This is a genomic window from Accumulibacter sp. (assembly GCF_023806625.1).
GTDB lineage: Bacteria > Pseudomonadota > Gammaproteobacteria > Burkholderiales > Rhodocyclaceae > Accumulibacter.
Window position 1 is genome coordinate 29838 of the sequence record NZ_JAMTDX010000011.1, and the last position, 115343, is coordinate 145180.

Sequence of the window (115343 nt, forward strand, 5' to 3'; positions counted from 1 at the left end):
GCCTTCCAGACGGCCTTCCAGACGGCCTTCCAGACGGCCTTCCAGACGGCCTTCCCGCAGCCCTTCTTCCTTCCACTGTCGTGTCCAGTTGTCGACCGTTTCGGCCAGCATGGTGTCGATCTCCTGTAGTTCGTTGACTTCCGGGATTGCCTGGCCGGGCATCAGCCGCCGAAGCACGACGCGCTTGATCCACACGACCAGCGCCCGGCGCAGGGTGTCGTACTCCGGACCCTGCAGCCGCTGCTGTAGCTGCGCGACGGCTCGACGGATGTCCGAGGGCGCAGCACTCGTCTCGATCCGGATGATGCCACCGACCGTGTTCGACTCGTCAGCCAGCTGCGCCTCCTCGATGCTCGCTTCTTCGAGCAGAAAGTAGCGGTTCACCGGCCGATAGCACTTCAGGGCACCGGGCAGTTCCTCGATCAGCTCGCCGATGTCCCGGGCGGCGTTCCATGGATCACGGCCATTGTAGACGACCAGTGGGACGACTGCCGGCAGCTTTTCACCGCGGCGCACTTCGCTCCTGCGGATCAGGTCCTGGTACAAGAGGCCGGTATAGACGAGTATCCGCACGGCCATCCAGGGATCGACGGCACTCTGGAATTCGAGCAGCAGGTAGATGTACAGCCAGCGGTCGCGCCACCGAATCCTCCAGATCACGTCTTCTTCGCGTTCGCGAAGGTCGTCGGTGACGTAGCTGCCACCCGACTTCTCGAGCGTCGAGAAGTCGAGTTCCTGGACCCAGTCTTCGCCAACGAAGCCGCGCAGCAGGTCTTCGACGACGACGGCGTGCGTGAAGATCAGCTTGTAGCCGGTGTCCGGGGTGGAGTCAGTGGCCATGATCGACGGGTGTCTGTTGAAACGTCCGGCCAGACAGGCTGCCGGAAGAGTACAGGGCGAGCAATTGGTAGCTCGGGCGATCCACCGGTGGTTGTCCCGGTTCAGCGCGAGTTGCGCCGGCGTGGATCAACCCCGCGACGGACCGCCGCAGCCTTGATGAACTGGGGCCGGGCCCTGACGACGGTGACGATCTTCATCCGACGGCCGCGGCCAGGGCGTCGACGATCCGCTCCTGCGTGCGTTGGTCGAGATAGGGGTGCATCGGCAGGCTGACGACGCGGGCGGCGACGGCCTCCGAGTGTTCGAGGCTCCCGGCGATCCGGCAGGACGTCTCGTAGGCCGGCTGACGATGCAGCGGCACGGGGTAATGGACCGCGGTCGGGATTCCGGCGGCCGACAGGCGATCGAGAACCGCCTGGCGACCATCGACCTGGGCGGTGAACTGCGCCCAGACGCAGGTCCGGTCGGGCCGGACGACGAGCCGCTGCACGCCGGGCACCTGCGCGAGCAGGTGCTGGTAGCGCGCGCCGATGCGCTGGCGCTCTTCGACTTCATGGTCGAGCTGGTCGAGCTTGGCGAGCACGACGGCGCATTGCAGGGTGTCCATGCGCCCGCCGACGCCGAGACGCGGGTGATGGTAGCGCCGGTCCTGGCCGTGCACGCGGATCTCGCGCATGGCCTTGGCGAGCGGGTCGTCGCTGGTGAAGATCGCGCCGCCGTCGCCGTAGCAGCCGAGCGGCTTGCTCGGGAAGAAGCTCGTGCAGCCGATCGTCGACAGCGCGCCGCTGCGTCTGCCCTTGTAGATCGCGCCGAGGCTCTGCGCGCCGTCCTCGATCACCGGGAGATGGCCATGACGCGCGGCGATGGCGTTGATCTCGTCCATGTCGGCGACCTGGCCGTAGAGCGAGACCGGGATGATCGCCCGGGTTTTCGGGGTGATCGCCGCTTCGATCCGGTCGGGGTCGATGTTGCAGGTGTCGGGCTCGACGTCGACGAAGACGGGGACGGCTCCGCAGAGCGCGATGACCTCGGCGGTGGCGACGAAGGTGAACGGGGTGGTGATCACTTCGTGCCCCGGACCGATGCCGAGCGCCATCAGCGCAATGAGCAGGGCCTCGGTGCCCGATGCGACGCTGATGCAGTGCTTCGCGCCGGTGTAGCCGGCGAGTCTCTCTTCGAGCTGGCGGACTTCCGGGCCCATGATGTACTGGCCGTGGTGCAGCACTCTGTCGAGGTTGCGCTCGAGTTGCGGGCGGATCGACCTTTGCTGGCTCCCCAGGTCGATGAACTGCAGCGCGTGCGGCGCTGGAACCCCTTCCTCGACCGACAACCCTTCCAGTGCCTGCTCTGGGGTGACCACCGGAAACTCTCCGAGTGCGTCGAAGGTGGCGTCGCGCGAGACGATCGACACCTGTCCCCCGGAAAGGCAGCGCGCACTGGCCGCGATCTGGGCGTCCTCGAAATCGCGGGCCTGGCGATGGACGTCGCTCTGATCGTATCCCCGATTGCTCAGCACCTTGACCCGCTGCAGCAAGTCGCTGAGCAGACGCCTGGCCAGTGAGCGAGCGGCAATGGCCTCGATCCCCCGCTCCTTGAAACGCTGAATGCAGATGAATTCGAGGGTCGGGAGACTGGCTGCGCTGACCCAGAGACAGACCTGGCCGCTTTCGGCGAAGCCGAAGAGCTGGTCGATGGGCTGCGAACGTTCCGGCCTGAGCCAGAGTTCGACAACGACACTGAGGTCGAGGACCAGATGCCTATCGGTACTCAAGGTGTTTCTCCCGTAGAGCCTGGTCGCGCAATCGGTCGATGTCGCCGTCTTCGAGCGGGGGGCCGCCGCCAAGCTGGGTTTTCCAGGGACCAAGCATCTCGTCGATCGCCTCGCGGATCGGTCGTTTGCCCGGAGAGTCGGGCTCCGGATGGACGTCCGCGATTGCGGGCCCGGGGGAATTCGCAACCGGTGTCGCAGCCTTCTCGGTTCCGGCGAGTTCGTCGTCAGGAACGATCACCGCGACACGGAACCTCGGGTGCCGGAACGCGATATCGGCAGGCAGTTCGATTCGGCCGTGGTCGAAGACGGCTTCGATGCGCATGGTCAGTTCTCCTGAAGGGTCAGCTTGTCTCCGACGAGACGATAGCGTGTTGCGGTGGCCGGACAGCGGGCCTCGCCGTCGCCGCTGACCGGCAGGTCGAGACGCTCGCCGTGGGCGCTGACCCAGCCGATCTGCTTCGCCGGAACGCCGGCGATCAGCGCGTAAGGTTTGACGTCGCGGTTGACGACGGCGCCGGCGGCGACGAAGGCGTATTCGCCAATGGTCACGCCGCAGACGATGGTGCAGTTGGCTCCGAGCGTGGCGCCGCGCCGGACGACGGTATCGCGGTATTCGTGCTTGCGCGAGACGTGGCTGCGCGGATTATAGACGTTGGTGAACACCATGCTCGGCCCGCAGAAGACGTCGTCTTCGAGGGTGACGTTGTCGTACACCGCGACGTTGTTCTGGATCTTGACGTTGTCGCCGATGCGCACCCGGTTGCCGACGAAGACGTTCTGCCCGAGCGAGCAGTCAGCGCCGATCTGCGCGCCGCTGCAGACGTGCACCCAGTGCCAGATGCGGGTGTTGGCGCCGATCTCTGCGCCTTGATCGATGATCGCCGTCGGGTGTGCGGTGTAGGGGGTCATGGCGGGTGTGCAGCCTTTCTGATGAATGGGTGAGCAGGATGAGCGAGGCTGGCGCCCGGCCCAGCCGTCGAACTGTTCGAGCGTGGCCGCCTGCAGACGCACATGGCCCCGGCGGCCAGCGAGTTAGAGAGTATCGCCAGCCTGACCTGGGGGTGGCGCAGCAGCACCGGGCGAACCCGTTCGATCGTCGTCATGCGGTCGGCAGACCCGGGCCTCGACACGAAGCTACAGCGCGAACGCCCTCGGGCGCACGAAACGAGACACGAGCCAGGGCGAGCAGGCGATTGCCCGCTCTCATCTTGCGTACTTTTCGAGGGTGATCGTGGCGTAGGCGATCACCTTCGGCACGACGGCCAGGAGTATCGGAGACAAGGCTGCGACAGCAGTATGGATCTCGAGCATCTTCTCGGCCGCGTATTCATGAGCGATCAGGTTTCTCAGCTCGCGGATGGTGATCAGTTCAGCCGCGTCGGCCCAACCCCGTTTTTCCGCGCGGTAGATTCGGTCGAGCACGGAGCTACCGCCCGTCAGCTCGAGCTCATCGATCAGGCGGAAGACGCGCTGAATCAGCAGGTCCGCCAATCGTGCAAAACGGCTGGTGAAGGATTCGAAGCGCTCCAGTTGTTCCGGCGACAACGCCTCCTGACCAATCAGCTCACGGCATCGTTCGGTCGAATGCCGCAAGTGCGCGGCGGCGAGCTGCAGGCCAGACAGTTCTTCGCGCAGGAGTTCAGCCTTGCTCTGCATCACAGTCGCACGCCTTGTTCGATGACCATTCGCGGGAAAGGCCGGGATGCGTCCGCATACACGACGAGGTCGATCTTGCGCTCGCCGAGCTGCTGGTGCAGCCGGGCCAGGATACCCAGCCTGGCCAGGAGATCGATCTTGCTGGAAAGCACCAGCAGATCGATGTCCCCGCCCCTGGCTGCGTCGTCGACGCGTGAGCCAAAAAGGTAGATCGCCGCCTCTCCATCGACCGCGTGAATCGCTTCGCGGATCGCCGATTGCTCCGTCGTGGCCAATCTCATGCGCTTCTCCCTGCACAGAGATGAGGTGACAGTACAGCTGTTGACCCCGGAGAAGGGCATAGTGACGCCGCCCTTCGTGCCGCCCGGCCGCCCTCCCCCTGCATCCGGAGGCACTCAGCGGAGTTCGCGCAGGGCATGGAAAGGGGCTCTCTGCGGGGGGCCTCCTGACCGCGGGAAGGCCGCGTGCGAGCTCGCGGCCCGTGCGCTGTACGGACGAGTTCAGTCAAGGGTTGCGGCGACTCGCCGGGCAAGGGCACAGGCGGTGGTCCATTTGCCGCCGAAGACGCTGATCAGCGCGCTGTCGCGATGGATGGCGTACTCGCGGGTGGCCCGGGTCGGGTCTGTGGCGGAGCGAAGCAGCGGGCGGACTCCGGCAAAGGTCTCGACGACCTCGGCAGTTCTGTCCTGGCCGGGAAAGTAGTGGCGCAGGACCGCCAGGAGGTAGTTGCGTTCGCTATCGGCGCAGGCGACCGGGTCATCGATCGACTGCCGCACCTCGGTGGTGCCGACGAGGGTCTTGCCTTGCCACGGCAGGACGAAGGCGATTCTCGGCTCGCTCGGGACTTCGAGCAGGTAGGCTTGCGGGCAGGCCCGATCGACGACCAGGTGGCTGCCCCGAACGAGGTCGAGATGATAGGGCGAAGCGATTCCACTCTGGTGCAGGAGCTGTTCGGCCCAGGGCCCACAAACGTTGATCAGCCGGTCGTGCTGCCGTGACGTACCGTCGGCCAAACGAATTCGGCCGGATCGGTCGACACAGCGTACTTCGCAAGCTTCGCCGAGGATGGCGCCAGCTTCCTGTGCCTGCCTGGCAACCCAGAGTCCGAGACGCCGATCGTCCATCTGACCGTCGAAGAAGGCATAGCCGCCGAGCAGGCCCTCTGCGCGCAGTTGCGGGTCGCTGGCGAGCATCTCGCGAGGGGCACACCACTGCGAAGGCGGCAGGGCACTCTGCCCGGCCAGGTGCTCATAGAGGAACAGTCCGGCGCGGACCAGCCAGCGTTGCCGGCGGCTGTCCCGGTAGATCGGCATCACCAGGCGCAATGGGCTGGTGAGCTCGGGAGCGCGGCGCAGCCAGGCGTCCCTTTCGCGCAGCGCTTCGCGGACCAGGCGCAATTCGAGGTTCTCGAGGTAACGCAAACCGCCGTGCAGCAGCTTGGACGAGCGCGAGCTGGTCGCGGCCATCAGACGGTCTCGTTCGTACAGTCGAACGGCATGGCCCTGCTGCTGGAGGAGCCACGCGCAGCAGAGCCCGTTGATGCCGCCGCCGACGATGCCAACGTTCATGTTCTGGCCCGAGTCCTGATCCCGGCCGACGCGCCACCCGGGCGGGTTCTTCTACAGGCGTGGATCCTGCCCGAGACGCTCCAGGCAGGCTACCGCCATGCCCGAATGCCTGAGCATTCAGCACGTGATCGGCGTTGCACTGCCCTCTTCCGTCTCGGCGATTGCCCGAGCTCTGCTGGCCCACCGCGTTCGCCACCCGCCACCTGGAAGTCGAGTCAGGCGCTGACTTCCGACTGCTCCGCCGGTCGGATCCGCGTCAGAGCCCGGAAGCTCTCTGCTCCTGCCTCGCCAGTTCGTCGCGCATCGCCACGATCTCCGCCTTGATCGCCAGATACTCGTCTTCCCGGCGGGCCAGGTACGCCCGCGTCAGTTGCAGCTTGGCAGCGATCCCTTCGGGAGTGAGCAGGTAGGCGTAGCGAAGCTTGTCTTCGGCGCGCAGGAAGTTGCCCGCCTTGACGTAGCCCTTGGCCAGCAACCCCCCTGAGCAGGTAGTTGGCTTTTCCGAGACTCACGCCGAGCCTGCCGGCGAGCTGTCGCTGGCTGACGCCGGGCTCTTCGTCGAGAATCCTCAGGATGCGCAGCTGAGCCTGTTCAGCGGGTTTCATGATCATCGTTCAAGAGGTGAACGCGGATGATAAGGGAAGCGGTTGCAGCGAGCAAGGCATCGCCCACCGATCCGCCGGCCTTCCCCAGCCGAGTGCGCTCGAGCGCCGATCGGCGAGCGGGTGGCTGGTGCGGCAGCCTGTTCTGCGAGCGGTTCGCGGGGCGCGGTCTGCGAACTCGTTGGCTTCAGGGGATCAGGACTTCGATTTCCGGATGGAGCCTGGTCAGCGCCGCGGCGAGTGCCTGCTTGGCACCGTTTTCACCGTGCACCAGGCGGATCTGGCGTGGCCTGCCGCGCATCCGGCCGATGAAGTTGAGCAGGTCCTTCTGATCGGCGTGCGCCGAGTAGCCACCGAGGGTGTGAACGCCGGCGCGGATGTCGTGGCGCTGGCCGTCGAGTTCGACGTGCCCGCCGCCCGGGCCGAACTTCTGGATGATCCGCCCGGGCGTGCCGGCTGCCTGGTAGCCGGTGAACAGCACGTCGTGACGCGGGTCGCCGAGCATCGCCTTGAGATAGCTGACGATCCGCCCGCCGCTGCACATGCCGCTGGCGGCGATGACGATCGCCGGCCGCCCGCTGCGGGCGAGGAAGTCGACGGTGCGCAGGTGGCTGGCGTGGTCGTCGATCGTGGTGAGCTGCGCGAAATCGAGCGGATGGCGGCCGGCGGCCAACTTGCGCCGTGCCTCGCTGTCCCAGTGCTCGCGCAGCCGCATGTACCCGGCAGTGAAGTCGGCGGCCAGCGGCGAATCGACGATGATGTCGAGATCCTGCCAGTCGACGCCGGGGGCGGCCGGACGCTGGCGGTTGCGGTGAATGATCTCTTCGATCTCGTAGAGCAGTTCCTGTGTCCGGCCGATGCTGAACGCCGGAATCAGGATGCTGCCGCCGTTGCCGAAAGCGTGTTCGCAGAGCGCCTGCAGGCGCTGGCGCCGGTCCTTGCGGCTTTCGTGCAGTCGATCGCCGTAGGTGCTCTCGAGGACGACGATGTCGGCCGCGTAAGGCGACCGCGGAGCGGGCAGCAGCGGCGTCCAGGGAGCGCCGAGGTCACCGGAGAAGACGATGCGCTGCCGGTCGGCGCCCTGCCGGATGTCGAACTCGACGTACGCCGAGCCGAGGATGTGACCGGCTGGCGACAGGCGGACACGCAGCTCATGGCGGCCGGAAAGGATCGTCCGCCACTGTTTGTAGGGAACGGCGACGACCTGCCGGCGGATCTGCGCGAGCAACTGCTCGGTCGACGGTCCGTGACTGAGTGTCATGCCGACCTTGACGGCGTCTTCGAGAACCAGCGGCAACAGTGCGGCCGACGCCTGGCTGCAGACAATCGGGCCGGTGTAGCCGGCGGCGAGCAGGTACGGGATGCGTCCGACGTGGTCGATGTGGACGTGGCTGACGACCAGCGCGCGCACCCGCTCGAGTGGGAAGTGGATCGCCAGATTGCGCGCGCCCGAGCCGTCGTGCGCGGTCTCGGCGCCCTGGAAGAGACCGCAGTCGACGAGCACCGACTGCCCATCGGAGAGAACGAGCTGATGGCACGAGCCGGTCACGCCGTCGACGGCGCCGTGATGGATGAAGGTCGACAAGGGACTCACCTGGTGCGCGTGTAGACGCGGTGACCGGGAACCCGGCTGTCTGGCGACACGCTCAGCGGCTCAGGAAGTCGGCGTAGGCACCGGCCAGCCCCTCGTCGAGCGCGATCCGGGCCCGGCAACCGAGCGCGTTGAGGCGTGAGACGTCGAGCAGCTTCCTGGGTGTGCCATCGGGTTTGCCCGGGTCGAAGTCGATTCGCCCGCGGTAGCCGACGACGCGTGCGACGATCTGCGCGAGTTCGCGAATGGTCACGTCCTGGCCGGTGCCGAGGTTGATGTGCGAGCGCATCGGCTCGGTCTGTTCGTCGTAGCTCGCCCGGTCGAGGTTCATGATCTGCACGCTGGCTTCGGCCATGTCGTCGACGTGCAGGAACTCGCGGCGCGGTGTTCCGGTCCCCCAGAGCGTCAGGCAGGGCTCGCTGCGCCCGCTGGCGGTGTCGTCGAGTTGTTCGCGAAGCTCGCCAGGGATCGCGCCGTGCTTCGCCTCGTCCTCTTCGATCGCCGGCCAGTCGCGCGCAGCGGCAAGCCGGGCGAGGTGCAGCTTGCGGATCATCGCCGGGATGACGTGGCTGTTCTGCAGGTCGTAATGGTCGCCGGGACCGTAGAGGTTGGTCGGCATGACGCTGCGGCAGTCGGTGCCGTACTGCCGGTTGTAGCTCTCGCAGAGTTTGATGCCGGCGATCTTGGCGATCGCGTAGGGTTCGTTGGTCGGCTCGAGCGGACCGGTGAGCAGCGCGTCTTCGGCCATCGGCTGGCCGGCGAGCCGCGGATAGATGCAGCTGCTGCCGAGGAAGAGCAGGCGGCGAACCCCGGCGCGCCAGGCTTCGTGCATCACGTTGGCCTCGATCATCAGGTTCTCGTAGATGAACTCGGCGGGATAGCTGTTGTTGGCGTGGATGCCGCCGACGCGGGCAGCGGCGAGGTAGACCTGGTCGGGCCGCTCGGCGGCGAAAAAGGCGCGCACGGCGGCCTGGTCGGTGAGGTCGAGTTCGGCGTGGCCGCGGGTGATCAGCGGCGTCTCGCCGCGCTGGCCAAGGGCTCGGACGATCGCCGAGCCGACCATTCCGCGATGACCGGCGACATAGATCCGGGGGGCGCTCATCGGTTCGCCGCCGTCATTCGTGATGGTCGAAGGTCTGGAAGCCGGCCAGTTTGACCATCGCATCACGGCGCGCCGAGGCGTAGTCGGCCTGGACCATTTCGCTGACCAGTTCGTGCAGGCTGGTCTTCGGCTGCCAGCCGAGCTTCTCGCGGGCCTTGCCCGGATCGCCGAGCAGCGTCTGGACTTCGGTCGGCCGGAAGTAGCGCGGGTCGACGCGGACGATGACCTCGCCGGGCTTGACCTTCGCCTGGTTGCCGCGCACTTCAGTGACGATGGCGACTTCGTCTACGCCCTCGCCCGCGAAACGCACGCCGATGCCCAACTCGGCAGCGGCGAACTCGACGAACTGGCGGACGCTGTACTGGACGCCGGTGGCGATGACGAAGTCTTCGGGCCGTTCCTGCTGAAGCATCAGCCACTGCATCTCGACGTAGTCGCGGGCATGGCCCCAGTCGCGCAGCGCCGAGAGGTTGCCGAGGTAGAGGCATTCCTGGAGGCCGAGCGCGATGCGCGCCATCGCCCGGGTGATCTTGCGGGTGACGAAGGTCTCGCCGCGGATCGGGCTCTCGTGGTTGAAGAGGATGCCGTTGCACGCGTAGATGCCGTAGGCTTCGCGGTAGTTGATGGTGATCCAGTACGCGTAGAGCTTGGCGACGGCGTAGGGACTGCGCGGGTAGAACGGCGTCGACTCCTTCTGCGGCGTTTCCTGGACGAGTCCGTAGAGTTCGGAGGTGCTCGCCTGGTAGAAGCGGCTTTTCTTCTCCAGCCCGAGGATGCGGATCGCTTCGAGGACGCGCAGCGCGCCGATGCCGTCGGCGTTGGCGGTGTACTCGGGCTGCTCGAAGCTGACCGCGACGTGACTCTGCGCCGCGAGGTTGTAGATTTCGTCGGGCCGGACCTGCTGGATGATGCGGATCAGGCTCGTCGAGTCGGTCAGGTCGCCGTGGTGCAGGATGAAGCGTCGATCGGCGACGTGCGGGTCCTGGTAGAGGTGGTCGATGCGCTCGGTGTTGAACAGCGAGCTGCGTCGTTTGACACCGTGAACCTCGTAACCCTTGTCGAGCAGGAACTCGGCGAGATAGGCTCCGTCCTGGCCGGTCACGCCGGTGATCAGGGCGACCTTGCGCGGGTGATTCATGAGCGGGATCCTCGGCTGTATTGAGGGCGAAAGAGCCGTGAAGGAGAGCGGGACGATGCCGTCGAGCCGACCGGCGTCGCTCCCGGCCCGACGCGGGAGTATCCCTGCTCGCGCCGGCTGCTGTCAATCGCCGCCACGCCGACTGCAGTCGGCACCGGCCGGTCGGCGCTCAGGCGCGCAGACGGCCGGCCGTGGCCACGCCGGCGAGGTAGCTGGCATCGCTCTGCAACGTGTGCCAGTCGGCCGCCGGACAGTCGGGCAGCAGGCGCTCGACGCGCTGCGCGCGAAGCGGGTCGGGGGGTACCGCCCAGCCGTCGAGCAGTTCATCGACGGCAGCCGGCGAATTGCAGACCAGCAGCAGGTCGCAGCCGGCGTCCCAGGCGGCCGTGCACCGCTGACTGATACCGCCGGCGACACCGGCACCGGCCATCGACAGGTCGTCGCTGAAGATGACCCCGGCGAAGCCGAGTTGCTCGCGCAGCAGGTCGATCCAGAAGCGCGAAAAGCCGGCCGGCCGCGGGTCGACCAGCCGGTAGATGACGTGCGCGGGCATCACGGCGTCGAGCTTCAGGCGACGGTAGGGCTCGATGTCCGGAGCGATCTCGTCGAGGCGCCGCTCATCGATCGGCAGATCGACGTGCGAGTCGGCCTCGGCCCAGCCGTGCCCCGGGAAATGCTTGCCGCAGGCGGCCATCCCGGCGGCGTGCAGACCCTCGATGAGCTTGGCGGCGAGTGCGATGACCACCTCGGGGGAACGGTGGAATGAGCGGTCGCCGATGACCCGGCTGTGTCCCCAGTCGAGGTCGAGAACCGGGGTGAACGAGAGGTCGACGCCGCAGGCGCGCAACTCGCTGGCCAGAACGTAGCCGACGCGCCGCGCCGCGGTGGCTGCCGCCTCGTGGTCCTCGTCCCAGAGCTGCCCGAGGCAGCGCATCGCCGGCAGGCGCGTGAAGCCGTCGCGGCAGCGCTGCACCCGCCCGCCCTCGTGGTCGATGGCGATCGGCAGCCGCGGCGAGCGCAGCGCGTGGACTTCGGCGGTGAGTTCGGCGAGCTGCGCGGGGGACTCGTAGTTGCGCGCAAAGAGGATCAGCCCTCCGACCAGCGGGTGGCCTAGCCGCCGACGTTCGACGACGCTGAGGCGCGGCCCGACGAGGTCGATCATCAGCGGTCCGAGGGGAAGTTCCTGGGGGGAAGTCATGGCTGCTCCATGATCACGAAAGCGATCGCGTAGTCGTGTTCGTCACTGATCGACAGGTGGGCGACGAGTCGCCGCTGCTCGAGGTAGGCGGCGAGCGGGCCCGCGTATTCGAAGATCGGCTTGCCCCGCGAATCGTGCGCGACCGTAATGTTGGGTAGCGTCGCCGGGGCGACCAGACCGATGCCGAGCGCCTTGCCGAAGGCCTCCTTGGCGGCGAAGCGCTTGGCGAGAAAGCGCGCCGGGTCGCGCACACGGCTGCACTCGAGGCATTCGCGCGGCGAGAGCAGCCGGGCCAGCGCGCGTTGACCGTGCCGCTCGTAGAGGCCGCCGAGCCGGGCGACGGCGGCGATGTCGGTACCCACGCCGACGATCATCGCAAACAGCCGGCGACCGCCGTGTGGCTGACGCCTTGCGGCGGTAGCGGACGGTTGCGAGCGTCGGCGGCCCGCTCACGCACGGGACGTCCGCCGATCACGGCAGCAGGCCACGAACCAGGGTACGTGCCTGGGCTTCGCGAATGAGGCGCTTCATTTCCCGGACTGCCTCGCGCAGGCCGACGAAGACCGCACGGCTGATGATCGCGTGACCGATGTGCAGTTCGCGGATTCCGGGCAACTGCGCGACCGGCTGGACGTTGAAGTAGTTCAGCGCGTGACCGGCGTTGAAGCGCATGCCGAGTTCACGGACGAGCTGGCCAGCCAGGCGGATCCGCGCGAGTTCGGCGACGACGGCGGGGCTTTCGGGGTCGCGTCCCCGGGTGTAGAAGGCGTCGGCGTACGGCCCGGTGTGGATCTCGCAGACGCGCGCGCCGATCCGTGCCGCCGCCTCGACCTGCGCCGGGTCGGCGTCGATGAACACGCTGCTGATGATCCCCGCTCCGCTGAGTCGGGCGACGACTTCGCGCAGCCGCTGCTCCTCGGCGACGATGTCCAGCCCGCCTTCGGTGGTCACTTCCTGCCTCCCCTCGGGGACGAGCATGGCCATCTGCGGCCTGATCCGGCAGGCGATTCCGACCATCTCGTCGGTCGCCGCCATCTCGAGGTTCAGCTTGATCTGCGCCAGTTCGTGGAGCTTCTCGACGTCGGCGTCCTGGATGTGCCGGCGATCCTCACGAAGGTGGATGGTGATCCCGTCCGCTCCGCCGAGATGCGCCTCGACGGCGGCCCACACCGGGTCCGGTTCGTAGGTGCAGCGCGCCTGGCGGATCGTCGCCACGTGGTCGATGTTGACACCCAGTTCGATCATAGTTCCTGCACCTCCCTGAAAATCCGGCGGCTGGCCAGCGGCTTGCCGGCCGTGTAGTGGCCGATCAGCGCGCGCATCAACTGCTTGGCCTCGCTGAGCGAACGCGGGTCGGAAAGGTCGTCGTGGGCCAGGTCGAGCAGAGTCCGACCGCTGACCGCGAGCGCCGACTCGCCCGGAGCGGACAGTCTCAGCGGACCGCGCTCGATCTCGAAAGCATAGTGCGCTTCGGCCTCGACGGCCCGACCCGAGACATCGGTTTCGAGCGTCAGGCCGTAGCCGAGTTCACGCAGCAGCGCCCTCTCGAAGCGCCGCAGGTCGGCTTCGCGGGGGCCGCCAGAGAAGCGGCGCAGCGACTCGGCGTAGGCGTCGAAGAGCCTGGGGTGCGCGTCCTCGCGCGCGAGCAGGGTGATCAGCAGCTCGTTGAGGTAATAGCCGCAGAACAGCGCCTCGCCTGCGAGCAGCGGCTGCCCGCCCTGCCATTCGGCCCTGATCAGCGTGTACACTTCGCCGCGTCCGGCCCAGGAGAGTTCGAGCGGCTGAAAGGCGAGGAGCACGCCGCGCAGCGCCGAGCGCGGCCGCCGCGCTCCCCGGGCGAGCAAGGCGACACGCCCATGGTCACGCGAGAAGACGTCGACGATCAGGCTCGTCTCGCTGTACAGATGGGCGTGCAGCACGAAGCCTGGCTGCCCGTCGACGCGCTGCCGCTGGATCACTCGCCCGACTGTCCGACATTCACCCGCCGCCCTGCCCTATTCGTAACCGAGCGAACGGAGCAGTCGTTCATCATCCGCCCAGCCCGACCTGACCTTGACGAAGACGTCGAGGAAGACCGGTCCGCCGAACAGACGCTCCATGTCCTGGCGTGCCTCCGAAGCGATGCGCTTGACGACTTCGCCGCCACGGCCGACGACGATCGCCTTGTGCGATTCGCGCTCGACGAGGATCGCCGCGCTGATCCGGCGCAACCCTTTGTCGAGCACGAAGCGCTCGACGTCGACGGCAGAGCCGTAGGGCAGTTCGTCGCCAACCAGCCGAAAGAGTTTCTCGCGGATGAATTCGGCAGCCAGGAAGCGTTCGCTGCGGTCGGTGAGTTCGTCCTCCGCATAGAGCAGTCCTCTCGCCGGCAGGAGTTTGCGGGCCTCGCCGAGCACTTCGGCGACCTGCGTGCCGCGCTCGGCGCTAACCGGGACGATCGCCGCGAATTCTCCCTCTTCGGCCAACCGTGCGAGAAAGGGCAGCAACTGCTTCCGGTCGACGATCCGGTCGATTTTGTTGACCACGATGATCACCGGACAACCGACCGGAATCAGCGCGCGTACGGCCCGGTCGCGCTCGTCGTAACGACCGGCTTCGACGACGAGCAGCGCGACATCCACCTGGCCCAGCGCCTGACGGACACCGCGGTTCATCATCCGGTTCAGTGCGTTGCCCTGGCGGGTCTGAAAGCCGGGGGTGTCGACGAAAACGTACTGCGCCCCGGCCGTGGTCAGGATGCCGAGCAGGCGCTGGCGAGTCGTCTGCGCACGGCGCGAGACGATGCTCAACTTCTCGCCGACGAGCCGGTTGAGCAGCGTCGACTTGCCGACGTTCGGGCGGCCGACGATGGCGATCGTCCCGGAGCGCATCCCGCTCACTGCAGGCCCAGCCTGACCAACGCGCGCTCGGCGGCAGCCTGCTCGGCGGCCCGACGGCTCGGGCCGGAACCCTGCGTACACAGCTTGAGCGCCGGGACGTTGCAACTCACCGTGAAAGTCTGGGCGTGTGCCTCGCCTTCGCTGCCGGTGAGCGCGTACAGCGGCAAGGCCAGCCGATTGCCCTGGAGGTATTCCTGGAGGCGTGTCTTGGCGTCTTTGATCGCCTCTCCCGGAGCGATCTCGCCGAGAGCCGGCGAGAACAGGCGGGAGATCACCTGGCTGACCACGGCGAAGCCGGCGTCGAGCCAGACGGCGCCAAACAGTGCTTCGAGCGCGTCGGCGAGAATCGACGGGCGGTTCTGCCCGCCACTGCGCTGCTCTCCCTCACCGAGCCGGAGAAAGGCGCCGAGCGAGAGCTGCAGGGCATGGCGGTGCAGGCTGTCCTGGCGCACCAGCTGAGCACGGAGCCGGGACAGATCGCCCTCGGGCAGATCGGGAAAACGCTCGAAGAGGCAGTGCGCGATCACCGCGTTGAGCACGGCGTCACCGAGAAACTCGAGGCGCTCATTGTGCACCGCGCCGAAGCTGCGGTGCGTCAGTGCGGTCTGGAAGAGCGTCTGATCGCCGAAGACATGACCGAGCGCCCGCTCGAGTCCGGATGCCGTCATGGGCCGTAGCCGCGTCCCGACGAGGAAGCCTTGAAGTCGATCAGCAGGCTGACGTTGGCGACCAGCGGAATCCGCCTCTCGTAGGCGAAAGCAATGACCACCTGGTTGTCTTCCTTGAAGATGTTGAGATCGGCCGGACCGATGGTCTTGATGTGCTCGACCTCGGCGTACTTGCTGTACGCCTGGCGGACCTCGGGAACCGTCCGGCCCATCGACTCGCTGGCGACTTTCTTGACCACCTGGCGAATCTTGTAGTACTCGATGACCTCGGGCACGACCTTGAGGGCGGTGATCGCAACCAGCGCGATGACGATTCCCCAGATGATCAGGGCGGACAGGGCGAGACCGTGCTGACGATTGATCATGGGTGCTCCTTACCTGAATGTGCCGATCCGTCCCGGATCGCCGAAATTCAGCCAGATGAAAAAGGCCTTGCCAACGATGTTTTCGTCAGGGACGAAACCCCAGAAGCGGCTGTCGCGGCTGTTGTCACGGTTGTCGCCCATCACGAAATAGTTGCCGGGCGGCACCGTACAGATCACCCCTTCCACATTGTAGGTACAGTCGCGGCGATTGGGAAACTGCACCGGCCCGGGAACGTAGGGTGGCGCATCGGGGTCGTTGAGCGTCCGGTACTCGGCCTGGTCGAGTCTCTCGATGAACTGTCGCGAATAGTAGAGCCGCTCGGGATGCAGGTAGTCATCGATCCGCTCGGTCGGCACCGGCCGGCCATTGATCGTCAGGCGCTTGTTCTGGTAGGCCACCTGGTCACCGGGCACCCCGATGACCCGCTTGATGTAGTCGAGCGAGGGATCCTCGGGATAGCGGAAGACCATCACGTCGCCGCGCTGCGGACTGCCGACGTCGATGATCTTGCGGTTGATCACCGGCAGACGGATGCCATAGGTGTACTTGTTGACCAGGATGAAGTCGCCGACCTCGAGCGTCGGAATCATCGACCCGGAAGGGATCTTGAACGGTTCGGCGAGGAACGAGCGCAAGATGAAGACGATCAGGATCACCGGAAAGAAGCTTGCTCCGTACTCGACCCACCACGGGTCGCTCGAGCCCGCCGGACGGCGCTTGCGCAGGAAGAATCGGTCGGCAACCCAGACCGCCCCGCTGACGACCAGCAGGATGAACAGAATCAAGGCGAAGTTCACTCGCTCGCTCCCTTACTTGCCGACGCGCAGGACGGCCAGGAAGGCCTCCTGGGGAATTTCCACGGAGCCGACCTGTTTCATGCGCTTCTTGCCGGCCTTCTGCTTCTCGAGCAGCTTCTTCTTGCGCGTGATGTCGCCGCCGTAGCACTTGGCGAGCACGTCCTTGCGCAACGCCTTGACGTTCTCTCGGGCGATGATGTTCGCACCGATCGCCGCCTGGATCGCGACGTCGTACATCTGGCGGGGGATCAGCTCACGCATCCGGGCGGCGAGTTCGCGGCCGCGGAACATCGAATTCGCGCGGTGCAGGATCACCGACAGCGCATCGACGCGCTCGCCGTTGATCAGGACGTCGAGCTTGACGACGTCGGCCGCCCGATACTCCTTGAACTCGTAGTCGAGAGACGCGTAGCCGCGCGACACCGACTTCAGACGGTCGAAGAAGTCCATGACCACCTCGGCCATCGGCATCTCGTAGACCAGCTGCACCTGCCGCCCGTGATAGAGCATGTCCACCTGGTTGCCGCGCTTCTGGTTGCACAACGTGATCACGTTGCCGAGGTAATCCTGCGGCACGAAGATCGTCGCGGTGATGATCGGCTCGCGGATCTCTTCGATCTTGGCGACTTCGGGCAGCCGGGCCGGGTTTTCCACGTAGCTCACGCTGCCGTCGCGGAGCTGGACTTCATAGACGACGGTCGGCGCGGTGGTGATCAGGTCCTGGTCGAACTCGCGCTCGAGCCGCTCCTGGACGATCTCCATGTGCAGCAGTCCGAGGAAACCGCAGCGGAAGCCGAATCCGAGCGCCTGGGAGACTTCGGGCTCGTAACGCAGCGAGGCGTCGTTGAGCTTGAGCTTTTCGAGCGACTCGCGCAGCGAGTCGTACTGGTTCGCTTCGACGGGATAGAGACCGGCGAAAACCTGCGACTTGATCTCCTTGAATCCAGGCAGCGCCGTACTCGCCGGACGGTCGACGAGCGTCAGCGTGTCGCCGACCTGGGCCGCCTGCAGTTCCTTGATTCCCGAAATCACGTAGCCGACTTCACCGGCGCGCAGCATGTCGCGGGCGACCGCCTTGGGGGTGAACACGCCGACCTGTTCGCAGAGGTGCGTCGAACCGGTGGCCATCAGGCGGATCCGGTCCTTCGGCCGGAGGCTGCCGTCGAAGACGCGAACGAGCATGACGACGCCGACGTAGTTGTCGAACCACGCGTCGACGAGCAGCGCCTTGAGCGGCGCCTCGGGGTCGCCCTCGGGCGGCGGAATCCGGGCGACGATCGCTTCGAGGATCTCCTCGACGCCGACCCCGGTCTTGGCCGACGCCGGGACGGCTTCGGAGGCGTCCAGACCGATCACGTCCTCGATCTCCTGACGGGCGCGGTCGGGCATCGCCGACGGCAGGTCGATCTTGTTGAGAACCGGAACGACTTCGACGCCGAGTTCGATCGCCGTGTAGCAGTTGGCGACGGTCTGCGCCTCGACCCCCTGCGACGCATCGACGACGAGCAGCGCCCCTTCGCACGCGGACAGCGAACGCGAGACCTCGTACGAAAAGTCGACGTGGCCGGGAGTATCGATCAGGTTGAGCTGGTAGGTCAGTCCGTCGCGCGCACGGTACTGCAGCGCCGCGGTTTGCGCCTTGATGGTGATCCCCCGCTCGCGCTCGATGTCCATCGAATCGAGCACCTGAGCCTCCATCTCGCGATCCGACAGGCCTCCGCAGAGATGGATGATCCGGTCGGCCAGCGTCGACTTCCCATGGTCGATGTGCGCGATGATCGAGAAGTTGCGGATGTGATGCACTTCGCTGTCGAGCTTCCTGGAAGGAACAAGGCGAGCCGCAACCCTGGCCGGGCCGCCGGAAGGCGCGGATTCTAGCCGATTTCGTTCAGGTAATCACGGACTCTCGGGATATCCAGAAAGTAGTGGCAGAGTTCGACGCCGGCGTGCAGGAGCACCGGCACCCGTTCGTCGTAGCGCGCTTCGAGCGCCGGGTCGGCATCGACGTCGAGAACCTCGACGCCCACGCCGAACTCCTCGGCGAGCGGCGCAAGCGCCGTTTCCATCTGCGTGCACAGGTGACAGTAGCGGCGGGAGACGAGTGTCAGCCGTACGGCAGCGCTCACCGGTCGCTCATCCCCCTGATCGTGACGAAGGTCTGCATCTCGCCGCGGCGGACGAGCAGCGTGACGTTGGCGGACTTGTCGAACTGTCCGAGCAGGCGATTGAACTGCTCGACAGTGCGAATCTCGATCGTCTCGCCCTGCGCGATCAACGCCAAAATGACGTCTCCAGGCCGCAGGTCGGCGCGCGCGGCGTTGGTCCGCACGTCCTCGATCAGCAAGCCGCCATTGACCTTCAACTGGCGCTTCTGTTCGGCGCTCAGTTCGGAGACGACGAGCCCGAGCCGATTGGCGGCCCGCTCGACCGGCTTGCTGCTCCGCTGGCTGCGCTGCGCAACCTGTTCGTCCGGGATCTCGGCGACGACGAGTTGCACGTCGCGGGTCGCTCCCTTGCGCCAGACGTGCACGGCTACCCGGCTGCCCGGCTTCGTGTTGCCAACGATCCGCGGCAGGTCGCTCGAGCTGGCGATCGGCTTGCCGTCGAACCTGAGGATCACGTCGCCGGCTTCGATGCCTGCCTTGTCCGCCGGCCCTCCCTTCTCCACCGAGTTGACCAGCGCTCCCTGGACCTTGCCGAGGCCAAACGATTCGGCGAGTTCCTTGGTCACTTCCTGGATGACCACACCCATCCGGCCGCGGCTGACCTTGCCGCTGGCGCGCAGTTGCGACTGGACGTCCATCGCCACGTCGATCGGTATGGCGAACGAGATGCCCATGAACCCGCCCGAGCGGCTGTAGATCTGCGAGTTGATGCCGACCACCTCGCCCCTCATGTTGAACAGCGGACCGCCCGAGTTACCCGGATTTACTGCTACGTCGGTCTGGATGAAGGGAACGTAGTTTTCCTGGGGCAGCGAGCGCCCCTTGGCACTGACGATTCCGGCGGTCACGCTGTTGTCGAAGCCGAACGGCGAGCCGATCGCCACCACCCACTCCCCGACCTTGAGCAGGTTCGGATCGCCAAAGCGGACGGCCGGCAGGCCGGACGCTTCGATCTTGATCAGCGCGACGTCGGTGCGCTTGTCGGCTCCGATTACCCGGGCCTTGAACTCGCGCTTGTCGGTCAACCGAACGAGGATCTCGTCGGCCGAATCGACGACATGGGCATTGGTCAGGATGTAACCGTCCGCGCTGACGACGAAGCCCGAGCCCAGCGAACGGCTCTCGAACTCACGCGGCATTCCCGGGATCCCGGGCATCCCGGGCTGTCGGGGAATGAACCGGCGAAAGAATTCGTACATCGGATCGTTCTCGTCGAACGGGAACGGCTGGGCGCCGCGCCCACCGCTGCGCGCCGTCTGCGTCGTGCTGATGTTGACCACCGCCGGACCCTGCTTCTCGACGAGTTCGGTGAAATCGGGCAGGCCGCGGTTCTGGGCCTGGGCGAAGACGGCGAAGAAGCTCAGCAGGAGAGCTGCAAGCAACTGTTTCATGGCACCAGTGGCCTCCTGAAGGTCATTGGATGAACCGGCAAACCCCGGACGAACGCCAACCCAGATGGCGATGTGGCCGCGAAAATCAAGGCCGGATCGACGGCTGCCAGCGCGGATCGTCGTGCGTCCTCCGCTGCACCTGGCGCAGCGCCAGCCAGCCGCCGGTGAGCCCGGTCGCCGCCCCGGCGATCGCTCCGGGCTCGCCGCCGGCTGCCGAGCCGAGCAGCGACCCGGCGAGGAGCGCGAGCAGCGGCAGACCGTAGGCCCAGCCGGCACCACGCAGCACCGATCCCTCGCCGACGCTGACCCGCACGCGCTGGCCGACGACGCAGCGCTCGGGATTGAGCACCCGGAAGTCACGCGGCGTGCGGCACAGAAGTCGCCCGAGGTTCCGGCCAGCGCAGCCGCCCGGCTCGGCGCAGCGCCCGCAGCCGCTCTCGTCGACGCGGATCGTCGCGTGTTCACCGTCCAAGCCGGTCACCGTCGCCCAGACTTCCGGGCCCGCGGCAACTGCGTCGCGACCAGCCTTCCGGAAAATTTCGTCTTTCGCCGGGCTGGAGCGCTCGACCTTTACCATCGACGGTCGGGCGCCGTGTCGAGCAAGGGGCGCAGCTTCCCGGCAACCGCTTCACGCGCCCTGAAGATCCGCGAGCGGACCGTGCCGATCGGGCAGTTCATCGTTTCGGCGATCTCCTCGTAACTCAGACCGTCGATCTCGCGCAAGACGATCGCCTGGCGCAGTTCTTCGGGCAGCGAATCCATCGCCGCGTTGATCGTCTCACCGACCTGCCGCGAGTGGAGCAGACGTTCCGGCGTGTTGATGTCGCGCAAGTGTGTGGCGTCTTCGAAGCCTTCCGCTTCCTCGGCGTCGAAATCGGTCGACGTCGGCGCACGCCGGCCCTGGGCGACGAGATAGTTCTTGGCCGTGTTGACGGTGATCCGGTACAGCCAGGTATAGAACGCGCTCTCGCCGCGGAAGGCGGGCAAAGCCCGGTAGGCCTTGATGAACGCCTCCTGAGCGACGTCCTCGACCTCGGCCGGATCGCGCACGAAACGGGAGAGCAGACGGCTCACCTTGCGCTGATACTTGCTGACCAGCACTGCGAACGCCTGTTGATCTCCGGCCTGTGCTCGCTCGACCAGTAGCTGGTCCGTTTCGCGCTCGCTCATCCTCTGTCTGTCTTCCGGTAGCACGCAATGGGTTCGGCGTCTGGCGGCGAAGTATAGCGCATGCGTCCTTCGCCCAGCGTAACAGTGCATGACCGTCGTTTGCCGCCGCCCGGACGACGGCCGCCGGGCCGGCCGCACGGGAAGCGTGCCACGCGGGGGAACCGGGCGCTCCCCGGAAGGCGGTTCACGGGGCGATCGTCGGACCGCTCCCGGGGTAGAATCACGGTCGATGACCACCCTGCTCGTCCTGACCAGTCTGCCCAGCTCCGCTGCGGCGGAAACACTCGCGCGGCATCTCGTCGATTGCCGACTCGCCGCCTGCGTCAATATCCTCGGACCCTGTCGCTCGATCTACCGCTGGCAGGGGGCGGTCGAGACCGCCGACGAGGTTCCGCTGCTCATCAAGACGAGCCGGGACCGCTATGCAGCGCTCGAGGCGGCGATCCGCGAGAGCCACCCGTACGAGTTGCCGGAAGTGATCGCGTTGCCGATCGTCGACGGGCTCGCCGACTACCTCAACTGGGTCAGCCGGGAAACCGGCGACGCGGCTGGACCGGCATGAGCGCGGCGCTCAGGCGATGGCTGTGCGCCGGGCTCGGGTTGCTACTCGCCGGCAGCCTTGCTCTGGCCGAAGAGTTTCTCGATCCTGCGGTGGCCTTCCGGGCGACTGCGCGCGCGCTCGACGCGCAAACGATCGAGGTGCGCTTTGCGATCGCCGATGGCTACTATCTCTACCGGGACCGCTTTCGCTTCGCTGCCGAGCCGCCAGGCGTCAGGCTCGGGACTGCGCTTCTCCCGCCAGGCAAGGAGAAGGACGACGAGACTTTCGGCAAGGTCCAGGTCTACTATCGCGAAGCGGTGATCCAGCTGCCGGTCGAGCGGCAGATCTCCGGTCCGCTGCCGCTGACCCTGAAGGTCAGCTCCCAAGGCTGCGCCGAGGCCGGCATCTGCTACCCGCCGCAGCAACAGCAGCTCGCCGTGACCCTGCCGGACCCCGGTGTCGCGCAGCCCACGCAGACGACAGGTCGGCCGGTCACCGGCGACGAGTCCGGACGCATCGCTGGCCTGGTCAGGAACTCCGGCTTCTGGTTGCTGCTCGGCAGCTTTTTCGGCTTCGGTCTGCTGCTCTCGCTGACCCCGTGCATCTTCCCGATGATCCCGATCCTCTCCGCGATCATCGTCGGTACGGGCCGCGCGGAGCACGGCGTTTCGCACCTCCGCGGGTTCGTCCTCTCGCTGGCCTACGTTCTCGGGATGGCGGCCAGCTACGCCGCAGCCGGCGTCGCGGCGGCACTGACCGGGACGCTGCTCTCGGCACTGCTGCAGAATCCGTGGGTGCTCGGCGGCTTCGCGGCGATCTTCGTCGTGCTCTCGCTGTCGATGTTCGGCTTCTACGAACTGCAGATGCCGGCCTTCGTCCAGACCAGGGTCTCCGATGAAGTGCGGCATTTCAGAGGCGGCTCACTGCCTGGCGTGGCGGCGATGGGCGCGCTCTCGGCGATCATCGTCGGCCCGTGCGTCGCCGCACCGTTGGCCGGCGCACTGCTCTACATCGGTCAGACTGGCGACGCGCTGCGCGGCGGCGCGGCGCTGTTCGCGATGGGTGTGGGCATGGGTGCGCCGTTGCTGATCGTCGGCGCTTCGGCGGGAACGCTGCTTCCGAAATCGGGCCCGTGGATGGAGGCAGTCAGGAAGGCCTTCGGCGTGGTCCTGCTGGCCACGGCGCTGTGGATCGTTTCCCCGGTCCTTCCGCCGGTCGTGCCGATGCTCGCCTGGGCGCTGCTGCTGATCGTACCGGCGATCTACCTGCACGCGCTCGACCCGTTGCCGGCGCACGCCCGCGGCTGGCAGCGCTTCTGGAAGGGCATCGGGATCGTCATGTTGCTCTTCGGCGCGGCGCTGCTGCTCGGCACGCTGGCCGGGTCGCGTGATCCTCTGCAACCCCTTTCAGTGCTGCGCAGCAGCGCCGCGGCGACGTCTGCCGTTCCGTCGGGCTTCACGCCGGTGCGCTCGCTCACCGATCTCGACGCCCGACTCGCCGCTGCGCAACAACCGGCGCTGCTCGATTTCTACGCCGACTGGTGCGCTTCGTGCAAGGAGATGGATCGTCTGACGTTCAGCGACCCACGCGTGCAGGCCAGGCTTTCGGGGTGGACACTGCTCAGGGCCGACGTCACCGCGAACTCGCCCGACGACGCGGCCCTGTTGCGGCGCTTCAGGCTCTACGGGCCGCCGGGAATCGTCTTCTTCGACCGCCGCGGCCAGGAGGTCGAAGGCGTACGGGTGATCGGTTTCGAGAACGCCGACGCGTTTCTCGCCATCCTCGCGCGGCTGGACTAGCCGCGGCCTACTGCAGGGCTCCCGGCGAGAGAGGCTTTCCGGGGACCAGGGGCCGCGTCCCGACCGGCCAGGCGAATTCGGCTGTCGGAACGAGGTTTCGTTCGCGTACGAATCCCGGCGCGCCGGCCGTGCCGCGCAGCGCCGAAGTCTGGGGCAAGGCGTAGCGCGCTCCCGCGCGATCGACGAGGTCGGCAGGCCGGATCGTCCGGTTGCCGTCGTAGCGCCCCGGCGCCTGAGCGGCAAAGCCGAAGACACTGTCGCCGACGAGCAGGTTGTTGATCGCCCAGACCTCGACGCCGGACGGAACGCGGTCGGTCCACACGTTCAGGAAGCGGCCGTCCGGCCGGTCGTTCACCAGCGTATTGTGGGCGAGAACCAGCAGGTTGTCCGGCCAGCGCTGTCCTTCGGCAGCATAGGAGATCAGGTCTGGGTTATCGGTGGTTGCGCTCTGACCGATGATGTTGCCGATGACCCAGGCGATACCGCCGTTGGGAAACTCGAGTTCGTACGAGGCACTGCCGCCCGGCCCGTCGACGAGCAGATTGTAGACAATCAGGTTCTCGCGTGCCCGTGACTTGAGCAGGTGACCGCGGTAACCCTGCTCGAAGCGGCTGCCCCTGACGCTCAGGTGGGCGATCGTCCCGGCGTAGAGCAGATGGTGCAGGACGGTTCCGAAGCGCGGCGCCTCGCCGAACTCGCTGTCCTCGACTTCGAGCGACGACTCGGGAACGTTGCCGGTCAGGATGCCCATCTCGTTGTCGAAGAACGCGCAACGAACGACGCGCAGCCGGCCGCTTTCGAAGCGGATTCCTGCGCCGTTGCCGTGGGCGACACGCGCGCCACGGAATTCGAGGTTCTCGATGACCAGGTCGGAGTCGCGGACGACCCAGAGAGCCTTGCCCTCGGCGCTCTCGCCGTCCGCGATCAGCACGGGGCGCTTGCCGAGGCCACGAATGGTCAGGCGGCGCTGCGCCCAGACGATCGCCTGGCGGCGGTACTCCCCGGGAAGGATCTCGATCGTGTCGCCGTCTCGGGCAAGCCGCGCTGCTTCCCGGATGCTGCTGATCTCGCGATCCGGTCCGACGACGAGAGTCCTGCCGCTGGCCGGGCTGCTCGCCTGCCCTGCTCCCGCTCGGCCTGGAGCACCTTCCCGAGCCTTGCTGCCGCCGTCGGCCGCCGAGCCGCCGCGCTCGGCGGCCGGAACCCCGACGACCTCGATCCGTCCCTGCTCGTTGCGCCGCAGAGTGCCGAGTTCGACGGGTGCCGGAGGCAACTGCTCCGCGGCAATGCCGGTCGCGACGAGACCCCAGAGCAGGCCGGCGCTGACGTGGTCGCGAAGGCGCATCGACCGGGGTGCCTTGGCGCGCCGGCTACGACAGCTCGACCTGTGCGCCGAGCTCGACGACGCGGTTCGGCGGGATCTTGAAGAACGCCGTCGCCGTATCGGCGTTGCGGAACATCCACATGAACAGGATCTGCCGCCAGTAGGCCATCCGCCCGCGCTTCGATATCGGCAAGGTGACCACCGTCTCGCGACCGAGGAAGAACGACGTCTCCATCATCTCGAAAACCAGTCCCTGAGCCGCACACAGATCCATCACCCGCGGGATGTCAGGATCGTCCTTGAATCCGTAGCGGACATAGACGCGGTGAAAACCCTCGGGCAGGGCCTCGACGCGCAGCCGATCGCCCTCGGCGACGTAGGGCACGTCTTCGGTGACTACGTTGAGCAGGACGACGCGCTCGTGGAGTACCTTGTTGTGGTAGAGGTTGTGGAGCAGCGCGCGCGGCACGCCGTGCGGCTCGGCGGTCATGAAGATTCCGGTCCCGCTGACGCGCTGCGGTCCACCGGTAGCCAGGCTGGCGATGAATGCCTCGAGCGGTACCGAATCCTTCTGGAGCTTTTCGTAGAGCAGCCTGCGCCCGAGCTTCCAGGTCGACAACAAAGCGAAGACCGAGAACCCCAGCGCCAGCGGGAACCAGCCGCCATCGAGAACCTTGATCGCGTTCGCCGAGAAGAACGCGAAGTCGATGGCCACGAAGAAGACCAGGAAGATCGCCGCGTACGCCCAGTTCCACTTCCACAGCGCACGCACGACGACGAAGGCGAGGATCGTGTCGATCATCATCGTCAGCGTGACGGCGATGCCATACGCGGCGGCGAGATCGGTCGATGACTTGAAGCCGAGAACGACGATGATCACCGTCAGCAGCAGCAGCCAGTTGATGTTCGGCACGTAGATCTGGCCCTTTTCGCGCTCCGAAGTGAAGCGCACCTGAATCCGCGGGCAGTAGCCGAGCTGCATTGCCTGGCTGGTCAGCGAAAAGGCACCGGAGATCACCGCCTGCGAGGCGATGATCGTCGCCACGGTGGCCAGGACGACCATCGGGATGAGCAGCGTTTCGGCCGGAACGAGCAGGAAGAACGGGTTCTCGATCGCCTTCGGATCGTCGAGGATCAGAGCCCCCTGACCGAGGTAATTCAGGTAGAGCAGCGGGAAGACGAAAGCGAACCAGGCCCACTTGATCGGACGCCGGCCGAAGTGGCCCATGTCGGCGTAGAGCGCTTCGCCGCCGGTGATCGCCAGGACGACCGAGCCGAGGGCGAGGAAGGCCAGGCTCTGGTTCTGTGCGATGAACGATATGGCGTAGTACGGGTTGATCGCCGCGATGATCGACGGATGCTTGAGGACGTTCCACAGCCCGAGGCCCCCGAGCGTCGCGAACCAGAACATCATCACCGGTCCGAACAGTCCGCCGACCGCCGCAGTGCCGTGCCGCTGGAAGAGGAACAGGATGACGAGGATGACGATCGAGATCGGCAGCACGTAGCGGTCGAGGTCGGGCGCGGCGACCTGCAGCCCCTCGACTGCCGAGAGCACCGACATCGCCGGGGTGATCACCGCGTCGCCGTAGAAGAGCGCAGCTCCGAAGAGACCGAGCGCGGAGAGCACGCCGAGCACCCGCGGCGATGCATTGGCCGTGCGCAGCGCCAGCGCGGTGAGTGCCATGATCCCGCCCTCACCCTTGTTGTCCGCGCGGGTGATGAACACCACGTACTTCAGCGAGACGGTGATGGTCATCGCCCAGAAGATCAGCGAGAGGATGCCGAGGACGTTGTCCGGGGTGACCTCGACCGGGTGGTGGCCGCCGAAGACTTCCTTGACCGTGTACAACGGGCTGGTGCCGATGTCGCCGTAGACGACACCCATCGCCGCCAATGCCGTGGCGGCCAGCCCGGATCTTCCGTCGTGTGCTGCGTCATGCCCAGACATCGGTTCCCTTCCTTCCCTGCGAGTGAAATGTGATCAGTTCTTCCAGAACGCCGGCGTCAGCACCACCAGCAGCGTAAACAGCTCGAGCCGGCCGAGCAGCATGGCGAAAGGTGCACACCCAGGTCTGCAGATCGGTGAGGACTTCGTAGGTCGTCGCCGGTCCGACCTGTTTGAGACCCGGACCGGTACTGTTGACGCTCGCGACAACCGCCGAGAAGGCGGTCACGATGTCCAGTTCCATGAACGACAGCAGCAAGGTCAGCGCGACGATGATGCACCTGTAAGCGAAGCGAGAGGCCAGCACGGCGGTGAGGATCTTCGGCGGCATGGCACCGCCGCCGACATGCACCGGACGAAGCGCATTGGGGTGCAGGGCGAGGACGAGTTCCCGATAGACGAGCTTGTCGAGGATCAGTGCGCGGATCCTCTTGATCCCTCCTCCGGTCGACCCCGCACTGGTCGCGAAGCTGCACAGGAAAAGCATCCAGAGCGGAGCGAACATCGGCCAGAGCCCGTAGTCGACGGTCGTCAGACCGGTCGTCGTGGCGATCGATACGACGTTGAACGCCGAATGACGGAGCGCGGTCAGGAACTCGGGGTAAACGTTCCGCGCATCGAGGCAAACGGCGATCCCCAGGACGCTCCCTAGAGTGACGACGAGGAACCAGCGCTTGGGGATCATGGCGATAAGGAAGCAGCGACCTGCCGCTCACGGCGAGGAAGTGGGTCGCGAAGTTCATCCCGGCGAGGAGCATGAACACGACGGCGACCGATTCGGGCAGCGGCGAATCGAAATAGCCGAAGCTCGCGTCGTGCGATGAGAAACCGCCAAGCCCCATCACTGAAAAAGTATGCACGAAGGCGTCGAGCCAGTTCATTCCGCCGAGGCGGAAGCTCGTGACGCAAGCGACGGTGATCGCCCCGTATACTACCCAGAGGCCCTTCGCCGTCTGGGTCATTCGCGGCGTCAGCTGCGAATCCTTCATCGGCCCCGGCGACTCGGCCTTGAACATCTGCCGGCCGCCGATGCCGAGCAGCGGCAGCACGGCGACGGCGAGGACGATCGGCCCCATGCCGCCGAGCCAGACGAGCAACCCGCGCCAGAGGTTGATCGATGGTGGCAGCGTGTCGAGGTTGGCGAGAATCGTCGAGCCGGTCGTCGTCAGCCCGGATACGGCTTCGAAGTAACCGTCGGTGAAGGAAATGTTCAGCTGCAGGATCAGCGGCAGCGCGGCGTAAGCCGGGAGCACGGTCCACACCAGCACGACCATCAGGAAGCCGTCGCGAATTTTCAACGGTCCGTCGGAGTGACGCGCTGCCCACCACAATCCGAATCCCGTCGCCAAGGTCAGGAAGAACGCTTCGTCGTAAGCCGATTCGGCGCCGTCGTGCGTCAGCCACGAGACGGCCAGCGGGATCAGCATGGTCAGCGAGAAACCGGTCAGCAGGATGCCGAATACGCGAATGACCGGGTGGAAGCGCTTCATCTCGACTCAGGGCTGAAAACGGTAACCGATCCCCGTTTCGGTGAGGAAATGATCGGGCCGCGCAGGGTCACGCTCGAGCTTCTGGCGCAAACGGCGAATATAAATCCGCACGTAGTGCTCCTGCTCGACGTGGGCCGGTCCCCAGACTTCGCGCATCAGGTGGCGGTGGGTCATCACCTTCCCGGGATTGGTGAGCAGCACGCTCAGCAGTCGGTGCTCGGTTTGCGTCAGGTGGATGTCCTGGCCTCCCGAGCGAACGGCGTGACGAACCAGATCGACCTCGATGTCAGCGAAGCGGTGCACTTGCGAAATCGCCTCCTGAGGCGCCCGGCGCAGCAACACACGCAGGCGCGCGAGGAGTTCACCGACGCTGAACGGCTTGGTCAGGTAATCGTCGGCGCCAGCGTCAAGCGCAGCAATCTTGTCGGACTCGCCGCTGCGTGCCGAAAGAACCAGGATCGGGATCGACGACCAAGTGCGAAGCTCGCGGATGAAATCGAGTCCACTCATGTCCGGCAGTCCGAGGTCGAGGATGACCAGCCGGATATCCTGGTCGGCAACCAGTTCGAGTCCCATTCCCGCCGTCTCCGCTTCCGCGGGGACGAAGTCGGCCCTGCGTACGGCCTCGCAGACGAGACTGCGGATTGGCGAGTCATCCTCGACCACCGCCACGCGGATAACAGCGTCATTCATGTCAGTTCAGCCTCCATGGCCGGTGGATTGCCGAGCGGCAGGCGAAAGGAAATGCAGGTCATTCCGGAACGAGTCTCGGCCCGGATCGTTCCGCCGTGTGCGCCGATGATCGTCCGGCAGACGGCGAGACCGATCCCCGTTCCGGGCACCGCCGGCTCCCTTGTGCCGCGGACGAATGGATCGAAGATTTGCTCCAGCTGGCTCTCCGGGAGCGCGCCGCCAGGATTGCATACGGACACTTCGAAGTCGTTGCCGAAGGCTCGGGCGGAGAGACGAATCGGCGCCGCCGGCGGTGCGTACTTCGCCGCGTTCTCGAGCAGGTTGCAGAGCACGCGCTCGATCAGCACCGCGTCGAAGTAGAGCAGCGGGAGGTCATCCGGCAGATCGATCTCGAGCTGGCGCGAGGCGAGCACATTCCCGAGCTGGCGGACGCTCGGCCCGACGACTTCCTCGAACAGCTGCCAGCGCCTGTTCAGCGACACCCTGCCGGAGTCGAGACGAGCCATTGCCAGCAGGTTGGTTACCATCCGATGCATCGACTCGGCCTGATCGCGCAGAGCCGCAGCCTTCTCGGGGGCGCTGGCCGATGCCGCCGACTGCTCGCCTGAAAGCGCATCGACCAGCGAGTCGGCGAGCCCCACGAGACAGGTCAGCGGCGTACGGAGGTCGTGGGATACCGACGACAGAATCGACGAGCGCAGCTTTTCCGACTGCATGTCGAGTTCGCTCTGCTGGGCGACGCTCGAGTAGTGGAGACGCTCGACGACGATCCCGGAGAGCGTCGCGACGGCCTCGAGCAGTGGCTCGAGCCCCGCCGTCGCGCCGCTCAAGGCGAGCACCCCGCGCGCCCGGATTGCACCCGAGAGCGGCAGGAACAGCCGGCCGCCGTCATCGATCGGCCGCTGCTGCTCCAGCGCACGGCGTGCGTGATCGGCGTCCCGATCGCCCAGACTGCGGCCCCCGACTGCCTGCAGGCGCTCCAGCGCATCTAGTCCGTCGCCGACGATCAACAGGCCCTCGACGCTCATCGGGAGCAGGAAGCGGTCGATGATGTCGCCGACCTGATCGAGCGTCAAAGCCGAACTCAGCTCTCGGGCGAGCCCGTAAAGCATCTGGGTTTCGTGTTCCTTGGCGCGAACCGCCTGGTTCTTGTCGGCGAGCTGCGCGGCAAGATGCGAGGTGATCAGTCCTACGGCGAGCATGACGGTCAAGGTGACGAGGTATTCGGCGTCGACTACGCTGAAAGAAAGATGCGGTGGAACGACGAAAAAATCGAACAACACGACACACAGAAAGGCGGCCAGCACGGCCGGCCCTCTGCCGAGACGCACGGCGACGATGAACACGGTGAGCAGAAAAAGCATACCCATGTTCACCGGGTCCATCCAGCCGCGCAGCGGCATGCTCAGGACGGTGGCCAGCGCACACAGCGCGAGCGCCTTCAGGTAACGTGAAAACGAGCCGTTGGGCACGCGCATGCTGCCGGACGAAGGACAGCGCGGAGTGTCCTACAGAGCGGGTAAAAAAAGTATAAAAACTGAGTCCCGACGGGGCACCCCGCAAGAGAACGGGCGCAATCGTTGCAAGCTGTTTCAGCAGTCCGCAACGTCCGGATCAGGACCGGTCGCGCAGGGGCAGCGGATGCTACAATCGCGCGCTTTGACGACCACTGACGATCGCGAGGTAGCGCCATGAGCGACCCACGGGTGACCACCAACACGGCTTCCCTGGAGAAGGGCATCGCCGAAGTTCACCTCACCGAGGTGCGTTCCCTGCTTTCTCTCCAGAAGCGCGTCGAGGAACTCATCGCGCCGCTGGTTCGCGAGCAGGGGACCGCCGATCTCGACGAGGCGAACACGGCGCTGCAACAGCAGTACCGGATGGAGTTGCGCAGCAAGGTCAGACAGATGCCGCCGCACGAGGTGGCCTACATCCTCGAAGCGCTCGAACCGCACGAGCGCCTGGTCGTCTGGGACGAAATCAAGGAAGGCGCCGACCCGATCCTCGCTCTGCTGCCCGACGACGTGCTCGAGGAGCTGATCGACGACAGCCATTACCGCAACGAGAAAACGGTGATCACGGCTTTCGAGCTGCGCCAGGGCCGGCTGCGGCAGATCACCGTCGAGAAGCCGGACGACCTGCTCGGGGTGACGCCGATCTGGGTCGACCTGATCGCGCCGACCAAGAAGATCCGCGGCTGGATCGGCCAGATGTTCGACGTCGAAATCCCCGACCCGGCGGGCCTGACCGACCTCGAGGCCAGTGCGCGCTTCTACGTCGAGGATGACGGCGAGATCCACCTGCACTCGGACTTCCTGCTCGACACTCGCGACGAATCGCGCAACGTGCCGGTGGCCCTGATCCTGCACAACGAGATCCTGTTCACCGTCCGCTCCGAAGAGCTGCCGGTCTTCCGCCTGCAACGCGCGCGGGCGCGCACGCGCCCCGGCTACGTCAGCGATGGCAAGGACGTGCTGCTCGACCTGTATGCGGCCGACGTCGAGTACTCGGCGAACGCGCTCGAAGACGTCTATGGCGAACTCGAGCGCGCCGGCATGCAGGTGCTGCGCTCGCACGTCACCGACGTGGAAGCGGCGAGGATCCTCGCTTCGGTATCGGAGGCCGAAGACCTCAACGGCCGCACGCGCCGCAGCGTCCTCGACACCCGCCGGGCGCTGTCCTTTCTGATGCGCGGGAAGCTGCTCTCCGACGCCCAGCTCGGCGACGTGCGCGAAATCCTTCGCGACATCGAATCGCTCGACGGGCATACGGCGTTCCTGTTCAACAAGATCAACTTCCTGATGGACGCGACCGACAGCGCGATCAACATCAACCAGAACAAGAAAATCGAGCGGCTGACGGTGCTCAGCGTGGTCTTCATGCCGATCAACGTACTCGCCGGAGCCGGTGGCATGTCGGAGTTCTCGGCGATGGCCCAGGCGTTCGACTGGCCGATGGACCTTGCCTACCTCGGCTTCTTTGCCGGAATGGGTCTCGTCGGAGCGTTGATGTTCTACGGCTTGCGCTTTTTCGAGAGCCGGCAGCCCAAACGCGGGCGCGCCGAGGTCCGCCGGATCTCCTGAGCCCGCGGCGACGTGCTGGCTGACCGGGGGACGGCCAGCCGGTTCGGCCGTGGCTGGCGGCCGGATGTCACGCGACCAGCGAAGCGACCACGGTTACCAGGCGCGGAAAACCGATTCGGCCACGGCGACCGTCGTGGCGATGTCCTCCTCGCTGTGCGCCGCGGAAACGAAACCGGCCTCGAAGGCCGACGGCGCAAAGTAGTGCCCGGCTTCGAGCAGCGCGTGAAAGAAACGGTTGAACGCTTCGTTGTCGCAGTTCGTCACCTCGGCGTAGCTCTCTGGGCATTCTGCCCGGAAATAGACACCGAACATCCCCCCGACAGCCTGTGCCGATAGGGCGACGCCGTTCTTCCGTGCCACGCCGGCGAGCCCCTCGGCGAGCGCCCGAGTCCGCGCCGCCAGAGCGTCGTGGAAGCCGTCCGCGCAGACGAGTCTCAGTGTCGCCAGCCCGGCAGCGACCGCGACCGGATTGCCCGAGAGAGTTCCTGCCTGGTATACGGGGCCGAGCGGGGCGATGCTGGCCATGATCTCTCGCCTTCCGCCAAAGGCGCCGACCGGCATGCCGCCGCCGATGACCTTGCCGAGCGTGGTCAGGTCCGGAGTGACCCCGTAGAGGCGCTGCGCGCCACCGGGCCCGACGCGGAAACCGGTCATCACTTCGTCGAAGATCAGCACCGCCGAGTGCCGCGTGCACTGTTCGCGGAGCGTTTCGAGGAAGCCCGGCCGCGGCGTGATCAGGTTCATGTTCCCGGCGACCGGTTCGACGATCACCGCCGCGATCTCGGCTCCTCGCTCGGCGAAAAGCGCCTCGACCGCGCTGCTGTCGTTGTAGTCGAGAACCAGCGTGTGGCGCGCGAAGTCGGCCGGCACGCCAGCCGAGCTCGGGTTGCCGAGGGTCAGCAGACCCGATCCCGCCTTGACCAGCAGACTGTCCGAGTGACCGTGGTAACAGCCCTCGAACTTGATCAGCAGGTCGCGTCCGGTGAAGCCTCGTGCCAGGCGGATCGCGCTCATCGTCGCCTCGGTCCCCGAGCTGACCAGGCGGACCATTTCCAGCGATGGCAGCGCGTCGCAGAGCAACTCGGCCATTTCCACTTCGCTTTCGGTCGGCGCACCGAACGACAGGCCGCGGGTCGCCGCCTCCTGCACTGCGGCGACGACCGCCGGATGCGCGTGCCCGAGAATCAGCGGCCCCCATGAGCCGACGTAATCGACGTACGTCCGGCCGTCGGCATCGCAGACCCGCGAGCCGGAACCCGAAACCAGGAAGCGCGGGGTTCCGCCGACCGAGCGGAACGCGCGCACCGGTGAATTGACGCCTCCCGGGATGTGCCGCAGGGCTCGCTCAAAAAGTTGCTGGCTGCGAGGATTCACTGCCCTCTCCCTCGAAAAGTTGCTGGTAGGACGCCGCTCTCGCGGCGACGTCCGGGGCGCCGAACAGGTCGCTGATCACCGCCAGCAGATCGGCGCCGGCAGCGACGATCGGCGGCGCATTGTCCAGGGTGATCCCGCCGATCGCACACGCCGGGATGCGCAGTTCGGACCGGCAGCGCGCGAACAGCGCCAGATCGGCACGTACGGCGAGCGGTTTCGTCGGCGAAGGATGGACCGCTCCGAAAGCGACGTAGTCCACGCCCGCCGATGCGGCCGCACGGGCACGCGGGAAGTCGGCGTAGCACGAGGCGCCCAGCAGACGACCAGCAGGCAGCGCCTGTCGCGCAGCCCGCAGGTCCCCGTCGTTTGCGCCAAGGTGGACACCGTCGGCGCCGATTGCCAGGGCCAGCTGCAGGTCGTCGTTGACCAGCAGGCGGGCGCCGGCCGATCGACAGAGGGTCAGCAGCGCGCGAGCCATCCCGACTCTCCGCAGTGCATCGCTCTGCTTGTCGCGATACTGGACGAAACGCGCTCCGCCCCGCAGTGCCTCCCCGACCAGACCGAGCATGCACCATGGATCATCACGGCTCTCCGGGGTGATCGCGTACAGCCCGCGAAGCGGTCGAGCTTCAGGCATCGAGCCCTCCCCGGTACGGGTGCGTGCTGAACAGCCTGTCGGGGATGATTTGTCCCATTCCGGGCCGAAAGCCGGCAGCCAGTGTCCGCCAGGTATAGTCCTGAGCGGCCCGGACCGCGTCGTCGACCGCGAGTCCCCGCGCCAGATGCGCAGCGACCGCCGACGCCAGGGTGCAGCCCGATCCATGGTAACTGCCGGGCAGACGATCCCAGTCGTCGCTGCGCAGCAGGCCGAGCCCCCTCTCGTAGAGCCGGTTGACCACCCGCGCCGTGTTGTCGTGGGTTCCGGTGAGCAGTACGTACTCGCAGCCGAGTTCGAGCAGGGCCTGCGCACAGGCTTCGAGCGTCTGGATGTCGTTGTCGCCAGCGCGTTCGACCAGTCGCCGCGCCTCGAGCGAATTTGGCGTGAGTACCGTGGTCTGGGGGATCAGGATCTCGCGCAGACCGTCGATCATCTCGTCGTCGACGAGATCGTCGCCACGTCCCGAGGCGAGCACCGGGTCGACGACCAGCGGAATCTCCGGGTAGTCGCCGGCGATCCCGGCAATCGTCCTGATGTTCTCGGCACTCCCGGCGAGTCCGACCTTGAGCGCGGCCACGCGCATGTCTTCGAGGACCGCCCGGGCCTGCTCCTCGACACAGTCGGCATCGACAGCGAGCACCTTGCCCACACCGACCGTGTCCTGGACCGTCAGCGCCGTGATGACCGGCAACGGGTGGCAGCCGAGTGCGGCCACGGTCAGCAGATCGGCCTCGATCCCCGCTCCGCCGGAGGGGTCGTTGGCTGAGAAAACGAGAACGATCGGCGGGGCCGGGCGGACGGGACGTCGGTTCATCCGGGGAAAGGGGGTCTGGGGCAGCGCAGTCGAATCGGGGATCTTGGCAGCAGGAGAAGCCTTTGGCTAGAATCGGGTTGTTTTTCTCAGGATTCTAACCGAAAAGCGGTCCCGACCATGAGCACAGCTAGCCAGGAACCCTATCGCACGTGGATGTGCCTGATCTGCGGATTCGTCTATGACGAGGCTGTGGGAGTGCCCGAGGAAGGCATAGAACCCGGGACGCGATGGGTCGATGTGCCGATGAACTGGACTTGCCCCGAATGCGGTGCGCGCAAGGAAGACTTCGAAATGGTCGAAATCTGAAGGCAATGCGGTATAGTACCGGCAGCAGGCGAGTGTGGATTTTGCGAGGGGAAGCCTGCTGAACAGGGCCGAGGCGAGGGTGGAACTGGAGACGACAATTGGCTGAAGGAGCGAATCTGCACGGCATCAAGGTCATGGTCATCGACGACAGCAACGTGATCCGGCGCAGCGCAGAGATATTCCTGGTCCAGGCTGGCTGCCAGGTTCTGCTCGCCGAGGACGGCTTCGATGCCCTGGCGAAGGTCGCCGACCACCAGCCGGAGGTGATTTTCTGCGACATCCTGATGCCGCGCCTGGACGGCTACCAGACCTGTGCGCTGATCAAGAAGAACCAGCGCTTTCGCTCGACCCCGGTGATCATGCTTTCGGCCAAGGATGGCCTGTTCGACCGCGCGCGTGGCCGCATGGTCGGTTCGGATCACTACCTCACAAAGCCGTTCACCAAGGACAGTCTGTTGCAGACGGTGGCGCGTTTCGCGCCGACTCTCCAGGCCGCCGATTCGAGTGGCGACAAAGGCAGCGCGGGAGGTAACAAGCCATGACCATAAGAAAAATTCTCGTCGTCGACGATTCGCCAACCGAACGACACGTCCTGAAAATCCTCCTGACCGGCCATGGCTATGAGGTGATCACCGCCGAAAGCGGGGAGGAAGGAATTGCCAAGGCAAGGAGCGAGCTGCCCGACCTGATCCTGATGGATGTCGTCATGCCCGGCTTGAATGGCTACCAGGCGACACGGACGCTGACCCGCGACCCGCTGACCCGGAACATCCCTGTAATCGTGTGTACCACCAAGGGGCAGGAGACCGACCGGATCTGGGGCTTGCGTCAGGGAGCCCAGGATTATCTGGTCAAACCGGTCAATGGTCAGGAACTGCTGGCCAAGATCGCGGCCCTCTGACTGCCGGTGGAGAAATCGCCAGCATCTGCGCCGCGCCCGGCGCGCATGGCGACCGGTTCACCGACCGGCATCCAGCGAACCGCAGCCGAGCGAGAGCAGCGGAGCAGATCAGTCGGCGATCACCGGGGTCGGCTGCATCGCCGGACCGTCCACGAACTCTGAGCTGGAAGAGCCGATGGCCAAGAAGATCAGCCTTCACGAATTTCAGGCCTATCTGGCGTCACGCCTGGCCGGGACCAGCACTCAGGCAGCTGCCGGACTGCTCGGCGTTCAGGCGGGTCCGGATTACTGGCTGCTCGACCTCGCCGATTCGGGAGAAATCGTCCCGCTACCGCCGCTGACTTCGGTGCCGTTGACCAAACCGTGGTTCGCCGGAATTGCCAACATTCGCGGCAACCTTTACTCGGTCGTCGACCTCTCGGCGTTCGTCGGCAAGGAGACGACGCCCCGCAATACGAGTTCGCGGCTGGTGCTGATGGGAACCCGTCACGGCAGCAATGCAGCGCTGCTGGTCAATCGCATGATCGGCTTGCGCAGTATCGAGGCGCTGACCGTCGAGGCCGTCGATCCCGGATCCCCGGCCTGGGCTCCGGAAGTGTTCACGGACAACGAAGGACGCCGCTGGAGCAGGCTCAGGGTGCGCGAGCTGCTCGCTGACGAAGCGTTCATGGACATCGGCGCCTGATTCCCTGGCGCCTCGGAAAGTCCTCGACGGTGGCAGGAGTCCGGATCGAGGTGTTGCATACCGGAGAAGGAATATGAGGTTGAAAATGACGCTGCCGGCCTTCCTGTCGCGAATCGCCGACCGGGCGAGTGAAGCCCTTTCGCCACGCACGGTGATGGATTCAGGCGCGCCGACAGGCAGAACGCCAGACCGGTTCACGCCCGCCACGCTATTGACCGGGTTCCCGGTTGCCAAGCAGCTTCAGGTCGTCGGTGGCTGCCTGGTCATGGTCATGCTGCTGATCGCCGTCGTCGTCTACCGCGACGACCGCCAGGCGGCTTACAACACGGCCTACATCGCCGCCGCTGGCGAGATGCGCATGCTCTCGCAGCGCCTGGCCAAGGCATCGAGCCTTGCGCTGCTCGGCGATCCGGCAGCTTTCCGGCAGCTACGTGAGTCACGCGACAGTTTCGCGAGCAACCTCGAGCGCCTGACCAACGGCGGAGAGCTTGCGGGCACCCCGGTCCCGCCCTCGCCCGATCGCGCCCAGGCGGAACTGCAGACGCTGACTCAGGTGTGGGACAAGACCGACAAGAACGCGTCGCGTCTCCTCGAGATGGAGAAGAATCTCGTCTCGCTGGGCAGGGATGTGGCGACGATCAACGACAAGAACCCGCAACTGCTCGACCTCGCCGAACAGATCGCTGCACTGAAGCTACAGGGCAGCGGCAACGTCCGCGAGATGGCCGCGGCGAACCTGCTGGTCATGCTCACCCAGCGAATCGCCAAGAACGCCAGCGCACTGCTGGTCGGCGACGCGATCGACCCGGAGATCGCCTTCCTGCTCGGCAAGGACACCAACACCTTCCGCGACACGATCCAGGCGCTGACCAAGGGCAGTGAGGCGATGCGCATCTCCGCGACGACCGACCCGGACACCCGGGCCAAGCTGGGCGAACTCGAAGCGGCCTTTGGCGAATACCGCACCGCCGTCGGCGGCATCCTCGGCAACATGCAGCGACTGATCATCGCCAAGCAGGCTGGCTCGCAGATCTTCCGCGACAGCGAGGAACTGCTGCAGGTCACCGACCAGCTTGCGCATGCCTACGAGAGCAGCCTGCTCAAGCGCACCGCCTACGGCTTCATGCTGTTTGCGCTGGTCGCCCTGGCCGTCGGTCTGGTCATCCTGCTCGCCCGGATTTATCTGGCCGATCGCCAGCGTCAGGCCGAACTGGCCGAGGAGGGCCGGCGGGAAACCGAGGCGATCAACCGGCAGAATCAGGACGCGATCCTGCGCCTGATGAACGAACTCGGAGACCTCGCCGACGGAGACCTGACGGTTACGGCGACGGTTTCGGAAGACATCACCGGCGCGATCGCCGACTCGATCAACTACACGATCGAGGAACTGCGCGTGCTCGTCGGCCGGATCAACGACGCGGCCGGCCGCGTGACTCTGGCCACCGAGATCGCCCAGCGCACTTCGAGCGAGTTGCTCGCCGCCGCCGAACGCCAGTCGGCCGAAATCAAGGCCGCCGGCCAGTCCGTCCTGTCGATGGCCACGTCGATGACCAGCGTCTCGACCGATGCCCGCCAGTCGGCGACCGTCGCCCGCCAGTCGCTGGCCGCAGCCGGCAAGGGTGCGCAGGCCGTCGAGGACTCGATCCGCGGGATGAACAAGATCCGTGAGCAGATTCAGGAGACTTCCAAACGAATCAAGCGCCTCGGCGAGTCGTCCCAGGAGATTGGCGAGATCGTCGAGTTGATCTCGGACATTACCGAGCAGACCAACGTTCTGGCGCTCAACGCGGCGATTCAGGCGGCTTCCGCAGGAGAGGCCGGCCGCGGGTTTACGGTCGTTGCCGAGGAAGTCCAGCGGCTGGCCGAGCGCTCTGCCGAAGCGACCAAGCAGATCGGCGCGATTGTCCGGACGATCCAGACCGATACGCAGGACACGGTCTCGGCGATGGAAGAGTCGACACGCGGAGTCGTCGAGGGAGCGCGGCTGTCGGATGCAGCTGGTCAGGCGCTGGCCGAGATCGGCGAGGTGTCGCGCGAACTGACGGCACTGATCGAGAACATCGCCGGCACGACGCGCCTGGCGGCGGACTCGGCGACCAAGGTGGCCCGCAAGATGCAGGAGATCCTCCTGGTCACCGGGCAAACGACTGCCGGTACGCAGAAGACGGCGACCGCGATCGGCGAACTGGCGGGTCTGGCGACCGAACTCAAAGGATCTGTCGCCGGCTTCAAGGTGTCCTGAGAAAGCAAGCGGCAGAGCTGGCCTTCGGCCTGAACTGGAGAGACTGCCCCAGATGAATGCTCCGACAGACTTCGACATCGGTCCGCTGACCTGGGTCAAGAGCGAGATCGATCTGGCGCTGGAGCGTGCCAGCAGCGCGCTCCAGGAATTCGCGGCGAGTACCGCCGCAGGCCCCGGTGATCTCACGCACATCCGCTTCTGCCGCACGCACCTGCATCAGGTGCAGGGTGCGCTGACGATCGTCGGTCTCGACGGTGTCACACAGTTTGCAGAGTCGATCGAGTGCCTGCTCGAAGCGCTGGAGAAGGAAGAGCGCTCGGCTGATCCGGCGGTCATCGACCTGACCCTCCGGGCGCTCTCGGCACTCGGCCATTACCTCGACGACCTGATCGGCGGACGCCCCAATCAGCCGTTGAGGCTTCTGCCGCTCTACCGCGAGGTCCAGTTCGCACGGGGACACGACCGCGTCCTGGCCACCGACCTCTTCTTCCCCGATCTGCGCGTCCGCCCGCCGCGGCGTGCGGCGGCGGTGACGCTCTCGCGCGACGAGTTCGAGCACCGGCTTCGCCAGCAGCGGGCGCGCTATCAACGCGGGCTGCTCGCCTGGCTGCGCGCTCCCCAGCAGAGAGCCGGAGTACCGGAGATGCTCGACTCGGTGAAGCGCATCGAGGCGATCCAGGAACAACCATCGGCGCGTGCCTTCTGGTGGATTGCTGCGGCTTTCCTCAGCGCGCTCGGCGAAGGCACCCTGCCTGCCGACGCCGAAGCCCGGCAACTGTGCAGCCGTATCGACCTGCAGACCCGCCGTTTGCTCGAGGGTTCGTACAACGTAGCCGAACGCCTGATGCGCGATGCGCTCTACCTCGTCGGCTGCGCGAACAGCACGAGCCGTAGCGTTCGGCGGGTCAAGGAGGCCTATCGGCTATCGGCGCTGATGCCCGAGGCGGTGACCCCGGCCCCGGTCGCGCTGGAGTCCGTGCGGCGCCGCCTGCGCGAGGCGATTGCCGCCTGCGAGGAAACGTGGAACCGCTTCTGCGCGGGAAGCACCCAGATTCTCCCGGCCTTCCGCGCGAACGTCGGCAGCCTCGCTACGCTGGTCGACGAACTGGGCCACCAGGATTACCGCCGGCTGGTCGGGGCGCTCGATGAAGTCGCCGACGCGCTGAGCACGACGCCGTCGCGACACAGCGAAGCGCTGGCGATGGAAACGGCGACGGCGATCCTTCTGGCCCAGAGTGCCCAGGAGAAAGTTGAGTACCTTGGCGCCGATTTCTCGCACCAGGTCGGGGTGATGGTCGCGCGAATCCAGGCCTGCCTCGCGGGAGCACCGCCGCAGCCCGGATCGGAGTTGCCGGTACTCGACGACATGTCGCGTCAGGCGCAGGAGAAGCTGCTGTTCAGTCAGGTCGCACGCGAGATCAAGAGCAACCTGGCGCAGATCGAACAGCTTCTCGACGGATTCTTCCGGGATCCGGAGAAACGTGGCGACCTCGCCGGGCTCGACGCTCCGCTGCGTCAGGTCATCGGGGCGATGATGGTCATGCGGCACGATGGCGCGGTGGCCGTCCTCCAGGGCTGCGCCAGGGAAGTCGAGCGGTTTTCCGATCCGGAGTACACGCCGCAGACCGTCGATTTCGAGAATGTCGCCGAACAGCTCTCACTGGTCGGCTTCTTCGTCGACGCCATGCAGCAGACTGGCGCCGACGATTTCGAGGCGTTCGTCAGCCGCATGCAGGAGAGCGGCGGCGCACTGCCGGCCAGCGAGGAAGGAGCGGCGACCGTCGAGCAGGAAGTCGAGCAGCAGAAGCGTGAAGCCCACGCCCTGCTCGTCGCGCTCAAGGAGCAGCCCGAGGATGCCGGGCTGCGCCAGGAAGTCCGGGAGAACCTCGCCGCCCTGCAGAAGGATGCGGATCTCGTCGCCGACAAGGAGCTCCGCCAGCGGACCAAGCATGTCCTTTCGGCGCTGGCCGCCGGTGGCGACGCGGCGCAGCAGATCGAGCAGGCGATGGCGACGCTCAGGCCTCAGGCACCCGAAGCGCCGCCACCGTCTGCCGAGACGATCCAGCTCACACAGGCGAGTGCCGCCGAAGTCGACGCCGAATTGCTCGGCATCTTCCTCGACGAGGCAGACGAGGTTCTCGCGAGCATCGAAGGAAACCTGCAGCGGCTCAGCGAACAGCCGCACGACAGTGAGCTGCTGACCTCCTTGCGTCGCTCGGTGCATACGCTCAAGGGAAGCGGGCGGATGGTCGGGCTGACCGACCTCGGCGAGGCCGCCTGGTCGGTCGAACAGGTGCTCAACATCTGGCTGCGCCAGGATCTCGAAGCGACGCCTGCGTTGCTCGGGCTCATCGGACAGGCCTATGGCCTCTTCGTCGCCTGGGTTGGTCATCTGAGAAGCGGCGAGGGTCAGGCACCCGATCCGCGTTCGATGATGGCTTGCGCCGACTCGCTCCGCGAGGCTGGCGAACAGCCTCTGCCGGCTGCCCTGGCGGTGATTCCCGCGGAGCCGATGGCGCCCGCACAGGCCACTGAGGCACTCGCCGCGGCGTTCATCGAACCGCCGGCGGTCGTCGAGGCAGCGGGGGAGCCGACCGTCGAGGAAGCCGTCGTGCGCGAGTTGGACATCGCTCCCGATCTGGCGGCGATCTTCCGCGAAGAGGCCGCAGCCCATCTGGCGACGTTGCAGCGCGAGCTTGCCGTCATCGAAGCCGACCGTTCAGCACCGACCGCCCACGAAATGTATCGAGCGGCACACACTCTTGCGGGAATCGCAGCGACGGTCGGGCTTCCTCCGATCAACGCGCTGGCCTTCGCCCTGGAGCATGCGCTCAAGCGCCGGGATCACGCTGTGCGTCCCGGCAGTCGGAAGGCGCTGGACACGGTCCGCGAGGCCATCGTGACGCTTTCTGCGATGCTCGCCGAGGTCGCCGGGTCAAGGCAGCCCGAGCCTGCCCCGGCGCTCGTCGAGGCCCTGGCTGGTTTGTATAAGGAACAGGTCGTCAAGGCTCCAGAGGCCGCGCCACTGGCCGAGGTGAAAGTCGAGCCCGAGATCAGCGAGGCAGAAGCCGCACCGACTCCCCTCGCAACGACCAGGGAGCCGGTCACCGAGCCCTCGACCCGACGCACGGAAGGCGCCGCACCCGGCCCGACGCCCCAGGTGCATGACGAAATCGACGAGCAGTTGCTGCCGCTCTTCCTCGAGGAGGCTGCGGACCTCAGCCAGAACATCGCTACCGAGCTTCGCGCGTGGCGCAGCAACCCCTCGGACGGCGCGCCGGTGCGCCGCCTGGCACGGCTGTTCCATACCCTCAAGGGCAGCGCGCGGATGGCCGGCGCGATGAACCTAGGCGAGCTGACCCACGCGATCGAGACGCGGATGCACGAGGCTCAGGAGGCCAGCACGACGCCGCTCGAGCTGATCGACGATATCGACAACGCCTTCGACGTCATCGTGCAGATCGTCGAGAGGCTGCAGCGGGGCGAGTCCGCCGAGGCACCGGTCGAGGTCGCCGACGAGGTCGTCTCGGAACTGGCTGCCGAGCATCTGCTGGCCGAGGAAGCCACCGAGGTCGGTCGGTCGGTCGCCGCGGCAGTACCACCCGAGGCCGCCGAAGCGGAAGCCGAGGCAGCGGCGCAGCGCGCGATGCTGCGCGTGCGCGCCGAACTGATCGACCGACTGGTCAACGAAGCCGGTGAATTGTCGATCGCCCGTTCGCGCATCGAAGGCGAGATGCGCGGAATCAAGGCCTCGCTGATCGACCTGACCGAGAACGTCATCCGCTTGCGTCGGCAACTTCGCGAGATCGAGATCCAGGCCGAACTCCAGATGCAGTCAAGGGTGGCGCCAAGCGGCGAACAGCACGCCGACTTCGACCCGCTCGAGTTCGACCGCTTCACGCGTTTCCAGGAGTTGACGCGGATGATGGCCGAGTCGGTCAACGACGTGGCCACTGTCCAGCAGAACCTGCTCAAGAGCCTGGACGATGCCAACGCTGCGATTCTCGCGCAGTCGCGACTGAACCGTGAACTGCAGCAGGAATTGATGTCGGTGCGCATGGTTCCCTTCGCGAGCATTGCCGATCGCCTATACCGGATCGTCCGCCAGGCGGGCAAGGAGGCTGGCAAGCGAGCCAACCTCGAGATCAGCGGCGCGCAGATCGAACTCGACCGGAGCGTCCTCGACAAGATGCTCGCGCCGCTCGAGCACATGCTGCGCAATTCGGTGGCGCATGGCCTCGAGGACGAAGCCGGTCGTCGAGCCCGGGGCAAGCCGGCAATCGGCGAAATTTCGCTGAAACTGGCCCAGGAGGGCAACGAAATCATCCTGACGCTGGCCGACGACGGTGCCGGGCTCGATCTGGCGCGCCTGCGCGAGCGCGGGCTGGCCCGGGGCCTGATCACCGAGGAAGAGGCAGCGGACACGACCAACGTCGTCGACCTGATCTTTGCGGCAGGCGTGTCGACCGCGTCCGAGGTGACCCGGCTGGCCGGCCGCGGCATCGGCATGGACGTCCTCAAGAGCGAGGTGACCAGCCTCGGCGGACGCATCGAGGTCAATACCCAGCCCGCCAAGGGAACGAGTTTCCGGCTGTACCTGCCGCTGACGCTGGCGGTCACCAAGGCGCTGCTGGTGCGTTCGGGCAGTCGCTCGTATGCCATCCCGTCAGCGGTGATCGAGCAGGTTCTCGACCTCAAGGAGAAGAGTCTGACGCGCATCCGTGAGGCGCAGGAGGCGACCTGGACCGGGAACCGTTACCCGTTCCATTACCTGCCACACCTGCTCGGTGAGCCGCGCGCACTTCCCGAGAGGCATACGCAGTATTGGGTTCTGCTGCTGCGCAGCGGCAGCAGGCGCCTTGCGCTGCAGGTCGACGAATTGCTCGGCAACCAGGAAATCGTGGTCAAGAACATCGGACCCCAGCTCGCGCGGGTGATCGGTGTCGACGGGGCGACAGTGCTCGGCAACGGCCAGGTCGTGCTGATTCTCAACCCGATCGCTCTGGCAAGCCGCGAGCGCACGGTCGTCCCGGTCTCTCCGGTGCCGACGGTCCGCCAGCCGATGGCCGCCCAAGGCACGACGGCGACGGTACCCACGGTGATGATCGTCGACGACTCGCTGACCGTACGCAAGGTGACCAGCCGGCTGCTCTCGCGCGAGGGTTACCAGGTGATGACCGCCAAGGACGGCGTCGATGCGCTCGAGCAGATGGTCGCATTGGTCCCCGACGTGCTGCTCGTCGATATCGAGATGCCGCGGATGGACGGTTTCGAACTCACCCGCAACGTGCGCGGCGACCAACGGCTGAGCACGGTGCCGATCATCATGATCACTTCGCGAACGGCCGAGAAGCATAGGCAGTACGCCTTCGAGCTGGGGGTCAATCACTATCTGGGCAAGCCCTACCAGGAAGACGAGATGCTCCGGCTGGTCGCCGAGCACGTCAGGGAGCAGCGCGCCTCCTGACGATCGCGTAGCGCTCGATCGTCCTGCGTCGGGCCTGTTCGTGGTCGACGATCGGTGCCGGCGTGTCGCGCCCGACGACCACTCCGCAGCCAGTCTGCTCGGCATGGCTCATCCGCCACGGCGCATGGATGAACCGGTCCGGAACCGCAGCCAGCTCGGGAAGGTAGCGACGAATGAACCGCCCGAGCGGATCGAAGCGCTCCGACTGGGTCACCGGATTGAAAATCCGGAAATACGGCTGCGCGTCACAGCCGCTCGACGCGGCCCATTGCCAGCCGCCGTTGTTCGCCGCCAGATCGAAGTCGTTGAGCTGGTGAGCGAAGTAGGCCTCGCCGAGTCGCCAGTCGAGGCCGAGGTCCTTGGCCAGAAACGACGCGACGACCATGCGCAGGCGGTTGTGCATGTAGCCGGTCCGGTTCAGCTGGCGCATCGCCGCGTCGACCAGCGGATATCCGGTGCGCGCCGCGCACCAGGCAGCGAAGCGATCATCGGCTGCGGCCCCCTGCTCCCAGGCGATCGCGTCGTATTCGGGCCTGAATGCACGCTCGGCGACGTGTGGGAAGCGATCGAGGATCATGAAGTAGAAGTCGCGCCAGATCAGCTCGGCGAGCCAGGCGGCCGGACCACTCGCCGCGTCGCGCAGGGCTCCGGCGGCGACCGCCCGGCGGAGCAGTTCGCGGATCGAGATGGTCCCGAAACGCAGATGGACCGAGAGATACGATACTCCCCTGACCGCCGGGAAGTCGCGCTGCTCGCGATAGCGCGCGATGCGCCCGAGGAAGTCGCCGAGCAGGGTCCGCGCCGCGGACATCCCGCCTGCGATCCCGTGCTCGGCCAAGTCGCTGCCGATGAAGCCCATGCTGGTCAGCGAGGGCAACTGTTCACCCGGCGATGGGCCCGGGATCAGATCCCCGCGTGCGCTGTCGTGAGGTTGCCAGTCATCTTCGGTCAGCCTCTGTAGCCAGGCGTTGCGGTACGGCGTAAACACGGTGAACGGCCGGCCGGCGCGGGTCAGGACCTCTTCGCCGTCGAAGACCACCTGGTCCTTGAACGACGCGAAGGCAATGCCCGCTCGTTCCAGCTGTACACGGACCATCGCGTCCCGACGCTTGGCCGATGGTTCGTAGTCCCGGTTGACGAACACCGCCGAAACGCCCAGCTCGCTGGCCAGGCGGGGGATTTCGACCGTCGGCCAGCCGTGCCGGACGATCAGGCCGCCACCCCGCGCACGCAGCACGGCGTCGAGTTCGACCAGCGACTGGTGGATGAAGTCGACACGCCGGTCGGCCTTCTGTTCGAGGCGATCGAGGATTTCGCGGTCGAAGATGAACGCACAGTGGACCCGCCGGCCGCGCCGCAGTGCCTCGCCGAGCGCGGCGTGGTCGGTGTCCCGCAGATCGCGCCTGAACCAGACGAGGATCGAGTCGAACATCGAAGCGCTTGGTCTCCCGGACCACCGACGATTAAAATAGGCTCATGCCGTCCAGCATCAATCTGACCGATCATTTTCTCATTGCCATGCCGGCAATGGTGGACTCCTACTTCTCGAAGACGCTGGTCTATGTCGCCGAGCACAACGATCGTGGCGCACTCGGCCTGATCGTCAATCGGCCGACCGACATGAGTCTCGGGACGCTGTTCGAAAAGATCGAGGTGCCCCTGCGCGCCGAGGGCTTCGCCAACCTGCCGGTCCTCTTTGGCGGCCCGGTGCAGACCGACCGCGGCTTCGTCCTGCACAGGCCGGTCGGCCGCTGGCAATCCACGCTGGTGGTCAACGAACACGTCGGACTGACCAGCTCCCGCGACATCCTGCAGTCGGTCGCCAGCTCGGGCCAACCGCGCGACCTGCTCGTCGCGCTCGGTTATTCGGGGTGGTCGGCCGGCCAGCTCGAGCACGAGCTGGCCCAGAACGCCTGGCTGACCGTGCCGGCGGTGCTGCGCATCCTTTTCGAGGCACCTTACGAAGAGCGACTGGCGTCGGCGATGGAACTCCTCGGTGTCAATATCGCCAACCTGGTCGACGAAGCTGGCCATGCCTGATGCGCGTCGCTCCGGCACGGGAACGGTCCTGGCGTTCGATTTCGGCGAGCGACGGATCGGCATCGCCGTCGGCGAGCAGCAGCTTGGGCAGGCACACCCGCTGACCACAGTCCGTGCTGCTTCGACCAGCGAGCGAATGGTGGCAATCGCCCCGTTGATCAGCGAGTGGCAGCCCTGCCGGCTGGTCGTCGGCCGGCCGGTGGCTCTCGACGGATCGAGCCATCAGATGACCGGACGGGCTGTTCGCTTTGCCGACGAACTCCGCCGGCGCTTCGCCCTGCCCGTGGACTTTGCCGAGGAGCGGCTATCCTCGGTCGCCGCAGCGGAAAGATTGCGCGCCACTGGACACGATTCGCGCAGCGCCCGCCGACATCTCGACGCGGTGGCGGCACAGCTGATCCTCCAGGATCATTTCGACGGCATGACCGAAGCCGCACCGCAAACCGACCAGGGCCAAGCCCCAACCGCTGATGAACTCCAAGCCCGCGACCCACCCTGAATTGCCCGACGCCGAAGCTCAATGCGTCGAACTTGCCGCGCTGATCCGCCAGCAACTGCATCCTGACACCCTCCTCGTCGGCGTTCACAGCGGCGGAGCGTGGGTCGCCCGGCGGCTCCATCAGCTGCTCGACCTGCCCGGAGAGATCGGCCTGATCGACGTTTCGTTCCATCGCGACGACTACGGTGCGCGAGGCCTCCATCCGCGCGTCCGGCCAAGTTCGATTCCCTTCGATGTCGAGGGACGCCCGCTGATCCTCGTCGATGACGTGGTGTATACCGGGCGGACGACCCGCGCAGCGATCAACGAGCTTTTCGACTACGGACGTCCGGCGAGCATCCAGCTCGCCGTACTCGCCGACCGGGGACGACGCCAGCTGCCGATCTGCGCTGACTTCTGTCCGTGGTACGTCAACCTCGACCCGGCGCTCGAACTCGTTCTGTCGACGGATGCGGAAGGTCGCCTGCGGTGGAGTGTCGAAGCTCATGCATAACCCGCAGTTGAACGCGCAAGGGCAGCTGATGCACCTCCTGTCGATCGAGGGTCTGCCCAGAGAAGTGATCGTGCACATCCTCGACACCGCATCGAGTTTCCTCAAGGTGTCGACCCGGGAGGTCAAGAAGGTTCCTCTGCTGCGCGGCAAGAGCGTCTTCAACGTCTTCTTCGAAAACTCGACGCGCACGCGGACGACCTTCGAGATCGCCGCCAAGCGCCTTTCGGCCGACGTGATCAATCTCGACGTGACGCGCTCGTCGACGGCCAAGGGCGAGACGCTGCTCGACACAGTAGACAACCTCGTGGCCATGCATGCGGACATGTTCGTCGTCCGTCACGCAGCCAGCGGAGCCCCGCACCTGATTGCCGACCACCTGCGGCGGCTCGGGCGACGCGACGTGCACGTCGTCAATGCCGGCGACGGACGCCACGCGCACCCGACGCAGGGGCTGCTCGACATGTATACGATTCGCCACTTCAAGAAGGACTTCACCAACCTCGTGGTGGCGATCGTCGGCGATATCCTGCACTCTCGGGTCGCCCGTTCGGACATTCACGCGCTGACTACTCTGGGTGCCGCCGAGGTCCGTGCGGTCGGCCCGCAGACTCTTCTGCCCGCGGCGATCGGCAAGCTCGGCGTACGCGTGTTCCACGACCTTCGCCAGGGCCTGAGCGATTGCGATGTGGTGATCATGCTGCGTCTGCAGAACGAGCGGATGAACGGCGCCCTCTTGCCGTCGGCACGCGAGTATTTCCAGTGCTACGGACTGACCCCCGAGACGCTTGCCCTCGCCCGACCCGACGCGATCGTCATGCACCCCGGGCCGATGAATCGTGGTGTCGAGATCGACTCCGATGTCGCCGACGGCAAGCAGGCTGTGATCCTTCCCCAGGTCACTTTCGGCATCGCCGTGCGCATGGCGGTGATGGGCATCCTCGCAGGAAACTGAGCGATGAGCAGACCGACACTGCATATCCGCAATGCCCGGCTGATCGACCCATGCAACGGAATCGACGGGAGACTCGACCTGTTCGTCGCCGACGGGCGAATCGCCGCAATCGGTGAACCGCCGGACGGTTTCGTTGCCGGAAGGACGATCGATGCGGCGGGCCTGGTCGCCTGCCCCGGCCTCGTCGACCTGTCCGCCCGCCTCGGCAACATCGAAACCGAGCTTGGTGCGGCCGTCGCGGGAGGGGTGACCTCGCTCGCCTGCCCACCCGACACCAGGCCTCCGCTCGATGAGCCCGGACTGGTCGAGCGGCTGGTCAGGCGCAGCCAGGCGACAGGGTTGGCACGCGTCTATCCGATCGGCGCGCTGACCAGCCAGCTTGCCGGCGAGCGACTCGCCGAAATGAACGGCCTCGCGCGCGCCGGTTGCATCGCCTTTTCGCAGGCCAAGAGCCCGCTCGTCGATACGCTGTTGCTCTGGCGTGCGCTGCAGTACGCGGCCACCTTCGGCTACGCCGTCCGCCTGCGCCCGCAGGATGCCTTGCTCGCCGGCGAAGGTGTGGCGCACGACGGCGAGGTCGCCTCACGTCTCGGGCTTTCGGGTATCCCGGTTTGCGCAGAAACCGTGGCCATCGCCACGGCGCTTCAGCTGGCCGCCGAAACCGGCGTCCGCCTCCATTTCTCGCGCCTGTCTTCGGCAGCCGGCGTCGCTCTGGTCCGCCAGGCGGTCCGCTCGGGAATGGCGCTGACCTGTGACGTCTCGATCCACCATCTCCACCTCTCGGAGATGGATATCGGCTACTTTGACAGCAACGCCCGCCTCGATCCGCCCCTGCGCTCGTCCAGCGACCGCGACGCCCTGCGCGCGGCGGCTGCCGAGGGACTCGCCGCAGTCTGCTCCGACCACACGCCAATCGATGCCGACGGCAAACAGCTGCCGTTCGCCGAAGCGTCGCCGGGGGCAACGGCGATCGAAATGCTGCTGCCGCTGACCCTGCTCTGGGCCGAGCAGGCCCGTTTGCCTCTGCCCGCCGCTCTCGCGCGTGTGACCTGCGACCCGGCGGCGATCCTCGGTATCGACGCGGGATCGCTGGGCGTCGGCAGACCAGCCGACATCTGTCTCTTCGACCCCGCTGCGTCCTGGCGGGTGACCACCGAGGCGCTGCGCAGTCGGGGCAAGAACACGCCCTTCCTCGGCTACGAGCTGACCGGGCAAGTGCGGCTGACGATCGTCGGCGGACGGGTGGTCTACACGCCCTGAAGCGACCTGTGGCTCCCGGACCGGCTGATTGGCCACCGGCCGAGCGAATCAGCCAAGCGCCGGGTCAGCCAGCACGCGGCGAACGGCATCGACCGCCGCGCCGTGGACGAGGATCTGTTTCCTGCGCGAAGCGAGGCCAGCCTTCAGCTCGATCGCCGATCTTGGCAGACCGAGGCGCCCGGCAAGCAGGGCGACGAGCGCCTCGTTCGCCCGGCCCTCGACCGCCGGAGCGGCGACGCGGATACGCAAGGCATCGCCGTGCACGCCAGCGATTCCGCTCCTCTTCGCCCCGGGCTGGACATGCACGGTCAGGCTCACCGCACCGCTCGTCTCCCGCAACCACTCGGCCATGGCTCAGAGGAAAATCAGTAGCAGTTGCGCGAGCACGATGGCGATCAAAGGCGACAGGTCGACCGCGCCGATCGGCGGCACGATGCGCTGGATCGGCCGCAGGAACGGAGCGGTCAGCTCGGTCAGCGGGCGGCCCAGCGGCGAGTACGGGCTGAACCATGACAGCAGGGCCTGCACGAGCAGCGCGCCGATCAGCAGGTAGAGACTCAGGCGCAGCACCGCCAGCAGCGCCTGCCAGAGGAGCAGCGGCACGACGATCTCGGGCGACCAGGGTCCTTCCGCGCCGCGCACTGCGAGTAACGCCCAGATGAAAACGAGTTGCAGCAGGTAAGCCGGCAAGAGGCTCGCCAGATCGAGCCCACGGAAGGCCGGCACGATTCGGCGCAGCGGCCTGACGACCCAGTTGGTCAGCTCGATGACGAAGGTCCCCACCGGGTTGGCGAAGGATACGCGGAAGGCCTGCATGTAGAAACGGAGCAGCAGCGCCAGGCTGAGAAATCCGGTCAGTGTTTCGATCAGGAAGAGCCCTGCCTGGACGATCATCAGCCTTCCTTGCCGAACAGTTCGCCGAGTTCGCGACCGCGGGTGTTTGCCGCGAGCACGCCGGCGATGAAACCCTGCTTGACGCAGCACTCCTCCATCGTCCGCAGCGCAGCCTCGGTGGTCCCGCCTTTGGAGGTGACCCGCTCGCGCAGGACGCTCGCCGCCTCGTCCGATTGCGCAGCGAGCTTGGCCGCACCGAGGACCGTGTCGATCGACAGCTGGCGGGCCTGCGAGGGGGTCAGTCCGAGCTCGCTCGCCGCCTGTTGCAGGGCCTCGATGAACAGGAAGACGTAGGCCGGGCCGCTGCCCGAGATCGCCGTTACTGCGTCCATCTTGGCTTCGTCGGCGATCCAGAGCGTGTTGCCGACGGCCTGCAGGATCCGCTCAGCGCCAAGCCGCTCGGCCATCGACACCGCCGGCATCGCGCAGAGTCCGGTGATCCCGGCGCCGATCAGCGCCGGCGTATTCGGCATCGCCCGGACGATCCGCCCGTAGCCGCCCAGCCAGCGGGAGATATCCGCCAGGCGAAGCCCGGCTGCGATGCTGATGATCAGCTGCTGCCGGAGCTGAGGTCGTAGTGGCTCACACGCGTCGCGCATCTGCTGCGGCTTGACCGAGAGAAGAACGGCGTCGCAGTCGAGCGCCTGGGCACTCGGTGTCTCGTAACAGCGGACTCCATAGACCAGACGCAGCTTCGCGCGTCCCTGCGCGCCGAGCTCGATGACCGCGATGTCGGCCGGTGAAAAGCCGGTCTTCACCAGCCCGCCGATCAGAGCATTGGCCATGTTGCCGCCACCCAGGAAAGTGATTCTCATCCCTCAGTATCTCTCCCCAAAAATCGCCGTTCCGACCCGCACGAGTGTCGAGCCTTCGGCGATGGCTGCTTCGAGGTCATCCGACATGCCCATCGACAGCGTGTCGACCGATAAACCATCGGCTGTCAATCGCTCGAGAAGTTCCCGCAAGCAGCGGAACGCCCGGCGCTGCCCGGCGAAGTCGTCGGTCGGCGCCGGGATCGCCATCAGGCCGCGCAGCCTGAGCCGAGGCAGCGCTGCCACGGACCGCGCCAACGCTGGCGCATCGGCTGCCGATACTCCGCTCTTGGTCGTTTCGCCGCTGACATTGACCTGAATGCACACCGACAGAGGAGGAAGAGACGTCGGACGCTGCAGCGAAAGCCGCTCGGCGATGCGCAACCGGTCGACCGAATGCACCCAGGCAAAGTTCTCGGCGACGGGTCGCGTCTTGTTTGCCTGCAGCGGGCCGATGAAATGCCATTCGAGGTCCAGCGCGGCAAGCGCGCGAATCTTGTCCAGAGCCTCCTGGACGTGGTTCTCCCCGAAAGCCCGCTGTCCGGCGGCAGCCAGCTCGGCGATCGGCGCTGCCGGCCAGGTCTTGCTCACTGCGAGCAAGGAGACCGACCCCGGGTCGCGGCCAAACTGCTGCGCAGCGCTGGCAATACGCGCGCGCACGGCTTGCAGCCTGACGGAAAGTGAGGTCATAATCGGACGTAGCGCAGAATCTTGAAAGTATAGCACCGCCCTCCCCCCACGGCCCGAGGACCGAAACGGATGGACATCACCGAACTGCTGGCCTTCAGTGTCAAGAACAAGGCTTCCGACCTCCATCTGTCGGCCGGCCTGCCGCCGATGATCCGCGTGAATGGCGACATCCGGCGGATCAACCTGCCGCCGATGGAACATCGCGATGTCCACCGCCTGGTCTATGACATCATGAGCGACTACCAGCGCAAGCAGTACGAGGACACGCGCGAATGCGACTTCTCCTTCGAAATCCCGAACCTCGCGCGCTTCCGGGTCAATGCCTTCGTCCAGCAGCGCGGCGCCGGCGCGGCCTTCCGGACGATCCCGTCGACCGTGCTGACCCTCGAACAGCTCAACTGCCCGAAGATTTTCAAGGACATCGCCGAGTACCCGCGGGGCATCGTGCTGGTCACCGGGCCAACCGGTTCGGGCAAGTCGACGACCCTCGCGGCGATGCTCAACCATGTGAACGAGAACGCCTACAGTCACATCATCACGGTCGAAGACCCGATCGAATTCGTCCACCAATCGAAGAAGTGTCTGATCAACCAGCGCGAAGTCGGCCCGCACACGCTCTCGTTCCAGAACGCCCTGCGCTCGGCACTTCGCGAAGACCCGGACGTGATTCTCGTCGGCGAGATGCGCGACCTCGAAACGATCCGCCTGGCGCTCACCGGGGCCGAGACCGGGCACCTGGTTTTCGCCACCCTGCACACCTCGAGCGCGGCCAAGACGATCGACCGGATCATCGACGTCTTCCCGGCAGCCGAGAAGGATATGGTCCGTTCGATGCTCTCCGAGTCGCTGCGCGCAGTGATCTCGCAGACACTCATGAAGACCAAGGACGGCCAGGGCCGCGTCGCGGCTTACGAGATCATGCTCGGCACGCCGGCGATCCGCAACCTGATCCGCGAGAACAAGGTCGCCCAGATGTATTCTTCGATTCAGATGGGACAGCAGCTTGGCATGCAGACGCTCGACCAGGCGCTCGTCGAGCTTGTCCGGCGCAATGTCGTGTCGGCCAACGAGGCGCGCCTCAAGGCCGTCAACAAGGAATCGATCCCCGGCTTCTGAGCTTCTGAACCATTTCCGGCCAACTGAGACGACGACGATGGAAAGCGATCAGGCCCTAAGATTCATGCACGAACTTCTGCGCCTGATGGTCCAGAAGAACGGCTCCGACCTGTTCATCACGGCAAACTTCCCGCCAGCGATCAAGGTCGACGGCAAGGTGATGCCGGTGTCCAACCAGGCGCTGCAGCCGCAGCATTCTGCCGAGCTGGCCCGTTCGATCATGAACGACCGCCAGGCGTCGGAGTTCGAAGCGACCAAGGAGTGCAACTTCGCGATTTCGCCGGCCGGCATCGGGCGCTTCCGGGTCAACGCGCTCGTCCAGCAGGGACGCGTGGCGATCGTCTGCCGAACGATCAACACGGCAATTCCGACGCTCGATGAACTCGGCCTGCCGCCCGTGCTCAAGGACATCGCGATGACCCTGCGCGGGCTGGTCATCTTCGTGGGCGGCACGGGAACCGGCAAGACGACCTCGCTGGCGGCGCTCGTCGACCACCGGAACTGCAACAGCCACGGCCACATCATCACCATCGAGGACCCGATCGAGTTCGTCCATGAGCACAAGAAGAGCATCGTCACCCAGCGCGAGATCGGTGTCGATACCGACAGCTGGGAAGTGGCGCTGAAGAACACGTTGCGCCAGGCGCCGAACGTGATCATGATGGGTGAGATCCGCGACCGGGCGACGATGGACTACTCGATCGCCTTCGCCGAGACCGGCCACCTGTGCCTGGCCACGCTGCACGCCAACAGCACCAACCAGGCGATCGACCGGATCATCAACTTCTTCCCCGAGGACCGCCGGCATCAACTGCTGATGGACCTGTCGCTGAACCTCCGGGGTCTGGTTTCGCAGCGCCTGCTGCCGAAAAAGGACGGCAAGGGGCGGATTCCGGCGATCGAGATCATGCTCAATTCGCCGCTGATCTCCGACCTGATCTTCAAGGGCGAGGTGCATGAGATCAAGGAAGTGATGAAACGCTCCCGCGAACTCGGAATGCAGACCTTCGACCAGTCGCTGTTCGATCTCTACGAGGCCGGTCAGATCACCTACCAGGATGCGCTACGCAACGCCGACTCGCTCAACGACCTGCGCCTGCAGATCAAACTCCACGGGAAGGAATCGAAGGACCGCGATCTCACCGCCGGCATCGGCCACCTCGACATCGTCTAGCCCGCAGCAACCGCCCTCGCGCCGGCGCGTGAGTCGCAGACGGCTCATCCTGGGTTGGCCGTCGCGGTCGGCCTGCGGTTGCTCCCGGCAACCATGCGGAACTCGTAGAGACGGCAATCGAGCGCGCCGTTGAAAAGCGGCGTCTTTCGCGCCGGGGTCAGGCGCAACAGGCCGGGCAGTCGGGTATCGGCCGAGAAGAGGTAACATCGCCAGCCGGCGAAATGGCGCTTGAGGGCGCTGCCGAGCGCCGGATAGAACGATGCCAGCTCGTCCCGGTCGGCGGCCCGCTCACCGTAGGGTGGATTGGCGACCAGGATCCCCGTTGGCGCCGGCGCCTCTGCTTCGCGCACGTCGGCCGTCCGCAGCTGGACTGCGGAGAGCAGGCGTCCGCGGTCGAGATTGGCCAGAGCCGCGCGAACGGCCACCGGCGATGCATCGCTGCCGAAGACTCGCACCTCCCCCGCGCTTCGTTCGGCCGAGCGTGCCCGGTCGAGGATCTGCTGCCATGACGCTGACGAGAAATTGCGCAGTCGCTGAAACGCGAAGCTGCGCCGCGCGCCAGGTGCGACGCCGAGCACCATCTGCGCGGCTTCGAGAAGAAAGGTGCCGCTGCCGCACATCGGGTCGAGCAGGGCGATTCCCGGCTCCCAACCAGTCAACCGGAGGATGCCGGCCGCGAGGTTTTCCTTGAGCGGGGCGTCGACGGTCTTCTGGCGGTACCCCCGCTGATACAGCGGTGCGCCCGAGGTATCGAGGTAGAGCGTGCATCCGTGGCGGTCGATGAACGCCTGGACGCGCACATCGGGACTGCGCGTATCGACGCTCGGGCGCACGCCGAGTTCACGGCGGAACCGATCACAGACGGCGTCCTTGATGCGCAGCGTGACGAAGTCGAGGCTCCTCAACGGACTGTTCTTTGCGTCGAGGTCGACGCGGAGCGTCTGCTCGGCTGCGAACCAGCGGGGCCAAGGGGTATCGAGCGCCAGCCTGTAGATGTCCTCCTCGGTGGCGTATGCGCCCTGCGCGACGCGCCAGAGAACTCGCGTGGCGATCCGCGATTCGAGGTTGGCCCGATAACAGGCCGGCCAGTCGCCGACAAAATGGGCGCCGCCGGGAATCGCCCGACACTCGCGTGCGCCAGCATGAAGCAGATCGTCGACGAGCAGCGACTCGAGCCCTCGCGGGCAACTGGCAAAGAAATCTTCCACGGGCATACCCCTCGGCGATCGTCAGAATGGCTTCAGGACGGCGAGGTAGGTTACGGCCAGGAGAATCAGGACCGGCATCTCGTTGAACCAGCGAAACCAGAGGTGGCCGCGTGTGTTCCGGTCGGCCTCGAAGTCACGCAGCAGGCGACCACACCAGAGGTGATAGCCAACCAGGACGCCGACCAGACCCGTCTTGGCATGCAACCAGCCGCCACCGAAACCGAAGCCGAACCATAGCCAGAAGCCGAGAGCGACGGCCAGGACGCCGATCGGGGTCATGAAGCGGTAGAGCTTGCCGGCCATCAGCAGCAGCCGGGCACGCTCGGCGACGCTGCTGCGCTCGACCATCGCGAGATTGACGAAAATGCGTGGCAGATAGAAGAGGCCGGCAAACCAGCTCACCACCATCCAGATGTGGAGGACCTTGACGATCAGCACCGGCGGCTCCCTTCCTGACTGGCGGCAGCGACGCCATTCCCGACTCTCGGGTAAAGCAGCCTCGCCCGGAATTCCTTCTTCACCCGGTCGTTGAGTAGCCGGCGCGACTCGCCGAGAAAGGACAACTGCACTGGGGACAGCGTCTCCTCGGCCTCGCGCCGGGATATGCGAGGCGGCCTCGGCAGACCGAAACTGTCGGCGACGAGATCGAAGTAATCGCCCATGCGCATCCGTGAATCGTCGGTCGCGTTGTAGACGCGGTTGCTGCGCCCGTGGCGCAGTGCCGCACAGCTCAGCATCGCGAGGTCATCCGCGTGGATGTGATTGGTATAGACGTCGTCTGCTTCGCAGAGCACCGGCGTCCGCTTGCGCAGGCGATCGAGCGGCAAGCGGTCGGCAGCGTAGATCCCGGGAACCCTCAGAATGCTCACGGTCACGCCACGGCGCCCGAAGGCACGCAACTGTCGCTCGGCATCGGCGCGGCGACGAGCCCTGAGCGTCGCGGGACGCAGCGGGCGCGTCTCGTCGACCAGATCCCCCCGGCAATCGCCATATACGCCGCTCGTGCTGATATACACGATCCGCTGTGGTAGACTCCGGCCACGCGCCAGGGCCGCGAGCAGGAAGCGGGTCCGTGTGTCCCGGGCGTCACCGGTGGAAGGCCGCCTTCCGGGAACGACGGCCGGCGGAGCGAGATGGACGATGATCTCGGCGAGGCCAGCCAGGCGGTGCAGGCTGTCTGGCCGGTCGAGGTCGCCGAGCACCGGACGGGCGCCGTTGGCACGCCAGAAGGCGCACTGTTCGGGGTAACGCACGAGAGCCAGAACGCGGTAGTGGCCGAGCAGGCGGGGGAGCATCCGGCGAGCGATGTCGCCGCTGCCGACGATCAACAGTTTTTGCACCGCGCAATTCTACCGGATTGCGTCGTCAGCGGAGAGGGGATGGCGTTTCAGGTCAGCATTCCGGCCAGCGGACACAGCTTTCTCGCGGAAGCCGAGGAAACGATCCTCGAAGCCGCTCTGCGCCAGGGGCTCAGCCTGCCCTACGGTTGCCGCGACGGTGCGTGTGGCGCGTGTCGGGGCAGGATACTCGCCGGCGTCATCGACCACGGCAGGGCCCCTCTCGACATCCTCGGCAGCGTCGATCGCGACGCGGGACTGGCGCTGTTCTGCTGCGCCAGGGCGAGGAGCGATCTGGCGATCGAAAGCCGCGAAGCCCGGTCGTTCGACGACCTGCCGATCCGCACGCTGCCCGCTCGCGTCGCCCGCCTCGTCCAGGCCGCTCCCGAGGTGATGATCGTCGACCTCAAGCTGCCGGCGAGCGAGCGCCTGCGCTTTCTCGCTGGCCAGTACATCGACATCCTCCTGCCCGGGGGCAAGCGCCGCTCCTTCTCGCTGGCCAACGCTCCGCACGACGACGAATTCCTGCAACTCCATGTCCGCCGCGTCGCCGGCGGCCAATTTACCGGGCACGTCTTCAGCGCGCTCAGAGAGCGGGATCTGCTGCGCCTGCGTGGCCCTTTCGGCAGCTTTTTCCTGCGCGAGGAGTCCGGGAAACCACTGCTCTTCGTCGCCGGCGGGACCGGCTTTGCCCCGATCAAGTCGATCGTCGAGCACGCCATCGCGCAGGGGTGCCGCCGTCGAATGGACATCTACTGGGGCGGTCGTCGCTCGGTCGACCTCTACCTTCGGCCGCTTGCCGAGCGTTGGTCCACAGAGTTTCCGCAGATCCGTTTCGTACCCGTGCTCTCCGAACCGACAGCCGACGAGCTGCTCAGCTACCGCAGCGGGTTCGTCCACGTCGCGGCGATGGCCGACCTCCCCGATCTCTCAGGCCACCAGGTCTACGTGTGCGGCTCGCCGGCGATGGTCGCTGCCGCGCGCCGCGACTTCGTCAGCAACTGCTCGCTGCCGCCCGACGAGTTCTTCGCCGACGCTTTCGACTTTGCCAGCGATACGCTCGCAGCCATCGAAGCGGCCGATCGTCCCGAGACCAGGCCCAAAGAGAATGACTGAGGTGTTCCTGTCGCGCCAGCCGCTGGTCAATCGCCAGAACCGGATCATCGCCAGTCGGCTGACCTTGCACCTGGGCAGCCACGGGGATACCCGTGACGCGGCCAGTGCGCTCGAGGCGCTCGCCGACGTCTGGCCACGCGGCGAAAAGACGCTCTTCGTCAACTGCCACGGCCGTGCGTGTGACGCGCGTCTGTTCGACTGGGCCGCCCCGCCGAATGCGGCCATCGAACTGCCCGCCGGGGCTCTCGTTGGCGAGCAGCGAAGCGAACTGATCCCCGCCCTGGAGACTTGGCAACCGACCCTCTGCCTGCATTTCGACCCGCAGGCCGCGTCGGCCTTTGCCAGCGGAGTCGAGTACCGTTTCATCGGCTTCGACGCCCAGCGATTCACGCTCCCACAACTGAAGATCCTGGCGGCGCGGACCCGGCCGATGGGCATCGGGATTGCCTTCAACGTAACGACCCCCGAGGACTTCCAAGGCTGCCTCGATGCCGGGATTTCAGCCGCGTGCGGCTGGTTCTTCACCACCCCATCGGGCGCTCCAGCGAAGGCGCTGAATCCCGGTCAGGCGAACATCGTGCGCATCCTCAACCTGGTGCGCACGAACGCCGAGATCCGCGAGATCGAAGCGGCTCTGAAGCTCGACGTGGCGATCTCGTACAAACTCCTGCGCTACATCAACTCGGCCGGATTCGGACTGTCGTGCGAGATCCAGTCATTCCGCCACGCGGTCACCATGCTCGGCTACGAAAAGCTCAACCGCTGGCTATCTCTGCTGCTCGCCACGGCGAGCAAGGATCCGCTGGCCCCGGCGCTGATGCACACCGCACTTTGCCGCGCCCGGTTGATGGAGCTTCTGGCGCACGGTCTGGTGGACAAGTCGGAGTACGACAACCTGTTCATCTGCGGCGCGTTCTCGCTACTCGAGGCGCTGCTCGGCGTGCACATGGAGCGCGCGCTGGAGACGATGCGCCTGCCTGACGCGGTCAGTGATGCGCTGCTCGGGCAGGGTGGGCGTTATGCGCCGTTTCTCGACCTGGCGCTGAGCGGCGAGGGTGACGACGGAGAGCAGCTTGCCGATCAGGCCGCGATGCTCGGTCTGACGGCCGCCCAGTTCAACCGGGCGCAGCTCCAGGCCTTGTCTTTCGCCGAGGCGATGGAACTCTGACCGCTATTCGCCGAGATAGGCCGCACGGACCCGCGGGTCGGCGAGCAGCCTTTCCGCCGTGTCGGCAACCGAAATCACGCCGCTTTCCATCACATAACCGCGTGAGCAGAGTTCGAGCGCGAGCTTCGCGTTCTGTTCGACGAGCAGGATGGTCATCCCCTCGGCGGCGACCGTGCGGATGACCTCGAAGATCTTTTCGACCATCAGCGGCGCCAAGCCCATCGACGGCTCATCGAGCACCAGCAATCGTGGCCGCCCCATCAGCGCGCGGCCGATCGCCAGCATCTGCTGCTCTCCTCCCGACAGGGTACCGGCCACCTGTGCGGCCCGCTCGCCGAGCCGCGGCAGGAGCGTGTAGATCCGTTCGAGGTCGACGGCGATGCCCGGCCTGTCCGAGCGATGGTAGGCGCCCATCGCGAGGTTCTCGGCGACCGTCAGGCGACTGAACACGCCGCGCCCCTCGGGGACCAGTGCCAGTCCCCTGCCGATCAGCTCGTGCCCCCTGAGCGTGTCGATCCGTTCGCTGCCGTAGTGGATTTCGCCGTGCGACGGGAGCATCCTCGCCAGCGCCTTGAGCGTCGAGGTCTTCCCGGCACCGTTGGCGCCGATCAGGCAGACGACCTCGTTCTCCTCGACGGCGAACGAAATCCCCCGGACGGCAGCGATCCCGCCGTAACGGACTTCGAGATTCGTCGCCTCAATGAGTACCTGTGCCAAGATAAGCCTCGATGACTCTCGGGTCGGCCCGAACGACCTCGGGAACGTCCTCGGCGATCTTCTCGCCGTAGTCGAGCACCGCCACCCGGTCGCAAAGACCGAGCACCAGTTTGACGTCGTGCTCGATCAGCAGGATCGTCAGTCCGTCGGCGCGCAGCCCTTCGATCAGCGTGCGCAAAGCTGCCGTCTCGGTGGCGTTCATTCCCGCGGCCGGCTCGTCGAGCGCCAGCAGTTGTGGTTCGCTGGCCAGCGCACGAGCGATCTCGAGCCGACGCTGATCTCCGTACGACAGGTGCCGGGCGAGCGAGTCGGCGCGGTCGGCGATACCCACGTAGCGCAGGAGATCGTCGGCCCGCCCGCGGATCGCCCGCTCCTCGGCGCGCTGCCCGGCGGTTCTCAGGATCGCCCCGAAAACGCCGCAGCGTGTGCGCACGTGGCGGCCGACCATGACGTTTTCGCGCGCGGTCATGTTGCCGAACAGACGGATGTTCTGAAAGGTTCGCGCGATTCCGGCCGCGGCGACGATGTGCGGGCTTTCGAGGCGCAGCGACTGGCCGGCAAAGATCACTTCGCCGCTGTCGCGCGGGTACAATCCGGTGAACACGTTGAACAGCGTCGTCTTGCCGGCGCCGTTGGGTCCAATCAGGCCGTAGATCTCGCCGCGACGGATGGTCAGCGAAACGGCCTTGAGCGCCTGCACGCCGCCGAAGCGCTTGCCGATGTCGCGCGCCTCGAGCAACGTCTCGCCGACGAGCGAAGGCTGCCCCGAAAGCACTCGACTTTCCGGCGTTCCCGATCGCGCACCCGCCTGCGCCGCTAGGCCATTCATCGGCGATTCTCGCTCATCTCGCGTCGGTGACGCGTCTCGGGCCACAGGCCGGCGGGCCGGAAACGCATCGTCAACACGAGCGCGAAGCCGAAGATCAGCATGCGGAGCACCTCGGGGTCGACGAGCATCCGGCCGAACAACGCCTTCTGCATCGGCTCGACGCTGTAGCGCAGCACCTCGGGCATGAACGAGAGCAGCAGTGCTCCGGCGATGACCCCCCAGATGTTGCCCATTCCCCCAAGGACGACCATCGCCAGAACCATGATCGACTCGTTGAGGATGAAGCTCTCCGGACTGACGAAAGCCTGGATCGCCGAAAACATGCCCCCGGCGATTCCACCGAACGAGGCGCCCATGGCGAAGGCGAGCAGTTTGATGTTGCGCGTGTTGATCCCCGCCGCCTTGGCGGCGATTTCGTCCTCGCGGATCGCGACCCAGGCCCTGCCGATCCGCGAGTCCTGCAGGCGCAGGTTGATGACGATGACGCAGAGCAGGACGACGAGCAGCAGGTAGTAGTACTTGATCGGACCGCTGAAGGTCAACCCGAACAGTTCCGAGCGCGCCGAGAAGCTGAAATCACCGATCCGGAAAGGGTCGATCAGCGTGATTCCCTTCGGCCCGTTGGTGATGTTGACCGGGTTCGACAGGTTGTTCATGAAGATCCGCACGATCTCGCCGAAACCGAGCGTGACGATGGCCAGGTAATCGCCACGCAGGCGCAGCGTCGGCGCGCCGAGGATCACTCCGGCGGTGCAGGCGAGGCCCGCGCCGATCGGCAGGATCACCCAGAACGGCAGGTGCACGTTGAAGTGTGGCGAGGCGAGCAGCGCATAGGTGTAGGCGCCGACCGCGTAGAAAGCGATGTAGCCGAGGTCGAGCAGGCCGGCAAAGCCGACGACGATGTTCAGGCCGAGCGACAGCAGGACGAAGAGAACCGCGAAGTTGGTGATCCTTACCCAGGCGGTGCCGACCGAGGCGAGGACGAAGGGCAGAGCGAGGAGCGCCGCGGCGATGGCTACCAGGCCGATGACTTCGCGGCGACTGAGTACGCGGCCCTTCATTCCGGTTCAGGCCCGCTCGGATACGCGCTCGCCGAGCAGCCCCGAAGGACGGAAGACGAGTACGAGGATCAGCATGACGAAGGCGAAGACGTCCTGGTAGTTGCTCCCGAAGAGGATGAAGTGCGCGCCGTCCGCGCAGCGCTCGCCGAGCCAGGCATCGACCACCGGCCATTGGCAGAGGTTGGTCAGGTCGCCGATGTAGCCGGTGCCGAGCGCCTCGACGAGGCCGAGCAGCAAGCCGCCGACCATCGCCCCGGGGAGGTTGCCGATGCCGCCGAGAACCGCCGCGGAGAACGCCTTGAGGCCAAGCGTGAAACCCATCGTGTAATGCGCGATGCCGTAGTAGGTGCCGAACATCACTCCGGCGACGGCGCCGAGCGCGGCGCCGATGACGAAGGTCGCGGCGATCACCCGGTCGGCGTTGATGCCCATCAGCCCGGCGACCTGGACGTTCTCCGCCGTCGCGCGCATGGCGATGCCGAAACGCGTCCGATACACGAACCAGGACAAGCCGCCCATCATCAGGAACGAGAGCAGGATGATCGCGATCTGCACAGCGCTGATCTCCGCGAGACCGATGCTGACCGTCGGATTGGCGATGATCTGCGGGAAGGCCAGCGGATTGCGGCCCCAGATCAACAGTGCAACGTGCTGCAGGATGATCGACATGCCGATCGCGGTGATCAGCGGCGCCAGCCTCGGCGCGTGCCGCAGCGGACGGTAGGCGACGCGCTCGAGTGAATAGCCGATGGCCATGCACGCCGGAACCGCGGCGAGCACGCCGGCGGCGACGATCATCGACGCGGGCAGACCGCTGCCGGCGAGTCCGGTGATCACGCCGAAAGCGACCATCGCGCCGATCATCACCACCTCGCCGTGCGCGAAGTTGATCAGCTGGATGACCCCGTAGACCATCGTGTAGCCGAGAGCCACGACCGCATAGACACTGCCGGTGGTCAGGCCGTTGATGATCTGCTGGAGAAGCGTTTCCATGGCGGCTGCGCGAGGACACCCCCCGGGCGGGCCTCTGGCGGCCGCCCGGGGTAGGTCGCTAGCCCGCGATTACTTGCCTGGAGCCGGCGCGGCAGCCGGAGCTGCCGCCGGAGCCGGCGCCGGCGGCATCAGCGCGGCATACTCGTCGAGGGTCAGCGATTTTCCGCCCTTGATGATCGCCAGAGGGGTGATCTTGCCACCCTTGAGCGTAAAGACGGTCATCTCGGCATCCTTGCGGTCGCCCTTGGCGTCGAACTGGACATTGCCCGAGGCGCCGTTGTAGTCGAGCGCGGCCAGCGCCGGCAGGTACTTGGCGGGATCAGCCGAATCGGCCTTCTGCATTGCCGCGACGAGCATCTTCGCCGCGTCGTAGGTGAACGGCGAATAGAGGATCGGATCGATGTTGAACTTCGCCTTGTACCCTTCGAGGAACCTCTTGCCGGCGGCCTGGACCGGGATCCCCGCCTGCGAGCAGATCAGTCCCTCGGCCGCTTCACCCGCCAGTTCGGCCATCTTGTCGGTACACGCCCCGTCGCCGAAGGAGAAGACCGACCCGATCTTGAGTTCGCGCGCCTGCTTGAGCAGCGGGCCGCCGGTGGCGTCCATGCCGCCGTAGAAGACGACGTCGGGCTTCTTGGCCTTGATCTTGGTCAGCACGGCTTTCCAGTCGACCGTCTTGTCGGTCCCCTTCTCCCTCGGCAAAACCTGGACGCCGGCGGCCTTGAGCGTCTTCTCGACTTCGTTGGCCAGACCCTCGCCATAGGCGGTCGCGTCGTCGATCACCGCGGCGACCTTGGGCTTCTTCTGGGTCAACAGATAGTTGGCCACCGCCGGCCCCTGCTGGTCGTCGCGCCCAACGACCCGGAAAACGGTCTTGAAGCCCTGTTCGGTCAACGCCGGGTTGGTCGCCGAGCCGGAGATCATCGGGATTCCGGCCTGATTGTAGATCGCCGAAGCGGGAATCGTCGTCCCCGAGTTCAGGTGGCCGACGACGCCGGCGACCTTGGCATCGACGAGCTTCTGGGCGACCGTGTTGCCGACCTTCGGGTCGGCCTGATCGTCTTCGGACATCACTTCGAACTTGACGGCCTTGCCGCCGATCTTCATCCCCTCGGCGTTGGCCTCGTCGATCGCCAGGCGGACACCGTTCTCGTTGTCCTTGCCGAGGTGGGCGATTCCGCCGGTCAACGGTGCGACGCTGCCGATCTTGACGGTGATCACCTCGGGGGCGGCCGGCGCCGGGGCAGCGGCCGGCGCTACCGGCTTGGGCTCCTCCTTCTTGCCGCAGCCGATCATCGCCAGCGCAGCGGCGACGGCGACGACTGCTCCAGGAATACGCAAATGGTTCATGGACTCGGTCTCCACAGTGTTGTCTTTGGTGTAAGGGGTAAGCGAGCGGCCGATTGTCCAAGCCCATCAGGGCATTGTCAACATGCCGCGGGTAGTCGGCTCGCCCGCCTGTCGCGCGCGCACCACTCCCAGAAGCGGAAAACCGGCTGTCCGCCGGTTCTCCGTTCAGTCAGCGATCACTTCAGGCTGAGGATCCACTTGACCAGTTTGGTCGCCTCTTCAGGCGTGACCGACGGGTTCGGCGGCATCGGCACCTCGCCCCACGAGCCCTTGCCGCCTGCGATCACCTTCTTGGCGAGCATCGCCTCATCCTTGACGGTGTACTTCTTGGCCACGTCCTTGTAGGCCGGGCCGACGACCTTCTTGTCGATCGCGTGACAAGACAGGCAGTTCTTCGACTTGGCCAGGGCTTCTGCATCCTGGGCCTGGACCGCGCCAGCAGACAGAAGACCGGCGGCAACCAGCAGGGAGACGAGGGTCGCTTTCATGTTCATGCTCCATTCAGTGAGGGGTTGAAACAGCGCCATGGTATTTCACTTTGACCGGCTTGCAAAGACGCCCACCGGCCGTCGGTAGCCCGGCCGGAATGGCTGCCAGACGAGCCGCATAACGCGCCCGACTGGCCGCCGTTGACCGCTCCGCACGCGGTCGCACGGGCGTGGCTACGAGCTGCGGGGAACCACCCCAAAAGGCGCACTTCAGGCGCGGCGCAGTTGCGTGAGATCGCGGACCGCGCCCCTTGCCGCCGAGGTGGCCATCAGCGCATACGCCTCGAGGGCCTGCGACACGACTCGCTGGCGCGGATCCGCCGGTCGCCACGCCGACTCTCCCCTGGCGCCCATCGCCGCATCGCGCCTGGCGAGCTCGGCATCGCTCACCGCCAGATGAATCCGCCGGCGGGGGATGTCGATTTCGATGACGTCGCCTTCCTCGACCAGGCCGATTGCTCCGCCCTCGGCCGCCTCGGGAGAAACATGGCCGATCGACAGCCCCGAGGTCCCTCCGGAAAACCGGCCGTCGGTGAGCAGCGCGCAGGCTTTGCCGAGCCCCTTCGCTTTGAGGTACGAGGTCGGATAGAGCATTTCCTGCATGCCCGGGCCGCCCTTCGGGCCCTCGTAGCGGATGACCACGACGTCGCCGGCGGCGACCTGGTCGCCAAGGATCGCCTGCACCGCTGCGTCCTGGCTCTCGAAGACGCGGGCCTTGCCCGAAAAGACCCAGATGCTTTCGTCGACGCCGGCGGTCTTCACGATGCACCCGTCGCGGGCGATGTTGCCGTAGAGTACGGCGAGCCCGCCTTCCTGCGAATACGCGTGCTCGCGGTCGCGGATGCAACCCCGCGCCCGGTCCACGTCGAGTTCTGCGTAACGCCGGTTCTGCGAGAACGCGTTCTGTGTCGGCACGCCTCCGGGCGCTGTGCGATAAAACTCGTGCAGCCGCGGGTCGTCGTTCCGCCGCACGTCCCAGACGTCGATCGCCTCGCCGAGCGTCCGCGCGTGGACCGTCGGCACTTCGCGGTGAAGCAGGCCGGCGCGATCGAGTTCGCCGAGGATGGCGAAGATCCCGCCGGCCCGGTGTACGTCCTCGATATGATAGTCGGCAGTCGCCGGAGCGACTTTGGCGAGGCACGGAACACGCCTCGACAGGCGGTCGATGTCGTTCATCGTGAAGTCGATTCCGGCTTCTTGCGCCGCAGCGAGGATGTGCAGGACGGTGTTGGTCGACCCGCCCATCGCCACGTCGAGGGTCATCGCGTTCTCGAACGCCGCGAAGCAGCCGATCGATCGTGGCAGAACCGACGCGTCGCCCTGCTCGTAGTACATCCGGCAGAGTTCGACGATCCGGCGGCCGGCGCGAACGAAGAGATCCCGGCGCTCGGCATGGGTCGCGAGAACGGTCCCGTTCCCCGGCAACGAGAGGCCCAGTGCCTCGGTCAGGCAGTTCATCGAGTTGGCCGTAAACATCCCCGAGCATGATCCACAGGTCGGACACGCCGAGCGCTCGAACGCAGCGACTTCCTCGTCCGAACAGCTGCTGTCGCCAGCCTTGACCATCGCATCGACGAGATCGATGGCGATCACCTTGCCGGTCCAGTTCACCTTGCCGGCTTCCATCGGCCCGCCGGAAACGAAAACGACCGGGACGTTCACGCGCATCGCGGCCATCAGCATTCCCGGAGTGATCTTGTCGCAGTTCGAGATGCAGACCATCGCGTCAGCGCAGTGCGCGTTGACCATGTACTCGACCGAGTCGGCGATCAGGTCGCGCGAGGGCAACGAGTAGAGCATCCCGTCGTGGCCCATGGCGATTCCGTCGTCGACAGCGATGGTGTTGAACTCCCTGGCCACACCGCCGGCCGCCTCGATCTCGCGCGCGACGAGCTGGCCGAGGTCCTTGAGGTGTACATGCCCCGGGACGAACTGGGTGAAGGAATTGACGACGGCGATGATCGGCTTGCCGAAGTCGCCGTCCTGCATGCCGGTCGCGCGCCACAGCGCGCGCGCGCCGGCCATGTTGCGTCCATGGGTCGAGGTTCGGGAACGATAGTGCGGCATCTGCGGACTCCAATCGGGAACACGCCTGAAGGCGGCGGGATATAATGGATTCTATCCGAAAGCCACCGGGTGTTCGCGCGTGTTGACCCATCCGCAGCTCGACCCTGTCGCCCTCTCCATCGGCCCGCTGAAGGTGCACTGGTACGGGCTGATGTATCTGGTCGCCTTCATCCAGTTCTGGCTCCTCGGCCGGCACCGGATCCTCACTCATCCGCAGTTTCGCGAGGCCGGGTGGACGGTTCGCCAGCTCGACGACCTGCTTTTCTATGGCGTGCTCGGAGTCGTCGTCGGGGGGCGCCTGGGACAGGTCCTGTTCTATGAACCGGGGTACTACTGGGAACACCCGCTCGAGATCGTCGCTGTCTGGCGCGGCGGGATGTCCTTCCACGGGGGGCTGATCGGTGTCCTGATCGCGGTGTGGCTGTATGCGCGAAGGTCCGCACGTGCCTGGATCGAGCTCACCGATTTCATCGCTCCCCTCGTCCCGCTCGGTCTGGCCGCCGGGCGTATCGGCAACTTCATCAACGGCGAACTCTGGGGACGCCCGGCAAGCGCGTCGCTGCCGTGGGCGATGGTCTTTCCCTGGGTTGACGACGTGCCGCGTCATCCGTCGCAGCTCTATCAGGCGGGGCTCGAAGGACTGGCGCTGTTCGTGTTTCTCTGGATCTACTCGGCGCGGCCAAGGCCGCGCGGCGCCGTCTCGGGAGTCTTCCTGATCGGCTACGGTCTGCTGCGCTGGGCGGCGGAATACTTTCGCTCGCCGGACGCGGGAATCTTCGGCTTTTCATACACGGTCAGCATGGGACAATGGCTGTCGCTGCCGATGGTCCTCCTCGGGATGATCCTTCTCGGCACCGCGCATCGCCCGCGCAGCTGAACAGGGCTGCCAACCCGGCAGCGAAGGAGAATGCAAGTGACTGATGGAATCGTTCTTCGGGGCCTGCGGCGGATGCGTTCGCTGCTCGCCGAAGTGAGGACGCCGCGCAGTCTGGATGCGCGGCAGGTCGCCCGCCTGCGCGGGCTGCTCCAGGAAAGTGCCAGCGGCCAGGGCGGGGAAGCGTCGGCGCGGCAGCGCGCGGTTCGCCTGGCCGAAATCTACCTGCGCCTCGACGACGAAGGGCGAGCCGGCTTCCTGCGAATCATTGCCAGCGAATTCGGCCCCGACCCGCAGAAGGTCGCCCAAGCGCACGCCGACTATCAGGCGGCGCTCGGCAGCGACGCGCAGTGGGGCGCCGAGTCGCGCCTGCGCAACGCGATCCGCTCATCGCGGATGCGCATCCTGACCCAGTTCAACACCCTGCCCGAAGGGGTCAAGTTCCTCGTCGATCTGCGTGCCGATCTGCTTCGTTACATCGATGCCGACGCGATTCTCAAGGCTCTGGACCGCGAACTCGAGCAGCAACTGGCTGCCTGGTTCGACGTCGGTTTTCTCGAGCTCCAACGGATCAGCTGGAGTTCGCCGGCAGCGCTGCTCGAAAAGCTGATCCGCTACGAGGCGGTACACGAGATCCGTTCGTGGAACGACCTCAAGAACCGGCTCGATTCCGATCGCCGGTGCTACGCGTTCTTCCATCCAAGAATGCCGATGGAGCCTCTGATCTTCGTCGAGGTCGCGCTGATCGATCATCTCGCCGACAACGTCCAGAAGCTTCTCGACGAGCACGCGCCAGTGTTCGACGTTGAGCGGGCGAACACGGCCATTTTCTATTCGATCTCGAACACCCAGGTGGGCCTCCGGGGAGTGTCCTTCGGCAACTTCCTCCTCAAACGTGTCGTCGATGACCTGAAGCGGGATTATCCGCGTCTGATCAGCTTCGCGACGCTCTCCCCCCTGCCCTCGCTGCGCAGTTGGGCCGAGAAGACACCAGAGGCCTGGGAAAAGGCCTTCGGGCCATCGGACTTCGAACGCATCCGCCGTCACCTGCCACCGGACCTGCCACCGCCGAGCAAGGCCGAGGATCTGATCGGACTCCTCGGCGACGCGGCGTGGGCTGCCGACGAGCGACTCGCTCGCGCGCTGGAGCATGGCCTGACCCGACTCGCTGCGCGCTACCTGATGACGGCGACTCGTGGCGGCAGGCCCTACGACCCGGTTACGCGCTTCCATCTCGGGAACGGTGCACGAATCGAACGACTCAACTATCTCGCCGACACTTCGGCTCGAGGTTACCAGCAGTCGTACGGGATGATGGTCAACTACCTCTACGACCCCGAGATGATCGAAGCCAACGTCGAAGCGTTTTCCCGCGGCGGAGAGATTGCCGCCTCCGCCCCGATTCGCCGTACCGCGCGCGACTGAAAGGTCGTCAGGAAATGGTCGCGAGCAGGCCGAGATGCACGGCGCAAACGACGAGGCACCTCAGACAGACGAGCGAGAAGTGAGCGAGCGGGCATCACCGCGGATCGGTGGCGCAGCCGCTTCATTCACCAGGCATGAGCCGCCGTGCTTGCGCGGCGGCGTTGTTCTCATGACCCCCAGCACGCGGGGTCAGCGTTTGTTCAATCCTTCCCAGAGAAAGTACAGCCATGACTCAACGTCCCTTCAAGGTCCTCGGAATCCAGCAGATCGCCATCGGCGGGCCGGACAAGATGAAGCTCCGCCAACTGTGGGTCGACATGCTCGGACTCGAGATCACCGGCAACTTCGTCAGCGAACGAGAGAACGTCGATGAAGACATCGTCGCAATGGGCAAGGGCCCTTTCAAGGTCGAGGTCGACCTGATGCAGCCCGTCGATCCCGACAAGAAGCCTGCCGTCCACGCGACGCCGCTGAATCACATCGGCGTGTGGATCGACGACTTGCCGAAGGCGGTCGAATGGCTGACCGCCAACGGGGTGCGTTTTGCACCCGGCGGAATCCGCAAGGGGGCGGCCGGCTTCGACATCACCTTCCTCCATCCGAAGGCGAGCAGCGAGTTTCCCATTGCTGGCGAGGGGGTGCTGATCGAACTCGTCCAGGCCCCCCCGGAAGTCATTGAGGCCTTCAGCCGGCTGACCTGACACCCCCCGGCACGCGTCTCCCGTCGGTCGCGCCGGGGGGAGACGGTCACCCGGTCAGCGAAGCGCACCTCCGCTGCGCGCGGCATACTGCACGTTTCGTGCAGGTGGTGTTTCTTTTCTGCAGAAAAATCGACGATAATTGCCGGCCCGGTCAATTCCGGCGCAAGGAGGAGAGGAACAATACCAGATCCGGGGTCCGCTCGCCGACAGTTGATCTTCGCTCACCGGCCAGATGCGCCTTCCCGGGCGAAGGGCACAGGACGATCGCCCCGGGCGGGTTCTGGCGACGCCTGGGCTCCCCGCCAGGCGCGGCGAACCCGGCGACCGGACGACTGCGAGTTTGCCGTGTCGACGAGGCTTGTTCTTGTCCAGTCAGCTTTCAGCAAGACCAAGGAGGCATCCATGAGTGAAGTCAAAGGCGTGCGCGAAGACGTCGTCCCAGAGAACAAGCCGGACGCCGGCGGAAAAGAGACGGCTGTCTCGAGCAAGGCCGCCGAGCCAGCCAGTCCGGAAGGCGAGAAGCCCACGGCACGGGCCGAAGGTGACGAGGGCCGACAAAAGGCTGCTGGCAAGAAGAACACGGCCACGGCCAAGGCCCAGAAGACTGACAAGCCGAAAGCGAACGGGCAGACCGTAGCCGCGCCAGCGGAGCCACCGAACTACAGCGAAACGCCCGCCGCACCGCGCAAGCGGCGGCTGAAGACCAAGGAGTACGAGGATGCCCTGGCCAAGCTGCAGATCGAACTCGTCAAACTCCAGGAGTGGATCAAGTTCAAGAAGCTCAAGGTCGTCGTCCTCTTCGAAGGGCGCGACGCCGCAGGCAAGGGCGGATGCATCAAGCGGATCACCGAAAGCCTGAGCCCGAGGGTAACCCGGGTCGCCGCACTGCCGGCGCCGACCGACCGCGAACAGACCCAGTGGTACTTCCAGCGTTACGTCCAGCACCTGCCGGCTGGTGGAGAAATGGTCCTCTTCGACCGCAGCTGGTACAACCGCGCCGGCGTCGAGCGGGTCATGGGTTTCTGCACCGACGACGAATACCGCGAGTTCCTGCGCTCTTGTCCCGAATTCGAGCGCATGCTCGTGCGCAGCGGAGTCATCCTGATCAAGTACTGGTTCTCGGTGAGCAACGAAGAACAGGAGCGCCGCTTCCAGAAGCGCGTCTACCATCCGGCGAAGCACTGGAAGCTGAGCCCGATGGACCTCGAGTCACGCGCACGCTGGGTGGATTATTCGAAGGCCAAGGATGCGATGTTCGCCCACACCGACATCAAGCAGGCGCCGTGGTACGTGGTCAATGGCGACGACAAGGAGCGGGCGCGGCTCAACGTGATCACCCACCTGCTGAGCATGATCGACTACGAGGATCTCGCTCCGGAACCGATCATCCTGCCGCCACGCCAGAGCGAGCACGGCTACGTTCGGCCGCCGATCACTGACCAGACCTTCATTCCGGAGATCTATTAGGACCGCCAGCCAGGCCCCGCGGGCAGTGCGCGGGGCTTCACCGCGATCCCGGCAGCGGCGATCGGGGACGACGCGAGCGTAGCACCCAAAAAGTACCCCGCCATGGCGGGGTTGATCTTTCGGGTCACCGTCGGGGCGGCGACCATCTCTCACGCAGCAATGTTCGGAGCCATCGTCACTTGTAATAGCCGACTGCGCACACCTGATCGCCGACCTTGGTGACGAAGGCTACCTTGGCCACCGGGTCGGTCTGGCCCGGGCGCGGCCACATGTACATGACCTCGCTGATCGAACCCTCCTTGGCCGAGGCGTAGACCTCTTCGCCCAACGGTTTGCCTGCCTTGTCCTTGAGGTCCTTGAGGCTCTTGCCGACCAGCGTCGGGTGGGCAGTGAACAGCCCGTCAGGTCCACCGCAGTAGGGATACAGGTCACGATCCTTGAAGCCTCCTTCGCCCTTGGTGAACATCACCAGCGCCTTGGCCTTGTCGGCCTTGACGGCAGCGACTGCCTTTTCGAGCATGGCCTTGGCCTCTGCCGGAGTACCGTACTCAGCCGCCGCAACCGTGCCGGCGGAGCCCAGGATAGCGAGTGCTGAAACAAGCGCAACATGTCGTAGCATCGTAAGTCTCCTTTCAGGGTTAGTGCTCAGCAAATCCTTGCTGGCCTGTCGAAAGTGAGGAGAGACCCTCCCCGTCGCGCATGTTAACGCACAAAGACGGGCTGCGGTAGCCGATACACCAGCCGGCACGAAGACCGTTCCCCATGCCCGTGTCTCGAGAAGACGCGACCGGCCCCGCCGAGCCTCGGGTGCTGTCTCGCAAATGCGCTTGCTGTCACCCGCAGAAATGCGATTCCCCTCACCTGCCCATCGGCACGTCGATTTCGTGCAGACCTCCCCCCCGACCCCTCAAGGCATGTTCGAGACAGCGGACCAGCGCCCGAGCCCCGTCGTATCCGGAGCGTTCCGGCGGATCCTTCAGCGCCCTCCCGGCTAGAACAGTTGGCCGACCATCAAGGCTGCGAACACGCCGGAGAGCACATCGAGCGTCCAGTGGGCGCGTAGAACGATGACCACGACCACCTGGAAGACGGCAAGCAGGACGGCGAGCGCAGTCAGCATCGGCAGACCGAGGCCGGAGATCTGGACGGCACCATAGACGGCCAGCGCCGTATGCCCCGAAAAGAAGAAGTCGTTGCCTACCGCGTAGGTGACGAACAGCGAGGGAAAGCCTGGATCCCGCCAGATCATTCCCGGCGGCGCCGGCAGGGCCACGGCTGCCTGGCTCAACTGCCGAAGCAGGAACAAACACAGCAGGCCCCAGAACGGGGCGAAGCTCGGGCCGAGAATGGCGTAGCCGAGGACGAACAGTGTGACTGCGTCCACGCCCAGTGAACTGGCGACCAGCGCGGCGCGCGCAGCGCCAGGATTCCTGTGTAGCCAGGAATTGACCCCGGCAGTGAGCTGATGCAGCTGATCATGCATTTCGCGGCCATCGAGCGATCTCGCACCGATCAGTCGCTGGCTCGCGAACCAGGCGAGCAGGCCCGCGGTGACGGCCAGGAGCCGCAGGGCGACCGTCTGCCAGTCGGTCCACCCGAGGTCCACTCAGGTTGACTCCTGACCATCGACTGACGAAGCGCCGCCACGATCGAGATTCACGCGGCACGCGGGGATGCCTGCCCAAGTTTCGCCAGCCGGAATTCGTGTCCCGGGCAGGACGAAGGAACCCGCCAGGACCTTCGCGCCGTCACCGACCTCAGCGCCACCCATGATGATTGCCCGCAACCCGATCGTCGCCCCGACTCCGAGACGCACCGGGGCGATCACCAGGTAGCCTCCCTGCGCGTAATGGGCCATCACGCTCGCCGAACCGCCAATCGTCACCCCGTCGGCGATCTCGATCAGCGACGGGTCGGCAATCGCCGTCGAATTGATCGTCACGTTGCGCCCGATCTTCATGCCCATCAGCCGGTAATACATTTGCGCGAAGGGCGACGGGGTGACGAACTCGAGGAACGAATAGCGGACGACGAGGGTCAGCGTGCAATGGACGTACCAGCGCAGTGCGGTCAGCGACACTGCCGACCCGCGGTATGGTCGCAGCCTGCCACCCAGCAGGCCGTTGAGCGCCGGAGCGACGCACAACAGGGCCAGACCGTAGACGAAATAGCTCGCTGCGAGAGCCACACCGGCCAGCGGATAACGCCAGGACGACGAAACACCGGACAGCACCGGCAAGAACAACTGCTCGTGAACGAGGACGGCGGCACCGAGCGACAGGCCGGCTGCGGCAATCGCCAGCGCGATGAACGGCAGCGGGCCGACGAAAGCGAGAAATCTTTGCATGGCCACCCGAGGACAGAAAGGCTAGACGGATCCGCGCTGCCGGATACGAGCCGCGGGCTTCGCGGCGTGGGTCGCCGCCTCCGCAGGGCGACGAGGTTGTGAGCGAATCGTCGCCAGCAGACCGAGATGCCGGGCGCCAAGCAAGGGGCTGTCCCTTTCTGTCCCTCCTGGAGCGAGCGACGGGACATAGCGGATCGATGGACCGGGGCGAAGGCGGGGCTTCGTGCAACTTGCTGCGCGCCGCGGCAACCGGCTGGCCGTGCAAAGCCGGCCGCTGGGGAAGCGAGTCAGCGACGCCGCCGATTGGCCGCAGATCAGATTCATTGGCACCCCTCTGGCCACGCACTCAGGAACTCCCGCCAGTGCTGCTTGCCACTGCGCTCGATCTCCCCACGGACGAAGGCAAGTTCCTGATCGTGCTCGTCACGCGAGATCTCGCCCCGAAGCAGTCGAAAGCCGACTGAAACGAGGTAGGTGTTCAGCGCGTCGGTTTCGCAGTAGTCGCGAATTTCGGCGATTCGTCCCTGCTGCCAGGCCGTCCATACCTTGCTGCCGTCCATGCCGAGTTTGCCCGGGAGACCGCAAAGTCTGGCCAGCTCGTCGAGAGGGACGCTGGCCCTCGGCTGATAGAGTGCGAGCAGGTCCATCAGATCCAGATGGCGTGTGTGGTAACGGTTGATGTAGTTGTTCCATCTGAAATCGCGACTGTCAGGATAGTCGCCGTCACCGAGATCCCAGTACCGGGGCGCCTCGACGCGGTGCACCAGGCTGCGATAATGCAGGACCGGAAGGTCGAATCCGCCGCCATTCCACGAGACGATCTGCGGCGAGAACTTCTCGATACCGTCGAAGAAGCGCTGAATGATCTCGCCTTCGCCCTGCTCGGGCTCGGCCAGCGACCAGACCCGGAGGTCCTTGCCGTGACGCAGCACGCAGGCGATCACCACCACGCGCTGCAGATGCAACTGCAGGAAGTCGTTACCGGTCGTGGCCCGCCGCTGCTGGAAAGCGAGTTCGGCGACCTCGTCATCACAAAGTGTCGGGTCGAGGCCGTTCAGCTGGCGCAACCCCCCGATATCCGGGATCGTCTCGATGTCGAAGGCGAGGACTGGGGCCACGAACTACCCTCAGGCCGGGAAAACGCCGGTCGACAGGTAGCGGTCTCCCCGATCGCAGACGATGCTGACGATCGTCGAGTTTTCGACTTCCCTCGCCACTCTCAGGGCGACGATCACCGAGCCACCGGAGGATATCCCGGCGAAGATTCCCTCCTCTCGGGCGAGTCGGCGAGTCATCTCCTCGGCTTCTCCCTGGGCAACCGACTCGATTCGATCGACCCGCGTTCGGTCGAAGATACGCGGCAGATATGCCTCGGGCCACTTGCGGATTCCCGGTATCTGGGAACCTTCTTCGGGCTGGCAGCCGACGATGCAGATCGCCGTGTTCTTCTCCTTCAGGTAGCGCGACACGCCCATGATCGTACCGGTGGTGCCCATGCTGCTCACGAAGTGGGTGATCCTCCCGCCGGTCTGGCGCCACAGTTCCGGGCCGGTTCCCTCGTAGTGCGCGCGTGGATTGTCAGGGTTCGCGAACTGATCGAGGATGATCCCGCGTCCTTCCCGGCGCATGCCCTCGGCGACGTCGCGGGCCAGTTCCATGCCACCGTCGCGAGGAGTGAGGACCAGTTCGGCGCCGAACGCGCGCATCGTCTGCCGTCGCTCGACGCTCTGGTTTTCCGGCATCACCAGGATCATCCGGTAACCGCGCACGGCCGAAGCCATGGCCAGGGCGATGCCCGTGTTCCCCGAGGTCGCCTCGATCAGCGTATCGCCCGGCCTGATTTCGCCGCGTTCTTCGGCACGGCGGATCATCGACAGAGCCGGACGATCCTTGACCGAGCCCGCCGGGTTGTTCCCCTCGAGCTTCGCCAGAACGACGTTGCCACGGGCTGAATTCGCCTCACCGGGGATCCGCTTGAGGCGTACCAGTGGGGTTTCCCCGACGCAGCCCTCAATCGTCTCAGGCATGAGTGCTCAGCCAGCGCACGTAGTCCGGTACGGCTTCCTCGAGACTCAGAAACGGCGCCTCGTAGCCTGCCTTGCGCAAGCGCGTCAGGTCCGCCTCGGTGAAACTCTGGTACTTGCCCCTGAGGTCTGCCGGAAACGGCGTGTATTCGATGATCCCTTGCTGGACAAGCTGAGCAAGCGGCAGCGCCTCATCCCCGGCGAGCGCGCGGCAGGCATTGACGCTGGCGACCGCCAGTTCGTTGAAGCTCTGCGCACGCCCCGTACCGACGTTGAAGATGCCTGATTTCTCCGGGTGATCGAGGAAGAAAAGGTTGACTCGTGCGACGTCTTCGACGAAGACGAAGTCGCGTCTCTGTTCGCCATCGGCAAATCCGTCGCACGCAGCAAACAGGCGGACCTTCCCTTCGTTTGAATACTGATTGAAGTGGTGGAAAGCAACCGACGCCATTCGCCCCTTGTGCGATTCGCGCGGGCCGTACACGTTGAAATAGCGGAAGCCGACGACCTGCGAGTTGAAGGATCCGGCAACCGCGAGCTTCTGCCGGACGACCTGGTCGAAGAGGAACTTGGAGTATCCGTAAACGTTCAGCGGTGCCTCGTGCGCGCGCTCTTCCCGAAAGACGCGTCCACCGCCGTAGGTCGCTGCGCTCGACGCATAGAGCAGCGGCACTTCCTGATCGAGGCACCAGTCGAGAATCGCCAGCGAGTAGCGATAATTGTTGTCCATCATGAATCGACCATCACGCTCCGTGGTGTCCGAGCATGCGCCCTGATGGACGATCGCCTCGACGTCGCCGTCGAAGGCGCCGGCATCCAGGCGGTCGAGGAAGTCTTCCCGGTCGAGGTAATCGACGATCTCGCAATCGACCAGGTTACGGAACTTGTCGCCGCGCGTCAGGTGGTCGACGGCGATGATCCTCGTCACACCGCGATCATTCAGCGCCTTGACGATGTTCGATCCGATGAAGCCGGCCGCACCGGTGACAATTGTATACATACCCTATCCCTGCTCAACAGTTCCCTGCCCGATCGACGACACGGCTGGCCCTGGCCCAGCGGCCGTTGCGCTCAAAGTGCCCTGACCGCATCGGCCAGTTCGTCACGACTGACGATCGCCGTACCCAGTTTGCTGACCACAACGCCGGCCGCGACGTTGGCCACTCGCATTGCCTCCTGCCAACTGGCTCCCGCGGCCAGCATCACCCCAAGAGTGGCGATCGCCGTATCGCCAGCGCCAGAAACGTCAAACACCTCGCGCGCCACGGATCCTTCGTGAACCACTCCGTCCCTCCGGAACAGCGACATCCCCTCCTCACTACGGGTCACCAGCAGCGCCTCGATACCGAGTTGCTCGCGCAGAGCCTGCGCTTTGCTCGTCAGTTCACCTTCGTCGTGCCAGCGACCGACGACTTCGCGCAACTCGGCCCGATTCGGCGTGACCACGGTAGCCCCCGCGTACTTCGAAAAGTCGTCACCCTTCGGGTCGACGAGTACCGCCTTCCCGGCATCGCCTGCCAAGCGAATCATTTCCCCGACGTGCACCAGCCCGCCTTTGCCGTAGTCGGAGAGGACGACCACATCGCACTCAGCGAGACGCGCGGCGAACTCGGTCAGCTTCGCGCGCAGCACCTCGTGGGACGGACTCGTCTCGAAGTCGATGCGCAGCAACTGCTGGTGACGCGCGATCACGCGCAGCTTGACCGTCGTGCTGATCCCCACATCGACATGAAGGCTGGCCTTGACCCCGCTCTCTGCGAGCAACCGCCCAAGGTTGCGTCCCGCCTCGTCATCGCCAACGACGGACAGCAGGGTCACCTGAGCGCCCAGAGCAGCGGCGTTCCGCGCCACGTTCGCTGCCCCGCCCGGCCGCTCGTCCGAGCGTCCGATCCTGACGATCGGTACCGGCGCCTCAGGCGAGATCCGAGCGACGTCACCAAACCAATAGCGGTCGAGCATCACGTCGCCGGCGATCAGCAGCCTCACCGCCGACAGGTCAGCAATGCGCATTCTTGCCCGCTCGCCTGATCCAGGACAGATCAGTCAGTCGCGAACGTCTCGCCAGACTGGTTCCGCCGCTCGTCAATGCCGGAACTCCTACGGTGTCAGATCAAACTCTTCGGTGCGCTTTGGCGAGTACGTCTCCCAGCCGCCGCACGCTGGGCAACGCCAGTAGAACTGACGCGCCTTGAAGCCGCAATTATCGCACCGATACCGCGCCAGGCGACGCGTGTAGCCCTGGACGATGCCCTTGGCCAAGTCGAGATCCGGGCGGCTCTCGGGTGGGGCGACGAGGAGGCGCGCTTCCAGCAGCTTGTCGAAACCGAGCAGCGTCGGATTGCGCTTCAGCTCGTCGCGAACGAGGCGATACGCTGCTTCGGGTCCGTCGGCTTCGAGGACCAGTTGGAAAACCACGTCGAGCAGATCGAGTGAATGATAGTTCTCGAGATAGCCACGCAACAGCAACAGCCCCCGCTCGCGGCCGTCGAGCCTGCGGAAGGCGTCGAGCAGACGCTGGGCGACCAGCGCCAGATAAGGCGGATCCTGCTGCTCGATTCGCTGCCAGGCTTCGATCGCCTCGGCGGCCCTGTCCTGCTGGATGAGGATGTCTCCCTGCAGCAGGCTGGCCCTGACGCACTTGCGGTTGCGTTCGAGCGCCGTCTGCAGATGAGCGGCAGCCAGGTCGAGCCGGGCGCTGCGCATCTCGGCAGCGGCCAGCTCGCAATAATACTCGGCCACCTCGCGGTGCGAAGCGACATCGGGAAGCTCGGAGGCCAGCGCGATCGCCTTCGCCCACTCCTTCTCGAGCTGATAGATTTCGAGCAGGTTACGCTTTGCTTCCTCGGCGATCTCCGAGTCGCGCAGCTTGTCGAAGACATCTTCCGCCCGATCGAGCAGCCCGGCCTTCAGATAGTCCTGACCGAGTTCGGTCAGCGCCTGCAGTTTGAGTTCCGGATCGAGGCCCTCGCGCTCGATCAGATTCTGATGCATCCGGATCGCCCGTTCGGTTTCGCCTCGGCGGCGGAACAAGCCGCCCAGCGCGAAATGCAGTTCGATCGTCTCCGGATCGACCTTGACCGCCTCGACGAACGATTCGATCGCCCGGTCCGGCTGCTCGTTGAGCAGGAAGTTCAGACCCTGGAAGTACGATCGTGGCAGAGACCGGGACTCCTTGACCAGATGTCTGATGTCGATGCGGGCCGCCGCCCACCCGAGGCCAAAAAAAAGCGGGAAAAGCAGCAGCTGCCAGTATTCGAATTCGATCATGCCATCGTCTCCGCCGCTGGCCAAGATATTTCGCCCGGCTTGTCGACCAGACCGAGCGGGGGTGAATCGCTCTGCCATCCAGCGGACCGGAGCCCTTGCTCAGCCACTCGCGTTTGCCTTCGGCCCTGCACGACGCCTTCTCACAGACAGCACACCGTGTGACCGGCCCAAGGACGCCAGTGACTGGCACGACTCGGGCTGGCCAAGTGACGGGCGCTGGTGACCAGCCCGGGCGGACCTCTCGACTCTCGGCGCCGCTGGCTGCCCGAGAGCGCAGGAGGCGGCCACCACCAGCGCCGTCGCAGCGCATCGATCTCCCGAACGCGCGCCTAGGTCGCCTCGAGTGAAGCGTCCACGCGCTCGCGCAACTCCTTGCCGGCCTTGAAATGCGGCACCCATTTCTCGGGAACCTCGACCCTCTCCCCCGACTTCGGATTGCGTCCCACGCGTGGTGGCCGGTAATTCAGCGCGAAGCTGCCGAACCCGCGAATCTCGATGCGGTCACCCCTGCCCAGGGCCTCGGCCATCGCTTCGAGGATCATCTTCACGGACAATTCGGCGTCCTTGGCCACCAGCTGCGGAAAACGTCCGGCCAGTTCGGCGATGAGATCCGACTTCGTCATCCGCCAGCCTTAGGAATGGGGAGGGTTATGCAGCTTCGCCTTGAGCAGAGCGCCCAGATTCGTCGTGCCCGAGCTTGCGCTGCTGTCCGCCGAGAACTTCTGCATCGCTTCGTGCTGTTCGGCCTGCTCGCGCGCCCTGACCGACAGGCTGATCGAGCGGGTCTTGCGATCGATGTTGATGATCATCGCCTCGATCGTATCGCCCTCCTTGAGGACTTTCGTCAGATCGTCGATGCGCTCGCGTGCAACCTCCGACGCGCGCAGGTAGCCCTCGATGTCCCCGCTCAGCGTCACCACCGCGCCACGCAAGTCCACCGATTTGACCACACCGCGGACGATGCTGTTCTTGTCATGGGTGGCGATGTAGCTGGTATAAGGATCGCCGTCGAGCTGCTTGATACCCAGCGAGATTCGTTCCTTGTCGGTGTCGATGGCCAGGACGACCGCATCGACCTCATCGCCCTTCCGGAAGTTGCGGATCGCCTCTTCGCCGGGTGTCGACCACGAAAGGTCGGAGAGGTGCACGAGGCCGTCGATGCCACCCGGCAACCCGATGAACACGCCGAAGTCGGTGATCGACTTGATCGCCCCGCGGACGCGGTCGCCTTTCTTGTAGTTCATCGAGAACTCGTCCCACGGATTTGCGGCACACTGCTTCATGCCCAGCGAGATGCGTCGGCGGTCTTCGTCGATCTCCAGAATCATGACCTCGACTTCGTCGCCAAGCTGTACGACCTTCGACGGGTGGACGTTCTTGTTCGTCCAGTCCATTTCCGAGACATGGACCAGGCCCTCGATGCCCTGCTCGATTTCAACGAAGGCGCCGTAATCGGTAAGGTTGGTCACCCTGCCGAACAAGCGTGTCGTCGGCGGATAGCGGCGCGAAATGCCGATCCACGGATCCTCCCCGAGCTGCTTGAGCCCGAGTGAAACCCGGTTCTTTTCCTGATCGAACTTGAGGATCTTGGCCTGCACCTCGTCGCCAACCGAAAGCACCTCGGACGGATGGCGAACACGCCGCCAGGCCAAGTCGGTGATGTGCAGCAGACCGTCGATTCCACCCAGGTCAACGAAAGCACCGTAGTCGGTGATGTTCTTGACCACTCCCTTGACGACACTCCCTTCCTTGAGTGTCGCGAGCAGTGCATCGCGCTCTTCGCCTGCGGTCGCTTCGAGCACCGCACGACGCGAGACGACGACGTTGTTGCGCTTCCGGTCGAGCTTGATGACCTTGAACTCATAGGTCTTGCCTTCGTACGGAGACGTGTCCTTGACCGGGCGCAGGTCGACGAGCGATCCCGGCAGGAACGCACGAACGCCGTTGGTCATCACTGTCAGCCCACCCTTGACCTTGCCGGCAATCGTCCCGCTCACCAGACTGCCATCGTTGAGCGCCTGTTCGAGTGCATTCCAGGCAGCGACGCGCTTGGCGCGATCGCGCGACAGGCGCGTTTCGCCGAAGCCATTCTCGAGCTGTTCGATGGCGACCTGAACGAAGTCGCCGATCCTCACCTCGAGTTCGCCCCGATCGTTGAGGAACTCCTCGCTTTCGATATAGCTCTCGGACTTCAGACCAGCGTTGACGACGACGAAATTCTGGTCGATGCGCACCACTTCGGCCGTGATCACCTCTCCCGGACGCATCTCCTGACGTCCGAGGCTTTCTTCGAATAGTTCGGCAAAGTTTTCTTGCATGTTGGGATTGGCTGACATATTGAGTGAGTTAGCTGTCCGCACAACTGCGGAGCGAATTGATTGAACGACCACCAGCCGGCTGTACCAGCACCCCGGACGACGCCGCAGACCCGCGCAGCGACGAAGCCTCTCTGGAGTGCTGTTCAACCAGTCGAACATTGCCCCGGCTGGTGACACCCTGGCTCGCGACCAAAGCCGCCCTAGCCAATTTTCGGAGCCGTCTTGACCCAGTCCAGTACCTGTGCCACCGCCGTATCGATGGTCAGGTTCGTCGTGTCGAGCAATTCAGCATCCCGGCCCTGCTGCATCGGAGCGACGCTACGTTGGCTATCGCGCTCGTCGCGTGCGCTCAGATCCAGCAGAAGGTTTTCAATACTAGCAGCGATTCCTTTTCCCATCAACTGCTTATGTCGTCGCAGGGCGCGTACCTCGAGGCTCGCCGTAAGGAAGACCTTGAGGGCTGCGTCCGGGAAGACGACCGAGCCCATGTCGCGCCCGTCAGCAACCAGTCCAGGCCGCCTGCGGAAGGCACGCTGCCGAAAGAGCAGAGCCGTGCGCACCGCGGGAAGCGCCGCGACCCGCGAAGCGGCAGTTGAGATCTCTTCGCTGCGGATCGCGTCCGAGACGTCTTCACCTGAGAGACGGATCAACTCGCCGTTGAACTCGGCATCGAGACCCGCCGCGATCTCCGCCATGCGGCCCTCGTCGTCGAGCGAAGCGCCAGCCCGCCAGGCTGCCAGCGCAGTCAGCCGGTACAGCGAACCCGAGTCGAGATAGTGCCAGCCGAGCGCCCGGGCCACCCGCGCCGCGATCGTTCCTTTCCCCGACGCCGAACTGCCGTCGATGGCGATGACCGGAACGGGATCCCCGAGTTCGGCCAAGCGGGCGAAGAAGTCCGGAAATGTCTTGGCGACGACCTGCGGATCATTGATGCGCAGCGGCGTCCCGAGCGCCGCGAGGGAGAAGCTCATCGCCATGCGATGATCGTCGTAGGTGTCGATCGCCGCCGGGCTCAGACCACCTGGCGGAGGAACGATGCGCAGGAAGTCAGCCCCTTCGTCTACCAGCGCGCCGAGCTTGCGCAGCTCGCGGGCCATCGCCGCCAGCCGGTCGGTTTCCTTGACCCGCCAGCTGGCGATGTTGCGCAGCATGGTTGGCCCGTCGGCAAACAGCGCTGCGCTCGCCAGAGTCATCGCCGCGTCGGGGATATGATTGCAGTCGAGATCGATGCCGTGCAGCCGCACCCCCTCTTCCCGCACATCGGCCGGCGACCGGCTCTCGATCCAGTCCGCTCCACGGCTGACCCGTGCCCCCATCTGTTGCAGGGCATCGGCAAAGCGGACGTCGCCCTGGATCGAGTCGGACCCGACCCCGGTTACCCGCAGCGGCCCCCCACCGATCGCTCCGAGAGCCAGGAAGTACGAGGCGGACGATGCGTCTCCCTCGACATGCACCGTGCCCGGAGAGCGATAGACGCTTCCCGCCGGGACGCTGAAGGCACGCCAGCCATCGCGGACGACGGTAACGCCGAAGCGGGCCATCGTCGCCAGCGTGATCTCGACGTACGGCCTGGAAATCAGATCGCCCAGCACCTCGATCGTCGTTTCGACCCCGCGCAGAGGAAGAGCGATCAGCAACCCCGAGATGAACTGGCTCGACACGTCGCCGCGGAGTCGGACCCGGTTGGCCCGGGTCGCCTCCGGCGGAGAGATCGCCAGCGGCGGATAACCATCTCTGGCCAGATGGCGAACGCGCCCGCCGATCTGGCGCAACCCGTCGACCAGGTCGCCGATTGGTCGTTCGTGCATCCGGCTGACTCCCGAGAGCCGGTACTCGCCACCGGCGAGGGCGAGCACGGCGGTCAGCGGCCTGAACGCCGTCCCGGCATTGCCGAGAAACAGGTCGGCCTGGCTCACCGGGAAGCGGCCGCCGACGCCGTGGACCCGAAAGTCGGTCTCGCCGAACTGTTCGACACGGACGCCGAGTCGATCGAGCGCATCGAGCATCCTTCGCGTGTCGTCGGAAACCAGAAGGTCGTACAGCTCGGTAGCCCCGTCGGCCAGCGCCGCAAGCAGCAGCACACGATTGGAAATGCTCTTCGAACCGGGCAACTGGATCGTGCCGCGCGCGCGCAGCAGTTGCGGCAGATCGAGGTAGTCCGCGCTCACCCGCCGGCTCCCTTCTCCGCCCACTCCCGACGGGCGGTCCGGGCCGAGGCGAAGGTCGCCGCCAGTCTCTCGCCGTCACTGCGCACGAGCGCCTCGCGCAGGACATCGAGTTGTCCCCGGTAACGATCGAGTTCCTCGATCAGGGCGTCGCGGTTGGCGAGGCAGATATCGCGCCACATCTCGGGATGGCTCGCGGCAATCCGCGTGAAGTCACGAAAGCCGCTCGCTGCGAAGGCGAACAGCAGATCCCGGTTCTCGCGGCGAGCCAGGTCGTCGACCAGAGCAAACGACAGCAGGTGCGGCAGGTGACTCACCGCAGCAAACACCCCGTCGTGTTCGGCAGCCGTCATCTCGCTGACCCGGGCGCCGCAGCGCTCCCAGGCATCGCGGACCCGGGCGATGCTCGCCGCATCGGTCTCGGCCAGCGGCGTGAGGACCACCTGCTTGCGCCGATAGAGGTCCACCCGAGCGGCGAGCGCTCCACTGTTTTCGGCTCCGGCGATCGGATGCCCGGGAACGAAGCGGCCAAGACACCCGCCGAAGTGAGCACGGGCAGCCGCGACGACGTCCTGCTTGGTACTGCCAGCATCCGTGACCACCGTCTGCGGACCGAGAAACGGAACGACGCGCGCCAGGATTTCGGCAGTCTTGCCGACCGGCGTGGCAATCAGGACCAGATCGGCTGACGAAACCTCCTGGCCGACGTTGAACCCGGCGCGGTCGAGGATGCCGAGTTGCAGCGCCTGGTTCAGCGAGCCGAGGGTGCGCCCGAAGCCGACGACCTCGCCGACTTCGCCGGCCGCCTTCAGCGCGAGGGCAAAGGAACCGCCGATCAGCCCGACGCCGAAGACGACCAGTTTGCCGAGCATGGGCTTGCGGGTCATCCTGTCACCATCAGGGTCGGGCTCACAGCGAGCGCTCGAGCGCTCTCAGGAAGCGCTCGTTCTCGACTTCGGTGCCGATCGTCACGCGCAGCCACTCCGGCATCCCGTAGCCGGCGACCGGACGGACGATGACTCCCTGCCTGAGCAGTCGCTGGTTGACCTGTGCGGCGTCGGCGAGCCGAAAGGTCACGAAATTGCCGTGCGACGGAATGTGACTGCAGCCCAGATGCTTGAGTCCACCGACGATCTGCTCCATTCCGGCACGATTCAGCGCGTAGCTGGCAGCGACGAACTCATGATCGTCGAGTGCCGCCGCGGCCGCAACGAGAGCGAGGTTGTTGCAGTTGAACGGCTGGCGAACGCGATTCATCAGATCGGCGACTTCGGCCGAGGCCAGCGCATAGCCGATGCGCAGCCCGGCCAGGCCATGAATCTTGGAGAACGTGCGAGTGATCACCAGGTTTGGGAAGTCGGCGAGCCAGGCCGTCGTATCGACGCGTTCAGCCGGCTGGAGATACTCGTTGTATGCCTCGTCGAGTACGACCACGACATTCGCGGGAAGCGCCTCGAGCAAGCTCCTGAGTTGGGGATAGGACGCGAAGGTTCCGGTCGGGTTGTTCGGGTTGGCGATCCACACCAGGCGCGTGTCCGGCCTGATCGCTGCCCGCATCGCCGCGAGGTCGTGGGCGTAGTCGCGCGCGGGAACTTCGATCCCCTCAGCCCCGGCAGCGAGGGTCGCCAGAGGGTAGACGGCAAAGGCATGCTCGGCAAAGACCGCCGAACGTCCGGGAGCGAGGAACACGCGCGCGACGAGATCGAGCACGTCATTCGAACCATTGCCAAGGACGATCTGCTCGCTCGCCAGCCCCGTCCTCCCGGCCAGCGCCCGCTTGAGGTCGAAATCGTCGGGATAGCGCGCCAGCCCGTCGAGCGCCCCGGCCACCGCCACCCTCGCCTTGGGGCTCATGCCGAGCGGGTTCTCGTTGGAGGCGAGTTTGACGATCTGGTCGACAGCCAGACCCATCTCGCGCGCCAGCTGGCTGATCGGCTTGCCCGGAAGGTAGGGCGATATGGCGCGGACGTAGGGCAGTGACTGCTCGTGGAGTGTCATCCTTTATCCTCGAAAAGCGGTTCGCCTCACTCAGTAGACCGCAGCCGGGTACGAACCGAGGAGCTTCAGATAGGGAGCGCGCAGAGCGAGTTCAGCGAGCGCGCTGCGTACCGGTGGGTCTTCGCGATGGCCGTCGAGGTCCACGAAAAAGACGTACTCCCAGAGAGTGTGCCTCGCCGGGCGCGACTCCAGGCGGGTCATCGACACCCCAGCCTCGGAAAACGGCGCGAGCAACCCGCTCAGCGCGCCCGTCCGGTTCTGCGCCGACATGACCAGCGAAGTCTTGTCGCGACCCGAGGGACCGGCGTCGTGTCGGCCGAGAACGACGAAGCGTGTGGTGTTGTTCGGCTCGTCCTCGATGTTTCTGGCCAGCATCGGCAGCCGGTAGCGTTCCGCCGCAGCCTGGCCGGCGATCGCCGCCGACCCCGCCTCGCCTGCCGCGAGCTGAGCCGCCTGGGCGTTGCTTCCCACCGGAACACGCCTGACCAGCGGCAGCGAGCGATTCAGCCACTCGTGACATTGCGCCAGCGACTGCGCATGCGAGTAGACGGTGGCGACACGGCCGAGCTCGATCTCATTGGACAGCAGATGCTGATGGATGCGCAGCACGACCTCGCCGCAAATCTTCAGAGGCGTGCTCAGCAGCAGGTCAAGGGTCCGCCCGATGGCCCCTTCGGTCGAGTTCTCGATCGGTACGACCGCATAGTCGGCATGCGCCGCCTCGACCTCGCGGAATACGTCGTCGATCGAAGCCTGGGGCATCAGCCGGGCCGCGTGCCCGAAGTGCCTGGTTGCCGCGCTCTCGGAGAAAGTGCCGAGCGGACCGAGGAAGGCGATCCCCAATGGCTGCTCGAGCGAGAGGCAGGCGGACATCACCTCGCGGAAGAACCAGGTGACACTCTCGCTGCTCAACGGCCCCCGGTTGATCTCCCGAATGCGCTGCAGCACCTGTGCCTCACGCTCCGGGCGATAACTGAACCCCGCTTCGCCGTAACGGGCCTTGATCCGGCCGACCTCCTGGGCATGACGCGCGCGCTCATTGAGCAGTTCGAGCAACTGCCCGTCAACGCGGTCGATCTTCTGCCGAACGACCGCGAGTTCCTTCTGCAGATCGTCGCTCATCACCGAGCAAAAGCCCTGCGCGTCGGCCGCGCACAGCGGACCCGCGGCTGTACACTCGTTGCCGTCGCGTGCCGGCTTCCTTCACTCCAGGCGCCGCGGCCGCGCAAGACGATCGAGTCGCCGTCAGTCAAGGACATCACGGCGCATCTGACCCGGACACGCCCGGATCGGGCAGCGGACCCGGCCGCTCCAGCGACTCGCCGAGATCGCCGTCGTCCTCGGCTTCGACGACCTTTTCGAGCCCGGCGAGCCTCTCTCCGGCGTCGAGCGCGATCAGCGTCACGCCCTGCGTCGCCCGACCGAGTTCGCGAATCTCGCGCACCCGCGTGCGGATCAGCACGCCACCGGTGGTGATCAGCATGATCTCGTCCTCGTCGCGAACCAGGCGCGCGCCGACGACCTTGCCGTTGCGCTCGCTGGCCGCGATCGCGATCACGCCCTGTGTGCCGCGGCCCGAGTGGCGAAAGTCGGCGAGCGCCGTGCGCTTGCCGAAGCCGTTTTCGGTGGCCACGAGCACCGTCTGCTGATCATTGTCGGCGACGAGCAGCGAAAGCACCTGCTGGCCTTCGCCGAGTCGCATGCCGCGCACGCCGCGCGCGGTACGCCCCATCGGCCGCACTTCCTCCTCGTCGAACCAGACCGCCTTGCCCGCATCCGAGACGAGGACCACGTCCTGGCTCCCGCTGGTGATCTCCACGCCGACCAGATAGTCGTCCTCGTCGAGCGCGACCGCAATGATCCCGTTGCGACGCGGGTTCGAGAATTCGGCGAGCGGCGTCTTCTTGACGGTGCCCTGCGCGGTACACATGAAGACGAAGCGATCGTCGGCAAACTCCCTGACGGTGAGCACGGCGCTGACCTTTTCGCCCTCCTCGAAGGGAAAGAGGTTGACCACCGGCTTGCCGCGACTGTTGCGCGTTCCCTGTGGCACTTCGTAAACCTTGAGCCAGTACACCCGGCCGCGATTGGTGAAACAGAGGATGTAGTCGTGGGTATTGGCGATGAACAGGTGATCGACGAAGTCGTCGGCCTTCATCGCCGCCGCCTGCTTGCCGCGCCCGCCGCGCCGCTGTGCGCGATAGTCGGTGAGCGGCTGCGACTTGACGTAGCCGCTGTGCGACAGCGTGACGACCATGTCCAGCGGGGTGATGAAGTCTTCGATGCCCAGATCCTGGGTATGGATCACCACCTCCGAACGACGATTGTCGCCGAACTGGGCGCGAATCCCGGTGAGTTCGTCGGCGATCATCCGGGTGATCCGCTCGGGCCGGGCCAGGATGTCCATCAGGTCGGCGATCTGCACGAGCAGCGCCGCGAAGTCCCCGACGATCTTCTCGCGCTCGAGGCCGGTCAGCCTCTGCAGGCGAAGATCGAGGATCGCCTGCGCCTGTGCTTCGGAGAGCAGATAACCGTTCTTCGACAGGCCGTACTCGAGCCCGAGGCCGTCCGGACGCGTCGCGTCGAGAGCCGCCCGGCTGAGCATTTCGGCCACCGTCGGCGAGTCCCACAAGCGCCCCATCAACCCACGCCGCGCGTCCGCCGGAGTCGGCGAAGCCTTGATCAGAGCGATGATCTCATCGACGTTGTCGAGCGCCACCGCGAGGCCTTCCTGGATGTGAGCCCGCTCGCGCGCCTTGCGCAGCTCGAAGACCGTCCGCCGGGTGAGGACCTCGCGGCGGTGCCAGAGAAATCGGTCGAGAAGCTGCTTCAGGTTCAGGACCCGTGGCTGGCCGTCGACCAGCGCGACCATGTTCATCCCGAAGGTGTCCTGGAGCTGGGTCTGCTTGTACAGGCAATTCAGCACGACCTCGGGAACTTCGCCGCGCTTCAGTTCGATGACCACGCGCATCCCGGACTTGTCCGACTCGTCGCGCAGATCCGAGATTCCTTCGAGTCGCTTCTCGTTGACCAGCTCGCCGATCTTCTCGAGCAGCGTCCGCTTGTTGACCTGGTACGGCAGCTCGTCGATGATGATCGCCTGCCGGTTGCCACGATCGATGTCCTCGAAATGCGTCCGGCCACGCATCACGACGCGGCCGCGTCCGGTCCGGTAGCCTTCGCGAACCCCTGAAACACCGTAGATGATTCCAGCGGTCGGGAAGTCGGGTGCCGGAACGAGGTCGATCAGCTCATCGACCGTCGTCTCCGGCTTGTGCAGCAGCGCCAGGCAGGCGTCGACGACCTCGCCGAGGTTGTGCGGAGGAATGTTCGTAGCCATTCCGACGGCGATTCCCGACGAGCCGTTGATCAGCAGATTCGGGATTCGCGCCGGAAGGACCAGCGGCTCCTCCTCCGAGCCGTCGTAGTTCAACCCGAAGTCGACGGTCTCCTTGTCGATGTCGGCGAGCAGTTCGTGCCCGATCCGCGCCATGCGCACTTCGGTGTAGCGCATCGCCGCCGGATTGTCGCCGTCCACTGAGCCGAAGTTGCCCTGTCCGTCGATCAGCATGTAGCGCAACGAGAAGTCCTGCGCCATGCGCACGATCGTGTCGTAGACCGCCGTATCCCCGTGGGGGTGGTACTTGCCGATGACGTCGCCGACGACCCGGGCAGACTTCTTGTACGGCTTGTTCCAGTCGTTCGACAGCTCGTGCATCGCAAAGAGCACGCGGCGATGCACGGGCTTGAGGCCGTCCCGCGCATCGGGCAACGCGCGGCCGACGATCACGCTCATCGCATAGTCGAGATACGAGCGTCGCATCTCGTCTTCGAGGCTGATCGGCAGGGTTTCCTTGGCAAAGACTTCCATCATCGATCCACGAACGCCGGGCCGTCGGCGAAGATGCCGACGTCCTGATCAGGGTCGATATTCTACCACGGCGGTTCCCGTCAGCCCGAGCCGGGGCTCCGACTTCGCGGGATCACCAACGGCGTTGCCGCCGGCAACGCCCGGCTCGAGCGCCAGCGGATCCGCGCGGAATCCGCCTGACTCGGCTTGAACCGTGGCAAACTGCCCCAAGCTGATTCTTGCGGCGTCCGACGCCGGCAGCCCCGCCGGCCGCGCCCCGGTCGAGGGACAGCCTTATGGAAAAGCGTACTCAGTTCAGCATCTGGTATTTCCTGTTCGCCATCTTCGCGGTGTTCACCCTGCATGACCTGTGGGTGCAGGCGCGGACGGTCGAACCGATTTCGTACAGCGAGTTCCAGACCATGCTGAAGGGCGGTCAGATCGAGGAAATCTCGATCACCGACAACTATATCCGTGGCAGCCTCAAGTCTCCGCTGCCCGACGGGCGCAGCAGGTTCGTCACCACGCGGGTCGACAGCACCCTGGCCAAGGACCTCGCCGGGTACGACGTGAAGTTCAGCGGCGTCGTCGAAAGCAATTTCCTGCGCGACCTGTTGAGCTGGATCCTTCCGGCGGTGATCTTCGTCGGCATCTGGATCTTCGCGATGCGCAAGTTTGCCGAGAAATCGGGAATGGGTGGCAGCTTCATGGCCCTCGGCAAGAGCAAGGCCAAGGTCTATATGGAAGCGAACACCGGAGTGCGCTTCGACGACGTTGCCGGGGTCGACGAGGCCAAGGAAGAGTTGCAGGAAGTCGTCGGCTTCCTGAAGGATCCCGGCCGCTACGGCAGACTCGGTGGCCGCGTACCGAAGGGCGTCCTGCTCGTCGGACCGCCCGGCACCGGGAAGACGCTTCTCGCCAAGGCGGTCGCCGGCGAAGCCGGAGTCGCCTTCTTCTCGATCTCCGGGTCGGAGTTCGTCGAGATGTTCGTCGGCATCGGTGCGGCCCGCGTTCGCGACCTCTTCGAGCAGGCCCGCCAGAAGGCTCCGGCGATCATCTTCATCGACGAACTCGACGCACTCGGGCGTGCGCGCGGAGCCTTCGGAATCGGTGGACACGACGAGAAGGAGCAGACTCTCAACCAGCTGCTCGTCGAACTCGACGGCTTCGACCCGACCACCGGTCTCGTCCTGCTGGCCGCGACGAACCGACCCGAAGTCCTCGACCCCGCCCTGCTGCGCGCCGGACGCTTCGACCGGCAGGTGCTCGTCGATCGTCCGGACAAGAAGGGAAGGATCGCGATTCTCGCCGTCCACATGAAGAAGATTCGCCTGGCCAGGGAGACGGCCGCCGAGAAGGTCGCCGAGCTGACCCCGGGCTTCTCGGGTGCTGATCTCGCCAACCTGTGCAACGAGGCGGCGCTCGTCGCGACGCGCCGGGGCGCCGATTCGGTCAGTCTCGAAGACTTCACCAACGCCGTCGAGCGGATCGTCGCCGGCCTCGAGAAGCGGAACCGGGTGCTCAATCCCCACGAGCGCGAGGTCGTCGCGTATCACGAGATGGGTCATGCGCTGGTGGCGATGGCGTTGCCGGGCTCCGACCCGGTGCACAAGATCTCGATCATCCCGCGGGGAATCGGCGCCCTCGGCTACACGATCCAGCGCCCGACCGAAGACCGCTTTCTGATGACCCGGGAGGAACTCGAGCACAAGATGCAGGTTCTGCTCGGTGGCCGGGCGGCCGAGCAACTCGTTTTCGGCAGGGTCTCGACCGGCGCCGCCGACGACCTGCAGAAGGTCACCTCGATCGCCCGCTCGATCGTCATGCGCTTCGGGATGGACGAAAAGCTCGGCAACGTGGTCTATGAAGCGGAGCGACAGTCCTTCCTTGGAACACCGATGCCGAATGCCCAGGAAAGGAGCTATTCGGAGGAGACCGCCCGGGAAATCGACTGCGCCGTGCGCCAGCTCGTGCAGGATGCCTTCGCGCGAACGCTCGCGTTGCTCACCGCCCAGCGGGCCATTCTCGAGCGCGGCGCCGGCGAGCTGCTTGAACGAGAAACCCTGCTCGAGGCCGACCTCGTCCGCCTGCGCGGCTCATTGCCGGCCGCCGCCTGAGAGACGGCCATCGGTCACCGGGACGGAGCAGCGCAGGCGATCGCCTGCGCCCTTCGCGCGACCCGGCGCCAGCGGATCGCTCTGCTATACTTCGCGGTCCCTTCCTGCGCCCCGCATCTCGGCTACGCCATGAAATACCAGATCACCCCGGTCACCCCTTTCGAGCAGAACTGCAGCCTGCTGTGGTGCGAGGAGACCCTTCAGGGCGCGCTCGTCGACCCCGGAGGGGACGTCTCGCGGATCCTGCGTGCGGTCGATGCGCGAGGCGTCAGGCTCGAGAAGATCCTCGTCACGCACGGCCACGTCGACCATGCGGGCGGCGTCGCCGAGATCTCGGGGCGCCTTTCGCTGCCCGTCGAGGGGCCGCAGCGCGAGGATCGCTTCTGGATCGACGGCATGCCGCAGCAAAGCCGGATGTTTGGCCTGCCGGCGGCGCGGGCCTTCGTCCCGGACCGCTGGCTCGATCACGGCGACACGGTGCGTTTCGGGAAGGTCGAGATGGATGTCCTGCACTGCCCGGGACACACCCCGGGACACGTCGTCTTCTTCAACCGGGCGGACCGCTTGGCGATCGTCGGTGACGTGCTCTTTCAGGGTTCGATCGGGCGCACCGACTTTCCCCGCGGCGACTTCGACACACTGATCGCCTCGATCCGCGAGAGGCTCTGGCCGCTCGGTAACGACGTCAGCTTCATCCCCGGTCACGGCCCGATGTCGACCTTCGGCGCCGAGCGGCGCAGCAATCCTTTCTGCGGCGACTGAAGCGGTCATCGAGCGCACAGCCGACGGCCGCGGCGCGCTGATCGCTGCGCGCCGATCGCTCGGGAGCGCGCAGCAATGGTCCTCAGCCCGCCTAGAAGTGGAGCGGCCTCTTGTCGCAGGCCAGCGCCGCTTCGTGGACGACTTCGGAGAGCGTCGGGTGTGCGTGGCAGATGCGCGCGAGGTCCTCGGATGCGGCACCGAACTCCATCGCCACGACGCCCTCGGAGATCAGCTCGGACGCATTCGCGCCGATGATGTGCACGCCGAGGATCCGGTCGGTCTCGGCGCAAGCGAGCAGCTTCACGAAACCGCCCGGCTCGCCCATTCCCAACGCGCGGCCGTTGGCCGCGAAGGGAATCTTTCCTGCCCGGTATGCAACGCCCTCGGACTTGAGCTGCTGCTCGGTCTGGCCCACCCAGGCGATCTCCGGGCTCGTGTAGATCACCCAGGGAATCGTCTCGAAGTTGCAATGCCCCGCCTGACCCGCGATGAGTTCGGCGACCATCACGCCCTCTTCCATCGCCTTGTGCGCAAGCATCGGCCCGGCGACGACGTCACCAACCGCCCAGACCCCCGGCAGATTGGTTCGGCAATGCCCATCGACCTCGATCTGGCCGCGCGCGTTGAGCTTCAGCCCGACCGCGTCCGGATTCAGTCCATCGGTATTGGGGATCCGGCCCACCGAGACGATCAGCCGGTCGGCATCGAGCTTCTGGTCCTTGCCGTCCTTGTCGCGGTAGTCGATCGACACACCTTTCTGCGAGACCTTGACATCGCCGATCTCGATCCCGGTGATGATCTTCAGGCCCTGCTTGGCGAAGATCTTCGCCGCCTCCCTGGCCACGTCGATGTCCGCAGCCGACAGGAATTCCGGCAGGGCCTCGAGCAGCGTCACTTCTGAACCGAGTCGCCGCCAGACACTACCCATCTCGAGGCCGATCACGCCGGCGCCGATCACCGCCAGCCGCCGCGGAACGCTGTCGATGTCCAGCGCCCCGACGTTGTCGCAGACGATCTGGTTATCTACCGAAACCCCGGGCAGATGACGTGCCTTCGACCCGGTAGCGACGATCACCTGCTTCGTTTCGACCAGGTCGTCGCCGACCTTCATCTCCCAGACCTCGCTCCCGGCGACCTCCTTGCGCCCGACGAAAGAACCGAGACCGTTGAGCTGGGTCACCTTGTTCTTCTTGAACAGGCCCTTGATGCCGCTGGTCAGCTGCCTGACGATGCCATCCTTGCGCTCGAGCATCCGTCGCACGTCGATCGACGGGGTGCCGACGGCGATTCCCTGGTCGGCAAAGTGATGCGCGGCTTCGTCGAAGAGATGCGAGGTATGCAGCAGCGCCTTGGAGGGAATGCAGCCAACATTCAGGCAGGTTCCGCCGAGGCGGGGCTCGCCTTTCGGATCGGCGTAGGGGTTCGATTCACAGCAGGCGACGGCGAGGCCCAACTGGGCCGCACGAATCGCGGCGACATAGCCCCCCGGCCCGCCTCCGACAACCAGGACGTCAAATTCTTTGGACATGATGGTTCCCTTTCCAACCGCAAAAAAATGCCGGCACGGCGCGGGCGCGCCGTGCCCCGGAGCGGGTTAGTGCCTATACGCCAAGCAGCAGCCGGGCCGGATCCTCGAGCGCCTCCTTCATCGTCACGAGGCTGAGCACGGCTTCGCGGCCGTCGATGATCCGGTGATCGTAGGACATTGCCAGATAGTTGATCGGCCGGATGACGATCTGGCCGTTCTCGACCACCGGGCGATCCTTGGTTGCGTGGATGCCGAGGATCGCCGACTGCGGAGGATTGATGATCGGAGTCGAGAGCATCGACCCGAAGACCCCGCCATTCGAAATCGAAAACGTCCCGCCGGTGAGTTCCTCGAGCGACAGCTTGCCGTCCTTCGCCTTGGTGCCGAACTCACCGATCTTCTTCTCGATATCGGCGATGCTCATCTGATCGGCGTCACGCAGGATTGGCACGACCAGACCACGCGGGCTGCCGACGGCGATCCCAATGTCGATGTACCCGTGATAGACGATGTCATTGCCGTCGACCGAGGCGTTGACGATCGGGAACTTTTGCAACGCGGCCACTGCCGCCTTGACGAAGAAGCCCATGAAGCCGAGCCGCACGCCGTGGGCCTTCTCGAAGCGATCCCCGTACTGTTTGCGCAGGGCCATGATCGGACCCATGTTCACTTCGTTGAAGGTGGTCAGGATCGCATTCGTCGCCTGCGACTGGAGCAGTCGTTCGGCAACGCGGGCACGCAGGCGGGACATCGGAACACGCTGCTCGGGCCGCTCGCCAAACGGGACGGCCACCGCTGGCGCAGGCGGCAGTGCCGGCGCGGTGACGAACGGCGACGGTCTCGGCGGTGGGGCCGCAGGCGCTGCTGCCTCAGGCGCGGCCGGCGAAGGCGCTGGCGCCGGCTTCTCGGCCGGAGGCTGCGCGGCCTGGGCATCGGCCTTGGTCACCCGCCCGCCACGACCGGTACCGGCGACCTCGGCGGCGGCAATCCCCTTCTCTTCGAGAATCTTGCGCGCCGACGGAAAGACCGCTGCGCCAGTAACCGGAGCAGTTGCCGGAGCAGCTGCCGGAGCCGCCGCTTTCGCCGCAGCCGGCGCCGGCGCAGCGACCGCAGCGGCTTGGGCTGCGGTGTCGATCCGTGCGATCACCTCGCCGGAGACGACCGTCTCGCCATTGCCCTTGACGATCTCGACCAGCACGCCACCATCCGGCGCCGGCAGCTCGAGGACCACCTTGTCGGTTTCAATGTCGATCAGATTCTCGTCCCGAGCGACCGCCTCGCCGGCCTGCTTGTGCCAGGAGACCAGCGTCGCTTCGGCGACGGACTCGGAAAGCTGTGGAACTTTGACGTCGATGATCATGTTCACTCCGTTCTAGGGCAGTTTGTAATACTCGATCTCACCGAGCGCGGAGTCGATCAGAGCTTTCTGTTGGGCGATGTGCCGGCTCTGGTAGCCCACCGCCGGAGAAGCCGACGCCGCACGCGAGACGAGCAGCAGGTGCTGCTTCTCGGTCAGCGAGCGCGACAGGTGCTGCCGCGAGGCGATCCAGTACCAGGCGCCCTGGTTGCGCGGTTCCTCCTGACACCAGACGATTTCGGTCGCTTTCGGATACTTCGCCAGCTCTTCCTGGAACGCCTGTTGCGGGAACGGATAAAACTGCTCGAGACGGGCGATCGCGACGTGCGAGACCTTCCTCTCGTGCCGGGCGGCGACCAGATCGTAATAGACCTTGCCCGAACAGAAGACCACCCGGGTGATCTTCTTCGCATTGACCGGCTCGACCTCGCCGATCAGTGGCCGGAACTCGCCGTCGGCAAGTTCCTCGAGCGTCGAGGTGGCGTCCTTGTGGCGCAGCAGTGACTTCGGCGAAAAGACGATCAGCGGTTTGCGCTGATTGCGGATCGCCTGCCGGCGCAGCATGTGGAACACCTGTGCCGGTGTCGACGGCTGGCAGACTTCCATGTTCATCTCGGCGCAGAGCTGCATGTAGCGCTCGATTCGCGCCGACGAATGCTCCGGACCCTGACCCTCGTAGCCATGCGGCAGCAGCAGGACGACGCCGCTCGCCCGTCCCCACTTCGCCTCGCCGGCCGCGATGAACTGGTCGATGACCACCTGCGCGCCGTTGGCGAAATCACCGAACTGCGCCTCCCAGACGACCAACTCGTAGGGATTAGCCGTCGAATACCCGTATTCGAACGCGAGAACCGCTTCCTCCGAGAGGACCGAATCGAAACACTGGAATCCCCCCTGGCGCTCCTGCAGGTGAGCCAGCGGATAATAGGTTCCTTGATCCCAGTGCTCGCGGTTCTGGTCATGCAGCGCCGCGTGACGGTGGAAAAAGGTGCTCCGGCCAACGTCCTCACCGGAAATCCGCACACCGTAACCCGAGACGAGCAGCGACGCGTAGGCGAGGTTCTCGGCCATTCCCCAGTCCACCGGCAGGCGCCCCTCGCCCATCAGGCGGCGGTCTTCGATGATCTTCCGGACCCGGCTGTGCACCGTGAAGTTCTCCGGTATGGTCGTCAGTCGTCCCGAAAGACGCTGGAGTTCGGCGATCGGCACTTTCGTGTCGCAGTTCTCGATGTAGTTCGGAGCGAGGAACGGCGTCCAGTCGATCGTCATCGGGTGCTTGTAGCCGGCGATCACCGGGTTGTAGAGCAGTTCGCCACGATCGAGATGCGCCCGGTAGTCGGCGACGATCTCATCCGGCCCCTCGGGCGGCAGCACCCCTTCGCCGACGAGCCGTTCGGCGTACAGCTTGCGCGTTCCCGGGTGCAACTGGATCTTCTTGTACATCAGCGGCTGGGTGACCATCGGCTCATCCTGCTCGTTGTGACCGAGCCTGCGGAAGCAGATGATGTCGATCACGACATCCTTCTTGAACTCCCGGCGATAGTCGGCGGCGATCGCGGTGACCAGCGCGACGGACTCCGGATCGTCACCATTGACGTGGAAGATCGGCGCCTCGGCCATCTTGAAGATGTCCGTGCAGTACAGCGAGGAACGCAGGTCGCGCGGATCCGAAGTGGTGAAGCCGATCTGGTTGTTGACCACGATGTGAACGGTTCCGCCAACGCCGTAGCCGCGGGTCTGGGCAAAGTTCAGCGTTTCCTGGTTGACGCCCTGTCCGGCCACCGCCGCGTCACCGTGGATCAGCACCGAGAGCACCTTGTCCTTGCCGTTCTCGCCCCGACGCCGTTGCCGCGAGAACACCGAGCCGATGACCACCGGGTTGACGATCTCGAGGTGCGACGGGTTGAACGCCAGCGTCAGATGGCACGGGCCTCCAGGAGTCGACACGTCCGAAGAGTAGCCCATGTGATACTTGACGTCGCCGGCAGTCAGTTCCTGGGCCTTCTTGCCCTCGAACTCCTCGAAGAGCATCGACGGCGCCTTGCCGAGTGTGTTCACCAGCACGTTCAGGCGGCCGCGGTGTGCCATACCGACGACGATTTCGTCGACCCCGCCGGCCCCGGAAGTGCGGATCAGTTCGTCCATGGCGACGATCAGCGATTCCCCACCCTCGAGTGAGAAGCGCTTCTGTCCGACATAGCGCGTGTGCAGATAGCGCTCGAGTGTCTCGGCTGCCGTCAGGCGCTCGAGCATTCGCTTGCGCTCTTCGCCGTTGTAAGTCGGTTTCGAGTGGATCGGCTCGAGACGACTCTGAATCCAGCGCTTTTCAGCGACCGTGCTGATGTACATGTACTCGACGCCGATCGACCCGCAGTAGGTCGCTTTCAGCGCGTCGTAAATCTCGCCGTAGGTCGCGTGATCGGCAGTCCCCTTGAACGAGCCAGCATTGAAGATGGTATGCCGGTCGGCGTCGGAAAGCCCGTAGTACGCCGGATCGAGTTGGGGAATCTCGGGCCTCGGCGTGCGCTTCAACGGATCGAGGTTCGCCCAGCGGTCGCCGATGAAGCGGTAGGCGGTGATCATCTGCAGGATGCCGACCTGCTTGCGGTCGTCGACCGGCGCCACCGCCGCAGCCCGATAGCCGCCTTTCCTCGCCTGCTCCGCGAAGGCATTGATGACCGGCAGGTGCGGCACGTCACGGGCGACGTAGCCAGGCAGTTGCGCCAGCTTGTCAAAATAGTCGCGCCACTGCTCGGAGACCGACCCCGGGTTGTCGAGATAGTTTTCGTACAACTCCTCGACGAAGGGCGCGTTGCCACCGAAAAGTAGGGAGTTACCAAAAAGCTGATTCATCATGGCATTAACCTGTCGTCACGGTCGTGGTTCGGGTTGAGGAACTGCGGTCGGCCGACCACAGGATGAAAAAAAGGGCGGCCACCAGTCGCCGCCCTTTGCCGTCGTCCGGATCAGCGCTGGTCGACCGGGACAACGTCGCGTCTGGCCGCACCGACATAAAGCTGCCGCGGACGGCCGATCTTGTACTCGGGATCGTTGATCATTTCCTCCCACTGCGTCATCCAGCCAACCGTCCGGGCAAGCGCAAAAATGCAGGTAAACATCGACGTCGGGATACCCATCGCCTTCTGCACGATTCCGGAATAGAAGTCGACGTTCGGATAGAGCTTCTTGTCGATGAAATAATCGTCTTCGAGGGCGATTTTCTCGAGTTCCATGGCCAGCTTGAACAGCCGGTCGTTCTGCAGGCCGAGTTCATCGAGGACCTCGGCGCAAATCTTGCGCATCAACTTGGCACGTGGATCGAAGTTCTTGTAAACGCGGTGACCGAAGCCCATCAGCTTGAAGTCGTCGCTCTTGTCCTTGGCCCGCGCAATGTACTTGCCGACGCGCGAGACATCGTGAATCTCCTCGAGCATCTGCAGGCAGGCTTCGTTGGCGCCGCCGTGCGCCGGTCCCCAGAGGCAGGCGATGCCGGCCGAGATGCACGCGTACGGGTTGGCGCCCGACGAACCGGACAGGCGGACCGTCGACGTCGACGCGTTTTGCTCGTGGTCGGCGTGCAGCGTGAAGATCGTATCGAGCGCATGCACGAGAACTGGGTTCGGCTCGTACTTCTCGCATGGGGTGCCGAACATCATGTGCATGAAGTTCGCCGTGTAGGCGAGGTCGTTGCGCGGATACATGAACGGCTCGCCGCGGTAATACTTGTAGGCCATCGCGACGATCGTCGGCAACTTGGCGATGATCCGGTTGAAGCTGATGCTCTGGTGCAGGCGGTCGGAGAAGTCCTCGGCCTCGTGATAGAAAGCCGACAGCGCGCCGACGACGCCGACGAGCACGGCCATCGGGTGCGCGTCGCGGCGGAAGCCCTGGTAAAACTTGACCAGCTGCTCGTGCACCATCGTGTGTTCCTTGATGTTCCGCTCGAACTTCGACTTCTGTGCCGCGTTCGGCAGTTCGCCGTTCCACAGCAGATAGGCGACCTCAAGGAAGTTGCACTGCTCGGCGAGCTGTTCGATCGGGTAGCCGCGGTAGAGCAGTTCCCCCTTGTCGCCGTCGATGAACGTGATCGCCGACCGGCAGCTGGCTGTCGACAGGTACCCCGAGTCGTAGGTAAAGAGACCGGTCTTGGCCCCCAGCGTGCGGATGTCGATGCAATCATTGCCATGGGTTGGCGTCATGATCGGAAACTCGACGGGTGCGCGCCCTTCGATGGTCAGAGTTGCTTTGCGTTCGGTGGTCATTGTTCAATCCCCGTTCAGGTGTTGAGGTCACAGCTTCCAACCGGAAGCGGCCAGACTAGGGCAGCTTCCTTACTTGATTCTTACGCTGGCGAGCAGCGCAAGGACTTCGGCCTGGACTGGATCCGGAGACTGTCGGCTGCCATTGACCAGCGGCCAGAGGTCCAGATCCTCCATGTCGGCCAGGGTGACAAACGCATCCGCCTGCTCGGGAGTCAGCGTCGGGTAGATCCGTTCGAGGAACTCGCCGAGCAACAGATCCATCTCCAGCATTGCCCGGCGCGTGCAACGCCAGCGCAGGCGGTTGAGCTTTTCTCTTTCCTCCATCAGATCGCGCGTCTGACCATCATCTCCTTGATCTTGCCGATCGCCCGGGTCGGGTTCAGACCCTTCGGGCAGACGTCAACACAGTTCATGATGGTATGGCAGCGGAATAGACGGTAGGGATCCTCGAGGTCGTCGAGACGCTCGTTGGTCGCCTGGTCACGGGTGTCGGCGATGAAGCGATAGGCGTTGAGCAGGCCCGCCGGGCCGACGAACTTGTCGGGGTTCCACCAGAACGATGGACACGATGTCGAGCAGCAGGCGCAGAGGATGCATTCGTAGAGCCCGTTGAGCTCTTCGCGCTCCTCCGGCGACTGCAGGCGCTCACGTTCGGGTCGCGGCCCTTCGTTGATCAGATAGGGCCTGATCGAGTGGTACTGCTTGAAGAACTGGGTCATGTCGACGATCAGGTCGCGAATCACCGGCAGGCCGGGCAGCGGCCGCAGGACGACCGGCTGCTTGAGGTCCTTGATCTCGGTCAGACACGCGAGACCGTTCTTGCCGTTGATGTTCATCGCGTCTGAACCGCAGATGCCTTCACGGCACGACCGGCGATACGACAGCGAGTCGTCCTTCGCCTTGAGCCGGGTGAGCACGTCGAGCAGCTTGCGGTCGATCGAGTAGTCGACCTCGACCGACGCGTCCTGCATGTACGGCGCGTCGTTCCTGTCGGGATCGTAACGGTAGATTTTGAACTGCATGGTACTGGTGGCCATTTTGCTGACTCCTCGGCACTCGGTCAGTAGGAACGCGTCTTCAGCGCGATGGTATCGACGGTCAGCGGCTTCATGATCACCGGCTTGTAGCTCAGTCGGTTGCCTTCGCGGTACCAGAGCGTGTGCTTGTGCCAGTTCACGTCGTCGCGGCCATTCGGATTGGCCGGAGTGTCCGGCGCATCGTCGCGCACGTGTGCGCCGCGCGACTCCTTCCGCGCTTCGGCCGAAACCATCGTCGCCTTGGCCACTTCGACCAGGTTGTCGAGTTCGAGCGCCTCGACGCGAGCCGTGTTCCAGACCTTCGACTTGTCCTTGATCTCGGTCCGGGCCGCTGCCTTTTCGACGTCCAGGATGCGCGCCACGCCCTCGACGAGCATGTCCTTGAAGCGGAAGACACCGCAGTGCTTCTGCATCGTACGCTGCAGTTCGAGCCGCGTTTCGGCGACGCTCGCGCCACCGGTCTGCGTGTTGAGCCGGTCGAGTCGGGCCAGCGTGCGCTCGGCAAAATCGGCCGGCAGATCCTTGAGCCCGAGTTCTCCCGAGCGGACATCGTGGACCACCGAGTCGCCCGAGGCCTTGCCGAAGACCAGCAGGTCGAGCAGCGAGTTGGTTCCGAGACGGTTGGCACCATGCACCGAGGCGCAGGCCACCTCACCGGCCGCGTAGAAACCGGCCACCGGCGTCCCGTCTTCGCGGACGACCTGGCCCTTGTAGTTGGTCGGCACGCCACCCATCTGGTAATGGCAGGTCGGAACGACCGGGATCGGCGCCTTGATCGGATCGATACCCGCGAACTGGATCGAAATCTCGCGAATTCCCGGCAGGCGCTTCATGATCGTCGCCGGGTCGAGATGGGTGATGTCGAGCAGGACGAAATCCTTGTTCGGACCGCAACCGCGTCCTTCGTTGATCTCGGTGACCATCGCCCGCGACACGACGTCGCGCGAGGCGAGGTCCTTGGCATTCGGAGCGTAGCGCTCCATGAAACGCTCGTTGCTCGAGTTGCGCAGGATTCCCCCTTCGCCGCGCACGCCTTCGGTGATCAGCACGCCGGCGCCGGCGACACCGGTCGGGTGGAACTGCCAGAACTCCATGTCCTCGAGCGCGATACCCGCGCGTGCGGCCATTCCCAGGCCGTCGCCGGTATTGATGAAGGCATTCGTCGAGGAGTAGAAGATCCGCCCCGCGCCACCGGTGGCAAAGACCGTTGCCTTCGCATGCAGGGCAACCACGTCACCGGTCTCCATTTCCAGCGCGATGACTCCGAGAACCTGCCCACTCTCGTCGCGGATCAGGTCGAGGGCCATCCACTCGACGAAGAACTGCGTGTTCGCGCGGACGTTGCGCTGATAAAGCGCATGCAGCATCGCGTGTCCGGTCCGGTCGGCAGCGGCGCACGCCCGGCGAACGGGCTTCTCGCCGAAGTTCGACATGTGCCCGCCGAACGGACGCTGATAGATTTTGCCCTCGTCGGTGCGGTCGAAGGGCATGCCGAAATGCTCGAGTTCGACGACTACCTCGGGCGCCTTGCGGCACATGTACTCGATCGCGTCCTGATCGCCGAGCCAGTCCGACCCCTTGACCGTGTCGTACATGTGCCAGTGCCAGTGGTCTTCCTCGGAGTTGCCGAGCGAAGCCGAAACGCCCCCTTGGGCGGCAACCGTGTGCGAGCGCGTCGGAAAGACCTTCGACAGGACGGCCGTCTTCAGGCCGGCCTCGGACAACTGGATCGCCGCGCGCAGGCCTGAGCCGCCCGCACCGACGATCACCGCGTCAAACTTAAGTACCGGAATGCTTGACTTGCTCACTTACACTCTCCAGAGAATCTGCACGGCCCAGCCGGCGTAGCCGACCAGCGCGGTAACCGTCGCGATCATCAGCAGCAGGCGCAGTCCATCGGGTTTTACGTAATCCATCCAGATGTCGCGCACGCCGATCCAGGCATGATAGAAGACGCTGACGAAGAACAGGAAGGTGGCGAACCTCATGAAGCCGTTGGCAAAAATGCCGCGCCAGGTCTCGAAGGAATTGGGACCGATCGCCCCGAGGACCACCAGGAAGATGATCGTGTATGCCGCCATGACGACCGCCGTGGCCCGCTGAATGATCCAGTCCTTGAGGCCATAATGGGCCCCGACGAGAATACGATTTACCATAGCACTCTGGCTCCGATAATCAGGGTCAGGGCAATGCTGACCGCGAACACGACCTTGCTCGACCGCCGCGCCGACTCGAGATCGACCCCCTTGTGCAGGTCAAGCAGCAGATAGCGGATGCCGGCGCAGAAATGGTGCATGTAGAACCAGATCAGGCCGAGCAGGACGATCCTCACCAGCGGGTGGCCAACCACCTCCCTGAAGGTGGCAAAGGTCTCCGGTGAGCTCAGGCTGCTCTGGAAAAGCCAGAGCAGCACCGGCAGGAGCAGGAAGATCGCTGCTCCGCTGATCCGGTGGAGAATCGACAGGATACCCGGAAGCGGTAACCTGATCGTCGGCAAGTCCAGGTTTTTTGGACGCCTCTTCTTTATCGCCATCTCTGCCATGAACATCATCCCTCACTTGTGATGCGGCCGTGCCGGCCGCCGGACCCCGCAAAACCGCGCCCGATCATCAACTATCCGGACGCCCCGATTTACCCACTTACCGAGAATGCCTGAAAAGACGACTCACCCCAGCTGATTGTGATAATGGTAATTGCGCGTCGAATAGAAGCCCCGGCGCCACTCGACCGGCTTGTTGCCGTAAGTGAAGGTCACCCGCTCGACGAGGAGCAACGGGCTGCCGTCGGGCACCTTGAGCAGGTCGGCGCTGACCCGGTCGGCAGCCACCGCGCGCAGCCGCTCGTCGGCGCGGATCATGCGCACACCGTAGCGCGTCTCGAAAAGGCTGTACAGCGATTCGCCCGAGCGCAGCACCTCGAGTGACAAATCCGGGAACAACTCGCTCGACAGGTAGATTTCATCGAAGACGACGGCCTCGTCGCCGAGCTTCAGCAGGCGGCGGATGATCGTGATCGGCGCCCCGGTTTCGAGCGCCAGAGTCCGCGCGACGTCGGCGCCGGCCCTGGCCCGCCAGCACTCGAGCGGAACGCTCTGGGTCGCCGGCATCTCGCCTTCGTTCGCAGCAAGGCGCAGGAAGCGGAAGAACGAACCGGGGTCCCGGTGCGTGGCGACGAAGGTCCCCCTGCCCTGCTGGCGGACGAGCAGATTCTCGGCAGCCATCTCGTCGACGGCCTTGCGCACCGTTCCCTGGCTGACCCCGAACCGCCCGGCCAGTTCGGCCTCGCTCGGGATCGAGTCGCCCGGGCCCCACTCGCCCGACGCCAGGTTACGCATGATCAGATCCTTGATCTGCCTGTACAGAGGGCTGAAGGTCGGTGAGTGCGCTGACGATGACCGGTTCATGAAACGCGATTTCAGCACAATTTGCGGCCGCCGTCCATCCCGTCCCGCCAATCCATATCATATATAAGATAAAAGATAGATTTGACACCGGAAAGCCGAGAAGCTTATGATCCCCGTGATTTGCTGTCCCGCAGCGAACCCATCGCGGGAATGACGCCGATCGTCTTCCGCCCACTTCTTGCCCTCACTCACGACAGGAGCCGCAACATGTCCAAAGCCCCCATGCGCGTCGCCGTCACCGGCGCTGCCGGCCAGATCGGTTACAGTCTGCTCTTCCGGATCGCCTCCGGCGAAATGCTCGGCAAGGATCAGCCGGTGATCCTCCAGCTGCTCGACCTGCCCCAGGCGCAGAAGGCCTGCCAGGGCGTGATGATGGAACTCGAGGACTGCGCGTTCCCGTTGCTCGCCGGAATGTTCGCCACCGACGATGCCAACGCTGCCTTCAAGGACGCCGACGTCTGCCTGCTCGTCGGTGCCCGCCCCCGCGGCCCGGGAATGGAGCGGGCCGACCTGCTCACCGCCAACGGCGCGATCTTCACCGTCCAGGGCAGGGCGATCGCCGAGAATGCCAGCGAGAACGTGCGCGTCCTCGTCGTCGGCAACCCGTGCAACACCAATGCGCTGATCGCTGGCGCGGCAGCACGCAAGGTCGGCCGGACCAACCCGGCGAACTACCATGGCATGCTGCGCCTCGACCACAACCGCGCGCTGTCGCAACTCGCTGCCAAGACCGGCCGGCCCGTGGCGAGCTTCCGGCAGCTCGTGGTCTGGGGCAACCACTCGCCGACGATGTACGCCGATTACCGGAACTGCACCTCGAACGGCGATAAGGTCCAGGATCTGATCAACGACCCGGTGTGGAACAACGACGTCTTCCTGCCGACGGTCGGCAAGCGCGGCGCGGTGATCATCGACGCCCGCGGGCTGTCATCGGCGGCCTCGGCGGCCAACGCGGCGATGGACCACATGCGCGATTGGGTACTCGGCTCCGATGAATGGGTGACCATGGGCGTCCCCTCCGACGGCTCCTACGGCATCCCCGAGGGCATCGTCTTCGGTTTCCCGTGCGAGTGCAAGGGCGGCGCGTACCGCATCATCCAGGGAATCGAGATCGACGACTATTCGCGCGGAAAGCTCGACAAGACGCTCAAGGAACTGACTGACGAGCAGGACGCGGTCAAGCACATGCTCTGACCGCCAGCCGCTTCAGCGAAGGCCGCGGTCCGCTCCGCGGCCTTTTTTTCCCCGGGGTCGGTAGCCGCTTCGTCCGAACACCGCTGCGCTGGCCCGTCGCCCGGCCGATACAATCCGCGTCCACGCCCGAGTCCATCCCTCTCAGCGATCATGCGCCACCCGAGACAGGTCCTCTTTGCCGGCGAGAAGCCGTTTCCGATGATCCCCGCAGTCGATCACTACGCGGGCTCCGAAAAACTGATCGCCAAGGCGCTGCGCCTGCAGCACGAAGTCGGCCCGATCTTCGACGTGACCTGCGACTGCGAGGACGGGGCACCGGCCGGAGCCGACCGCGAACACGCCGAAATGGTCGCCGCGATGATCGCCAGTGAAGCCAACCACTACGGCCGGGTCGGCGTGCGCGTCCACGACATCGCCCATCCCGGTTGGCAACGGGACATCGAGATCGTCGTCGGTGGCGCCGGACACCGACTGGCTTTCATCACCCTCCCGAAGGCGCGCAACGGCGACGACGTGCGCACGCAACTCGGCGTGCTGCGCGCAGTCGAGGCCGCCAACGGGCTGCCCCGGCCGATCCCGGCACACGTGCTGATCGAGACACACGGGGCGCTGCGCGAGGTCTGGGAGATCGCCGCGCTACCAGGAATCGAGTCGCTCGACTTCGGCCTGATGGACTTCGTCAGCGGGCATCACGGAGCGATCCCGGGCGTCGCGATGAAGAGTCCCGGACAGTTCGAGCACCCGCTGATCGTCCGCGCCAAGTGCGAGATCGCCGCCGCCGCCCTGGCCAACGGCATCGTCCCCGCGCACAACGTGAGCACCGAACTGACGGACCTCGAGCAAGTCAGCAGCGACGCGCTGCGCGCACGCACCCAGTTCGGCTACCTGCGCATGTGGAGCATCCACCCGAAGCAGATCGTCCCGATCTGCGAAGCGATGCGCCCGGACTTCTCCGAGGTCGAACAGGCGGCGGAGATTCTCGTCGCCGCGCAGGACCGCGACTGGGGTCCGATCCGGCACCACGGCCAGCTGCACGACCGCGCCTCCTACCGCTACTATTGGGAACTGCTCGCGCGCGCGCGGGCCACCGGCATGAGCCTTCCCGGCGAAGCGCTGCAGCGCTTCTTCCCCGGGAGCCGCGAAGCGTGAGCCTGCCTGCGCTGACCGCGGCGATCCTGCAGTTTCGCGACGCGCGCAACTGGGCGCAGTTCCACAGCCTGCGCAACCTGATCGTGTCGCTGAACCTCGAAGCCGGTGAGCTGCTCGAGCTGACGCAGTGGAAAAACGACGCCGAGATGGCCGAGCTGACCGGCGACCCGGCGGCCATCGAGGCGCTGCGCGACGAATGCGCCGACGTCCTGATCTACCTGCTGCTGATCGCCGATCACGCCGGAATCGACCTCGAAGAAGCCGCGCGGGTCAAGCTGATCAAGAACGCGGCGCGCTACCCGGTCGAACGCAGCTACGGGTCGAGCCGAAAGTATTGCCAGGCCGACACGCCCGACGACTCGTCCGGCCACTGAGAGGTGGTGAAGAAATCGTCGCGAGCAGGTCGAGATGGCCGACGCGAGCGAGAGAACGACGAGACATATCCGATAGATAGTCGAGAATTGAGCGAGCGGGCAACACTGCAGATCGGTCGCGCAGCAGATTCTTCCACAACCTCTCGGGTCAAGCTGCTTCACTGCTCACGCCCGTCGAGCGTGAACCCCGCCCGGCCGTCGACGCCGAGCAGTTCGACGAGGCGGGGCATCGCCTGCTGCAGGCTCGCGTGCAGCGTCCACGGCGGGTTGACCACCCAAACGCCACTGCCGTGCATGCCCAAGCCGTCGGCTGCCGGCTCCCGCACGCGCAGCGTCACCTCGATCCACGCCGGGACCGGCAGCCTCTTCAGGCGCTGCGGCAGCTCGCACGCCTCGCGCCGGACGAGCTGCGGATACCAGACCAGGTAAGTCCCGCCGGGAAAGCGCTGCACGGCGCTCCTCAGTACCTGGACGACGCGCCCATAGTCGCCCTTCTCCTCGTACGCCGGATCGATCAGCACCAGAGCGCGACGCGGCGCCGGTGGCAGCAAGCCCTTGAGCGAGGCGAAGCCGTCGCCCTCATCGACGCTCACCCGCCGGCTCTCGCCGGCGAAGGTCTCGCGCAGGCGGAGCACTTCGCGGCTGTGCCGCTCGTAGAGCCAGAGCCGGTCCTGCACGCGCGTCGTCCACAGCGCGAGCAGCGGCGACCCGGGATAGGCCTGCAGCCGCCCGGAAGGATTGATCCGTCTGACCAGATCGACATAGTCGGCCAGCGGTCGCGGCAGATCGGCACACTCCCAGAGTCGTCCGATTCCCTGCCGGTACTCGCCGAGCCGCGCCGCCTGTGGCGAATCGAGCGCGTAGCGGCCCGCGCCGGCATGCGTGTCGATGTACCAGAAGGGTTTGTCCTTGACGCCCAGGTATCGGCAAAGCTCGACGAGCACGAGGTGCTTGAGCACGTCGGCGTGATTGCCGGCGTGGAAAGCGTGACGGTAGCTGAGCATCGTTCCCCGATCGCTGAGATCCGGCGGTCCGGCCCGCCGGGCCTGTGCTCACTCCGGCAGCGCGATCCGCTCGTCGCTGCTGAACTGATAGTCGCGGAAGATGTGTTCGGCGCTGAGCAGCTGATAGGTGCCGTCAGGGAGTTTCCGGGAAGTCTCCTTGAGGCGGTAGGCATAGTGGCCGCAGGTCCAGCAGTCGAAGTTGCGCATCTGCGTGCACAGGCAGGTCTTGTCCCTGACCGAGATCTTTCTGACTCCAGGATTGGCAGCCACCTCGCGGTTGTAGGCGGTGATGTACGAGCAGTTGCCGCTGCTGTCGAGCAGGTAGCCGTAGGCCTCGCAGTTTGGCCGGATGCCGTCGCCGATCGCCGGACTGCTGCTGAGCATGCGCATCGGGTAGCCGGTCGGCGAGATCTGGTTGACCTCGATCTGCTCCTCGGTCGCCTCGAAGTAGCGCTGCTTGACGTCCTCGGGCAGACCGCACTCGCGCGAAACGGTGAACCGCGTCGCCACCTGCACCGCCGCCGCGCCTAGCTCGAGCAGGCGCGCCGCGTCGCCGCCGGTGAAGATCCCGCCCGCCGGGATCAGCGGGATGTTCAGTCCCTCGGCCTGCAGATGGCGGTGGATCTCGGCGAAGATCGTCGCCAGGTCGTAGTCCTTCCAGTCCATCCCGAAACCGAGGTGCCCGCCGGCCAGCGGCCCCTCGACGATCACGTAGTCGGGCAGCCGGTTGCAGCGCGCCGTCTTGCGCAGGAACAACTGCAGCGCGCGCAGCGAAGAGACGATGATTCCGAGCTTGGCATCGCGGAAGCGCGGGTGATCCTCGATCAGCGCGAACGACCCGAGGTGCAGCCCGGCGGCCAGCGTGATCCCGTCGATTCCCGCGTCGAGCGCGGCGGCCATGCGCACGCGCAGCGTCTCGCGCGGCGCGTTCATCGTCAGTTTCTCCATGCAGTTGACGAAGATCAGCCCTTCGCCGCGCTTGGCCTCCATCGTCCGGCCGATGTGCATCTGCGTCGCCTCGGCGAGCTGCCCGAGGTCGAAACGGACGATCGACTTGTCGGGATTGGCAACGTTGAATTTGTACTGCCTGAGCTTGTCCTTGACGAACTTGGCGTTGAAGCGGCGGTCGGCCACGGTATTGACCATCGCATCGGAGATGTGGCCGATGCCGCCGAGCCTCGCCGCCTCGAGCGCCAGCTCGGCCGTCGAGATATCGACGCCCATGCCGCCGATGACGATCGGCACCAGCTCCCTGCTACCCAACCGCAGACGAAAATCATCAACCCGCTTCATCCGTGTCCTTCCCCGGCTGACGATCGTCGGCCCGATCTTCTGGCCGGGACATCAGCGCCGTTCAAGCCTGACATTATCACCGATCGCGCACCGCGATGGCTGGCCGCTTCGCGCTAAATCAGCGCTGGCCGGCGAAGCGCCGTCGTTGTCCGGAGACCGGCCGGACGAAGCGCGCGGCCGATGACGTGGACCCGCGGAATCCGCCCGGGTTTCATCGACCGCGGCGTATCATGGAAGCCCTTCGATCTGCCTCCGCGTGCCCGCCATGTCCGCCCACCCTGCCCCCGAGATTCCCGGCCGTCGTACCGTCGGCATCGGCATTCCCCGCCAGCGACCGTTCGACGCGCCGGCCTTCGAACGCGCGATCGGTGATCTTCTCGCCGCCTGTGGCATCGCTCCCGAAGCCGCGCACATGGGGCGGACGCCGCAACGCGTCCGCGAACTCTGGCAGCGCCGCCTGCTCGGCGGCTACGACCTCGACCCGGCGACCGCGCTCGGCGACGGCTTCGCCGACCCACGCAGCGACCTGGTCATCGTTCGCGGCATCGCCGTCCACGGGGTCTGCCCGCACCACCTGGTTCCGTTCCGTGGCGTCGCCCACGTCGCCTATCTGCCCGGCGGGCGGCTGCACGGCTTCGGGCGAATCGCCCGGATGGTCGACGCGCTCGGCCACCGCTTCACCTATCAGGAGTGGATGACCCGCGACATCGCTGAAGCGTTGATCGAGCACGGCAAGGCGCGCGGGGCGGCCTGCGTCGTCGAGGCCGAACAGCTCTGCCTCCTGCTCGGCGAAGACCGGCGTGGCGACGAACGCGTGATCACCGAGTCGTTCGCCGGCGACTTCGCGACTTCCGACGCGCTGCGCAGCGAATTCCTGCGCGCGATCGCCGGCTTCCGGCGCGGCGACTGAGAGGTTGTGAAGAGATCGTCGCGAGCAGGCCGAGATGCCCGGCGCGAGCGAGAGAGCGACGAGACCTATCAGATGGACAGGCGAGAGCGAAGGCGGGGTTTCGCGCGGCATGCCGCGCGCTGCCGTAGCCGGCCGGCTGTGCAAAGCCGGCCGCTGGGTGAGCGGGCGAGCAAGACCGCAGATCGGTCGTGCAGCAGATTCATTCACAACCTCTGAGCAGCTGTGCATCGACCGGCGGCAACGCCGAGACGCCGCTCGCCAGAAGATGGCCGGCAAAGACGACGACCCGCAGCGCGGCCAGCGCGGGGGGGTCGAAGAAGGTGCTCATCCGCGGCGAGCGGGTCGCAGGTGGCAACGGAATCCGTCGGTCGGAATCCTCCGGGCTCAATCCCCGAATCGCGGCGGCCGCTTCTCGCGCAGCGCGCTGATCGCCTCGTCCAGGTCGGCCGAGAGGAGCATCGCCGCGTTCCAGGTGGCGACGTAGTTGAGCCCGTCGGCGACCGGGTGGTCACGCGAGTAGTTGAGCATCTCCTTGGTCCCGCGGACGGCCAGCGGCGACTTGCCAGCGATCGTCCGGGCGATCTCGCGGACGCCGGCAAGAAGCAGTTCCTCGCTGGCGAAGACGCGGTTCACCAATCCGATCCGGCGCGCCTCTTCGCCGTCGACGCTACGCCCCGTGAACGCCAGTTCGCGGGCGATCCCCTCGGGAACGAGTCGCGGCAGGCGCTGCAGCGTGCCGACGTCGGCGGTCATCCCGACGTCGATCTCGCGCACCGAGAACTGCGCGCTGGCCGCCGCGTAGCGCATGTCGCAGCAGGTGACCAGATCGATCGCCCCACCGATGCACGCGCCGTGGATCGCCGCGAGCACCGGCTTGCGGCACCGTTCGATGCCCGACAGGCAGTCCTGCAGGTCGAGGATCAGCCGGCGCAGCGCCTCTCGGCTGCGCGCCGCGTCGGCGTGCGCGACCAGCCGGCCGACGCCGGCGAGCATCGCCAAATCGATCCCGGCGCAGAAGTTTCGGCCCGAACCGGCGAGGATCACCACGCGCACCGCCGGCGCCTCGTCGGCCCACGCGAAAGCCTCGCGCAGTTCCTGCCACATCGCCTCGTCGATCGCGTTCGAGCGTTCGGGTCGATCGAGGCGCAGTTCGGCAATTCCCGGCTCGCCGAGTTCGAGGCGCAGAGTCGTCAGATGCGGGATGGCGGTAGTCACGGCTTTTCTCCTCGAGCGGACAGTCTCCCGGCTGTGCGCTCCAGGCGGGCGCGGTCTTCCGGATCATCCGCTGAGTGTACCCGATCCGCCGCCCACTTCGCGCGGCGAGCACGGCAGCCGCTGCGTAGACCGGCGCTTCGCGCGACAATGCCGCATTGCCGACCCCCGCCAGCCGACCGTGCCGACGACGCTGCGCTCAGCCGTGCCCGAACTGCCCTACCGGCCGCCGCCCGACCACGGGCTGCGCGTCGTCCATCGCGACGCGGCGCTACTCGTCGTTGACAAGCCGGCCGGCCTGCTCGCCGTCCCCGGCCGCGGCGAAGCGCGGCACGACTGCCTGGCGAGCCGGGTCCGGACCGACTACCCCGAAGCACGCGTCGTCCATCGCCTCGACATGGCCACCTCGGGGCTGCTCGTCTTCGCCCGCGACGGCGAAAGCCAGCGCCGCCTCGGCCAGGCTTTCGCCGAAAGACGCGTGCACAAGGGCTACGTGGCGATCGTCGCCGGGCGGATTCCCGCCGCCGGGCTGATCGAGCTACCGCTCGCCGCCGACTGGCCGAACCGGCCGCGGCAGAAGGTCGACCTCGCCGGCCGGCCGGCGCTGACCCGCTACGCGGCCCTCGACCACGACCCGGCGACCGATCGCACGCGCGTCGTGCTCTTCCCCGAGACCGGGCGGACGCACCAACTGCGCGTCCATCTCGCGGCGATCGGCCACCCGATCCTCGGTGACGCGCTCTATGGTGCGGACGAGATCGTGAGCGGCAACGGGCGCTTGCTGCTCCACGCCGAGTGGCTCAGCTTCGTCCATCCGTACAGCGGGGAGACGATCGCCCTCGACTCGCCGCCGCCCTTCTGATTGCCGCCCGCTCTTCCCGGTGAGCTGCAAGGGTGATGGGCGGTGGTCGGCAGGTGTCGTGCTCACCGCGACCAGGAGAACCGGGTCAGGGTCCGCGGCAACCACGGTCCGCTGCCCATCGGCGGCCCGGTGGCCTTCGATCGCCTTGAGCGCAGCATGCTCTGGCTGATGATGAGCGCCGCGCGGATGGTCTGCGTCGTCGCGCCACAGACGACCCGACCCGGCACCCGCTGTGGATCTCGCCCGCCGCCGCCTGCTGGAGCACGTGCTTCGCGATCTGCGGCTTGGCGCCACATCCCCTTCGCTGCCGTACCGCGCGTCGACGGGTACGAGCGCCGACGCGGCGGCGAGGCCGAGCAGCTGGATTCCCGCCAGCCGAGGCATCGCCGCCCGGACCGCGTAACGCGAGAGCAGCATGTACGGCGGTGCACGCAGCGCCGACGGACTCGCCACCCAGACTCCTGTGAGCAGCAGGAAGAGCGGCGGCGTCTCGGCGACCGGCCGGCAATCGCGCGCCGGCGCCGCCGCCCCGCGAATGGGCTGGTCGTTGGCCGTCGACTCGATCGATCGGCGACCGTCCGGTTGCATTGCCGGCCAATCGCCGTAGAATCCGGCCCTTCTGCGCCTGCTGCAATGCCGCACGACGCGCCTAAGCAAGGAAGTTCGATGCCTGCCGCTTTCCCCGCCGTCTCCGTCCGCTCGCGTCTGTTGCTCACCACGGCGTTGTTCGCCGTCGCCGCCTGCGGCCCGCAGCAGCCGCCCGGCGGGATGGCCGGGTTTCCGGCTCCGGAGGTGACCGTACAGACCGTCGAGCCCGCGGCCTATCCGGTGAGCTTCGAGTACGTCGGACAGACGGCCGGATCGAAGGACGCCGAGGTCCGCGCGCGGGTCACCGGAATCGTCGAGAAGCGACTCTACCAGGAGGGTGCTCCGGTGCGCGCAGGGCAGCCGCTGTTCCTGATCGACGCGAAGCCCTTCGAGACGCAGGTCGCCGCTGCCGAAGCCGACGTCGCCCGCGCACGCGCGCAGAAGACCCAGGCCGACCGCGAGTCGGCGCGCCTCAAGCCGCTCGCCGAGAGCAGGGCGATCGGCCAGAAGGAAGCCGACGACGCGGCGTCCGCCGCCGAACTCGCCGCTGCCGCGGTCAAGGCGGCGCAGGCAAGGCTCGCCGAGGCGCGGCTGAACCTTTCCTACACGCGCGTCGTCTCGCCGATCGACGGCCTGTCGAGCCGTGCGCAGCAGTCGGAAGGCAGCCTGGTCAACGCCAACACGACGCTGCTCACCACCGTCTCGCAGGTCGACCCGATCTGGGTGCTGTTCAGTGTCTCGGACAACGAGCAGCTCACGCTCAACCGGGCGATGGCCGAAGGCCGGCTGAGCCTGCCGCGCAACAACGCCTTCGAGGTGGCCATCCGCTTGTCCGACGGGTCGACCTTTCCGCGCAGCGGGCGGATCAACTTCGCCGATTCGCGGGTCAATCCGCAGACCGGGACCTTCGAGATGCGCGCCGAGATCGCCAACGCCGACCTCGCGCTGAGGCCTGGCCAATTCGTCCGCGTCGTGCTCGCCGGAGCCGAACGCCGCGCTGCGCTGGCCGTGCCGCAGGTCGCCGTGCTCGAAGGCCCGCAGGGCAAGTTCGTCTATGTCGTCGGCAAGGACGGCGAAGGCCGGGAGATCGCCGAGGCACGACCGGTCGTCGTCGGCGACTGGTCGCAGAGCGGCGGGGTCAATGTCTGGCTGATCGAGTCCGGGCTCAAGGCCGGGGACCGGGTGATCGTCGACGGACTGGCGCGAATCATGATGCCGAACACGCCGGTTCGCGTCAGCGCACCGGCGGCCGCGGCGAAGCCCTGAGCGGGAGACGGCCGATGTTCTCGCGCTTCTTCATCGACCGCCCAATCTTCGCGGTGGTCATCTCGGTCGTGCTCGTCGTCGCCGGTCTCGCGGCGATGCGTGCGCTGCCGGTCGCGCAGTACCCCGAGATCGCGCCGCCGGTGGTCACCGTCCAGGCGACTTACCCCGGCGCGTCGGCCGAGGTGCTCGAATCGACGGTCGCCGCGCCGCTCGAGAACGCGATCAACGGCCTGCCCGGGATGATCTACATGTCGTCGAACTCGTCGTCGAACGGGCTGACGCAGATCCAGGTGACCTTCGAGATCGGCACGAGCATCGACATCGCCGCGGTCAATGTCAGCAACCGCGTCAAACAGGTCGAATCGCGACTGCCGCTCGAGGTACGCCGGCAAGGCGTGACCGTCGAACCCGGGTCGTCGTCGTTCCTCCAGGTGCTCGCCTTCTACTCGCCCGACGGCCGCTACGACGATCTGTTCACCTCGAACTACGTGACGCTGAACGTCCTCGACCGGCTCAAGCGCCTGCCCGGAACGACCAGCGTCCAGATCTTCGGCGCCAAGGACTACGCGATGCGCATCTGGCTCAAGCCCGACCGTCTCGCGCAACTCAGGCTGACCCCGGGCGACGTCGTACGCGCGATCAACGAGCAGAACGCACAGTTCGCCGCCGGCAAGGTCGGCCAGGCGCCGATCGAACAGGGTCAGGACCTGGTCTATACGATCACCTCGCGCGGCCGGCTCGCCGACCCGGCGCAGTTTCGCGAGATCATCGTCCGAGCGAGTCCCGACGGGTCGATGGTCCGTCTCGCCGACGTCGCGCGAGTCGAACTCGGCTCGCGCGACTACGAGTTCAACGGGCGTTACAACGGCCACCCGGCGACCCTCGTCGGCATCTTCCTGTCGCCGGGGGCCAACGCGCTCGAGGTCGCGCGCAGCGTACTCACGACCGTCGACGAACTGCAGAAGAGCTTCCCCGAGGGGCTGACCTACTCGGTGCCCTACGACACGACGCGCTTCGTCCGCGTGTCGATCCGCGAAGTGCTCAAGACACTCGGCGAGGCGATGCTGCTCGTCTTCCTCGTCGTCTACCTGTTCCTGCAGAACTGGCGCGCGGCGGTGATCCCCTTCGCCGCGGTTCCGGTGTCGCTGATCGGCACCTTCGCCGGGATCCACCTGCTCGGCTATTCGATCAACACGCTGACGCTGTTCGGCATGGTCCTGGCGATCGGCATCGTCGTCGACGACGCGATCGTCGTCCTCGAAAACGTCGAGCGGATCATGCGCGAGGAAGGGCTGCCGCCGCGCGACGCCGCGGTCCAGGCGATGGCCGAGGTGACCGGGCCGATCGTCGCGATCGTCCTGACGCTGACCGCGGTCTTCGTGCCGATCGCCTTCCTCGGCGGGCTGACCGGCGAACTCTACCGCCAGTTCGCGGTGACCATCTCGATTTCGGTCGTCCTCTCGGGGATCGTCGCGCTGACCCTTTCGCCGGCGCTCTGCGTGGTCATGCTCCGGCACGGTCACCGGCCGCCGGGGCGCTTCTTCGTCTGGTTCAACGGCTGGTTCGCGCGCCTGACCGGCCGCTACATCGACGGCGTCGTGTGGATGATCCGCCGCGCGGTGCTGGTCCTGACGCTGTTCTGCGGCATGGTCGTGGTCACCGGCCTGCTCTGGCGCGCGACTCCGGGAAGCCTGGTGCCCGACGAGGATCAGGGCTTCTACATCGGCGCGGTGATCCTGCCCGACGGTGCGACGCTCGAACGGACCACCCGCGTCGTCGAACAGGTCGAGGCGGCGGTGCGCAGCAATCCGGCCAACCAGGACGTCGTCTCGTTCGCCGGCTTCGACTTCGTCGGTGGCGGCTTCCGCAACAATGCGGCGACGATGTTCGTCACCCAGAAGCCCTGGGACGAGCGCGCGGTCACCGCGCAGCAGCTGGTTGGCGAGTTGTTCATGAAGACCGCCGGGATCCGCGAGGCACTCGTCCTGGCCTTCAATCCGCCGGCGATCTTCGGCCTCGGCACCGCCGGCGGCTACGAACTGTTCATCCAGAACCGCGGCGACGGCGGACCCCGCCGCCTGCAGGAAGTGCTGCAGGG

The 115343-nt window shown here is 65.8% G+C and carries 105 protein-coding genes and 2 pseudogenes (1 of these 107 only partly in view); 31 read left to right on the forward strand and 76 right to left on the reverse strand.

Annotated elements, in window-relative coordinates:
- The 24 genes and pseudogenes from NFW05_RS02850 to rpoE form a co-directional block, all read right to left on the reverse strand.
- On the reverse strand, positions 1-840 hold an 840-nt coding region (locus tag NFW05_RS02850; RefSeq protein WP_295302632.1), incomplete at its 3' end, for an Rpn family recombination-promoting nuclease/putative transposase.
- Positions 841-1033: 193 nt separating this feature from the next.
- Positions 1034-2611, reverse strand: coding sequence for an aminotransferase class I/II-fold pyridoxal phosphate-dependent enzyme (locus NFW05_RS02855; protein WP_295302634.1), 1578 nt, complete (start codon positions 2609-2611; stop codon positions 1034-1036).
- On the reverse strand, positions 2598-2933 hold the full coding sequence (locus NFW05_RS02860) for a hypothetical protein (protein ID WP_295302637.1): 336 nt from the start codon (positions 2931-2933) through the stop codon (positions 2598-2600). Before NFW05_RS02860 ends, NFW05_RS02855 begins: the two co-directional genes overlap by 14 nt.
- A 2-nt stretch (positions 2934-2935) precedes the next feature.
- On the reverse strand, positions 2936-3520 hold the full coding sequence (locus NFW05_RS02865) for an acyltransferase (RefSeq protein WP_295302638.1): 585 nt from the start codon (positions 3518-3520) through the stop codon (positions 2936-2938).
- Positions 3521-3814: 294 nt separating this feature from the next.
- Positions 3815-4267 carry a hypothetical protein gene (locus NFW05_RS02870; protein ID WP_295302640.1) on the reverse strand — a complete coding sequence of 151 codons (453 nt, stop codon included), beginning with the start codon at positions 4265-4267 and terminating at the stop codon, positions 3815-3817.
- A complete protein-coding gene (locus NFW05_RS02875; RefSeq protein ID WP_295302642.1) occupies positions 4267-4548 on the reverse strand; it encodes a nucleotidyltransferase domain-containing protein in 282 nt (93 codons plus the stop codon). Before NFW05_RS02875 ends, NFW05_RS02870 begins: the two co-directional genes overlap by 1 nt.
- Before the next feature lie 219 nt (positions 4549-4767).
- Complete coding sequence (locus NFW05_RS02880; RefSeq protein WP_295302644.1) at positions 4768-5835, reverse strand: FAD-dependent oxidoreductase; 1068 nt, start codon at positions 5833-5835, stop codon at positions 4768-4770.
- 256 nt (positions 5836-6091) lie between these two features.
- A pseudogene (locus NFW05_RS02885) lies at positions 6092-6440 on the reverse strand (MarR family EPS-associated transcriptional regulator).
- Between the two features lie 184 nt (positions 6441-6624).
- The gene (locus tag NFW05_RS02890; protein ID WP_295302871.1) at positions 6625-8022 is read right to left on the reverse strand and encodes an MBL fold metallo-hydrolase; all 1398 of its coding nucleotides are present in this window, start codon (positions 8020-8022) and stop codon (positions 6625-6627) included.
- Between the two features lie 61 nt (positions 8023-8083).
- Positions 8084-9130, reverse strand: a complete 1047-nt coding sequence (locus tag NFW05_RS02895) for a GDP-L-fucose synthase (protein ID WP_295302646.1) — start codon at positions 9128-9130, stop codon at positions 8084-8086.
- 13 nt (positions 9131-9143) lie between these two features.
- Complete coding sequence (gene gmd, locus NFW05_RS02900; protein WP_295302647.1) at positions 9144-10268, reverse strand: GDP-mannose 4,6-dehydratase; 1125 nt, start codon at positions 10266-10268, stop codon at positions 9144-9146.
- Positions 10269-10437: 169 nt separating this feature from the next.
- Positions 10438-11466 carry a beta-N-acetylhexosaminidase gene (gene nagZ, locus NFW05_RS02905; RefSeq protein ID WP_295302649.1) on the reverse strand — a complete coding sequence of 343 codons (1029 nt, stop codon included), beginning with the start codon at positions 11464-11466 and terminating at the stop codon, positions 10438-10440.
- On the reverse strand, positions 11463-11840 hold the full coding sequence (acpS, locus tag NFW05_RS02910; protein ID WP_295302651.1) for a holo-ACP synthase: 378 nt from the start codon (positions 11838-11840) through the stop codon (positions 11463-11465). The genes nagZ and acpS overlap by 4 nt, the downstream gene beginning before the upstream one ends.
- 97 nt (positions 11841-11937) lie before the next feature.
- Positions 11938-12711 (reverse strand): pyridoxine 5'-phosphate synthase, encoded by a 774-nt coding sequence (locus NFW05_RS02915; protein ID WP_295302653.1) that lies wholly within the window; start codon positions 12709-12711, stop codon positions 11938-11940.
- Positions 12708-13424, reverse strand: a complete 717-nt coding sequence (recO, locus tag NFW05_RS02920; protein WP_295302655.1) for a DNA repair protein RecO — start codon at positions 13422-13424, stop codon at positions 12708-12710. Before recO ends, NFW05_RS02915 begins: the two co-directional genes overlap by 4 nt.
- A gap of 36 nt (positions 13425-13460) precedes the next feature.
- Positions 13461-14336, reverse strand: coding sequence for a GTPase Era (gene era / locus NFW05_RS02925; protein WP_295302872.1), 876 nt, complete (start codon positions 14334-14336; stop codon positions 13461-13463).
- A 5-nt stretch (positions 14337-14341) separates the two neighbouring features.
- Positions 14342-15013, reverse strand: a complete 672-nt coding sequence (gene rnc, locus NFW05_RS02930; protein ID WP_295302657.1) for a ribonuclease III — start codon at positions 15011-15013, stop codon at positions 14342-14344.
- Complete coding sequence (locus NFW05_RS02935) at positions 15010-15378, reverse strand: DUF4845 domain-containing protein (protein WP_295302658.1); 369 nt, start codon at positions 15376-15378, stop codon at positions 15010-15012. Before NFW05_RS02935 ends, rnc begins: the two co-directional genes overlap by 4 nt.
- Before the next feature lie 9 nt (positions 15379-15387).
- Positions 15388-16176, reverse strand: coding sequence for a signal peptidase I (gene lepB, locus NFW05_RS02940; protein ID WP_295302659.1), 789 nt, complete (start codon positions 16174-16176; stop codon positions 15388-15390).
- A gap of 12 nt (positions 16177-16188) precedes the next feature.
- Positions 16189-17979: a translation elongation factor 4 gene (gene lepA, locus NFW05_RS02945; protein WP_295302661.1), complete on the reverse strand. Its 1791-nt coding sequence runs from the start codon at positions 17977-17979 to the stop codon at positions 16189-16191.
- 71 nt (positions 17980-18050) lie between these two features.
- Positions 18051-18302, reverse strand: coding sequence for a glutaredoxin family protein (locus NFW05_RS02950; protein ID WP_295302663.1), 252 nt, complete (start codon positions 18300-18302; stop codon positions 18051-18053).
- Positions 18299-19732, reverse strand: coding sequence for a DegQ family serine endoprotease (locus NFW05_RS02955; protein WP_295302665.1), 1434 nt, complete (start codon positions 19730-19732; stop codon positions 18299-18301). The genes NFW05_RS02950 and NFW05_RS02955 overlap by 4 nt, the downstream gene beginning before the upstream one ends.
- Positions 19733-19817: 85 nt before the next feature.
- Positions 19818-20213 (reverse strand): SoxR reducing system RseC family protein, encoded by a 396-nt coding sequence (locus tag NFW05_RS02960; RefSeq protein ID WP_295302667.1) that lies wholly within the window; start codon positions 20211-20213, stop codon positions 19818-19820.
- An 89-nt stretch (positions 20214-20302) separates the two neighbouring features.
- Complete coding sequence (gene rpoE, locus NFW05_RS02965) at positions 20303-20902, reverse strand: RNA polymerase sigma factor RpoE (protein ID WP_295302669.1); 600 nt, start codon at positions 20900-20902, stop codon at positions 20303-20305.
- 229 nt (positions 20903-21131) lie between these two features.
- Between rpoE and cutA the strand changes: the two genes are divergently transcribed.
- Complete coding sequence (gene cutA / locus NFW05_RS02970; RefSeq protein ID WP_295302671.1) at positions 21132-21464, forward strand: divalent-cation tolerance protein CutA; 333 nt, start codon at positions 21132-21134, stop codon at positions 21462-21464.
- On the forward strand, positions 21461-23242 hold the full coding sequence (gene dsbD / locus NFW05_RS02975) for a protein-disulfide reductase DsbD (protein WP_295302672.1): 1782 nt from the start codon (positions 21461-21463) through the stop codon (positions 23240-23242). Before cutA ends, dsbD begins: the two co-directional genes overlap by 4 nt.
- Positions 23243-23249: 7 nt before the next feature.
- Here the strand turns inward: dsbD and NFW05_RS02980 are convergent, their stop codons facing one another.
- The 5 genes and pseudogenes from NFW05_RS02980 to NFW05_RS03000 all read right to left on the reverse strand — a co-directional run bounded on the left by NFW05_RS02980 (position 23250) and on the right by NFW05_RS03000 (position 30169).
- On the reverse strand, positions 23250-24587 hold the full coding sequence (locus NFW05_RS02980) for a hypothetical protein (RefSeq protein ID WP_295302673.1): 1338 nt from the start codon (positions 24585-24587) through the stop codon (positions 23250-23252).
- Positions 24588-24612: 25 nt separating this feature from the next.
- Positions 24613-26517, reverse strand: a complete 1905-nt coding sequence (locus NFW05_RS02985; protein WP_295302674.1) for a potassium transporter Kup — start codon at positions 26515-26517, stop codon at positions 24613-24615.
- A 33-nt stretch (positions 26518-26550) separates the two neighbouring features.
- A pseudogene (locus NFW05_RS02990) lies at positions 26551-28004 on the reverse strand (potassium transporter TrkG).
- A 6-nt stretch (positions 28005-28010) separates the two neighbouring features.
- A complete protein-coding gene (locus NFW05_RS02995; RefSeq protein WP_295302676.1) occupies positions 28011-28697 on the reverse strand; it encodes a response regulator in 687 nt (228 codons plus the stop codon).
- Positions 28694-30169, reverse strand: coding sequence for a DUF4118 domain-containing protein (locus tag NFW05_RS03000; protein WP_295302678.1), 1476 nt, complete (start codon positions 30167-30169; stop codon positions 28694-28696). Before NFW05_RS03000 ends, NFW05_RS02995 begins: the two co-directional genes overlap by 4 nt.
- A gap of 219 nt (positions 30170-30388) precedes the next feature.
- Between NFW05_RS03000 and NFW05_RS03005 the strand changes: the two genes are divergently transcribed.
- Positions 30389-31780, forward strand: a complete 1392-nt coding sequence (locus NFW05_RS03005; RefSeq protein WP_295302680.1) for a CorA family divalent cation transporter — start codon at positions 30389-30391, stop codon at positions 31778-31780.
- 93 nt (positions 31781-31873) lie between these two features.
- Here NFW05_RS03005 and hemL read toward each other — a convergent pair whose 3' ends face one another.
- The 3 genes from hemL to NFW05_RS03020 are packed head-to-tail and all read right to left on the reverse strand — an operon-like array spanning position 31874 to position 34626.
- Positions 31874-33154: a glutamate-1-semialdehyde 2,1-aminomutase gene (gene hemL / locus NFW05_RS03010; RefSeq protein ID WP_295302682.1), complete on the reverse strand. Its 1281-nt coding sequence runs from the start codon at positions 33152-33154 to the stop codon at positions 31874-31876.
- Entirely contained in the window at positions 33126-33791 is a 666-nt protein-coding gene (thiE, locus tag NFW05_RS03015; protein WP_295302685.1) for a thiamine phosphate synthase, read from the reverse strand. Before thiE ends, hemL begins: the two co-directional genes overlap by 29 nt.
- A complete protein-coding gene (locus NFW05_RS03020) occupies positions 33784-34626 on the reverse strand; it encodes a hydroxymethylpyrimidine/phosphomethylpyrimidine kinase (RefSeq protein ID WP_295302687.1) in 843 nt (280 codons plus the stop codon). The genes thiE and NFW05_RS03020 overlap by 8 nt, the downstream gene beginning before the upstream one ends.
- 117 nt (positions 34627-34743) lie before the next feature.
- Between NFW05_RS03020 and NFW05_RS03025 the strand changes: the two genes are divergently transcribed.
- The 6 genes from NFW05_RS03025 (at position 34744) to NFW05_RS03050 (ending at position 44227) form a co-directional block, all read left to right on the forward strand.
- The gene (locus NFW05_RS03025) at positions 34744-34932 is read left to right on the forward strand and encodes a rubredoxin (RefSeq protein WP_295302689.1); all 189 of its coding nucleotides are present in this window, start codon (positions 34744-34746) and stop codon (positions 34930-34932) included.
- A gap of 98 nt (positions 34933-35030) precedes the next feature.
- The gene (locus tag NFW05_RS03030; RefSeq protein ID WP_295302697.1) at positions 35031-35474 is read left to right on the forward strand and encodes a response regulator; all 444 of its coding nucleotides are present in this window, start codon (positions 35031-35033) and stop codon (positions 35472-35474) included.
- The gene (locus NFW05_RS03035) at positions 35471-35833 is read left to right on the forward strand and encodes a response regulator (protein WP_295302698.1); all 363 of its coding nucleotides are present in this window, start codon (positions 35471-35473) and stop codon (positions 35831-35833) included. Before NFW05_RS03030 ends, NFW05_RS03035 begins: the two co-directional genes overlap by 4 nt.
- A gap of 175 nt (positions 35834-36008) precedes the next feature.
- A complete protein-coding gene (locus NFW05_RS03040) occupies positions 36009-36518 on the forward strand; it encodes a chemotaxis protein CheW (RefSeq protein WP_295302699.1) in 510 nt (169 codons plus the stop codon).
- 85 nt (positions 36519-36603) lie between these two features.
- The gene (locus NFW05_RS03045; RefSeq protein WP_366918259.1) at positions 36604-38760 is read left to right on the forward strand and encodes a methyl-accepting chemotaxis protein; all 2157 of its coding nucleotides are present in this window, start codon (positions 36604-36606) and stop codon (positions 38758-38760) included.
- Positions 38761-38812: 52 nt separating this feature from the next.
- Entirely contained in the window at positions 38813-44227 is a 5415-nt protein-coding gene (locus tag NFW05_RS03050; RefSeq protein WP_295302702.1) for an Hpt domain-containing protein, read from the forward strand.
- On the opposite strand, the gene NFW05_RS03055 is transcribed toward NFW05_RS03050, so the two are convergent.
- Positions 44205-45659, reverse strand: coding sequence for a deoxyribodipyrimidine photo-lyase (locus NFW05_RS03055; protein WP_295302703.1), 1455 nt, complete (start codon positions 45657-45659; stop codon positions 44205-44207). The genes NFW05_RS03050 and NFW05_RS03055 overlap by 23 nt on opposite strands.
- A gap of 44 nt (positions 45660-45703) precedes the next feature.
- Here NFW05_RS03055 and NFW05_RS03060 point away from each other — a divergent pair, with 44 nt between their 5' ends.
- From NFW05_RS03060 to NFW05_RS03080, 5 genes are read left to right on the forward strand one after another with little or no spacing between them, the layout of a single operon-like run.
- Positions 45704-46267 (forward strand): YqgE/AlgH family protein, encoded by a 564-nt coding sequence (locus NFW05_RS03060; protein ID WP_295302705.1) that lies wholly within the window; start codon positions 45704-45706, stop codon positions 46265-46267.
- Positions 46260-46766, forward strand: coding sequence for a Holliday junction resolvase RuvX (ruvX, locus tag NFW05_RS03065; RefSeq protein ID WP_295302706.1), 507 nt, complete (start codon positions 46260-46262; stop codon positions 46764-46766). The genes NFW05_RS03060 and ruvX overlap by 8 nt, the downstream gene beginning before the upstream one ends.
- On the forward strand, positions 46738-47259 hold the full coding sequence (gene pyrR, locus NFW05_RS03070) for a bifunctional pyr operon transcriptional regulator/uracil phosphoribosyltransferase PyrR (protein WP_295302708.1): 522 nt from the start codon (positions 46738-46740) through the stop codon (positions 47257-47259). The genes ruvX and pyrR overlap by 29 nt, the downstream gene beginning before the upstream one ends.
- Positions 47252-48211, forward strand: a complete 960-nt coding sequence (locus tag NFW05_RS03075) for an aspartate carbamoyltransferase catalytic subunit (protein WP_295302710.1) — start codon at positions 47252-47254, stop codon at positions 48209-48211. The genes pyrR and NFW05_RS03075 overlap by 8 nt, the downstream gene beginning before the upstream one ends.
- Before the next feature lie 3 nt (positions 48212-48214).
- Positions 48215-49471, forward strand: coding sequence for a dihydroorotase (locus tag NFW05_RS03080; protein ID WP_295302712.1), 1257 nt, complete (start codon positions 48215-48217; stop codon positions 49469-49471).
- A gap of 48 nt (positions 49472-49519) precedes the next feature.
- Here NFW05_RS03080 and NFW05_RS03085 read toward each other — a convergent pair whose 3' ends face one another.
- The 4 genes from NFW05_RS03085 to NFW05_RS03100 are packed head-to-tail and all read right to left on the reverse strand — an operon-like array spanning position 49520 to position 51867.
- On the reverse strand, positions 49520-49789 hold the full coding sequence (locus NFW05_RS03085; RefSeq protein WP_311104693.1) for a DUF167 domain-containing protein: 270 nt from the start codon (positions 49787-49789) through the stop codon (positions 49520-49522).
- Positions 49790-49825: 36 nt separating this feature from the next.
- Positions 49826-50365, reverse strand: a complete 540-nt coding sequence (locus NFW05_RS03090; RefSeq protein ID WP_295302714.1) for a YggT family protein — start codon at positions 50363-50365, stop codon at positions 49826-49828.
- The gene (proC, locus tag NFW05_RS03095; protein ID WP_295302715.1) at positions 50365-51180 is read right to left on the reverse strand and encodes a pyrroline-5-carboxylate reductase; all 816 of its coding nucleotides are present in this window, start codon (positions 51178-51180) and stop codon (positions 50365-50367) included. The genes NFW05_RS03090 and proC overlap by 1 nt, the downstream gene beginning before the upstream one ends.
- Positions 51181-51183: 3 nt before the next feature.
- Positions 51184-51867: a YggS family pyridoxal phosphate-dependent enzyme gene (locus NFW05_RS03100; protein WP_295302716.1), complete on the reverse strand. Its 684-nt coding sequence runs from the start codon at positions 51865-51867 to the stop codon at positions 51184-51186.
- Positions 51868-51936: 69 nt separating this feature from the next.
- On the opposite strand from NFW05_RS03100, the gene NFW05_RS03105 reads away from it, so the two are divergent.
- The gene (locus NFW05_RS03105; RefSeq protein WP_295302717.1) at positions 51937-52983 is read left to right on the forward strand and encodes a type IV pilus twitching motility protein PilT; all 1047 of its coding nucleotides are present in this window, start codon (positions 51937-51939) and stop codon (positions 52981-52983) included.
- A 37-nt stretch (positions 52984-53020) separates the two neighbouring features.
- The gene (locus NFW05_RS03110; RefSeq protein WP_295302718.1) at positions 53021-54157 is read left to right on the forward strand and encodes a PilT/PilU family type 4a pilus ATPase; all 1137 of its coding nucleotides are present in this window, start codon (positions 53021-53023) and stop codon (positions 54155-54157) included.
- Positions 54158-54201: 44 nt separating this feature from the next.
- Here NFW05_RS03110 and NFW05_RS03115 read toward each other — a convergent pair whose 3' ends face one another.
- Genes NFW05_RS03115 through NFW05_RS03125 form a run of 3 tightly spaced genes read right to left on the reverse strand, consistent with a single transcriptional unit; the run spans position 54202 to position 56705 of the window.
- A complete protein-coding gene (locus tag NFW05_RS03115) occupies positions 54202-55371 on the reverse strand; it encodes a THUMP domain-containing protein (protein WP_295302719.1) in 1170 nt (389 codons plus the stop codon).
- Between the two features lie 15 nt (positions 55372-55386).
- Positions 55387-55803, reverse strand: coding sequence for a CopD family protein (locus tag NFW05_RS03120; RefSeq protein ID WP_295302720.1), 417 nt, complete (start codon positions 55801-55803; stop codon positions 55387-55389).
- Complete coding sequence (locus NFW05_RS03125; RefSeq protein ID WP_295302721.1) at positions 55797-56705, reverse strand: NAD-dependent epimerase/dehydratase family protein; 909 nt, start codon at positions 56703-56705, stop codon at positions 55797-55799. Before NFW05_RS03125 ends, NFW05_RS03120 begins: the two co-directional genes overlap by 7 nt.
- A 39-nt stretch (positions 56706-56744) precedes the next feature.
- On the opposite strand from NFW05_RS03125, the gene NFW05_RS03130 reads away from it, so the two are divergent.
- Both NFW05_RS03130 and NFW05_RS03135 read left to right on the forward strand, forming a co-directional pair.
- Entirely contained in the window at positions 56745-57818 is a 1074-nt protein-coding gene (locus tag NFW05_RS03130; protein ID WP_295302722.1) for a CDP-6-deoxy-delta-3,4-glucoseen reductase, read from the forward strand.
- On the forward strand, positions 57811-58986 hold the full coding sequence (locus tag NFW05_RS03135; protein ID WP_295302724.1) for an EAL and HDOD domain-containing protein: 1176 nt from the start codon (positions 57811-57813) through the stop codon (positions 58984-58986). Before NFW05_RS03130 ends, NFW05_RS03135 begins: the two co-directional genes overlap by 8 nt.
- 3 nt (positions 58987-58989) lie before the next feature.
- Here the strand turns inward: NFW05_RS03135 and NFW05_RS03140 are convergent, their stop codons facing one another.
- The 7 genes from NFW05_RS03140 to ilvD all read right to left on the reverse strand — a co-directional run bounded on the left by NFW05_RS03140 (position 58990) and on the right by ilvD (position 66491).
- Positions 58990-59703: an ABC transporter ATP-binding protein gene (locus NFW05_RS03140; RefSeq protein ID WP_295302727.1), complete on the reverse strand. Its 714-nt coding sequence runs from the start codon at positions 59701-59703 to the stop codon at positions 58990-58992.
- Entirely contained in the window at positions 59684-60532 is an 849-nt protein-coding gene (locus NFW05_RS03145; RefSeq protein WP_295302729.1) for an ABC transporter ATP-binding protein, read from the reverse strand. Before NFW05_RS03145 ends, NFW05_RS03140 begins: the two co-directional genes overlap by 20 nt.
- Positions 60529-61593, reverse strand: coding sequence for an ABC transporter ATP-binding protein (locus NFW05_RS03150; RefSeq protein ID WP_295302731.1), 1065 nt, complete (start codon positions 61591-61593; stop codon positions 60529-60531). The genes NFW05_RS03145 and NFW05_RS03150 overlap by 4 nt, the downstream gene beginning before the upstream one ends.
- A 6-nt stretch (positions 61594-61599) precedes the next feature.
- Positions 61600-62586, reverse strand: a complete 987-nt coding sequence (locus NFW05_RS03155) for a branched-chain amino acid ABC transporter permease (protein WP_295302733.1) — start codon at positions 62584-62586, stop codon at positions 61600-61602.
- Between the two features lie 69 nt (positions 62587-62655).
- Complete coding sequence (locus tag NFW05_RS03160; RefSeq protein WP_295302873.1) at positions 62656-63927, reverse strand: branched-chain amino acid ABC transporter substrate-binding protein; 1272 nt, start codon at positions 63925-63927, stop codon at positions 62656-62658.
- A gap of 185 nt (positions 63928-64112) precedes the next feature.
- Positions 64113-64424: a c-type cytochrome gene (locus NFW05_RS03165; RefSeq protein WP_295302735.1), complete on the reverse strand. Its 312-nt coding sequence runs from the start codon at positions 64422-64424 to the stop codon at positions 64113-64115.
- Between the two features lie 210 nt (positions 64425-64634).
- On the reverse strand, positions 64635-66491 hold the full coding sequence (gene ilvD, locus NFW05_RS03170) for a dihydroxy-acid dehydratase (protein WP_295302737.1): 1857 nt from the start codon (positions 66489-66491) through the stop codon (positions 64635-64637).
- A gap of 79 nt (positions 66492-66570) precedes the next feature.
- Between ilvD and lgt the strand changes: the two genes are divergently transcribed.
- From lgt to ppk2, 4 genes are all read left to right on the forward strand, one after another.
- The gene (lgt, locus tag NFW05_RS03175; RefSeq protein ID WP_295302739.1) at positions 66571-67368 is read left to right on the forward strand and encodes a prolipoprotein diacylglyceryl transferase; all 798 of its coding nucleotides are present in this window, start codon (positions 66571-66573) and stop codon (positions 67366-67368) included.
- Between the two features lie 30 nt (positions 67369-67398).
- The gene (locus NFW05_RS03180) at positions 67399-68790 is read left to right on the forward strand and encodes a malonyl-CoA decarboxylase (protein ID WP_295302740.1); all 1392 of its coding nucleotides are present in this window, start codon (positions 67399-67401) and stop codon (positions 68788-68790) included.
- A gap of 227 nt (positions 68791-69017) precedes the next feature.
- A complete protein-coding gene (locus tag NFW05_RS03185) occupies positions 69018-69491 on the forward strand; it encodes a VOC family protein (RefSeq protein ID WP_295302742.1) in 474 nt (157 codons plus the stop codon).
- 402 nt (positions 69492-69893) lie between these two features.
- Positions 69894-70958 (forward strand): polyphosphate kinase 2, encoded by a 1065-nt coding sequence (ppk2, locus tag NFW05_RS03190; RefSeq protein WP_296688194.1) that lies wholly within the window; start codon positions 69894-69896, stop codon positions 70956-70958.
- 175 nt (positions 70959-71133) lie between these two features.
- Here ppk2 and NFW05_RS03195 read toward each other — a convergent pair whose 3' ends face one another.
- The 15 genes from NFW05_RS03195 to gyrA form a co-directional block, all read right to left on the reverse strand.
- Positions 71134-71577, reverse strand: coding sequence for a cache domain-containing protein (locus NFW05_RS03195; protein ID WP_295302743.1), 444 nt, complete (start codon positions 71575-71577; stop codon positions 71134-71136).
- Positions 71578-71949: 372 nt separating this feature from the next.
- Positions 71950-72564, reverse strand: a complete 615-nt coding sequence (locus NFW05_RS03200; protein ID WP_295302745.1) for a phosphatase PAP2-related protein — start codon at positions 72562-72564, stop codon at positions 71950-71952.
- Entirely contained in the window at positions 72565-73305 is a 741-nt protein-coding gene (locus tag NFW05_RS03205; protein ID WP_295302747.1) for a hypothetical protein, read from the reverse strand.
- A gap of 320 nt (positions 73306-73625) precedes the next feature.
- The gene (locus tag NFW05_RS03210) at positions 73626-74423 is read right to left on the reverse strand and encodes a 3'-5' exonuclease (RefSeq protein ID WP_295302748.1); all 798 of its coding nucleotides are present in this window, start codon (positions 74421-74423) and stop codon (positions 73626-73628) included.
- A 9-nt stretch (positions 74424-74432) separates the two neighbouring features.
- Positions 74433-75332, reverse strand: a complete 900-nt coding sequence (gene cysM, locus NFW05_RS03215; protein ID WP_295302749.1) for a cysteine synthase CysM — start codon at positions 75330-75332, stop codon at positions 74433-74435.
- Entirely contained in the window at positions 75325-76329 is a 1005-nt protein-coding gene (rfaD, locus tag NFW05_RS03220) for an ADP-glyceromanno-heptose 6-epimerase (protein ID WP_295302751.1), read from the reverse strand. The genes cysM and rfaD overlap by 8 nt, the downstream gene beginning before the upstream one ends.
- A gap of 71 nt (positions 76330-76400) precedes the next feature.
- Positions 76401-77339 carry a D-glycero-beta-D-manno-heptose-7-phosphate kinase gene (gene rfaE1 / locus NFW05_RS03225; RefSeq protein ID WP_295302753.1) on the reverse strand — a complete coding sequence of 313 codons (939 nt, stop codon included), beginning with the start codon at positions 77337-77339 and terminating at the stop codon, positions 76401-76403.
- Between the two features lie 87 nt (positions 77340-77426).
- On the reverse strand, positions 77427-78596 hold the full coding sequence (lapB, locus tag NFW05_RS03230) for a lipopolysaccharide assembly protein LapB (protein WP_295302754.1): 1170 nt from the start codon (positions 78594-78596) through the stop codon (positions 77427-77429).
- A 329-nt stretch (positions 78597-78925) separates the two neighbouring features.
- Positions 78926-79219 carry an integration host factor subunit beta gene (locus NFW05_RS03235; protein WP_295302755.1) on the reverse strand — a complete coding sequence of 98 codons (294 nt, stop codon included), beginning with the start codon at positions 79217-79219 and terminating at the stop codon, positions 78926-78928.
- Positions 79220-79228: 9 nt separating this feature from the next.
- Positions 79229-80932, reverse strand: a complete 1704-nt coding sequence (rpsA, locus tag NFW05_RS03240) for a 30S ribosomal protein S1 (protein ID WP_295302757.1) — start codon at positions 80930-80932, stop codon at positions 79229-79231.
- A gap of 182 nt (positions 80933-81114) precedes the next feature.
- Positions 81115-83082, reverse strand: a complete 1968-nt coding sequence (locus NFW05_RS03245; RefSeq protein WP_295302759.1) for a bifunctional 3-phosphoshikimate 1-carboxyvinyltransferase/cytidylate kinase — start codon at positions 83080-83082, stop codon at positions 81115-81117.
- Positions 83079-83966 carry a prephenate dehydrogenase/arogenate dehydrogenase family protein gene (locus tag NFW05_RS03250; protein ID WP_295302760.1) on the reverse strand — a complete coding sequence of 296 codons (888 nt, stop codon included), beginning with the start codon at positions 83964-83966 and terminating at the stop codon, positions 83079-83081. The genes NFW05_RS03245 and NFW05_RS03250 overlap by 4 nt, the downstream gene beginning before the upstream one ends.
- A 22-nt stretch (positions 83967-83988) precedes the next feature.
- Positions 83989-85077 carry a histidinol-phosphate transaminase gene (gene hisC, locus NFW05_RS03255; protein ID WP_295302761.1) on the reverse strand — a complete coding sequence of 363 codons (1089 nt, stop codon included), beginning with the start codon at positions 85075-85077 and terminating at the stop codon, positions 83989-83991.
- Positions 85078-85107: 30 nt separating this feature from the next.
- Positions 85108-86199, reverse strand: coding sequence for a prephenate dehydratase (pheA, locus tag NFW05_RS03260; protein WP_295302763.1), 1092 nt, complete (start codon positions 86197-86199; stop codon positions 85108-85110).
- A gap of 136 nt (positions 86200-86335) precedes the next feature.
- Positions 86336-88948 (reverse strand): DNA gyrase subunit A, encoded by a 2613-nt coding sequence (gyrA, locus tag NFW05_RS03265; protein ID WP_295302875.1) that lies wholly within the window; start codon positions 88946-88948, stop codon positions 86336-86338.
- Between the two features lie 275 nt (positions 88949-89223).
- On the opposite strand from gyrA, the gene ftsH reads away from it, so the two are divergent.
- Both ftsH and NFW05_RS03275 read left to right on the forward strand, forming a co-directional pair.
- A complete protein-coding gene (gene ftsH / locus NFW05_RS03270; RefSeq protein WP_295302765.1) occupies positions 89224-91044 on the forward strand; it encodes an ATP-dependent zinc metalloprotease FtsH in 1821 nt (606 codons plus the stop codon).
- A gap of 129 nt (positions 91045-91173) precedes the next feature.
- Positions 91174-91806, forward strand: a complete 633-nt coding sequence (locus NFW05_RS03275) for an MBL fold metallo-hydrolase (protein ID WP_295302767.1) — start codon at positions 91174-91176, stop codon at positions 91804-91806.
- Between the two features lie 91 nt (positions 91807-91897).
- On the opposite strand, the gene lpdA is transcribed toward NFW05_RS03275, so the two are convergent.
- From lpdA to NFW05_RS03325, 10 genes are all read right to left on the reverse strand, one after another.
- Positions 91898-93334 carry a dihydrolipoyl dehydrogenase gene (lpdA, locus tag NFW05_RS03280; RefSeq protein ID WP_295302769.1) on the reverse strand — a complete coding sequence of 479 codons (1437 nt, stop codon included), beginning with the start codon at positions 93332-93334 and terminating at the stop codon, positions 91898-91900.
- Between the two features lie 73 nt (positions 93335-93407).
- Positions 93408-94694, reverse strand: a complete 1287-nt coding sequence (gene odhB, locus NFW05_RS03285; RefSeq protein ID WP_295302771.1) for a 2-oxoglutarate dehydrogenase complex dihydrolipoyllysine-residue succinyltransferase — start codon at positions 94692-94694, stop codon at positions 93408-93410.
- Positions 94695-94706: 12 nt separating this feature from the next.
- Positions 94707-97547: a 2-oxoglutarate dehydrogenase E1 component gene (locus tag NFW05_RS03290; protein ID WP_295302772.1), complete on the reverse strand. Its 2841-nt coding sequence runs from the start codon at positions 97545-97547 to the stop codon at positions 94707-94709.
- A 110-nt stretch (positions 97548-97657) separates the two neighbouring features.
- On the reverse strand, positions 97658-98953 hold the full coding sequence (gene gltA, locus NFW05_RS03295; protein WP_295302774.1) for a citrate synthase: 1296 nt from the start codon (positions 98951-98953) through the stop codon (positions 97658-97660).
- 69 nt (positions 98954-99022) lie between these two features.
- Entirely contained in the window at positions 99023-99277 is a 255-nt protein-coding gene (locus NFW05_RS03300) for a succinate dehydrogenase assembly factor 2 (protein WP_295302775.1), read from the reverse strand.
- The gene (locus tag NFW05_RS03305) at positions 99277-99990 is read right to left on the reverse strand and encodes a succinate dehydrogenase iron-sulfur subunit (protein WP_295302777.1); all 714 of its coding nucleotides are present in this window, start codon (positions 99988-99990) and stop codon (positions 99277-99279) included. The genes NFW05_RS03300 and NFW05_RS03305 overlap by 1 nt, the downstream gene beginning before the upstream one ends.
- Positions 99991-100013: 23 nt before the next feature.
- On the reverse strand, positions 100014-101798 hold the full coding sequence (gene sdhA, locus NFW05_RS03310; protein ID WP_295302780.1) for a succinate dehydrogenase flavoprotein subunit: 1785 nt from the start codon (positions 101796-101798) through the stop codon (positions 100014-100016).
- Positions 101799-102146, reverse strand: coding sequence for a succinate dehydrogenase, hydrophobic membrane anchor protein (gene sdhD, locus NFW05_RS03315; RefSeq protein ID WP_295302781.1), 348 nt, complete (start codon positions 102144-102146; stop codon positions 101799-101801).
- Positions 102140-102532, reverse strand: a complete 393-nt coding sequence (gene sdhC / locus NFW05_RS03320; RefSeq protein ID WP_295302876.1) for a succinate dehydrogenase, cytochrome b556 subunit — start codon at positions 102530-102532, stop codon at positions 102140-102142. Before sdhC ends, sdhD begins: the two co-directional genes overlap by 7 nt.
- A 123-nt stretch (positions 102533-102655) precedes the next feature.
- Positions 102656-103393, reverse strand: coding sequence for a GntR family transcriptional regulator (locus tag NFW05_RS03325; protein WP_295302783.1), 738 nt, complete (start codon positions 103391-103393; stop codon positions 102656-102658).
- A 207-nt stretch (positions 103394-103600) separates the two neighbouring features.
- On the opposite strand from NFW05_RS03325, the gene NFW05_RS03330 reads away from it, so the two are divergent.
- The 3 genes from NFW05_RS03330 to NFW05_RS03340 all read left to right on the forward strand — a co-directional run bounded on the left by NFW05_RS03330 (position 103601) and on the right by NFW05_RS03340 (position 106110).
- Positions 103601-104587, forward strand: coding sequence for a malate dehydrogenase (locus NFW05_RS03330; RefSeq protein ID WP_295302784.1), 987 nt, complete (start codon positions 103601-103603; stop codon positions 104585-104587).
- A gap of 150 nt (positions 104588-104737) precedes the next feature.
- Entirely contained in the window at positions 104738-105736 is a 999-nt protein-coding gene (locus tag NFW05_RS03335; RefSeq protein ID WP_295302786.1) for an aldolase/citrate lyase family protein, read from the forward strand.
- Positions 105733-106110 (forward strand): nucleotide pyrophosphohydrolase, encoded by a 378-nt coding sequence (locus NFW05_RS03340; RefSeq protein WP_295302788.1) that lies wholly within the window; start codon positions 105733-105735, stop codon positions 106108-106110. Before NFW05_RS03335 ends, NFW05_RS03340 begins: the two co-directional genes overlap by 4 nt.
- Positions 106111-106268: 158 nt before the next feature.
- Here NFW05_RS03340 and rlmJ read toward each other — a convergent pair whose 3' ends face one another.
- Both rlmJ and NFW05_RS03350 read right to left on the reverse strand, forming a co-directional pair.
- Positions 106269-107114, reverse strand: a complete 846-nt coding sequence (gene rlmJ / locus NFW05_RS03345; protein ID WP_295302791.1) for a 23S rRNA (adenine(2030)-N(6))-methyltransferase RlmJ — start codon at positions 107112-107114, stop codon at positions 106269-106271.
- A 48-nt stretch (positions 107115-107162) separates the two neighbouring features.
- Positions 107163-108407 carry a nitronate monooxygenase gene (locus tag NFW05_RS03350; protein WP_295302793.1) on the reverse strand — a complete coding sequence of 415 codons (1245 nt, stop codon included), beginning with the start codon at positions 108405-108407 and terminating at the stop codon, positions 107163-107165.
- Positions 108408-108672: 265 nt separating this feature from the next.
- Between NFW05_RS03350 and folE the strand changes: the two genes are divergently transcribed.
- Positions 108673-109317 carry a GTP cyclohydrolase I FolE gene (gene folE / locus NFW05_RS03355; RefSeq protein WP_295302794.1) on the forward strand — a complete coding sequence of 215 codons (645 nt, stop codon included), beginning with the start codon at positions 108673-108675 and terminating at the stop codon, positions 109315-109317.
- A gap of 199 nt (positions 109318-109516) precedes the next feature.
- On the opposite strand, the gene NFW05_RS03360 is transcribed toward folE, so the two are convergent.
- Positions 109517-109672, reverse strand: coding sequence for a hypothetical protein (locus NFW05_RS03360; RefSeq protein WP_295302795.1), 156 nt, complete (start codon positions 109670-109672; stop codon positions 109517-109519).
- A 29-nt stretch (positions 109673-109701) separates the two neighbouring features.
- Entirely contained in the window at positions 109702-110532 is an 831-nt protein-coding gene (locus NFW05_RS03365; protein ID WP_295302797.1) for a crotonase/enoyl-CoA hydratase family protein, read from the reverse strand.
- On the opposite strand from NFW05_RS03365, the gene NFW05_RS03370 reads away from it, so the two are divergent.
- The 3 genes from NFW05_RS03370 to NFW05_RS03380 all read left to right on the forward strand — a co-directional run.
- Complete coding sequence (locus NFW05_RS03370) at positions 110519-111391, forward strand: RluA family pseudouridine synthase (RefSeq protein WP_311104692.1); 873 nt, start codon at positions 110519-110521, stop codon at positions 111389-111391. The genes NFW05_RS03365 and NFW05_RS03370 overlap by 14 nt on opposite strands.
- 666 nt (positions 111392-112057) lie before the next feature.
- A complete protein-coding gene (locus NFW05_RS03375) occupies positions 112058-113245 on the forward strand; it encodes an efflux RND transporter periplasmic adaptor subunit (RefSeq protein WP_295302799.1) in 1188 nt (395 codons plus the stop codon).
- 14 nt (positions 113246-113259) lie between these two features.
- A protein-coding gene (locus tag NFW05_RS03380) for a multidrug efflux RND transporter permease subunit (RefSeq protein WP_295302802.1) crosses the window boundary here: on the forward strand, positions 113260-115343 show its 5' portion. It continues 1147 nt past the right edge of the window; 2084 of the gene's 3231 nt are visible here — the first part of the coding sequence; the start codon lies at positions 113260-113262; its stop codon lies off the right edge, out of view.

Excerpts from the sequence above, each read along its gene's own strand:
- NFW05_RS02915 (WP_295302653.1), bottom strand. The coding sequence starts at position 12,711 with ATGATCGAACTGGGTGTCAACATCGACCACGTGGCGACGATCCGCCAG.
- thiE (WP_295302685.1), bottom strand. The coding sequence starts at position 33,791 with ATGCCTGAAGCTCGACCGCTTCGCGGGCTGTACGCGATCACCCCGGAG.
- ppk2 (WP_296688194.1), top strand. The coding sequence starts at position 69,894 with ATGAGTGAAGTCAAAGGCGTGCGCGAAGACGTCGTCCCAGAGAACAAG.
- hisC (WP_295302761.1), bottom strand. The coding sequence starts at position 85,077 with ATGACACTCCACGAGCAGTCACTGCCCTACGTCCGCGCCATATCGCCC.
- NFW05_RS03025 (WP_295302689.1), top strand. The coding sequence starts at position 34,744 with ATGAGCACAGCTAGCCAGGAACCCTATCGCACGTGGATGTGCCTGATC.
- NFW05_RS03155 (WP_295302733.1), bottom strand. The coding sequence starts at position 62,586 with ATGGAAACGCTTCTCCAGCAGATCATCAACGGCCTGACCACCGGCAGT.
- NFW05_RS03165 (WP_295302735.1), bottom strand. The coding sequence starts at position 64,424 with ATGAAAGCGACCCTCGTCTCCCTGCTGGTTGCCGCCGGTCTTCTGTCT.
- rpsA (WP_295302757.1), bottom strand. The coding sequence starts at position 80,932 with ATGTCAGCCAATCCCAACATGCAAGAAAACTTTGCCGAACTATTCGAA.
- NFW05_RS02865 (WP_295302638.1), bottom strand. The coding sequence starts at position 3,520 with ATGACCCCCTACACCGCACACCCGACGGCGATCATCGATCAAGGCGCA.
- NFW05_RS03075 (WP_295302710.1), top strand. The coding sequence starts at position 47,252 with ATGCATAACCCGCAGTTGAACGCGCAAGGGCAGCTGATGCACCTCCTG.
- NFW05_RS03050 (WP_295302702.1), top strand. The coding sequence starts at position 38,813 with ATGAATGCTCCGACAGACTTCGACATCGGTCCGCTGACCTGGGTCAAG.
- cysM (WP_295302749.1), bottom strand. The coding sequence starts at position 75,332 with ATGCCTGAGACGATTGAGGGCTGCGTCGGGGAAACCCCACTGGTACGC.
- lpdA (WP_295302769.1), bottom strand. The coding sequence starts at position 93,334 with ATGTCCAAAGAATTTGACGTCCTGGTTGTCGGAGGCGGGCCGGGGGGC.
- NFW05_RS03325 (WP_295302783.1), bottom strand. The coding sequence starts at position 103,393 with ATGAACCGGTCATCGTCAGCGCACTCACCGACCTTCAGCCCTCTGTAC.
- gyrA (WP_295302875.1), bottom strand. The coding sequence starts at position 88,948 with ATGGAAGTCTTTGCCAAGGAAACCCTGCCGATCAGCCTCGAAGACGAG.
- NFW05_RS03135 (WP_295302724.1), top strand. The coding sequence starts at position 57,811 with ATGACTGAGGTGTTCCTGTCGCGCCAGCCGCTGGTCAATCGCCAGAAC.
- gmd (WP_295302647.1), bottom strand. The coding sequence starts at position 10,268 with ATGAATCACCCGCGCAAGGTCGCCCTGATCACCGGCGTGACCGGCCAG.
- NFW05_RS03370 (WP_311104692.1), top strand. The coding sequence starts at position 110,519 with ATGGCGGTAGTCACGGCTTTTCTCCTCGAGCGGACAGTCTCCCGGCTG.
- NFW05_RS03080 (WP_295302712.1), top strand. The coding sequence starts at position 48,215 with ATGAGCAGACCGACACTGCATATCCGCAATGCCCGGCTGATCGACCCA.
- NFW05_RS02895 (WP_295302646.1), bottom strand. The coding sequence starts at position 9,130 with ATGAGCGCCCCCCGGATCTATGTCGCCGGTCATCGCGGAATGGTCGGC.
- NFW05_RS03195 (WP_295302743.1), bottom strand. The coding sequence starts at position 71,577 with ATGCTACGACATGTTGCGCTTGTTTCAGCACTCGCTATCCTGGGCTCC.
- NFW05_RS02935 (WP_295302658.1), bottom strand. The coding sequence starts at position 15,378 with ATGATCAATCGTCAGCACGGTCTCGCCCTGTCCGCCCTGATCATCTGG.
- NFW05_RS02985 (WP_295302674.1), bottom strand. The coding sequence starts at position 26,517 with ATGTCTGGGCATGACGCAGCACACGACGGAAGATCCGGGCTGGCCGCC.
- NFW05_RS03040 (WP_295302699.1), top strand. The coding sequence starts at position 36,009 with ATGGCCAAGAAGATCAGCCTTCACGAATTTCAGGCCTATCTGGCGTCA.
- NFW05_RS03335 (WP_295302786.1), top strand. The coding sequence starts at position 104,738 with ATGCGCCACCCGAGACAGGTCCTCTTTGCCGGCGAGAAGCCGTTTCCG.
- rnc (WP_295302657.1), bottom strand. The coding sequence starts at position 15,013 with ATGACGGCATCCGGACTCGAGCGGGCGCTCGGTCATGTCTTCGGCGAT.
- NFW05_RS03275 (WP_295302767.1), top strand. The coding sequence starts at position 91,174 with ATGAAATACCAGATCACCCCGGTCACCCCTTTCGAGCAGAACTGCAGC.
- cutA (WP_295302671.1), top strand. The coding sequence starts at position 21,132 with ATGACCACCCTGCTCGTCCTGACCAGTCTGCCCAGCTCCGCTGCGGCG.
- NFW05_RS03100 (WP_295302716.1), bottom strand. The coding sequence starts at position 51,867 with ATGACCTCACTTTCCGTCAGGCTGCAAGCCGTGCGCGCGCGTATTGCC.
- NFW05_RS03350 (WP_295302793.1), bottom strand. The coding sequence starts at position 108,407 with ATGAAGCGGGTTGATGATTTTCGTCTGCGGTTGGGTAGCAGGGAGCTG.
- NFW05_RS02980 (WP_295302673.1), bottom strand. The coding sequence starts at position 24,587 with ATGCGCCTTCGCGACCACGTCAGCGCCGGCCTGCTCTGGGGTCTCGTC.
- rfaD (WP_295302751.1), bottom strand. The coding sequence starts at position 76,329 with ATGTATACAATTGTCACCGGTGCGGCCGGCTTCATCGGATCGAACATC.
- NFW05_RS03110 (WP_295302718.1), top strand. The coding sequence starts at position 53,021 with ATGGAAAGCGATCAGGCCCTAAGATTCATGCACGAACTTCTGCGCCTG.
- NFW05_RS02860 (WP_295302637.1), bottom strand. The coding sequence starts at position 2,933 with ATGCGCATCGAAGCCGTCTTCGACCACGGCCGAATCGAACTGCCTGCC.
- ruvX (WP_295302706.1), top strand. The coding sequence starts at position 46,260 with ATGCCTGATGCGCGTCGCTCCGGCACGGGAACGGTCCTGGCGTTCGAT.
- lapB (WP_295302754.1), bottom strand. The coding sequence starts at position 78,596 with ATGATCGAATTCGAATACTGGCAGCTGCTGCTTTTCCCGCTTTTTTTT.
- rlmJ (WP_295302791.1), bottom strand. The coding sequence starts at position 107,114 with ATGCTCAGCTACCGTCACGCTTTCCACGCCGGCAATCACGCCGACGTG.
- NFW05_RS02870 (WP_295302640.1), bottom strand. The coding sequence starts at position 4,267 with ATGCAGAGCAAGGCTGAACTCCTGCGCGAAGAACTGTCTGGCCTGCAG.
- odhB (WP_295302771.1), bottom strand. The coding sequence starts at position 94,694 with ATGATCATCGACGTCAAAGTTCCACAGCTTTCCGAGTCCGTCGCCGAA.
- NFW05_RS03020 (WP_295302687.1), bottom strand. The coding sequence starts at position 34,626 with ATGAACCGACGTCCCGTCCGCCCGGCCCCGCCGATCGTTCTCGTTTTC.
- proC (WP_295302715.1), bottom strand. The coding sequence starts at position 51,180 with ATGAGAATCACTTTCCTGGGTGGCGGCAACATGGCCAATGCTCTGATC.
- NFW05_RS03150 (WP_295302731.1), bottom strand. The coding sequence starts at position 61,593 with ATGAAGGGCCGCGTACTCAGTCGCCGCGAAGTCATCGGCCTGGTAGCC.
- NFW05_RS03290 (WP_295302772.1), bottom strand. The coding sequence starts at position 97,547 with ATGATGAATCAGCTTTTTGGTAACTCCCTACTTTTCGGTGGCAACGCG.
- ilvD (WP_295302737.1), bottom strand. The coding sequence starts at position 66,491 with ATGCCGCACTATCGTTCCCGAACCTCGACCCATGGACGCAACATGGCC.
- ftsH (WP_295302765.1), top strand. The coding sequence starts at position 89,224 with ATGGAAAAGCGTACTCAGTTCAGCATCTGGTATTTCCTGTTCGCCATC.
- NFW05_RS03145 (WP_295302729.1), bottom strand. The coding sequence starts at position 60,532 with ATGAATGGCCTAGCGGCGCAGGCGGGTGCGCGATCGGGAACGCCGGAA.
- NFW05_RS03180 (WP_295302740.1), top strand. The coding sequence starts at position 67,399 with ATGCAAGTGACTGATGGAATCGTTCTTCGGGGCCTGCGGCGGATGCGT.
- NFW05_RS03115 (WP_295302719.1), bottom strand. The coding sequence starts at position 55,371 with ATGCCCGTGGAAGATTTCTTTGCCAGTTGCCCGCGAGGGCTCGAGTCG.
- NFW05_RS02875 (WP_295302642.1), bottom strand. The coding sequence starts at position 4,548 with ATGAGATTGGCCACGACGGAGCAATCGGCGATCCGCGAAGCGATTCAC.
- folE (WP_295302794.1), top strand. The coding sequence starts at position 108,673 with ATGTCCGCCCACCCTGCCCCCGAGATTCCCGGCCGTCGTACCGTCGGC.
- NFW05_RS03305 (WP_295302777.1), bottom strand. The coding sequence starts at position 99,990 with ATGGCCACCAGTACCATGCAGTTCAAAATCTACCGTTACGATCCCGAC.
- NFW05_RS03060 (WP_295302705.1), top strand. The coding sequence starts at position 45,704 with ATGCCGTCCAGCATCAATCTGACCGATCATTTTCTCATTGCCATGCCG.
- NFW05_RS02995 (WP_295302676.1), bottom strand. The coding sequence starts at position 28,697 with ATGAATGACGCTGTTATCCGCGTGGCGGTGGTCGAGGATGACTCGCCA.
- nagZ (WP_295302649.1), bottom strand. The coding sequence starts at position 11,466 with ATGACTTCCCCCCAGGAACTTCCCCTCGGACCGCTGATGATCGACCTC.
- acpS (WP_295302651.1), bottom strand. The coding sequence starts at position 11,840 with ATGATCGTCGGCGTGGGTACCGACATCGCCGCCGTCGCCCGGCTCGGC.
- NFW05_RS03300 (WP_295302775.1), bottom strand. The coding sequence starts at position 99,277 with ATGGAGGAAAGAGAAAAGCTCAACCGCCTGCGCTGGCGTTGCACGCGC.
- sdhD (WP_295302781.1), bottom strand. The coding sequence starts at position 102,146 with ATGGTAAATCGTATTCTCGTCGGGGCCCATTATGGCCTCAAGGACTGG.
- NFW05_RS02880 (WP_295302644.1), bottom strand. The coding sequence starts at position 5,835 with ATGAACGTTGGCATCGTCGGCGGCGGCATCAACGGGCTCTGCTGCGCG.
- NFW05_RS03005 (WP_295302680.1), top strand. The coding sequence starts at position 30,389 with ATGAGCGACCCACGGGTGACCACCAACACGGCTTCCCTGGAGAAGGGC.
- NFW05_RS03130 (WP_295302722.1), top strand. The coding sequence starts at position 56,745 with ATGGCGTTTCAGGTCAGCATTCCGGCCAGCGGACACAGCTTTCTCGCG.
- era (WP_295302872.1), bottom strand. The coding sequence starts at position 14,336 with ATGCGCTCCGGGACGATCGCCATCGTCGGCCGCCCGAACGTCGGCAAG.
- NFW05_RS03205 (WP_295302747.1), bottom strand. The coding sequence starts at position 73,305 with ATGCAAAGATTTCTCGCTTTCGTCGGCCCGCTGCCGTTCATCGCGCTG.
- NFW05_RS03090 (WP_295302714.1), bottom strand. The coding sequence starts at position 50,365 with ATGATCGTCCAGGCAGGGCTCTTCCTGATCGAAACACTGACCGGATTT.
- NFW05_RS03045 (WP_366918259.1), top strand. The coding sequence starts at position 36,604 with ATGACGCTGCCGGCCTTCCTGTCGCGAATCGCCGACCGGGCGAGTGAA.
- pyrR (WP_295302708.1), top strand. The coding sequence starts at position 46,738 with ATGAACTCCAAGCCCGCGACCCACCCTGAATTGCCCGACGCCGAAGCT.
- gltA (WP_295302774.1), bottom strand. The coding sequence starts at position 98,953 with ATGACCACCGAACGCAAAGCAACTCTGACCATCGAAGGGCGCGCACCC.
- rpoE (WP_295302669.1), bottom strand. The coding sequence starts at position 20,902 with ATGAGCGAGCGCGAAACGGACCAGCTACTGGTCGAGCGAGCACAGGCC.
- NFW05_RS03105 (WP_295302717.1), top strand. The coding sequence starts at position 51,937 with ATGGACATCACCGAACTGCTGGCCTTCAGTGTCAAGAACAAGGCTTCC.
- sdhC (WP_295302876.1), bottom strand. The coding sequence starts at position 102,532 with ATGGCAGAGATGGCGATAAAGAAGAGGCGTCCAAAAAACCTGGACTTG.
- NFW05_RS03330 (WP_295302784.1), top strand. The coding sequence starts at position 103,601 with ATGTCCAAAGCCCCCATGCGCGTCGCCGTCACCGGCGCTGCCGGCCAG.
- NFW05_RS03185 (WP_295302742.1), top strand. The coding sequence starts at position 69,018 with ATGACTCAACGTCCCTTCAAGGTCCTCGGAATCCAGCAGATCGCCATC.
- NFW05_RS03235 (WP_295302755.1), bottom strand. The coding sequence starts at position 79,219 with ATGACGAAGTCGGATCTCATCGCCGAACTGGCCGGACGTTTTCCGCAG.
- NFW05_RS03035 (WP_295302698.1), top strand. The coding sequence starts at position 35,471 with ATGACCATAAGAAAAATTCTCGTCGTCGACGATTCGCCAACCGAACGA.
- NFW05_RS03250 (WP_295302760.1), bottom strand. The coding sequence starts at position 83,966 with ATGACCCGCAAGCCCATGCTCGGCAAACTGGTCGTCTTCGGCGTCGGG.
- NFW05_RS03055 (WP_295302703.1), bottom strand. The coding sequence starts at position 45,659 with ATGTTCGACTCGATCCTCGTCTGGTTCAGGCGCGATCTGCGGGACACC.
- NFW05_RS02955 (WP_295302665.1), bottom strand. The coding sequence starts at position 19,732 with ATGAAACAGTTGCTTGCAGCTCTCCTGCTGAGCTTCTTCGCCGTCTTC.
- dsbD (WP_295302672.1), top strand. The coding sequence starts at position 21,461 with ATGAGCGCGGCGCTCAGGCGATGGCTGTGCGCCGGGCTCGGGTTGCTA.
- rfaE1 (WP_295302753.1), bottom strand. The coding sequence starts at position 77,339 with ATGCGCATTGCTGACCTGTCGGCGGTGAGGCTGCTGATCGCCGGCGAC.
- pheA (WP_295302763.1), bottom strand. The coding sequence starts at position 86,199 with ATGAGCGACGATCTGCAGAAGGAACTCGCGGTCGTTCGGCAGAAGATC.
- NFW05_RS03375 (WP_295302799.1), top strand. The coding sequence starts at position 112,058 with ATGCCTGCCGCTTTCCCCGCCGTCTCCGTCCGCTCGCGTCTGTTGCTC.